The 112,945-nt window shown below is 71.5% G+C and carries 107 protein-coding genes and 7 tRNA genes (2 of these 114 running past the window's edge); 82 read left to right on the top strand and 32 right to left on the bottom strand.

Annotation, left to right across the window (positions count from 1 at the left end):
* From QBL25_RS09720 to QBL25_RS09690, 7 genes are all read right to left on the bottom strand, one after another.
* Positions 1 to 629 carry the 5' portion of a PfkB family carbohydrate kinase gene (locus tag QBL25_RS09720; protein WP_409056611.1) on the bottom strand. Its footprint begins 343 nt before the window's first position, so 629 of the gene's 972 nt are visible here — the first part of the coding sequence; its start codon is at positions 627 to 629; the stop codon falls past the left edge of the window.
* Positions 626 to 2,092: a purine-cytosine permease family protein gene (locus tag QBL25_RS09715; RefSeq protein WP_409056610.1), complete on the bottom strand. Its 1,467-nt coding sequence runs from the start codon at positions 2,090 to 2,092 to the stop codon at positions 626 to 628. Before QBL25_RS09715 ends, QBL25_RS09720 begins: the two co-directional genes overlap by 4 nt.
* A 96-nt stretch (positions 2,093 to 2,188) precedes the next feature.
* The gene (locus QBL25_RS09710; RefSeq protein ID WP_409056609.1) at positions 2,189 to 3,193 is read right to left on the bottom strand and encodes an ADP-ribosylglycohydrolase family protein; all 1,005 of its coding nucleotides are present in this window, start codon (positions 3,191 to 3,193) and stop codon (positions 2,189 to 2,191) included.
* Positions 3,190 to 3,909, bottom strand: coding sequence for a GntR family transcriptional regulator (locus tag QBL25_RS09705; RefSeq protein WP_409056608.1), 720 nt, complete (start codon positions 3,907 to 3,909; stop codon positions 3,190 to 3,192). Before QBL25_RS09705 ends, QBL25_RS09710 begins: the two co-directional genes overlap by 4 nt.
* 103 nt (positions 3,910 to 4,012) lie before the next feature.
* Positions 4,013 to 4,999 (bottom strand): bile acid:sodium symporter family protein, encoded by a 987-nt coding sequence (locus QBL25_RS09700; protein WP_409056607.1) that lies wholly within the window; start codon positions 4,997 to 4,999, stop codon positions 4,013 to 4,015.
* A 92-nt stretch (positions 5,000 to 5,091) separates the two neighbouring features.
* Positions 5,092 to 5,805: a L,D-transpeptidase gene (locus QBL25_RS09695; protein ID WP_409056606.1), complete on the bottom strand. Its 714-nt coding sequence runs from the start codon at positions 5,803 to 5,805 to the stop codon at positions 5,092 to 5,094.
* Positions 5,806 to 5,808: 3 nt separating this feature from the next.
* A complete protein-coding gene (locus tag QBL25_RS09690) occupies positions 5,809 to 6,396 on the bottom strand; it encodes a pyridoxamine 5'-phosphate oxidase family protein (protein ID WP_409056605.1) in 588 nt (195 codons plus the stop codon).
* A 166-nt stretch (positions 6,397 to 6,562) separates the two neighbouring features.
* Here QBL25_RS09690 and argH point away from each other — a divergent pair, with 166 nt between their 5' ends.
* From argH to QBL25_RS09670, 4 genes are all read left to right on the top strand, one after another.
* Positions 6,563 to 7,993, top strand: a complete 1,431-nt coding sequence (gene argH, locus QBL25_RS09685) for an argininosuccinate lyase (protein WP_409056604.1) — start codon at positions 6,563 to 6,565, stop codon at positions 7,991 to 7,993.
* Positions 7,994 to 8,080: 87 nt separating this feature from the next.
* Entirely contained in the window at positions 8,081 to 9,055 is a 975-nt protein-coding gene (locus QBL25_RS09680; protein ID WP_409056603.1) for an aldo/keto reductase, read from the top strand.
* 86 nt (positions 9,056 to 9,141) lie between these two features.
* Complete coding sequence (locus QBL25_RS09675; protein ID WP_409056602.1) at positions 9,142 to 9,693, top strand: TetR/AcrR family transcriptional regulator; 552 nt, start codon at positions 9,142 to 9,144, stop codon at positions 9,691 to 9,693.
* Positions 9,690 to 11,228, top strand: a complete 1,539-nt coding sequence (locus QBL25_RS09670) for an MFS transporter (RefSeq protein WP_409056601.1) — start codon at positions 9,690 to 9,692, stop codon at positions 11,226 to 11,228. The genes QBL25_RS09675 and QBL25_RS09670 overlap by 4 nt, the downstream gene beginning before the upstream one ends.
* Positions 11,229 to 11,394: 166 nt before the next feature.
* Here QBL25_RS09670 and QBL25_RS09665 read toward each other — a convergent pair whose 3' ends face one another.
* Entirely contained in the window at positions 11,395 to 12,147 is a 753-nt protein-coding gene (locus QBL25_RS09665; protein ID WP_409062596.1) for a lysophospholipid acyltransferase family protein, read from the bottom strand.
* Positions 12,148 to 12,472: 325 nt separating this feature from the next.
* Here QBL25_RS09665 and QBL25_RS09660 point away from each other — a divergent pair, with 325 nt between their 5' ends.
* The 3 genes from QBL25_RS09660 to QBL25_RS09650 all read left to right on the top strand — a co-directional run bounded on the left by QBL25_RS09660 (position 12,473) and on the right by QBL25_RS09650 (position 14,773).
* Positions 12,473 to 13,642: a glycerophosphodiester phosphodiesterase gene (locus QBL25_RS09660; RefSeq protein WP_409056600.1), complete on the top strand. Its 1,170-nt coding sequence runs from the start codon at positions 12,473 to 12,475 to the stop codon at positions 13,640 to 13,642.
* Positions 13,643 to 13,716: 74 nt separating this feature from the next.
* Positions 13,717 to 14,232 (top strand): sigma-70 family RNA polymerase sigma factor, encoded by a 516-nt coding sequence (locus tag QBL25_RS09655; protein WP_409056599.1) that lies wholly within the window; start codon positions 13,717 to 13,719, stop codon positions 14,230 to 14,232.
* Between the two features lie 37 nt (positions 14,233 to 14,269).
* Positions 14,270 to 14,773 (top strand): GNAT family N-acetyltransferase, encoded by a 504-nt coding sequence (locus QBL25_RS09650; protein WP_409056598.1) that lies wholly within the window; start codon positions 14,270 to 14,272, stop codon positions 14,771 to 14,773.
* 16 nt (positions 14,774 to 14,789) lie between these two features.
* Here QBL25_RS09650 and QBL25_RS09645 read toward each other — a convergent pair whose 3' ends face one another.
* Together QBL25_RS09645 and QBL25_RS09640 are read right to left on the bottom strand one after the other, a co-directional pair.
* Positions 14,790 to 15,221, bottom strand: a complete 432-nt coding sequence (locus QBL25_RS09645) for a hypothetical protein (protein ID WP_409056597.1) — start codon at positions 15,219 to 15,221, stop codon at positions 14,790 to 14,792.
* Between the two features lies 1 nt (position 15,222).
* Positions 15,223 to 15,582: a hypothetical protein gene (locus QBL25_RS09640; protein ID WP_409056596.1), complete on the bottom strand. Its 360-nt coding sequence runs from the start codon at positions 15,580 to 15,582 to the stop codon at positions 15,223 to 15,225.
* Between the two features lie 70 nt (positions 15,583 to 15,652).
* Here QBL25_RS09640 and QBL25_RS09635 point away from each other — a divergent pair, with 70 nt between their 5' ends.
* From QBL25_RS09635 to QBL25_RS09590, 10 genes are all read left to right on the top strand, one after another.
* Positions 15,653 to 16,300, top strand: coding sequence for an HAD family hydrolase (locus tag QBL25_RS09635; RefSeq protein WP_409056595.1), 648 nt, complete (start codon positions 15,653 to 15,655; stop codon positions 16,298 to 16,300).
* A gap of 402 nt (positions 16,301 to 16,702) precedes the next feature.
* Positions 16,703 to 17,761: a methionine ABC transporter ATP-binding protein gene (locus QBL25_RS09630; protein ID WP_409056594.1), complete on the top strand. Its 1,059-nt coding sequence runs from the start codon at positions 16,703 to 16,705 to the stop codon at positions 17,759 to 17,761.
* Entirely contained in the window at positions 17,758 to 18,495 is a 738-nt protein-coding gene (locus tag QBL25_RS09625; protein WP_409056593.1) for a methionine ABC transporter permease, read from the top strand. Before QBL25_RS09630 ends, QBL25_RS09625 begins: the two co-directional genes overlap by 4 nt.
* 56 nt (positions 18,496 to 18,551) lie before the next feature.
* The gene (locus QBL25_RS09620; RefSeq protein ID WP_409056592.1) at positions 18,552 to 19,385 is read left to right on the top strand and encodes a MetQ/NlpA family ABC transporter substrate-binding protein; all 834 of its coding nucleotides are present in this window, start codon (positions 18,552 to 18,554) and stop codon (positions 19,383 to 19,385) included.
* Positions 19,386 to 19,387: 2 nt separating this feature from the next.
* Positions 19,388 to 20,215 (top strand): MetQ/NlpA family ABC transporter substrate-binding protein, encoded by an 828-nt coding sequence (locus QBL25_RS09615; protein WP_409056591.1) that lies wholly within the window; start codon positions 19,388 to 19,390, stop codon positions 20,213 to 20,215.
* A 135-nt stretch (positions 20,216 to 20,350) separates the two neighbouring features.
* Positions 20,351 to 20,995, top strand: coding sequence for a GNAT family N-acetyltransferase (locus tag QBL25_RS09610; RefSeq protein WP_409056590.1), 645 nt, complete (start codon positions 20,351 to 20,353; stop codon positions 20,993 to 20,995).
* A 121-nt stretch (positions 20,996 to 21,116) separates the two neighbouring features.
* Positions 21,117 to 22,328 (top strand): precorrin-6y C5,15-methyltransferase (decarboxylating) subunit CbiE, encoded by a 1,212-nt coding sequence (gene cbiE, locus QBL25_RS09605; protein WP_409056589.1) that lies wholly within the window; start codon positions 21,117 to 21,119, stop codon positions 22,326 to 22,328.
* Positions 22,329 to 22,682: 354 nt separating this feature from the next.
* A complete protein-coding gene (cobT, locus tag QBL25_RS09600; protein WP_409056588.1) occupies positions 22,683 to 26,543 on the top strand; it encodes a nicotinate-nucleotide--dimethylbenzimidazole phosphoribosyltransferase in 3,861 nt (1,286 codons plus the stop codon).
* A gap of 173 nt (positions 26,544 to 26,716) precedes the next feature.
* Entirely contained in the window at positions 26,717 to 27,955 is a 1,239-nt protein-coding gene (gene cobA / locus QBL25_RS09595) for a uroporphyrinogen-III C-methyltransferase (protein ID WP_409056587.1), read from the top strand.
* Between the two features lie 85 nt (positions 27,956 to 28,040).
* Positions 28,041 to 28,859, top strand: a complete 819-nt coding sequence (locus QBL25_RS09590) for a TrmH family RNA methyltransferase (protein ID WP_393397740.1) — start codon at positions 28,041 to 28,043, stop codon at positions 28,857 to 28,859.
* On the opposite strand, the gene QBL25_RS09585 is transcribed toward QBL25_RS09590, so the two are convergent.
* The gene (locus tag QBL25_RS09585; protein ID WP_409056586.1) at positions 28,850 to 30,196 is read right to left on the bottom strand and encodes a serine/threonine-protein kinase; all 1,347 of its coding nucleotides are present in this window, start codon (positions 30,194 to 30,196) and stop codon (positions 28,850 to 28,852) included. The two genes, QBL25_RS09590 and QBL25_RS09585, sit on opposite strands and share 10 nt — an antisense overlap.
* Positions 30,197 to 30,391: 195 nt before the next feature.
* On the opposite strand from QBL25_RS09585, the gene QBL25_RS09580 reads away from it, so the two are divergent.
* The 4 genes from QBL25_RS09580 to QBL25_RS09565 all read left to right on the top strand — a co-directional run bounded on the left by QBL25_RS09580 (position 30,392) and on the right by QBL25_RS09565 (position 32,673).
* Entirely contained in the window at positions 30,392 to 30,658 is a 267-nt protein-coding gene (locus QBL25_RS09580) for a hypothetical protein (protein ID WP_409056585.1), read from the top strand.
* A 197-nt stretch (positions 30,659 to 30,855) separates the two neighbouring features.
* A complete protein-coding gene (locus tag QBL25_RS09575; protein ID WP_371530244.1) occupies positions 30,856 to 31,062 on the top strand; it encodes a hypothetical protein in 207 nt (68 codons plus the stop codon).
* Positions 31,063 to 31,368: 306 nt separating this feature from the next.
* Positions 31,369 to 32,307: an aminoglycoside phosphotransferase family protein gene (locus QBL25_RS09570; RefSeq protein WP_409056584.1), complete on the top strand. Its 939-nt coding sequence runs from the start codon at positions 31,369 to 31,371 to the stop codon at positions 32,305 to 32,307.
* Positions 32,308 to 32,376: 69 nt separating this feature from the next.
* On the top strand, positions 32,377 to 32,673 hold the full coding sequence (locus tag QBL25_RS09565) for a zf-TFIIB domain-containing protein (RefSeq protein WP_409056583.1): 297 nt from the start codon (positions 32,377 to 32,379) through the stop codon (positions 32,671 to 32,673).
* Positions 32,674 to 32,727: 54 nt separating this feature from the next.
* Here QBL25_RS09565 and QBL25_RS09560 read toward each other — a convergent pair.
* The 5 genes from QBL25_RS09560 to QBL25_RS09540 all read right to left on the bottom strand — a co-directional run bounded on the left by QBL25_RS09560 (position 32,728) and on the right by QBL25_RS09540 (position 33,207).
* Positions 32,728 to 32,802: transfer RNA gene (locus tag QBL25_RS09560), tRNA-Val, on the bottom strand.
* Between the two features lie 37 nt (positions 32,803 to 32,839).
* Positions 32,840 to 32,911, bottom strand: a tRNA-Val gene (locus tag QBL25_RS09555).
* A 37-nt stretch (positions 32,912 to 32,948) separates the two neighbouring features.
* Positions 32,949 to 33,020 (bottom strand) — tRNA-Val (locus QBL25_RS09550).
* A 1-nt stretch (position 33,021) separates the two neighbouring features.
* Positions 33,022 to 33,095 (bottom strand) — tRNA-Cys (locus QBL25_RS09545).
* Between the two features lie 39 nt (positions 33,096 to 33,134).
* A tRNA-Gly gene (locus QBL25_RS09540) sits at positions 33,135 to 33,207 on the bottom strand.
* Between the two features lie 163 nt (positions 33,208 to 33,370).
* Between QBL25_RS09540 and QBL25_RS09535 the strand changes: the two genes are divergently transcribed.
* The 3 genes from QBL25_RS09535 (at position 33,371) to QBL25_RS09525 (ending at position 36,170) form a co-directional block, all read left to right on the top strand.
* Positions 33,371 to 34,453: a chorismate-binding protein gene (locus QBL25_RS09535; protein ID WP_409062595.1), complete on the top strand. Its 1,083-nt coding sequence runs from the start codon at positions 33,371 to 33,373 to the stop codon at positions 34,451 to 34,453.
* Positions 34,450 to 35,271 (top strand): aminotransferase class IV, encoded by an 822-nt coding sequence (locus QBL25_RS09530; protein WP_409062594.1) that lies wholly within the window; start codon positions 34,450 to 34,452, stop codon positions 35,269 to 35,271. The genes QBL25_RS09535 and QBL25_RS09530 overlap by 4 nt, the downstream gene beginning before the upstream one ends.
* A 74-nt stretch (positions 35,272 to 35,345) precedes the next feature.
* The gene (locus QBL25_RS09525; protein WP_409056582.1) at positions 35,346 to 36,170 is read left to right on the top strand and encodes a GNAT family N-acetyltransferase; all 825 of its coding nucleotides are present in this window, start codon (positions 35,346 to 35,348) and stop codon (positions 36,168 to 36,170) included.
* Positions 36,171 to 36,241: 71 nt separating this feature from the next.
* Here QBL25_RS09525 and QBL25_RS09520 read toward each other — a convergent pair whose 3' ends face one another.
* On the bottom strand, positions 36,242 to 36,775 hold the full coding sequence (locus tag QBL25_RS09520) for a DsbA family protein (protein ID WP_409056581.1): 534 nt from the start codon (positions 36,773 to 36,775) through the stop codon (positions 36,242 to 36,244).
* Between the two features lie 181 nt (positions 36,776 to 36,956).
* On the opposite strand from QBL25_RS09520, the gene QBL25_RS09515 reads away from it, so the two are divergent.
* Together QBL25_RS09515 and QBL25_RS09510 are read left to right on the top strand one after the other, a co-directional pair.
* A complete protein-coding gene (locus QBL25_RS09515) occupies positions 36,957 to 37,400 on the top strand; it encodes a hypothetical protein (RefSeq protein ID WP_409056580.1) in 444 nt (147 codons plus the stop codon).
* Positions 37,401 to 37,660: 260 nt separating this feature from the next.
* Positions 37,661 to 37,831 (top strand): hypothetical protein, encoded by a 171-nt coding sequence (locus tag QBL25_RS09510; RefSeq protein ID WP_409056579.1) that lies wholly within the window; start codon positions 37,661 to 37,663, stop codon positions 37,829 to 37,831.
* A 53-nt stretch (positions 37,832 to 37,884) separates the two neighbouring features.
* Here QBL25_RS09510 and QBL25_RS09505 read toward each other — a convergent pair whose 3' ends face one another.
* On the bottom strand, positions 37,885 to 38,457 hold the full coding sequence (locus QBL25_RS09505) for a CGNR zinc finger domain-containing protein (RefSeq protein WP_409056578.1): 573 nt from the start codon (positions 38,455 to 38,457) through the stop codon (positions 37,885 to 37,887).
* A gap of 227 nt (positions 38,458 to 38,684) precedes the next feature.
* Positions 38,685 to 39,098, bottom strand: a complete 414-nt coding sequence (locus tag QBL25_RS09500; protein ID WP_003959770.1) for an SsgA family sporulation/cell division regulator — start codon at positions 39,096 to 39,098, stop codon at positions 38,685 to 38,687.
* Between the two features lie 191 nt (positions 39,099 to 39,289).
* Here QBL25_RS09500 and QBL25_RS09495 point away from each other — a divergent pair, with 191 nt between their 5' ends.
* Together QBL25_RS09495 and QBL25_RS09490 are read left to right on the top strand one after the other, a co-directional pair.
* Entirely contained in the window at positions 39,290 to 39,721 is a 432-nt protein-coding gene (locus QBL25_RS09495) for a TIGR02611 family protein (RefSeq protein WP_409062593.1), read from the top strand.
* Between the two features lie 76 nt (positions 39,722 to 39,797).
* Positions 39,798 to 39,869 (top strand) — tRNA-Val (locus QBL25_RS09490).
* A gap of 116 nt (positions 39,870 to 39,985) precedes the next feature.
* Here QBL25_RS09490 and QBL25_RS09485 read toward each other — a convergent pair.
* Complete coding sequence (locus QBL25_RS09485; protein ID WP_409056577.1) at positions 39,986 to 42,502, bottom strand: SCO7613 C-terminal domain-containing membrane protein; 2,517 nt, start codon at positions 42,500 to 42,502, stop codon at positions 39,986 to 39,988.
* Between the two features lie 92 nt (positions 42,503 to 42,594).
* On the opposite strand from QBL25_RS09485, the gene QBL25_RS09480 reads away from it, so the two are divergent.
* Both QBL25_RS09480 and QBL25_RS09475 read left to right on the top strand, forming a co-directional pair.
* Positions 42,595 to 43,041, top strand: coding sequence for an SRPBCC family protein (locus QBL25_RS09480; protein WP_409056576.1), 447 nt, complete (start codon positions 42,595 to 42,597; stop codon positions 43,039 to 43,041).
* Positions 43,042 to 43,103: 62 nt separating this feature from the next.
* Positions 43,104 to 43,175 (top strand) — tRNA-Val (locus QBL25_RS09475).
* A gap of 62 nt (positions 43,176 to 43,237) precedes the next feature.
* On the opposite strand, the gene QBL25_RS09470 is transcribed toward QBL25_RS09475, so the two are convergent.
* Positions 43,238 to 43,963 carry a 3'-5' exonuclease gene (locus QBL25_RS09470; protein ID WP_409056575.1) on the bottom strand — a complete coding sequence of 242 codons (726 nt, stop codon included), beginning with the start codon at positions 43,961 to 43,963 and terminating at the stop codon, positions 43,238 to 43,240.
* Positions 43,964 to 44,132: 169 nt separating this feature from the next.
* Here QBL25_RS09470 and QBL25_RS09465 point away from each other — a divergent pair, with 169 nt between their 5' ends.
* The 3 genes from QBL25_RS09465 to thrS all read left to right on the top strand — a co-directional run bounded on the left by QBL25_RS09465 (position 44,133) and on the right by thrS (position 48,034).
* Positions 44,133 to 44,699, top strand: a complete 567-nt coding sequence (locus QBL25_RS09465; RefSeq protein ID WP_409056574.1) for a DUF4365 domain-containing protein — start codon at positions 44,133 to 44,135, stop codon at positions 44,697 to 44,699.
* A complete protein-coding gene (locus tag QBL25_RS09460; protein WP_409056573.1) occupies positions 44,699 to 45,937 on the top strand; it encodes a hypothetical protein in 1,239 nt (412 codons plus the stop codon). The genes QBL25_RS09465 and QBL25_RS09460 overlap by 1 nt, the downstream gene beginning before the upstream one ends.
* Before the next feature lie 120 nt (positions 45,938 to 46,057).
* Entirely contained in the window at positions 46,058 to 48,034 is a 1,977-nt protein-coding gene (gene thrS, locus QBL25_RS09455; protein ID WP_409056572.1) for a threonine--tRNA ligase, read from the top strand.
* Between the two features lie 48 nt (positions 48,035 to 48,082).
* Here thrS and QBL25_RS09450 read toward each other — a convergent pair whose 3' ends face one another.
* Positions 48,083 to 48,739 (bottom strand): potassium channel family protein, encoded by a 657-nt coding sequence (locus tag QBL25_RS09450; protein WP_409056571.1) that lies wholly within the window; start codon positions 48,737 to 48,739, stop codon positions 48,083 to 48,085.
* A gap of 67 nt (positions 48,740 to 48,806) precedes the next feature.
* Here QBL25_RS09450 and QBL25_RS09445 point away from each other — a divergent pair, with 67 nt between their 5' ends.
* Positions 48,807 to 49,370, top strand: coding sequence for an HIT family protein (locus QBL25_RS09445; RefSeq protein ID WP_409056570.1), 564 nt, complete (start codon positions 48,807 to 48,809; stop codon positions 49,368 to 49,370).
* Positions 49,371 to 49,376: 6 nt separating this feature from the next.
* Here the strand turns inward: QBL25_RS09445 and QBL25_RS09440 are convergent, their stop codons facing one another.
* Positions 49,377 to 51,044 (bottom strand): hypothetical protein, encoded by a 1,668-nt coding sequence (locus tag QBL25_RS09440; protein ID WP_409062592.1) that lies wholly within the window; start codon positions 51,042 to 51,044, stop codon positions 49,377 to 49,379.
* Positions 51,045 to 51,177: 133 nt separating this feature from the next.
* The gene (locus QBL25_RS09435) at positions 51,178 to 53,385 is read right to left on the bottom strand and encodes an elongation factor G-like protein EF-G2 (RefSeq protein ID WP_409056569.1); all 2,208 of its coding nucleotides are present in this window, start codon (positions 53,383 to 53,385) and stop codon (positions 51,178 to 51,180) included.
* Between the two features lie 260 nt (positions 53,386 to 53,645).
* On the opposite strand from QBL25_RS09435, the gene pgsA reads away from it, so the two are divergent.
* The 15 genes from pgsA (at position 53,646) to QBL25_RS09360 (ending at position 69,157) form a co-directional block, all read left to right on the top strand.
* Positions 53,646 to 54,311: a phosphatidylinositol phosphate synthase gene (gene pgsA, locus QBL25_RS09430; RefSeq protein WP_409056568.1), complete on the top strand. Its 666-nt coding sequence runs from the start codon at positions 53,646 to 53,648 to the stop codon at positions 54,309 to 54,311.
* Complete coding sequence (locus QBL25_RS09425) at positions 54,308 to 55,246, top strand: phosphatidylinositol mannoside acyltransferase (RefSeq protein WP_409056567.1); 939 nt, start codon at positions 54,308 to 54,310, stop codon at positions 55,244 to 55,246. The genes pgsA and QBL25_RS09425 overlap by 4 nt, the downstream gene beginning before the upstream one ends.
* Positions 55,243 to 56,403 (top strand): glycosyltransferase family 4 protein, encoded by a 1,161-nt coding sequence (locus QBL25_RS09420; RefSeq protein WP_409056566.1) that lies wholly within the window; start codon positions 55,243 to 55,245, stop codon positions 56,401 to 56,403. The genes QBL25_RS09425 and QBL25_RS09420 overlap by 4 nt, the downstream gene beginning before the upstream one ends.
* A gap of 78 nt (positions 56,404 to 56,481) precedes the next feature.
* On the top strand, positions 56,482 to 57,027 hold the full coding sequence (locus QBL25_RS09415; RefSeq protein ID WP_409056565.1) for a hypothetical protein: 546 nt from the start codon (positions 56,482 to 56,484) through the stop codon (positions 57,025 to 57,027).
* Between the two features lie 136 nt (positions 57,028 to 57,163).
* Positions 57,164 to 58,078, top strand: coding sequence for a pyridoxal 5'-phosphate synthase lyase subunit PdxS (pdxS, locus tag QBL25_RS09410; protein ID WP_351164842.1), 915 nt, complete (start codon positions 57,164 to 57,166; stop codon positions 58,076 to 58,078).
* Between the two features lie 12 nt (positions 58,079 to 58,090).
* A complete protein-coding gene (gene pdxT / locus QBL25_RS09405) occupies positions 58,091 to 58,699 on the top strand; it encodes a pyridoxal 5'-phosphate synthase glutaminase subunit PdxT (protein ID WP_409056564.1) in 609 nt (202 codons plus the stop codon).
* Positions 58,700 to 58,774: 75 nt separating this feature from the next.
* Positions 58,775 to 59,527 carry a YebC/PmpR family DNA-binding transcriptional regulator gene (locus tag QBL25_RS09400; RefSeq protein ID WP_363210989.1) on the top strand — a complete coding sequence of 251 codons (753 nt, stop codon included), beginning with the start codon at positions 58,775 to 58,777 and terminating at the stop codon, positions 59,525 to 59,527.
* Positions 59,528 to 59,640: 113 nt separating this feature from the next.
* Positions 59,641 to 60,306, top strand: a complete 666-nt coding sequence (gene ruvC, locus QBL25_RS09395) for a crossover junction endodeoxyribonuclease RuvC (protein WP_409056563.1) — start codon at positions 59,641 to 59,643, stop codon at positions 60,304 to 60,306.
* Positions 60,303 to 60,911, top strand: coding sequence for a Holliday junction branch migration protein RuvA (ruvA, locus tag QBL25_RS09390; protein ID WP_409056562.1), 609 nt, complete (start codon positions 60,303 to 60,305; stop codon positions 60,909 to 60,911). Before ruvC ends, ruvA begins: the two co-directional genes overlap by 4 nt.
* Positions 60,912 to 60,997: 86 nt before the next feature.
* Positions 60,998 to 62,080 carry a Holliday junction branch migration DNA helicase RuvB gene (gene ruvB, locus QBL25_RS09385; RefSeq protein ID WP_409056561.1) on the top strand — a complete coding sequence of 361 codons (1,083 nt, stop codon included), beginning with the start codon at positions 60,998 to 61,000 and terminating at the stop codon, positions 62,078 to 62,080.
* Between the two features lie 164 nt (positions 62,081 to 62,244).
* Positions 62,245 to 62,715, top strand: coding sequence for a preprotein translocase subunit YajC (yajC, locus tag QBL25_RS09380; RefSeq protein ID WP_409056560.1), 471 nt, complete (start codon positions 62,245 to 62,247; stop codon positions 62,713 to 62,715).
* Positions 62,716 to 62,884: 169 nt separating this feature from the next.
* Positions 62,885 to 64,669, top strand: a complete 1,785-nt coding sequence (gene secD / locus QBL25_RS09375) for a protein translocase subunit SecD (RefSeq protein WP_409056559.1) — start codon at positions 62,885 to 62,887, stop codon at positions 64,667 to 64,669.
* Position 64,670: 1 nt separating this feature from the next.
* The gene (secF, locus tag QBL25_RS09370; RefSeq protein ID WP_409056558.1) at positions 64,671 to 65,804 is read left to right on the top strand and encodes a protein translocase subunit SecF; all 1,134 of its coding nucleotides are present in this window, start codon (positions 64,671 to 64,673) and stop codon (positions 65,802 to 65,804) included.
* Positions 65,801 to 66,349, top strand: a complete 549-nt coding sequence (locus tag QBL25_RS09365) for an adenine phosphoribosyltransferase (RefSeq protein ID WP_409056557.1) — start codon at positions 65,801 to 65,803, stop codon at positions 66,347 to 66,349. The genes secF and QBL25_RS09365 overlap by 4 nt, the downstream gene beginning before the upstream one ends.
* A 219-nt stretch (positions 66,350 to 66,568) precedes the next feature.
* Complete coding sequence (locus QBL25_RS09360; protein WP_409056556.1) at positions 66,569 to 69,157, top strand: RelA/SpoT family protein; 2,589 nt, start codon at positions 66,569 to 66,571, stop codon at positions 69,155 to 69,157.
* Between the two features lie 98 nt (positions 69,158 to 69,255).
* On the opposite strand, the gene QBL25_RS09355 is transcribed toward QBL25_RS09360, so the two are convergent.
* Together QBL25_RS09355 and QBL25_RS09350 are read right to left on the bottom strand one after the other, a co-directional pair.
* Complete coding sequence (locus QBL25_RS09355; protein ID WP_409056555.1) at positions 69,256 to 70,488, bottom strand: DUF349 domain-containing protein; 1,233 nt, start codon at positions 70,486 to 70,488, stop codon at positions 69,256 to 69,258.
* Positions 70,489 to 70,622: 134 nt separating this feature from the next.
* Positions 70,623 to 71,444: a peptidylprolyl isomerase gene (locus tag QBL25_RS09350; RefSeq protein WP_409056554.1), complete on the bottom strand. Its 822-nt coding sequence runs from the start codon at positions 71,442 to 71,444 to the stop codon at positions 70,623 to 70,625.
* A gap of 143 nt (positions 71,445 to 71,587) precedes the next feature.
* Between QBL25_RS09350 and QBL25_RS09345 the strand changes: the two genes are divergently transcribed.
* Together QBL25_RS09345 and hisS are read left to right on the top strand one after the other, a co-directional pair.
* Positions 71,588 to 72,292, top strand: a complete 705-nt coding sequence (locus QBL25_RS09345; RefSeq protein WP_409056553.1) for an MBL fold metallo-hydrolase — start codon at positions 71,588 to 71,590, stop codon at positions 72,290 to 72,292.
* Between the two features lie 13 nt (positions 72,293 to 72,305).
* Positions 72,306 to 73,577 carry a histidine--tRNA ligase gene (hisS, locus tag QBL25_RS09340; protein WP_409056552.1) on the top strand — a complete coding sequence of 424 codons (1,272 nt, stop codon included), beginning with the start codon at positions 72,306 to 72,308 and terminating at the stop codon, positions 73,575 to 73,577.
* A 68-nt stretch (positions 73,578 to 73,645) separates the two neighbouring features.
* Here the strand turns inward: hisS and QBL25_RS09335 are convergent, their stop codons facing one another.
* Genes QBL25_RS09335 through QBL25_RS09320 form a run of 4 tightly spaced genes read right to left on the bottom strand, consistent with a single transcriptional unit; the run spans position 73,646 to position 77,203 of the window.
* A complete protein-coding gene (locus tag QBL25_RS09335; RefSeq protein WP_409056551.1) occupies positions 73,646 to 74,269 on the bottom strand; it encodes a response regulator in 624 nt (207 codons plus the stop codon).
* The gene (locus QBL25_RS09330) at positions 74,266 to 75,468 is read right to left on the bottom strand and encodes a sensor histidine kinase (protein WP_409056550.1); all 1,203 of its coding nucleotides are present in this window, start codon (positions 75,466 to 75,468) and stop codon (positions 74,266 to 74,268) included. Before QBL25_RS09330 ends, QBL25_RS09335 begins: the two co-directional genes overlap by 4 nt.
* A complete protein-coding gene (locus QBL25_RS09325; RefSeq protein ID WP_409056549.1) occupies positions 75,465 to 76,319 on the bottom strand; it encodes an ABC transporter permease in 855 nt (284 codons plus the stop codon). The genes QBL25_RS09330 and QBL25_RS09325 overlap by 4 nt, the downstream gene beginning before the upstream one ends.
* The gene (locus tag QBL25_RS09320) at positions 76,316 to 77,203 is read right to left on the bottom strand and encodes an ABC transporter ATP-binding protein (protein ID WP_409056548.1); all 888 of its coding nucleotides are present in this window, start codon (positions 77,201 to 77,203) and stop codon (positions 76,316 to 76,318) included. Before QBL25_RS09320 ends, QBL25_RS09325 begins: the two co-directional genes overlap by 4 nt.
* Positions 77,204 to 77,341: 138 nt before the next feature.
* On the opposite strand from QBL25_RS09320, the gene QBL25_RS09315 reads away from it, so the two are divergent.
* The 4 genes from QBL25_RS09315 (at position 77,342) to rpsD (ending at position 81,147) form a co-directional block, all read left to right on the top strand.
* On the top strand, positions 77,342 to 77,992 hold the full coding sequence (locus QBL25_RS09315; RefSeq protein WP_409056547.1) for a vitamin K epoxide reductase family protein: 651 nt from the start codon (positions 77,342 to 77,344) through the stop codon (positions 77,990 to 77,992).
* Between the two features lie 47 nt (positions 77,993 to 78,039).
* On the top strand, positions 78,040 to 79,389 hold the full coding sequence (locus tag QBL25_RS09310; RefSeq protein WP_361834509.1) for a replication-associated recombination protein A: 1,350 nt from the start codon (positions 78,040 to 78,042) through the stop codon (positions 79,387 to 79,389).
* Positions 79,390 to 79,439: 50 nt separating this feature from the next.
* Positions 79,440 to 80,186 (top strand): HNH endonuclease family protein, encoded by a 747-nt coding sequence (locus tag QBL25_RS09305; RefSeq protein ID WP_409056546.1) that lies wholly within the window; start codon positions 79,440 to 79,442, stop codon positions 80,184 to 80,186.
* 346 nt (positions 80,187 to 80,532) lie between these two features.
* Positions 80,533 to 81,147: a 30S ribosomal protein S4 gene (gene rpsD, locus QBL25_RS09300; RefSeq protein ID WP_160503779.1), complete on the top strand. Its 615-nt coding sequence runs from the start codon at positions 80,533 to 80,535 to the stop codon at positions 81,145 to 81,147.
* On the opposite strand, the gene QBL25_RS09295 is transcribed toward rpsD, so the two are convergent.
* Positions 81,135 to 83,315: an ATP-binding protein gene (locus QBL25_RS09295; RefSeq protein WP_409056545.1), complete on the bottom strand. Its 2,181-nt coding sequence runs from the start codon at positions 83,313 to 83,315 to the stop codon at positions 81,135 to 81,137. The genes rpsD and QBL25_RS09295 overlap by 13 nt on opposite strands.
* A 160-nt stretch (positions 83,316 to 83,475) precedes the next feature.
* Between QBL25_RS09295 and QBL25_RS09290 the strand changes: the two genes are divergently transcribed.
* The 13 genes from QBL25_RS09290 (at position 83,476) to nusB (ending at position 96,469) form a co-directional block, all read left to right on the top strand.
* On the top strand, positions 83,476 to 83,925 hold the full coding sequence (locus QBL25_RS09290; protein WP_409056544.1) for a DUF948 domain-containing protein: 450 nt from the start codon (positions 83,476 to 83,478) through the stop codon (positions 83,923 to 83,925).
* A gap of 7 nt (positions 83,926 to 83,932) precedes the next feature.
* Entirely contained in the window at positions 83,933 to 84,298 is a 366-nt protein-coding gene (locus tag QBL25_RS09285; RefSeq protein WP_409056543.1) for a DUF6167 family protein, read from the top strand.
* A complete protein-coding gene (gene alaS, locus QBL25_RS09280; RefSeq protein ID WP_409056542.1) occupies positions 84,298 to 86,967 on the top strand; it encodes an alanine--tRNA ligase in 2,670 nt (889 codons plus the stop codon). Before QBL25_RS09285 ends, alaS begins: the two co-directional genes overlap by 1 nt.
* A gap of 20 nt (positions 86,968 to 86,987) precedes the next feature.
* Positions 86,988 to 87,452: a Holliday junction resolvase RuvX gene (gene ruvX / locus QBL25_RS09275; RefSeq protein ID WP_409062591.1), complete on the top strand. Its 465-nt coding sequence runs from the start codon at positions 86,988 to 86,990 to the stop codon at positions 87,450 to 87,452.
* Between the two features lie 124 nt (positions 87,453 to 87,576).
* Entirely contained in the window at positions 87,577 to 89,274 is a 1,698-nt protein-coding gene (gene mltG / locus QBL25_RS09270) for an endolytic transglycosylase MltG (RefSeq protein ID WP_409056541.1), read from the top strand.
* Entirely contained in the window at positions 89,274 to 90,101 is an 828-nt protein-coding gene (locus QBL25_RS09265) for a shikimate dehydrogenase (RefSeq protein ID WP_409056540.1), read from the top strand. The genes mltG and QBL25_RS09265 overlap by 1 nt, the downstream gene beginning before the upstream one ends.
* Before the next feature lie 125 nt (positions 90,102 to 90,226).
* Positions 90,227 to 91,411, top strand: coding sequence for a chorismate synthase (gene aroC / locus QBL25_RS09260; RefSeq protein WP_409056539.1), 1,185 nt, complete (start codon positions 90,227 to 90,229; stop codon positions 91,409 to 91,411).
* Positions 91,408 to 91,923 carry a shikimate kinase gene (locus QBL25_RS09255; RefSeq protein ID WP_409056538.1) on the top strand — a complete coding sequence of 172 codons (516 nt, stop codon included), beginning with the start codon at positions 91,408 to 91,410 and terminating at the stop codon, positions 91,921 to 91,923. The genes aroC and QBL25_RS09255 overlap by 4 nt, the downstream gene beginning before the upstream one ends.
* Positions 91,924 to 91,928: 5 nt before the next feature.
* Positions 91,929 to 93,032, top strand: coding sequence for a 3-dehydroquinate synthase (aroB, locus tag QBL25_RS09250; protein WP_409062590.1), 1,104 nt, complete (start codon positions 91,929 to 91,931; stop codon positions 93,030 to 93,032).
* 161 nt (positions 93,033 to 93,193) lie between these two features.
* Complete coding sequence (locus QBL25_RS09245; RefSeq protein ID WP_409056537.1) at positions 93,194 to 94,195, top strand: Pro-rich N-terminal domain-containing protein; 1,002 nt, start codon at positions 93,194 to 93,196, stop codon at positions 94,193 to 94,195.
* Between the two features lie 105 nt (positions 94,196 to 94,300).
* Complete coding sequence (locus QBL25_RS09240; protein ID WP_409056536.1) at positions 94,301 to 95,407, top strand: M24 family metallopeptidase; 1,107 nt, start codon at positions 94,301 to 94,303, stop codon at positions 95,405 to 95,407.
* 58 nt (positions 95,408 to 95,465) lie between these two features.
* A complete protein-coding gene (gene efp, locus QBL25_RS09235) occupies positions 95,466 to 96,032 on the top strand; it encodes an elongation factor P (RefSeq protein ID WP_409056535.1) in 567 nt (188 codons plus the stop codon).
* Between the two features lie 2 nt (positions 96,033 to 96,034).
* Positions 96,035 to 96,469, top strand: coding sequence for a transcription antitermination factor NusB (gene nusB / locus QBL25_RS09230; RefSeq protein WP_409056534.1), 435 nt, complete (start codon positions 96,035 to 96,037; stop codon positions 96,467 to 96,469).
* A 248-nt stretch (positions 96,470 to 96,717) separates the two neighbouring features.
* Here nusB and bldD read toward each other — a convergent pair whose 3' ends face one another.
* Positions 96,718 to 97,218 carry a transcriptional regulator BldD gene (gene bldD, locus QBL25_RS09225; RefSeq protein ID WP_135330908.1) on the bottom strand — a complete coding sequence of 167 codons (501 nt, stop codon included), beginning with the start codon at positions 97,216 to 97,218 and terminating at the stop codon, positions 96,718 to 96,720.
* A gap of 198 nt (positions 97,219 to 97,416) precedes the next feature.
* Here bldD and pyrR point away from each other — a divergent pair, with 198 nt between their 5' ends.
* The 14 genes from pyrR to QBL25_RS09155 all read left to right on the top strand — a co-directional run.
* Entirely contained in the window at positions 97,417 to 97,989 is a 573-nt protein-coding gene (pyrR, locus tag QBL25_RS09220) for a bifunctional pyr operon transcriptional regulator/uracil phosphoribosyltransferase PyrR (RefSeq protein WP_409056533.1), read from the top strand.
* Between the two features lie 81 nt (positions 97,990 to 98,070).
* A complete protein-coding gene (locus QBL25_RS09215) occupies positions 98,071 to 99,057 on the top strand; it encodes an aspartate carbamoyltransferase catalytic subunit (protein ID WP_409056532.1) in 987 nt (328 codons plus the stop codon).
* Between the two features lie 3 nt (positions 99,058 to 99,060).
* Positions 99,061 to 100,347: a dihydroorotase gene (locus QBL25_RS09210; protein WP_409056531.1), complete on the top strand. Its 1,287-nt coding sequence runs from the start codon at positions 99,061 to 99,063 to the stop codon at positions 100,345 to 100,347.
* Entirely contained in the window at positions 100,344 to 100,916 is a 573-nt protein-coding gene (locus QBL25_RS09205; protein WP_409056530.1) for a hypothetical protein, read from the top strand. The genes QBL25_RS09210 and QBL25_RS09205 overlap by 4 nt, the downstream gene beginning before the upstream one ends.
* Positions 100,913 to 102,073 (top strand): glutamine-hydrolyzing carbamoyl-phosphate synthase small subunit, encoded by a 1,161-nt coding sequence (gene carA, locus QBL25_RS09200; protein WP_409056529.1) that lies wholly within the window; start codon positions 100,913 to 100,915, stop codon positions 102,071 to 102,073. Before QBL25_RS09205 ends, carA begins: the two co-directional genes overlap by 4 nt.
* Positions 102,066 to 105,374 (top strand): carbamoyl-phosphate synthase large subunit, encoded by a 3,309-nt coding sequence (gene carB / locus QBL25_RS09195; RefSeq protein WP_409056528.1) that lies wholly within the window; start codon positions 102,066 to 102,068, stop codon positions 105,372 to 105,374. Before carA ends, carB begins: the two co-directional genes overlap by 8 nt.
* 63 nt (positions 105,375 to 105,437) lie before the next feature.
* On the top strand, positions 105,438 to 106,544 hold the full coding sequence (locus QBL25_RS09190) for a quinone-dependent dihydroorotate dehydrogenase (protein ID WP_409056527.1): 1,107 nt from the start codon (positions 105,438 to 105,440) through the stop codon (positions 106,542 to 106,544).
* Positions 106,541 to 107,386, top strand: a complete 846-nt coding sequence (gene pyrF, locus QBL25_RS09185) for an orotidine-5'-phosphate decarboxylase (protein ID WP_409056526.1) — start codon at positions 106,541 to 106,543, stop codon at positions 107,384 to 107,386. Before QBL25_RS09190 ends, pyrF begins: the two co-directional genes overlap by 4 nt.
* A 276-nt stretch (positions 107,387 to 107,662) precedes the next feature.
* The gene (locus QBL25_RS09180; protein ID WP_005319887.1) at positions 107,663 to 107,986 is read left to right on the top strand and encodes an integration host factor; all 324 of its coding nucleotides are present in this window, start codon (positions 107,663 to 107,665) and stop codon (positions 107,984 to 107,986) included.
* 38 nt (positions 107,987 to 108,024) lie between these two features.
* Positions 108,025 to 108,618 (top strand): guanylate kinase, encoded by a 594-nt coding sequence (gene gmk, locus QBL25_RS09175; protein WP_409056525.1) that lies wholly within the window; start codon positions 108,025 to 108,027, stop codon positions 108,616 to 108,618.
* Positions 108,619 to 108,689: 71 nt separating this feature from the next.
* Positions 108,690 to 108,962, top strand: coding sequence for a DNA-directed RNA polymerase subunit omega (gene rpoZ, locus QBL25_RS09170; protein WP_005319902.1), 273 nt, complete (start codon positions 108,690 to 108,692; stop codon positions 108,960 to 108,962).
* Between the two features lie 129 nt (positions 108,963 to 109,091).
* Positions 109,092 to 110,300 carry a bifunctional phosphopantothenoylcysteine decarboxylase/phosphopantothenate--cysteine ligase CoaBC gene (gene coaBC / locus QBL25_RS09165; RefSeq protein ID WP_409056524.1) on the top strand — a complete coding sequence of 403 codons (1,209 nt, stop codon included), beginning with the start codon at positions 109,092 to 109,094 and terminating at the stop codon, positions 110,298 to 110,300.
* A gap of 368 nt (positions 110,301 to 110,668) precedes the next feature.
* Complete coding sequence (gene metK / locus QBL25_RS09160; RefSeq protein ID WP_409056523.1) at positions 110,669 to 111,877, top strand: methionine adenosyltransferase; 1,209 nt, start codon at positions 110,669 to 110,671, stop codon at positions 111,875 to 111,877.
* Positions 111,878 to 112,000: 123 nt separating this feature from the next.
* Positions 112,001 to 112,945, top strand: the 5' portion of a protein-coding gene (locus tag QBL25_RS09155) for a primosomal protein N' (protein ID WP_409056522.1). 1,203 nt of this gene lie beyond the right edge of the window; the window shows 945 of its 2,148 coding nt (coding positions 1-945); the start codon lies at positions 112,001 to 112,003; its stop codon lies beyond the right edge, outside the window.

The raw sequence follows: 112,945 nt of genomic DNA, 5'->3' as shown, positions 1-112,945 counted from the left end.
GGGTCGTGGTGACCGCTCATCAGACGGGCCTCGCGGGCGTTGCAGCTCAGCCAGTCGGTCCGGGCGAGGACGGGTTCCAGCACGGCAGGGGGGATGTCGGCGACCAGTGGCGCCGGATCGAAGCAGACCCGGACGTCGGCCGGCAGCCCCGCCGCGAACGCGGAGAGCAGCGGGCCGTTGACCTCCATCACGAGGCCGTACCCGGAGAGCTGGACCGTGTCGCCCGGCCGCAGCGCGTCCGCGACCGCGGCCGTCTCCGCCGCCGTCATCCGCGCGTCCACGCCGAAGCTGGTCACGAACGTCCGCTCGCCCCCGGCGTCGACCAGCGCCACGCAGAACCCCGTGTCCCCGTCCGTACGCGCCGGATGCAAGGTGGCGACGTCCTCGTCGGCGAGGGCGCGGCGCACGAGATCCCCGTACGGGCCCGTCCCGTGGAGCCCCGCGTACACCGCGTCGGCTCCGAGCCGCCGGGCCGCCGTCAGGGCGTTGAAGCCGCCGCCCGCGTACAGCTGTGTACGGGAGCCGATCACGTCGCCGCCCCGTTCGGGCAGCGCGGGGACCTCGATCACGAGGTCGGCGATGACGTTCCCGGCCAGGACCAGGCGGGGAGCAGGTGCGGTGGTGCTCATCGGGCGGTCTCCTCAAGTGCCGGGGCGGGTGCGGAAGGCGACGTGACGTCACGTGAGCCGAAGGCGGCGTACGCCACCGCGCCCACTGCCATCGAGACCGCCCAGCCCAGGCCGTTGGCGCCCGGCCAGGTGTCGGCGAGCGGCCCGGAGAACCACACGTCGTCCGCGCCCGTGCCGGCGGTGGTGAACAGGAGCCCCGACACGATCGCCGCCACCCAGGCGAGCACCGCGGAGAGCCGGAAGCCGCCGGTGTACCAGTAGCGACTGGCCCGCGAGGTGTCCATCAGGCCCTGCGGGTCGTAGTCGCGGCCGCGCAGCATGTCGACCGCGATGACCCCGATCCAGGCGGAGATCGGCACGGCGAGCAGGGTCAGGAACGTGGAGAACGGGCCGTAGAAGTCGTCGGCGATCAGCATGAAGTAGATGCCGCCGAGGAACATCAGCACGATGTCGATGACCACGGCCCAGGCCCGCGGCACCCGCAGACCCAGGGTGATCATGGTGAGGCCCGCGGAGTACGTCGACAGGTGGTTCGACATCAGCAGGCCGCCGAAGGCCGCGATCAGATAGGGGATCGCCATCCAGGACGGCAGCATCGCGTTGATCGCCGAGACCGGGTCGGCGGACGTGGCGAGCGACGGGTCGCCCGCGGTGAGCAGCGAGCCCAGCGAGATGAGCAGCACGAGCGGGATGCCCGCGCCGAACGCGGAGGCGGTGACCAGGCGGCGGCCCGGGATCGTGCGGGGGAGGTAACGGGCGTAGTCCGCACCGGCATTGGCCCAGCCGATGCCGGTGCCCGCGGCGATGAAGCCGATGCCCGCGATGACGCCGCTGCTCGGTCCCGCGGGGGCTTCGAGCACCTTGGACCAGTCGACGGTGGCGACCAGGAAGCCCATCACGATCAGGTTCAGGACGCCGAAGAGGACCGTCGCCCATTTGTTGATCCACATGATGGTGGCGTGGCCGAGGCCGCTGATCAGCAGGGTGCAGGCGATGAAGACCAGCAGGCAGAGCACGGTCAGGAAGGAGTTCTTTTCGACGCCGAAGGCCACCCCGAGCAGGGCGAGCAGCGCGTACGCCGCCGTGGTCGTCGTGATCGTCTCCCAGCCGACCCGGCTCAGCCAGGAGACCAGGGTCGGACCCGCGTTGCCGCGCTGCCCGAACACCGCGCGGGTGAGCGTCAGGGCGGGCGCCCCGCCCTTCTTGCCCGCCAGGCTCAACGCCCCCACCAGCGCGAACGATCCGAACGAACCGACGATCGCGACCAGCGCGGCCTGCCAGATGTTCAGTCCCCGGAAGGCGACGAGCGTCGCGCCGAGCGGCAGCCCGAGGATCGAGATGTTGGCGGCGAACCAGGTCCAGAACATCTGGCCCGCGTGGCCATGACGCTCGCTGTCGGGGACCGGCTCGATCCCTCGGGTCTCTACGGTGCCGACCGACACGTTCTTCGTCGAAGCGGTCATGACGGAACCTCCTTGCGCGGTACGTGGGGCGGGGACGGGGGGCTGTCGTACGGGGTTGCGGGCCTGCGGCCGTATTACCGGGGGGAAGCGGCGGGCTCAGCGGTGGGTGAGCAACTGGGTCGTCAGCGGCTCCAGTTCGAGGCCGTTGACCGAGCGCAGGGTGCGCACGGCGTCGGCGGGCAGCCCCGAGAGGCCGCGCACCGATCCGGCGACCGCGCCCGCGATCGCGCCGATGGTGTCGCTGTCGCCGCCGAGGTTCGCGGCCAGGAGCGTGCTGCGCCAGGGGTCGCCGCCGGTCAGGGCGAGCACCGCGAAGGCGGCGGGGACCGACTCCTGGCTGGCGACGCTGGTGCCGATGAGGGCGACGATGCGGTCCAGGGCTGCGGCCTCGTCCAGGCCGGCCACCAGCTCGCGGGCCCAGGCGATACGGGCGGAGATGTCGGCGCCGGCGATCCAGTGTCCGCGCCGGGCGCCGGCCTCGGCGGCGCTGATCGCGGCCCGGAAGGCCTCGTCGAGGGTGCCGCCCGCGACGCCGGTGCTCACCGCGGCGGCGACGGCCGCCGCGCCCGCGATGCCGACGTTCGTGTCGTGGGTGACCTGGCAGGACTCCACGACCCGGTCCAGGAAGTCCGGCAGCGGATCGGCGGCGAAGGCGATCCCGACCGGGGTCACGCGCATCGCGGCGCCGTTCGTGGTGCCGTACCTGCCCGCCTCCTTGGGGTCGGCGCCGCCCGCGACGGCGTCCAGGGCGGCCTTGGTGGACGGCCCGAGCAGGTCGAAGGAGCCCTTGGCCTTCATCTCCCGCTCCCAGGACAGGAGCGCGTCGGCGAACCGCGTCGGGTCGACGTGCCCGCCGCCCTCGACGAGCAGCCGGGCCACGATGACCGCCTGATCGGTGTCGTCGGTGACGGCACCGGCGGGCATGCCCGCGCTCACGGGGTTGTCGGACCGGGAGGCCTCGAAGCCGGTGACGGTGCCGTAGACGCGTACGACGTCGTCGCGGGACATGATCTGGGTCGGCATGCCCAGGGCGTCGCCGAGCGCGAGTCCGTAGAAGGCGCCGAGTCCGCGGTCGAGAAGGTCGGGCGGTGCGGTGGTCATGCGTGGCCTCCTCGGCCGGTGCGTACGTGCAGTTGGAACCGGGACGGGTCGAGCAGGCTCGTGACCTGCTCCACGACCTGTCCTTCGGCGTCACGGAAGACCTGGGCCAGCCGGATGAACGGTTCACCGGGGGAGCGGTGCAGGACGGCCGCGTCCCGGTCGTCGAGTCCAAGGACCGCGATGTGGGCGTCGCTGGACGCGGCGACGCGGCCCGCGGCCAGCAGGGTCCGGTTGAGCGAGCCGCCTTCGAGGCCGCGCTCGGGCAGGTCGGCGAGGGCGGGCACGGCGGGGACGCGGCTGCGCTCCAGGGAGACGCCGGCCCCGTCGGGCAGCCGCCGGACGCGGTCGAGGGCGATGAAGTGCGGCTCCGCCAGGCCGAGTTCGGCGGCGAGCTCCGGGTCGGTGGTCCGCTCGAACCGCAGGGTGTCCGTGGAGAGCTCGGTGCCCTGGTCGGCGAGCGCCCGGGTCCAGCCGAGCTGCTGGTCGAGCGGGGTCCCGTCGAACGTGACGATCGAACCGATCCCGGCGTGCGTCTCGATGAGCCCCTGCTCGCCGAGCGCGCTCAGCGCCTGCCGCACGGTGGTGCGGCTGACGCCGAAGCGCTCCCGCAGGGCGTGCTCGCCGGGGAGGCGGCTGCCGTCGGCGTGGACCCCGGCGCGGATCTCGTCGGCGAGCACGTGCGCGACACGATGATGCTTATGAACCTGTCCAGGCATGTCTAGAAGGTAAGCGGAGCAGATCCGTCCCGTCTACGGTTTCCGGCGGATTATTTGCTGGGGGAACGTTTGCGGGGCGCTCGTGGGCCTGTGCGGGCCCCGTTCAGGCCTGTTGCCCGGCCCGTGCCTCCGCGCGCCGCGCCCGGTGGGACATCCAGGCGGCGACCAGGGCCCCGGAGACGTTGTGCCACACGGAGAACACGGCGGCGGGCAGTGCGGCCAGCGGGCTGAAGTGCGCGGTGGCGAGCGAGGCGGCGAGCCCCGAGTTCTGCATGCCCACCTCGAAGGCCATGGCACGCGAGGCCGGCGGGCCGAGACGGGCCAGCTTGCCCGCGCCGTAGCCGAGCGCGAGGCCGAGGCCGTTGTGCAGGACGACGGCGAGGAACACCAGCAGGGCGGCCGACTTGATGGCGGCGGCGCTGCCCGCGACCACGACGGCCACGATGACGGCGATGGTCAGCGCGGACAGCCACGGCAGGGCGCTGAGCACCCGCCCGATGTGGCGGCCGAAGAGCAGCCGTACGACCAGACCGGCGAGGACGGGAAGAAGCACGGTCTTGAGGATGTCCGTGACCATCGACCCCGCGTCCACCGGCAGGTACTCGCCCGCGAGGAGCAGCGTCAGCGGGGGCGTGACGAGCGGTGCGAGCACGGTCGAGACGGTGGCGACGGACACGGAGAGCGCCACGTCGCCGCGCGCCAGATAGGTCACGACGTTCGACGCGGTCCCGCTGGGCGCGCAGCCGACGAGGATCACGCCGGCCGCCAGCTGCGGCGAGAGCCCGAGCGCGTGGGCGATGAGCCAGCCGAGCCCCGGCATGATCACGTAGTGCGCGACCAGGCCCAGCGCGACGGCCCAGGGCCGCTTGACGACCCCCTGGAAGTCGAGCGGGGTCATGGTGAGCCCCATGCAGAACATCACGAGCCCCAGGAGGTACGGGACGTTCGTGCCCCAGCCCTTGAAGGCGTCCGGCGCCAGCAGGCCGAGCGCGCCGGCGGCGAGCACGAGGACGGGGAAGACCGTGACGGCGCGGCGGGCCGCCTTGTCGCCGCTCTCCGTGGAATGGGGGATCGTCTGTTCGGTTTGCACCCGGCGATGCAACGCCGCCGGGGAGATCCGACGCAACCGCGTCTCGATATGTGGTCGCTACACGGAGCTGGCGGGGGCGCGCGGGGCTCCGTTCAGTAGCGCGTGAGGGCGGTGGCCCCCGACTCCGTCCCGATCGCCAGGTGCGGCCTGCGGTCCGGGTCGGCCCAGCGCAGGATCCGGCGCATGGCCCCGGCCGGGACGGAGACGCAACCCGCCGTCGCGCCCCGGCCGTTCACGTGCAGGAAGATCCCGGCGCCGCGCCCCCGCACCGGGTGGTCGTAGTTGAAGCCGATCACCAGGGCGTGCGCGTACTGGGGGTCGTACGTGATGAGGTGCTCGGACTCGGTGGCGCGGCAGTCCGCGGGGCGGGGCCGGGTCCAGCGGTTGTAGGAGCGCGAGTCGTTGTCCTGGCACCACCAGGAGTCCTCCGTGACCCGGCGGTAGGGATACTCCGTGCCCGGCGGCGCGGCCTCGATGCCGAAGGCGTACGGCAGGCGGAAGAGCCCGGTGGGGGTCGTGTTCGTGCCCTGCTTGCGGGAGCCGCCCTCCGTCAGGCCTTTCGCGCCGAACCGTGCCGCCGCGGACCCGGACTCCACCCATCGCCCGCCGCGCCGGTCCCACCAGGTGAGCGTGCCGGTGGTGGAGCCGGTGCGCGCGGCCCGCGCGGTGATGAGCTGGGTGCCGCCGCCCGTGTCGGCCATGCGGTCCGGCAGCGGCGGCCTCGCGCCGGGTGCGGCGGCGAGGGTTCCGGTGGCGGCGAGCAGCAGGGCGGCTGCGGACGCGAGGACGGCGGCACGGGGGTGCATGGCTCAGACCGTAGTGGGGGGCAAGGGTAGCGGCAGCCCGGGCAGGCCGTCGATGCTCTGTGCGATGTACTCCTTCTTGGTGAAGTACTCGCTCAGCGAGGCGTCGTCCTCGCGGGCGAAGCGCTTGGCGTGCAGGTCGCGGTCCTCGTCGTACGACATGAAGGGAACCGCGTATCCGCAGGTGTCGCGGACGAGTTCGGCCGTCACGACGATGATCGCGCGCAGGCCGTGCGGGGTCGGGTCGACGGCGGGGAAGTGGCCGAGCAGTTCCGCCCAGCGCGGGTCGTCGCGGAAGACGGGTTCCCCGCGCCCGTGCACCCGGACGATGTTCGGCGGGCCCTGGAAGGCGGTCCACATCAGGGTGATGCGGCCGTTCTCGCGCAGGTGCGCGACCGTCTCGGCGTTGCTCCCCGCGAAGTCGAGATAGGCGACGGTGTGTTCGTCGATGACGGCGAAGGAACCCGAGATGCCCTTGGGGGAGAGATTGATCGTGCCGTCACCGGCGAGCGGCGCGGTGGCGGTGAAGAAGAGAGGCTGAGCCTCTATGAACGTGCGGAGTCTGCCGTCGATGCGTTCGTAGGTCTTTCCCATGCCGATGGATTATTCGTCAGACGTCCTTCGCCTGTCCCACGACTTCATGGGCGTCACGCGCCTTCACGTGCCGTCCCGCGCCAGGACTGGATTGACGAAACATACGGAACACTGCATACTCATGCATGACGGCGAATGCACGGTGCAGGGTTAAGGAGCACGTGAAGTGAGCAGCAACAACGGTGGTGACGTCCGGCTCTGGGGCGGCCGGTTCGCGGACGGCCCGGCGGAGGCCCTCGCCAAGCTGTCGGCATCGGTCCACTTCGACTGGCGCCTCGCGCCGTACGACATCGCCGGTTCGCGCGCCCACGCCCGTGTGCTCCACAAGGCCGGACTGCTCACCGAGGACGAGCTGACCCGCATGCTGGCCGGGCTGGATCAGCTGGAGGCCGACGTCGCCGACGGCTCGTTCGTGGGCACCATCGCCGACGAGGACGTCCACACCGCCCTGGAGCGGGGCCTGCTGGAGCGCCTCGGCCCGGACCTCGGCGGCAAGCTCCGCGCCGGCCGGTCGCGCAACGACCAGGTGGCCACGCTCTTCCGGATGTACCTGCGGGACCACGCCCGCGTCATCGGCGGCCTGATCGCCGACCTCCAGGGCGCACTCGTCGGCCTCGCCGAGGCGCACCCGGACGTCGCCATGCCGGGCCGCACCCACCTCCAGCACGCCCAGCCGGTGCTCTTCGCGCACCACGTCCTCGCGCACGTCCAGTCCCTCTCCCGGGACGCGGAGCGCCTGCGGCAGTGGGACGCGCGGACGGCCGTCTCGCCGTACGGCTCCGGGGCCCTGGCCGGCAGCAGCCTGGGGCTTGACCCCGAGGCCGTCGCCGCCGACCTCGGCTTCGAGCACGGCTCCGCGGGCAACTCCATCGACGGCACGGCGTCACGGGACTTCGCGGCGGAGTTCGCCTTCATCACCGCGATGATCGGCGTGAACCTCTCCCGGATCGCCGAGGAGATCATCCTGTGGAACACGAAGGAGTTCTCCTTCGTCACGCTCCACGACGCCTTCTCGACCGGCTCGTCGATCATGCCGCAGAAGAAGAACCCGGACATCGCCGAGCTGGCGCGCGGCAAGTCCGGTCGGCTCATCGGCAATCTCACGGGCCTGCTGGCGACGCTCAAGGCGCTCCCGCTCGCGTACAACCGCGACCTCCAGGAGGACAAGGAGCCGGTCTTCGACTCCTGCGACCAGCTGGAGGTCCTGCTCCCCGCCTTCACCGGCATGATGGCGACGCTCACCGTGCACCGCGAGCGGATGGAGGAGCTGGCCCCGGCCGGCTTCTCGCTCGCCACGGACATCGCCGAGTGGCTGGTCAGGCAGGGCGTGCCGTTCCGCGTGGCGCATGAGGTCGCGGGTGAGTGCGTCAAGGAGTGCGAGGCGCAGGGCATCGAGCTCGACCAGCTCACGGACGAGCAGTTCGCCAAGATCTCCGAGCACCTCACCCCCGAGGTCCGGACCGTCCTGAACGTCCCCGGCGCCCTCGCGTCCCGCAACGGCCGCGGCGGCACCGCCCCCTCGGCCGTCGCCGTCCAGCTCGCCGAGGTCAAGGCCGACCTGACGGTCCAGCAGGAGTGGGCCGCGGCGCGTAAGTGACGCCGGGACCGCGCGTGTCGCGTTGACGTGGGCATCGCGGGTTACGTTGGTCGCCTTCCGCAAGGAGCCGACCGGACGGAGCCCGCGATGCCCTTTTCTCGCCTGGCCGCAGCGACCACCCCCACCGCCCACATCGGCTTCGGCCTGGCCGCCGTCGGCAGGCCCGGCTACATCACGCTCGGCCGCGCCACCGACCTGCCGCCTTCCCGCAGCGTCGAGGCCCTGCGCGAGCGCACCTTCGAACTCCTCGACGCGGCCTACGCGCTGGGCGTGCGGTACATCGACGCGGCGCGTTCGTACGGCCGCTCCGAGGAGTTCCTCGCCGACTGGCTGCACGCCAGGCCCGACGTCCGGGACGTCGTGATCGGCAGCAAGTGGGGCTACACGTACACCGCCGCCTGGCAGGCCGACGCCGCGCCCCCGCACGAGGTCAAGGACCACAGCCTCGCCGCGTACGTCCGGCAGCGCGAGGAGAGTGCCCGACTGCTCGGCGAGCGGCTCGACCTCTACCAGATCCACTCCGTGACGCCCGAGAGCCCCGCCCTGCACGACAAGGAACTGCACGCGCGGCTGGCCGAGCTCGCGGCGTCGGGCGTGACGGTCGGGCTGTCCGTCAGCGGCCCCGCGCAGGCCGCCGCGATCCGGGCCGCGCTCGACGTGACCGTGGACGGCGCACCCCTCTTCCGTACGGTCCAGGCGACGTACAACGCCCTGGAGACCTCGGCGGGCCCCGCGCTCGCCGAGGCGCACGACGCGGGCCTGACCGTGCTGGTCAAGGAGGCCATGGCCAACGGCCGCCTCGCCGGCCCGCAGGCCCCCGAGGCCCTGCGCGAGATCGCCGGGGCGACCGGAGCGGCCGCTGACGCGGTGGCCCTCGCCCTGGTCCTGCGGCAGCCGTGGGCGGGCGTGGTGCTCTCCGGCGCGGCCACCTCGGTCCAGCTCGTCTCGAACCTGCACGCGGCGGCCGTCGATCTGGACGGGGAGCAGCTGGAGCGGCTCGCGGGCCTGGCGGAGGAGCCCGCCGCCTACTGGGAGCGGCGCGGACAGCTGCCCTGGCACTGAGCCGAGCGACCCCCTTGAGTGACCGTCGGTGAGAGGCGCACGTATCTCGTGAGACAAATATGTCTCGCATGGATTATGGTTGTCTCATGTCAGTCGATCGCGATCAGGTGCTGCGCAGCGCCGCGGCGCTCCTCACCCGCAAAGGCTCGGCCACGATGGACGAGGTGGCGCGTGCCGCGGGGATCAGCCGGGCCACCCTGCACCGCCACTTCGCCGGCCGCGACGCCCTCGTGCGCGCCCTGGAGGAGCTCGGCATACAGGAGTGCGAGGCCGCCCTGGAGGCGGCCGGGCTCGGCGAGGGCAGCGCCGAGGAGGCGCTGCGCCGCCTGGTGAAGGAGATCCAGCCGGCCGCGGGCCTGCTCGCGTTCCTCGTCACCGAGAACCAGCTCTTCGAGGACGACGCACAGCACGAGGGCTGGTCCCGCCTCGACGACAACATCGGCGCGCTCTTCCGGCGCGGCCAGGAGAGCGGCGAGTTCCGCATCGACCTGAGCCCCGCCTGGCTGACGGAGGCGCTGTACGGACTCATCGGCGCCGGCGCCTGGGCCGTACTGGACGGCCGCGTGGCCGCCAAGGACTTCACACACATGATCGCCGAGCTGCTGATCGGCGGCGCACGACGGAGAGTGGAACCATGACCAGCATCGAACAGCGGACCGCGTCGGCGGAGGTCGAGCGCAGCCCCGGCCGCTGGCTCGCGCTCGCCGTGCTGGTCCTCGCCGTGCTGCTCGTCGCCGTGGACGCGACGGTGCTCGGCCTCGCGACCCCGTACATCAGCGAGGACCTCGAACCGACCGGCACCCAGCTGCTGTGGATCGGCGACGTGTACTCGTTCGTCATCGCCGGTCTGCTCGTCTCCATGGGCAGCCTCGGCGACCGCATCGGCCGCAAGAAGCTCCTGCTGATAGGTGCGGTGGCCTTCGGCGCCGTCTCGGTGCTCAACGCCTACGCGACCACGCCCGAACTCCTCGTGCTGGCCCGGGCGCTGCTCGGTGTCGCCGGTGCGACGCTGATGCCGTCCACGCTCGCCCTGATCCGGAACATCTTCCACGACCCGCGCGAGCGCAGCCTCGCGGTCGGCATCTGGGGCGCCATGGCGTCGGCCGGTGCCGCCGTGGGGCCGGTCGTGGGCGGCTTCCTGCTCGAACACTTCTGGTGGGGCTCGGTCTTCCTGATCAACCTGCCGGTGATGGCCGTCCTGGTCCTGGTCGGGATCAAGCTCCTGCCCGAGTCGAAGAACCCGGCGCCGGGCCCGTGGGACCTGATCAGCGTCGTCCTCTCGCTCATCGGCATGATCGCCATCGTGTACGCCATCAAGGAGGCGGCGGCGCACGGCATCCGCTGGGACATCGCGGTGGCGGCCGTGCTCGGCGTGGCGGCCCTCACCTGGTTCGTCCGCCGCCAGCTCACCCTGACGGCGCCGCTCCTGGACATGCGCCTGTTCCGCAACCGGGGCTTCTCCGGGGCGGTCCTCGCCGACCTCCTCACGGTGCTCGGTCTCTCGGGTCTGGTCTTCTTCCTCTCCCAGTTCCTGCAACTGGTCCAGGGCAGGAGGCCGTTCGAGGCGGGCCTCGCCGAGCTGCCGGCCGCGGTGGGCGCGGTCGCGGCGGGTCTGATCGCGGGCATGGTCGCGCGGCGGTTCTCCGTGCGCGCGGTGGTCGCCGGTGGTCTCGCGGCGGTGGGCCTGGCCCTCGCGGCGCTGACCACGCTCAGCCAGAGCACGGGCTATCCGCTGCTCGGGGCCTCGCTCCTGGTCGTCGGCATCGGCGCGGGCTTCTCGTTCACGGTGACGGCCGACGTCATCCTCTCCAGCGTGCCCAAGGAGCAGGCGGGCGCGGCGTCCGCGGTCTCCGAGACGGCGTACGAACTGGGCGCGGCCCTGGGCATCGCCCTGCTCGGCTCCATCGTGACCGGCGTCTACCGCGGCTTCACCGCCCCGGCGGGCACCCCGCCCGAGGTGGCGTCGGCCGCGCACGAATCGCTGGGCGGCGCGGTGGAGTCCACGGCCGGCCTCCCGGCCCACCAGTCGGCGGAGCTGCTGGCCTCGGCCCAGGACGCCTTCGTGGACGGCCTGCGGCTGGCCTCCGGGGTGGGCGCGGCGGTCCTGATCGCCACGGCGGTGGCGGCGTGGTTCCTCCTGAAGGGCTCGAAGCTGGAGGACGGCGCCCCGTAGGGGCGCGGGGAACTGCGCGACCGGCCACAGGCGGCCCGCAGCCGACGACGCACGGCCTGTCAGGAAAACCAGTCAGGAAAGCCTGTCAGGAAAAGCGAAACGCCCGCCCGGCGCAGGGGGAGACCCCGGCGCCGGGCGGGCGCACTGCCGAAGACCGGGCCCCGGGCTACGCGGCCTTCGCCTTGGTCGCGTACATGTCCACGTACTCCTGACCGGAGAGCTGCATGACCTCCGTCATCACGGAGTCCGTCACCGCCCGCAGCACATAGCGGTCGCGGTCCATGCCCTCGTAGCGCGAGAACTCCATCGGCTCGCCGAAGCGCACCGTCACGCGGCCCGGGCGCGGAAGACCCTTGCCGCCCGGCTGGAGCTTGTCCGTGCCGATCATCGCGAAGGGGACGACGGGCGCGCCGGTCATGAGGGTCAGCCGGGCGATGCCCGTACGGCCGCGGTACAGCCGGCCGTCGGGGGAGCGGGTGCCCTCGGGGTAGATCCCGAAGAGCTTGCCCTCCTCCAGGACGCGCCGCCCGGTCATCAGGGCGGCCACACCGCCGTGGCCGCCGTCGCGGTCCACGGGGATCATGCCGGAGCCGGTGAAGAACCAGGCCATCAGGCGGCCCTTGAGTCCCTTGCCCGTGACGTACTCGTCCTTGCCGATGAAGTACACGGGGCGCGGGCAGACCAAGGGCATGATCATCGAGTCGATGAACGTGAGGTGGTTTCCGGCCATGATGACCGGACCGGTGCCCGGAATGTTCTCGGCGCCTTCCACCCGAGGGCGGAACATCAGACGCAAGATCGGTCCGAGCACAGCCTTGATGAGCGCGAGACGGGACAACGGGCCCTCCGGTGTCAAACGGGTCGACGACGAGTATGTGCAGGTGAGGACGATACTCGCGGGCCCACGCTCACCGCACATCGGGTTCACGCACTCGATACGCAGAGTTGACATGCGGATGCGTGGTGTTGCCCTCGGACCGCCCTCCCTGAGATGACGTTATCTCCGTGTGCCCCATGTGGCGCGTCCTAGTGGTCCTTGTCACGCACCGCGGTCACGCGCTGCCACGGAGTTCCGGGCCGTTCCCGGCCGTACGGAGACCCACCGAACGGACCCCGTCCCGCACACCAGTCGCCATCCGGCGTCACCCTTCCGTTCGGTCCAGGGTCTCCCGTCCGTCACGTGCGGCCACCTACGATCGTCCCGCTTTGTCAGGTGCAAGGCAGTACATCGGGAGGAGCGCTCAATGGCTACGCAGAAGTCGGGTCGGCCGGAGTCCGGGGAGCAGCGGCCGGGACGGCGCGCGGTACTGGGAGCGGCGGTCCTCGGGGCCGGCACAGCCGTCGTAGGACTGCCCGGTGTGGCGAGAGCCGACGGGAAGCACGGGCACGGCGGGTACAAGGACCTGCCGGTGCCCACGGTCGTCGCGCACCGCGGGACCAGCGGCTACCGGCCCGAGCACACGCTCGGTTCGTACCAGCTCGCCCTCGACATGGGCGCGCACGTCATCGAGCAGGACGTCGTGCCCACCAAGGACGGCCATCTCGTATGCCGTCACGAGAACGACATCACCGCGACCACGGACGTCTCGGCGCACCCCGAGTTCGCGTCCCGCAGGACCACCAAGTCCGTGGACGGCACCTCGCTCACCGGCTGGTTCACCGAGGACTTCACGCTCGCCGAGCTGAAGACCCTGCGCGCCAAGGAGCGCATCCCCGGCACCCGCCAGCGCAACACCCTCTACGACGGCCGCTGGGACGTGCCCACCCTGGAAGAGGTCTTCCGGTGGGCGGAGAAGCAGGGCCGCGCGCGCGGCGAGCGGATCTGGCTGCACATCGAGACCAAGCACCCCACCTACTTCCGCAAGCTGGGCCTCGGCCTGGAGGAGCCGCTGGCCAAGCTGCTGCGCAAGTACGGCCGCCACAAGAAGAACTCGCCGAACTTCCTCCAGTCCTTCGAGCCCAGCAGCATCCAGCGCCTGAACAAGCTCGTCGACGCGCCGCTCGTGGTCCTCCTGTCCGGCGCGAGCTCCCGCCCCTGGGACTTCGTCGAGGCGGGCGACCCGCGCACGGTCGCCGACCTCATCAAGCCCGAGGGCCTGGAGTGGATGGCGTCGTTCGCGCAGGGCATCGGCCCCACGCTCGACCTGATCATCCCGAGGAAGGCGGACGGCAGCCTCGGCACCCCGACCACCCTCGTGAAGGACGCGCACGCGGCGGGCCTGATCCTGCACCCGTACACGATGCGCAACGAGAACACCTTCCTGCCCGCGAACTTCCGCAAGGGCACCGACCCGAACGCCTACGGCGACGCCTTCGGGGCCTTCAAGGCGTACTTCGAGACGGGCATCGACGGGATCTTCTCCGACAACTGCGACACCGCGCTCCTGGCCCGCGAGGACTTCGTCAACAGCTGATCGTCCGGCCCCGGTTGGGGTGACAGACGGCCGCCCCGGCAACCCGCCGCCGGGGCGGCCGCGTCCCGCCCTGCATGACGACCGAGCTCATCCCCACGCTGCGTCCCCTCCTCGCCGCCGAGGCCGTCGCCGCGGCGCACGGCTCCGGCGCCGACCCCGGCGACCTCGAACAGGCCGTCTGGCTCCGCCTGCTCGAACGCATGGAAGCCGCCGACCCACCCGCCGACCCGGCCACCTGGCTGCGCGCGGCCGTCGCCTCCGAGGCGCGCCGCACCCGGCGTACGGCGGAGCGCGAAGTGGCCTACGCGACCGAACCCGCCGACGACGCCGAGCGCGGCCCCGAGCAGCGCGCCCTGCGGGCCGACCGCGACCGCACCCTGCACGCCGCGGTGCGCAGACTGCCCGGCCGCTGCCCCAACCTCATGGCGGCGCTGCTGTCCCCCAAGGACCTCACCTACCGGGAGATCGCAGGTGAGTTGGGAATGTCACAGGGCAGTCTGGGGCCCGAACGTTCCCGTTGCCTGGGATGCCTGCGCAGAATGCTCGCGGCGGAGGTTGCAGCTCCTGAACCGTGGGGAAGGGAGCGATAGACAACCGGCGGAGCAGGTGAGCGGGAGGCATGCACACATGGGCATGAGCGTGACCATCTCGGAGGCGGGCGGACAGGACGCCGAGAAGATCCTCAAACTGCAGTACCTGTGCTACCAGAGCGAGGCCGAGCTGTACGGCGACTACTCCATCGAGCCGCTCACGCAGTCCCTCGCCTCACTCCAGGCCGAACTGGACGCCGGCGGCGTCCTGGTGGCCCGCCTCGGGGACGAGGTGGTCGCCTCGGTGCGCGGCACGGTCGGACCCGACGGCACCGCGCGGATCGACAAGCTCGTCGTCCACCCCAGGATGCAGCGCCACGGCCTGGGCGGCCGGCTCCTGGACGCGATAGAGCGGCACCTCGGGGCGGGCGGCACCGCCAAGTGCTTCCAGCTCTTCAGCGGCCACCGCAGCGAGCAGAGCCTCCAGCTCTACCGCAAGCACGGGTACGCGCCCGTGAACACCGAGCGCGTGAACGAACGGCTCACGCGGATCACCCTGGCCAAGGACGTGGACGCGCGCGCGTTCGTGCCCAGCGCCTAGGCCGGGACCGCGCCCCTCACGGGGTCGCGCGGGCCTTGTTCAGCCAGAAGATCCCGGTGATCGGCAGGATCACCGGGATGAACAGATAGCCCATCCCGAAGTCCGACCACACCGTCGCGTCGGGGAAGGCGGACGGCTCGACGAGCGTCCAGGTCCCCACCGCGAGGACGCCCACCAGCTCGGCGGCGCAGCACACCAGCGCCGCCCTGCGGGCCTTCTCGCCGCCGCGCACGAGCGAGTACGTGATGAAGCCGTAGACGAGGCCCGCGAGCGCGGACAGCGTGTACGCGAGCGGCGCCTTGTGGAAGTCCGTCGAGATCTGCACGGCGGAGCGCGACACGGCGCCGACCACCATCACCCCGTACAGCCACACCAGGAGGATGCCCGGCCCGGTGATGAGCCGCTGCCTCTGCCTGCGTTCCTGCTTGCCGGGCCCGGTCACCGTCACCTCAGCCTCCCCAGATGTCGTAGAGCCGCACCTGGAGCACGGCCAGGACCACGCCTCCCGCGGCGACCGTGACGGAGCCCCAACGGGTGCGCTCCGCGAGGGACATGAAGCCCGCCGCCGGAACGCAGGCGAAGGAGCCGATCAGATACGCCACGAAGATCGTCGTGCCCTGCTCCGGCTGCTGTCCCCGCGCCAGCTGGACGATGCCGACGATCAGCTGGACGGTGGCGAGGAAGGTCACCACGGCCATGCCGATGAAGTGCCAGTCCTTGGTCGGCTGGTCCCGGTAGGCGGCGAAACCGCACCACGCGGCGAGTACGAGCGCGGCCACGGCGGTCGCGATCGTCAGGGCAACAAGCATGCGGTGACTTTATTACGGGCCCTATGACCCGATGCGCGCACCCCAGGGGTGCCCCGTACGCTCGGACACCATGAAGATCCACGCTGAAGCCCTCCTGTTCGACAACGACGGCACCCTCATCTCCTCCATGGAGTCGGTGTACCGCTGCTGGAGGCGCTTGGCGCAGGAGTACGGCATCACCGCCGAGGCGTTCGAGCGGGTCGAGCTGCACGGCCGCCCCGCCGCCGAGATCATCGCCGACATGCTGCCCGCCGAGCGGGTGCCCGAGGCCGTCGCCCGCATCGAGGAGCTCGAGGTCTCCGACGTGGCGGGCGGCGTCGTGCTGCTGCCCGGCACCCTGGAGCTGCTCTCGGCCCTGCCGCCCGAGCGCTGGGCCGTGGTCACCTCCGCCGGGCGCCGCCTGGCCGAGGCCCGGCTCGCGGAGGTCGGCATCGCCCCCGGGATGCTGATCGCCGCCGACGACATCACGCGCGGGAAGCCCGACCCCGAGCCGTTCCTCCTCGCGGCCGCGAAGCTGGGCGTCGACCCGGCGCGCTGCGTGGTCTTCGAGGACGCCCCCGCGGGTCTCACGGCGGGCCGCGCGGCCGGCATGACCACCGTGGCGTTGGCCACAACGCACACCGCGGACGAGCTCGTCGCCGACGTGGTCGTGAAGGACCTCTCGGCCGTGTCCGCACTGGCCACCGAGGGTGGCGTGGAGATCACCGCGGGGGCCTGAGCACCCGCCCGGCCCCGTCCGCACCTGTCCACCGGCCGTCCGTATACCGGACAACGGTGGCGGGCCGCGGACGCACGCGTGTTTTACTGGTCCACATGACCACGACGAGCAGCCGCACCCCTGCGACCGAGGCGATCACGACGCCCGGTGCTCGTTGTATGTGTCGAATGTGCGCCTTCTGAGGGCCCCCGCACCACCCCTGAGCATCGCGCCCCGAAGCGAAGCCGCTGTGCCGCGCCCCTGTGCGACGTACGCCCGACGTACCTGACGCAGGAAGCGAGCCTGCCCCGCGCACACGTCCTCCGGTTCTTTTCGCCACCGCGAGAAACCGTGCCGCGTTCCCCACGAATGCCCCGTGCCGGCGAGAACCGCGCCGCGCACTCGACAGTGACGGAAACCCCTGTGATCACCACTTCCGGCCTGACCAAGGTCTACCGCTCACGCGGTCGTGAAGTAACTGCCCTCGACGGCGTCGATCTGCATGTCCGCGAAGGCGAGGTGTACGGCGTCATCGGCCAGTCCGGCGCCGGCAAGTCCTCGCTGATCCGCTGCGTGAACCTCCTGGAGCGCCCCACCGCCGGCACCGTGTCCGTCGCCGGCCAGGACCTCACCGCCCTCGCCGGCCGCGGCAGCCGCGCGAGCAAGGACCTGCGCCGGGCGCGCAGCCGCATCGGCATGGTCTTCCAGCACTTCAACCTGCTGTCCTCGCGCACCGTCAAGGACAACGTCGAGCTGCCCCTGGAGATCCTCGGACTCAGCGGCGCCGAGCGCTCCCGCAAGGCCCTCGAACTCCTCGACCTGGTCGGCCTCGCCGACAAGGCCAAGTCCTACCCGGCGCAGCTCTCCGGCGGCCAGAAGCAGCGCGTCGGCATCGCCCGCGCCCTGGCCGGCGACCCGAAGGTGCTGCTCTCGGACGAGGCCACCAGCGCCCTTGACCCGGAGACCACCCGCTCCATTCTCAAGCTCCTGCGCGACCTCAACCGGCAGCTCGGCCTGACCGTCCTGCTGATCACGCACGAGATGGACGTCGTCAAGAGCGTCTGCGACTCCGCCGCCCTCATGGAGAACGGGCGGATCGTCGAGTCCGGCACCGTCACCGAGCTGCTCGCGACGCCCGGCTCCGAGCTGGCCGCCGCGCTCTTCCCGGTCAGCGGCGTCGCCACGGGCGCCGACCGCACCGTCGTCGACGTGACCTTCCACGGCGAAGCCGCGACCCAGCCGGTCATCTCCCAGCTGTCGCGCACGTACAACATCGACATCTCGATCCTCGGCGCCGCGATGGACACCGTCGCGGGCAAGCAGGTCGGCCGCATGCGCATCGAGCTGCCGGGCCGCTTCGAGGAGAACGTCGTCCCGATCGGCTTCCTGCGCGAGCAGGGGCTCCAGGTCGACATCGCGGGCGAAGACCCCGCCGCCCCGCCGCAGGACGCCACGCTGCTGGTCAAGGAAGGTGCCAAGTGACCTGGTCGGAGATGCAGCCCCTGCTGGAGCAGGCCTGTTGGGACACCCTCTACATGGTCGGCTGGTCGACGCTGATAGCCGTCGTGGCCGGACTGCCGCTCGGCATCCTGCTGGTCCTGACCGACCGCGGCGGCCTGTTGCAGAACACGGTCCTGAACAAGCTCATCGGGCAGATCGTGAACATCGCGCGCTCGATGCCCTTCATCATCCTCATGGTCGCCCTGATGGGCTTCACGCGCTGGCTCACCGGCACGACCATCGGCCGCGAGGCCGCCATCGTGCCGCTCGCGATCGGCGCCACGCCGTTCTTCGCGCGGCTCGTGGAGACCGCGGTGCGCGAGGTCGACGGCGGCCTCGTCGAGGCCGTGCAGTCGATGGGCGGCAACACCTGGACCATCGTGCGCAAGGTCCTCGTGCCGGAGTCGCTGCCCTCGCTGATCTCCAGCACCACCACGACGATCGTCACGATCATCGGCTACTCGGCCATCACCGGCGCCGTCGGCGCGGGCGGCCTCGGCGACATCGCCATCCGCTACGGCTACCAGCGCTTCGAGACCGAACTGATGTGGATCACCGTCGGCGTCCTCGCCGTGGTCATCTCGGTCATCCAGTTCGCCGGCGACTACGCGGCCCGCAGGCTGCACCGGCGCGGCGGCCACTCGGGCGCCGCCCCCAAGCTGCGCCTGCTCAAGCTCAAGGCGTCGACCCCGCCGCCCCCGACCCCCTCGATCTGACCCACCCCCGCACACCCCATCGCGGGGCGTACCACCCATGGAGAAAGGCACTTTTCGTGCGTAACACCGCCAAGATCACCACCGCTGTCCTCGCCACCGGCGCCCTCACCCTCGGGCTCTCCGCCTGCGGCTCCGACAAGGACTCCGCCGCGGACAAGGACGGCAAGCTCGTCGTCGCCGCGACCCCCACCCCGCAGGGCGAGATCCTCGACTACGTCAAGGCGAAGCTCGCCAAGAAGGCCGGCCTCGACCTCGAGGTCAAGGAGTTCACCGACTACGTCACGCCGAACACCGCCGTCCAGCAGGGCGAGGTCTTCGCGAACTACTTCCAGCACAAGCCGTACCTCGACGACTTCAACAAGAAGAACGGGACGGACATCGTGCCCGTCCCGGACGCGACGGTGCACCTGGAGCCGCTCGGCGTCTACTCCAAGAGCGTCAAGAAGCTCGACGGCCTGAAGAACGGCGCCACGATCGCGCTCCCGAACGACACCACCAACGAGGCGCGCGCCCTTAAGCTCCTGGCCGACAACGGCCTGATCGAGCTCAAGAAGGGCGTCGGCTACGAGGCCACCCCCAAGGACGTCGCGAAGAACCCGAAGAACCTCAAGTTCAAGGAGCTGGAGGCGGCCCAGGTGCCCCGCTCCCTCGGTGACGTCGACGCCGCGGTGATCAACGGCAACTACGCCCTCGAAGCCAAGCTCAGCCCGGCCAAGGACGCCCTCGTCGCCGAGCCCGCCAAGGGCAACCCCTACGGCAACTTCCTCGCCGTGAAGAAGGGCGACGAGAACGACCCGCGCGTGAAGAAGCTCGCCAAGCTCCTCACCTCGCCCGAGGTCAAGAAGTTCATCGCCGACAAGTACGACGGTGCCGTCGTCGCGGCGTTCTGATCATGCGCGGGCACGTCACGGCCGCCGTCACCGGTGCGCTCACCCTGGCGCTCGGCCTGACCGCGTGCGGCTCCGGATCCGGTGCGGGGGACGGCGGGGATGACACGCTCACCGTCGGCGCCACCCCGACCCCGGCCGGTGAAGTCCTCACGTACATCAAGGAGAACCTCGCGAAGAAGAAGGGACTCGACCTGCGGATCACGGAGTTCACCGACTACGTCACCCCGAACACCGCGCTCCAGGAAGGCTCCCTCGACGCCAACCTCTACCAGCACGCCCCGTACCTGGAGGACTTCAACAAGTCCAAGAAGACGGAGCTCACGCCGGTGACCGAGGTCTATCTGCCGCCGATGGGGGTGTACGCGAAGAAGGCGAAGGACGTCACCGAGCTGTCCGCCGGCGCGACCGTCGCCCTTCCGAACGACACCACCAACGAGGGCAGGGCGCTGCAACTCCTCGCGTCCAAGGGCGTCATCGGGCTCAAGAAGGGGGCCGGTTCGACCGCCACCCCCGAGGACGTCACGTCCAACCCGAAGAAGCTCGTCCTCAAGCCGCTGGAACCCGCCCAGCTGCCCCGCTCCCTGGAAGACGTCGAAGCCGCGGTCATCAACAACAACTACGCGCTCGACGCCGGACTCAGCCCCAAGAAGGACGCCTTCCTTCTGGAGTCACCCAAGGACAATCCGTACAACAACGTGCTCGCCGTCAAGAAGGGCGACGAGGACGATCCGCGGATCGAGAAGCTGGCCGCGCTGCTCACTTCACCCGAGGTGAAGCGGTTCATCGAGGACACGTACAAGGGCTCCGTCCTGCCCGTCTCGACGAGCTGACACACAGTCCGATTCCGTCCCCGCCACGGGGTCCGCTCCTGACACGGGAGCGGACCCCGTGGTGCGTTTGCGCGCCGACATGCTGCATGCTGGGCACTTCAGCAGGTCCGAGGGTTCCAGGTTACGGAGCAGCGCATGACTACCACCTTCCCCGACGTCTCCATCAGCACGGAGCGGTTGGTGCTGCGCCCGTTCGAGGAAGCCGACGTCTCCGCGTACACGGAGATGATGAACGACGAGATGGTCACTGCCTGGACTTCCGTGCCCCAGCCCTACACCGAGGACGACGCCCGCGACTGGATCAACCGCCTCGCGCCCGCCGAGCGCACCGAGGGCCACGGCATCGCCCTCGCCGTCACGGAGTTCCTCACCCAGCGCCTGGTCGGCGTCGTCCAACTGCGCGACACCGACTGGCGCGTACGCTCCTGCGAACTCAAGTACGTCGTCGCCCCCTGGGCCCGCGGCGAGGGGTACGCCTCGGAGGCGGCGCTCGCCACCGCCCAGTGGCTCTTCAACGACCAGCGCTTCGAGCGCATCGAGCTGCGCACCGCCGCCGACAACACCGCCGCCCAGCAGGTCGCGCAGAAGATCGGCTGCATCAGCGAGGGAGTCCTGCGGGGCGCCTGGATAGCGCGTACGCGCAACGGCGGGGACCCCTTCGGCGGGTGGCTCGAGGTGCGGACCGACCTCATCGTGTGGAGCCTGCTCCCCGAGGATCTGGAAGGCGTCGGCGAGCAGCTCGCCGACAGCGGCTTCACGGCGTTCTCCGACTGGAACTGACCGCCGGAGCACCACAGAGGTCCACCAGGTACGCTCGCCCTGGCCGCACGCGGTTGTCCCCTACACGCGAAGCCCGGCCCCCCGCTCAGACGACCCGCGAGAACCCAGGAGACAGACGACGATGGCCGACCGCGTCACGGTGATCGGCTGGGACGGCTCACCGCTGACCGCCGCCGCGCGCTCGGCGCTCGGCGCCGCCACCCTCGTCGCGGGCGCCGCCCACCACCTCGAACTCGACACGGTGCCGCCCACCGCGGAACGCATCCGCCTCGGCAGCGTCAGCCTGGCCGCCCGCCGCATCGCCGCCCACCGCGGCACCGCCGTGGTCCTCGCCGACGGCGACCCCGGGTTCTTCGGCGTCGTCCGCACGCTGCGCGCCCCCGAGTACGGCCTGGAGGTCGAGGTGGTCCCCGCGGTCTCCTCCGTCGCCCAGGCCTTCGCCCGCGCCGGGATGCCGTGGGACGACGCCCAGGTCGTGGTCGCCCACCCCCGCACCCTGCGCCGCGCCGTGAACGTCTGCCGCGCGCACGCCAAGGTCGCCGTCCTCACCTCGCCCGGCGCGGGCCCGGCGGAACTGGGCCTGCTGCTCCAGGACGTCCACCGCACCTTCGTGATCTGCGAGGAGCTCGGCACCGAGCGCGAACAGGTCTCCGTCCTCACCTCGGACAAGGCCGCCGACCACACCTGGCGCGACCCGAACGTCGTCATCGTCATCGGCGGCCCGGTCACCGCCGCCGACACCGGCTGGATCGCGGGACGCGACCCGGGCACCGCGCGCGGCTGGGCCCTGCCCGCCCCCGCCTACGGCGACGACGCCCAGCTCGGCGAGGGCGAGAGCGACCGCCTGCGGGCCGCCCAACTCGCCCGCACCGGCCCGCGCGTGGGCGACCTGGTCTGGGACATCGGCTGCGGCAGCGGCGCCTTCGCCGTGGAGGCGGCACGTTTCGGCGCCGCCGTCATCGCCGTCGACGCCGACCCCGAGGCCTGCGCCCGCACCACGGCCGTCGCCCGCCACTTCGGCGTCCAGCCGCAGATCGTGCACGGCACGGCGCCGCACGTCCTCGAAGACCTGCCCGAGCCCGACGTCGTCCGGATCGGGGGCGGGGGAGCCGAGGTGGTCTCCGCCGTCGCCGACCGCCGCCCGGCCCGCATCGTGACGCACGCCTCGACCCGGGACGCGGCCGAACTCATCGGCAGGGGCCTGACGGAGCACGGGTACGCGGTCGAATGCGCGCTGCTCCAGTCCGTCGAACTCGACACGCGCGCGTGGACGGAGCGGGAGCGGACCGTGGTCTTCCTGCTCTCCGGACAGTTGCCCGATCGCGCCCCGTGACCCTCCCGCCGCACGGTGCGGGGTAGGCTGGCGGACCGTTGTACCGCATCCGAGTGTCCGGCAAATAGTTGGTCAATGTCCGGAAAGCTCGCCCGTTTTGGGGGGTGTGTGGTACGGCAGGACCGGAGGGCGCGCAACGTGGCGCAGCCCACAGCGGGCCGTTGCGGATCAAGCCGCCGCGGTGGCAGGCCACCCGGGACAATGCCTGTTGTCCGTACGCGGTTCGTGCCGCGTGGCGCGCACGCTCGTTGAGATTGACGGGCGGTTGGTGCGCCGCTCCGGGCGATGGGGCTTCCCCGGCCGAAGGCTGAGGGGCGGTCGAAGAAGCACTAACCGATGGGCGAGGGGTTACGCATGACCGACACCGGCCAGGTCCCGGGCGAGGGACTGCCGGAGAACGCAGGCATGGTGGAGCAGCCGGGCGTCCCCGCCCCGGGCGCGTACACCTACCTCGACCCCTCCGAGAATCCCGCCGAGAGCGTCGCCCCCGCAGACGATGACGACCTGCTCCTGATGCCGGGCGCCCAGGGCGCCTGGAGCGAGGCGCAGGCGGCCATGCCGCAGCAGGGGGCGCCGGGTCAGCCGGTGGCCGCTCAGCACGGCGTGGCGCAGCAGCAGGCAGCCCCGCAGCAGGTGGCCGTCGCGGATCCGTACGCCGCCGGGCAGCCGGTGGCCGACCCGTCCCGGCCGGAGCAGCTCCTGGTCGAGCAGTACGCCGCCGCCCAGCACGCGGCCGCTCCGGCGCCGGGCGACCCGTCGACGGGTGGTCAGCCGGTGAACGGTCAGCCGGTGGGCGACCGGTCCTTCGCCGGTCAGCACGCGGCGGCCCCGCAGGCGTTCGCCCAGCAGCAGGCCGGACAGCCGCAGGCCGTGCACCAGCCGGGTCCGCACGAGACGGCCGGGCGTGACAGCGGCTCGGTCGACCTGAACGGCGTCCAGCTGCCCGGCGCGCCCAGCCCCGCGCCCGCCTCGCACCCCGGTCCCTCCCGCCGCCCGCTCCACCGGGGACCCTCGGGCCCCGTCGTGCCCGACGGCTCGGGAAGTCCCGTACGGTCCCTCGCCGACCGGGGTCCGGCCGGTGCGCCGCAGCACGCCGCGCCCGTGCGGCACGCGGGGCCGCCCACGGTGGGCCCCGAGTACCTCGACATCCCGCGCGACGAGGACGGCGTGCCGACGCCGCAGCTCGGCGAGAACGCGCCGCAGGGCGCGTCGCCGTGGACGCAGCAGCAGCCGCAGCACTCCCAGCCGTCGCCGGCCGCGGAGCAGCAGGCGCAGGCCGTCCAGCACGCCGAGCAGGCCCAGGCCGCCGAGCAGGCGCAGGCCGGGCAGGACGCGCAGGCCCCGCAGCTCTCCGCACCAGCAGAAACGGTCGTCCCGGAGGGCGCTTCCGACGCTCCCGCCGCTGCTGACGCTTCCGCAACTCCCGTCACAGAGGTCCCGCAGGACGCACCGGACGCCCCGGGCGCGCAGGAGGCAGCCGCCCCCGAGGCCCAGGAGCCGGCGGTGGCCGACCCCGCCGCCTTCCCGCAGGCCGCGGGTGCCGTCGACCCCGCACCGGCGCAGGGCGCCGAGACCGGGGACCAGTTCGCGTACGCCGGGGACCCGGCCATGACCGCGCCGGAAGCGGGCCAGGAGCCCGTGCACGCGCAGAGCCCGGGCCAGCCGCAGTTCGCCATGGCCGGTGCGCAGCCCTGGTCGGACGCGCCGCTCGCGGGCGCGGGCCACGCGGCTCAGGGGCCGCACATCCCGCAGGTCCACCAGGTCCAGCAGTTCATCGACGTCCCCGTGGCGCAGACGCCCCAGGACGCGGGGTTCCAGGGCGAGTCGAACCAGTATGCCGCCGCGCCCCAGGCGCCCGCGCCCCTCGGCCAGTTCGTGCCGGTGGAGGGTTCGGTGCCGACCACGCCCCACCTGGCACCGACGCCCCCGCACGCCCTGTCCGTGCCCCCGGAGCACTTCGAGGCCCCGCGGCCCGAGGCCCCCGAGGCGCAGCCGGAGCCCGCCCAGGCGGCTGCCGACGTCCCGGAGACACCGGTCGCCCCGCAGCCCCCCGAGGCCGCGCTTCCCGAAGCCGAAGCCGAAGCCGCCGAGACCGCTGAGGCTGCCGAGACGGTCGAGGCGACAGAGACCGCCGAAGCCGCCGCGGCACTGCCGACCGAGGCCGCAGACGCCCCCGAAGCTCCCCAGGCCCCTGAGGCCCCCGAGGCTCCTGAGGCTCCCGAGGCCGAAGTCCCTCAGCCCGCGGCCACCGTGCCCGCGCCGCGTGACGGAGGAGAGCCCGCCGCGGCGACTCCCGCCCCGGAGGCGGCGGAGGCAGCCGACGTGAGACCCCTCGAAGTGATCGACGCCCCGGCCGACGCGGCGGAAGAGGCCCCCGAGCCCCTCCTCGTCGTCGCGGCCGCGCCCGAAGCCGTCGACCCGACGGCGGCCGAGGAAGAGACCGCCGAAGCCGGCCCGCAGCCCGAGCCGGTCCCGCAGCAGGCGCCCGCCGCGCCCGCCTACGACGACGCCGAGCGCGAGGCCGTCCTGCGCGTCATGCGCGAGCGCCGCGACATCCGCAACGGCTTCCGCAGCGACGCCATCCCGCACGAGGTGCTGCTCCGCGTCCTGGAGGCGGCCCACACGGCGCCCTCCGTGGGCCACTCCCAGCCCTGGGACTTCGTCGTCATCCGCTCGGCGGAGACCCGCCGCACGATGCACGAGCTGGCCATGCGCCAGAAGGACGCGTACGCCAAGTCGCTCCCCAAGGGCCGCGCCAAGCAGTTCAAGGAACTGAAGATCGAGGCGATCCTCGACACCCCGGTGAACATCGTCGTCACCGCCGACCCGACCCGCGGCGGCCGCCACACCCTCGGCCGGCACACGCAGCCGCAGATGGCCCCGTACTCCTCGGCCCTCGCCGTCGAGAACCTCTGGCTCGCGGCGCGCGCCGAGGGCCTGGGCGTCGGCTGGGTCAGCTTCTTCGACGAGCGAGAGATGGTCAGGACCCTCGGCCTGCCCGAGCACCTCGAAGTGGTGGCCTACCTCTGCGTCGGATACGTCGACGAGTTCCCCGAGGAGCCCGAGCTGATGCAGGCGGGCTGGTCCAAGCGCCGCCCCCTGTCCTGGGTGGTCCACGAGGAGACGTACGGCCGCCGCGCCCTGCCCGGCGAGGACCCGCACGACCTGCTCGCCGAGACCGTCTCCAACATCCGCCCGCTGGACGCGAAGGCGCTCGGCGAGGCGTGGGAGCGGCAGAAGCGGATGACGAAGCCGCCGGGCGCGCTCGGCATGCTGGAGATCATCTCCGCGCAGCTCTCGGGCCTGTCCCGGCAGTGCCCGCCGCCGATCCCGGAGCCCGCGGCCGTCGCGATCTTCGCGGGCGACCACGGCGTGCACGCCCAGGGCGTCACCGCCTGGCCCCAGGAGGTGACCGCGCAGATGGTCGCCAACTTCCTCGGCGGCGGCGCGGTCTGCAACGCCTTCGCCAACCAGGTCGGCGCCGAGGTCTGCGTCATCGACGTGGGCGTGGCGAGCGAGCTGCCGGCCACCCCCGGTCTGCTGCCCCGCAAGATCCGCGCGGGCACGGCCGACATGACCACCGGCCCGGCCCTGAGCCGCGAGGAGGTCAAGGCGGCCGTCGAGGTGGGCATCGAGACCGCCCGCGACCTGGTGGCCGCGGGCAACAAGGCCCTGCTCACCGGTGAGATGGGCATCGCGAACACCACGGCGTCCGCGGCCCTCATCTCCGTCTACACCGACACCGACCCCGGTGAGGTGACCGGACGCGGCACCGGCATCAACGACGAGATGCACAGCCGCAAGGTCGACGTCGTGCGCCGCGCCCTCGAACTGCACCAGCCCGACCCGGCCGACCCGATCGGCGTCCTCGCCGCGATCGGCGGCCTGGAGCACGCGGCGATGGTGGGCCTGCTCCTCGGCGGCGCCTCCCTGCGCACGCCCGTGATCCTGGACGGCGTGAGCGCCGGCGCGGCGGCCCTGGTCGCCCGCGCCATCGCCCCCGAGGTCCTCGCGGCCTGCATCGCGGGTCACCGCAGCGCCGAGCCGGGTCACGTGGCGGCCCTCAACAAGCTGGGCCTGCGCCCCCTGGTCGACCTCGACCTCCGTCTGGGCGAGGGCACCGGCGCCCTGCTCGCCCTGCCGGTGGTGCAGAGCGCGGCCCGCGCGATGCACGAGGTCGCCACGTTCGACTCGGCGGGCGTCACGGAGAAGTAGCCGCAGGCCGGCTGAGGGGGCGAAGCGCGCTTTTCGGGAAGGGGCGGGGCTGGGGCAGAGTCCCCGCCCCGCCCCAGCCATACTGAACCTGCACGTCAAAGCATCAACGCAGCCGCCTCACCGTCGCAGCGGCACCCGCAAAGCCCCGCGCCCCGCACGAGGAGCCACCCGCCATGGCAGAAAGTCCCGCCTACCCCGTAGGCCTCCGCCTCACCGACCGCCGCACGGTCGTGCTCGGCGGCGGCCAGGTGGCCCAGCGCCGCCTCCCCGCCCTGATCGCGGCGGGCGCCGACATCCTCCTCGTGTCGCCGACGGCGACCCCTTCCGTGGAGGCGATGGCGGACGCGGGCGAGATCACCTGGGAGCGCCGCAGCTATGAGGCCGGCGACCTCAAGGACGCCTGGTACGCCCTCATCGCCACCAGCGACGGCGAGGCCAACCGGGCCGCGTCCGCGGAGGCGGAAGCCCACCGCGTGTGGTGCGTCCGCTCGGACGACGCCGACGCGGCCACCGCCCTGACCCCGGCGACCGGCCACTCCGAAGGCGTCACCGTCGCCGTCCTGACCACCGACATCCACGGCCGCGACCCCCGCCGCACCGCGGCCATCCGCGACGCGGTCGTCGAGGGCCTGCGCGACGGCACCCTCGTGGCGCCCCACTACCGCACCCGCACCCCCGGCGTCGCCCTCGTCGGCGGCGGACCGGGCGACCCGGACCTCATCACGGTCCGCGGCCGGCGTCTCCTCGCCGAGGCCGACGTGGTCATCGCCGACCGGCTCGGCCCCCGTGACCTGCTCGCCGAACTTCCCCCGCACGTCGAGGTGATCGACGCCGCCAAGATCCCGTACGGGCGCTTCATGGCCCAGGAGGCCATCAACAACGCCCTCATCGAGCACGCGAAGCAGGGCAAGTCGGTCGTCCGGCTCAAGGGCGGCGACCCCTTCGTCTTCGGGCGCGGCATGGAAGAGGCCCAGGCGCTGGCCGACGAGGGCATCGCCTGCACCGTGGTCCCCGGCATCTCCAGCTCGATCTCCGTGCCCGGCGCGGCGGGCATCCCCGTGACGCACCGCGGGGTCGCCCATGAGTTCACCGTGGTCAGCGGCCACGTGGCCCCGGACGACGAGCGCTCCCTGGTCGACTGGGCGGCCCTGGCCAAGCTGCGCGGCACCCTCGTGGTCCTGATGGGCGTGGACAAGATCGGCAAGATCGCGGAGACGCTCACGGCGCACGGCCGGTCGCCGCAGACCCCCGTCGCGCTGATCCAGGAGGGCACCACCGCGGCCCAGCGCCGCGTGGACGCCACGCTGGAGACCGTCGCCGCCGAGGTCGTCGCCCACGAGGTGAAGCCCCCGGCCGTCATCGTCATCGGCGAGGTCGTGACCGTGGGCCCCGAGGGTTCCGGTCCCGCGTAGTCACCCCCACCCCCCGAGTAACCATCGGTAACCCAACCCGCTCCCAGGCGTTGGCACCACACCCAGGACAAGGCAGTATCACCCTGTGGCTGATCTCATCACCGTCGACGACCCCACCGACCCGCGCCTGCGCGACTACACGGGCCTGACCGACGTCGAACTGCGCCGCAAGCGCGAGCCCGCCGAGGGCCTCTTCATCGCCGAGGGCGAGAAGGTGATCAGACGCGCCAAGCAGGCGGGCTACGAGATGCGCTCGATGCTGCTCTCGGCCAAGTGGGTCGACGTCATGCGGGACGTCATCGACGAGGTCCCCGCCCCGGTGTACGCGGTCAACCCCGACCTGGCCGAACAGGTCACCGGCTACCACGTGCACCGCGGCGCCCTCGCCTCGATGCAGCGCAAGCCCCTGCCGACGTCGGACGAGCTCCTGACCACCGCGCGCCGCGTCGTCGTCATGGAGTCGGTCAACGACCACACCAACATCGGCGCGATCTTCCGCAGCGCCGCCGCCCTCGGCATGGACGCGGTCCTGCTCTCGCCCGACTGCGCGGACCCGCTCTACCGCCGCTCGGTGAAGGTCTCCATGGGCGCGGTCTTCTCCGTCCCCTACGCCCGCCTCGAATCCTGGCCCAAGGGCCTGGAGGGCGTACGGGAAGCGGGCTTCAACCTCCTCGCGCTCACCCCGGACGAGAAGGCGAAGACCCTGGACGAGGCGGCGCCCCACCGCATGGACCGGGTCGCACTGATGCTCGGAGCGGAGGGCGACGGCCTGTCCACGCAGGCGCTGGTCGCCGCGGACGAGTGGGTGCGCATCCCGATGGCCCACGGCGTCGACTCGCTGAACGTGGGAGCCGCGGCCGCGGTCGCGTTCTACGCGGTGGCGACGGGCCGCCCTCAGCTCTGAGAGCCTGGCCCCACATCCGGCCGCTGACTCTGCGGGCTCAGCTGGCTCTGCTGCACGTCACGCACGTCGTGCACACCGCTGCCGCCGAGCCCGCGCGCGGGGCCCTGGCACCCCTGGGCCGCCGCGATCCCCAGGGCCACGAGCAGCGTGACGACCACGAAGACGAAGAGGCGCTGGCGCAGCAGCCGCGGGTTGGCGGGCCGCCGCGCACCGCCGGAGCGTGTCGTGTTCCGGGGCTGCCCGGGGCGTGAACCGGACCGCGAGGAGCTGTTGCCGGCCCGCGAGGAATTGGGCCGGGACGAAGCCGGGCGCGAGGAACCCGTGCGCGAGCCGCCGGTCCGTGAGCCGCCGGTCCGCGAGGAACTCGGCCGTGACCCACTGGGCCGCGGCGGGGGAGTGCCCTGCGGATGACGCCGCTGGGTGCGCTGGTCCGCGTACTCCTCGGCCATCCGTCCCGTGGGCCGGTCCTGGTCCTGCCGGGGCGCGGGCGGCCTGGGCTCCGTCAGGCCCTGGGCCTCGCGGGCCGCGATCTCCTTGAGCCTGAGCGACAGTTGGAGCGTGCTGGGCCGCTCCTCCGGATCCTTGGCCAGGCAGGCCCTGATCAGCGGGGCGAGCGCGTCCGGGACCCCGCCGAGCTGCGCCTCCTCGTGGACCACGCGGTAGAGCATGACCTCGGAACTGCCGTGCCCGAAGGGTGAGTCCGCCATCCCCGCGTACGCCAGCGTGGCGCCGAGCGCGAACACGTCCGTGGCGGGCGTGACGGCCGCGCCCCGCACCTGCTCGGGCGCCAGGAATCCGGGGGACCCGACGGCGGTGCCCACGTGGGTCAGCGTCGAGGCGCCGGTGGCCCAGGCGATGCCGAAGTCGATGATCCGGGGTCCCTTCGGGGACAGCAGGATGTTCGACGGCTTCAGGTCGCGGTGCACGACTCCGGCTTCGTGGACGGCGACGAGGCCCTCGGCGAGCGCCGAACCGACCACCGCCACGTCGGCCGCGGAGAGCGGCCCCTCGGCGGCGACCTTGTCGTGCAGGGAGGGCCCGGGGACGTACTGCGTGGCGAACCACGGACGGTCGGCGTCCAGGTCGGCGGCGACGAGCCGCGCGGTGCAGCCGCCGCGGATGCGCCGGGCCGCGGAGACCTCGCGCGCGAAACGCGAACGGAACTCCTCGTCCTCCGCCAGATCGGGCCGGATCACCTTCAGGGCGACGCGCTGCCCCCGCCGGTCCGACCCCAGGTAGACGACACCCATGCCGCCGGCGCCCAGCCGCCTGTGCAGTCTGAACGAGCCGACGACACGCGGGTCCTCGCGCCGGAGCCGCATCATCGCCATGTCCATCCCCGCTGCCCGGTCCGTTGTCGTGCCACAGCTTACGTTTCCGTGGCCGGGCAGGTGCAGAGGCCGCGCCCTCGCGGCCCGACCGATTGTCAGTGCCGGGTGGGAAACTTGAAGAGTGGTCAGGGCGCCGGGGGAGAGCGGCCGTTGTGCGGGGTGTCCTCCCCAACCATCCATCGCTGAAGGGGGATTGATCCCGTGAAGGGTGATCGCGTGGAGATAGTCGTGGACGCCGGGGACACGACACGGACGTACGAGGTGGTGGCGAGCCGGGCGGGCCGCCGGGTGGAGACCGCGGTCCGCAGAGGGGTGGTCGAAGTGAGCGAAGTCACCCGCAGCGGGTCCGTGGTGCGGACGGCACGCTTCATGGCGACCCGGGTCCTGGCCCTGGTCGAACAGCCCGTTCCGCGGGAGGACACGTCGGAGCGGACGGCCCGCCCCCTCCGGGAAGACCCTGAGACCTAGGACCCCGTCTCCACCCACGGGAGTACGTGAGCGACGATCGCTCATCCTCCGGGAGGCCCGCCAATCGGTACGAGGGCATGACGACCCAGGGGTGCGCCGCACCTAGATTTGAGGTCAAGCGGCGGGTGTAGCACTCGTCCCCCGAGGTCAACACCCGCCGCTGCCAGATACAGACAGACTCGGTCAGGAGAGGAACCATGGCGGACACGGCACCGCGGGCAATGGTCCGCACGCAAGGACGTAAGGCTTTCGCCACGTTCGGCGTCCGCCCGTCCGGCACGCGCCACCCCTTGGTGGCGACGGCCATGGTCCTTCCCCTGGCGGCCCTGCTGGTGGTCGTCTTCGGCGGCTGGGACGCAGTGGTCACACAGGCGTCGTCCGTGGGCGTGATGCTGGGGCGCTGAGCGGCGCCCCAGGCCCGGATGAGCGGTCCGGGCGGGGACATCCGGCCAGGAAACCCCGTGGGGACGGGGGTGCGGCGGACGGCACGAGAAATGCCCGCGCAGCTGGGGAGCTGCGCGGGCACTTCTTTGTGTGCGTGTTCGCCGGGCTCCGCCCGGGGGTGTGTCCTCAGCCATGAGGCCCGTGGTTCCGGAGGGGCGGGGGAGGGCAGCCGTCGAGGGGAACCGTCGTACGGAACCGTCCTCCGAGCCCCGTCACCCCCTGCGTAGGCTCTCGGGAGCACCGATCGACGCACTCCCGGGGGACCCGTGACCGCCCTGCTGCCCGCGCTGACCGCCACGGTCCGCCGTACGGCCCACCGCGTCCCGCGCGGCACCTGCGACTGCGGCCCCGACGCCGTCCTCGCGGACCGGGACGACGCCACCGTCGTCCGGCACGGCGCCACCGTCGCCAAGGCGCACGCCCCCGGCACGGACCCCGCCGGCCTCGCGGTCCGCCTGAAGGTCGCCGCCGCCCTGCACGACACGCTCCTGCCCCCGCTCGGCGAGACGGCGGTCCCGCTCCACGGCCGCCTCGTCACCTTCTGGGAGGCCGGCACCCCGGTGGACCGCGACGACCCCGACGCCGCTCCCTGGGAAGCCGCCGCCACCCTCCTCGCCCGGCTGCACACCACCCCCGCGGCCGGGCTTCCGCAGCCCCTGCCGGACATGCGCGGCCCCGCCAAGGCCGCCCGCGCGATCACCCGGATGCGGGCCGCGGGACCGCATCCCGCGGCCGCCCCCGTCGAGCGCGCCTGGGCCACGCTCCCCGCCTGGGCCAGGGCCGAGGCCCCCGCACCGCTGCCGGGGCTCCTGTGCCACGGGGACCTGCACCTGGGCCAGCTGGTCCGCACCCCCGCGGGGCGCTGGCTGCTGATCGACGTCGACGACCTGGGCCTGGGCGACCCGGCCTGGGACCTGGCCCGCCCCGCCGCCTGGTACGCCTGCGGCCTCCTCTCGCCCGAGGAGTGGACCCGTTTCCTGACCGCCTACCGCGCGGCGGGCGGCCCCGCGGTCCCGGCGGACGGCGACCCCTGGCCCGCGCTCGACGTGGCGGCCCGCGCCCTCACCGCGCAGACCGCCGCCCTGGCCGTCGCCAAGTCCGCCGGGCAGAACCGGCCCCTGGACGAGATCGAGCAGGCGGTGGTGGACGCCTGTGATCGAATGGCCGCCCTCCCGCCGGAGTTGGCTCCCACCTCCACGAAGTAGGGTGCGACGCACCGAAGCCGGGCAGAGATCCGGCGAAGCAGTCACGACCGGCGAGGAGTTGAGCCGACCATGCAGTGTCCGAAGTGCCACGCACCGATGCACACGTACAACCGCAATGGCGTCCAGATCGAGCAGTGCAGCGGTTGCCGCGGGATATTCCTCGACTACGGCGAGCTGGAGGCCCTGAGCCGCGTCGAGGCCCAGTGGGGCGGCCCGCAGGCCCCGCCACCGCCACCTGCCCCGCAGGGTTACCCCGCCGCGCCCGCCCCGGCGTGGGGCGCTCCCCAGCACGGCGGCCACCACGGCGGTCACTACGGCCACAACAAGCGGCACAAGAGCTTCGGCCACATGCTCTTCTCCTCCTGACCGGAGGAACGACGAAGCCCCCGGCCGTGGGAACGGCCGGGGGCTTCGTGCGGATGGTGCGCGATACTGGGATTGAACCAGTGACCTCTTCCGTGTCAGGGAAGCGCTCTCCCGCTGAGCTAATCGCGCGGGGATCCTTGCGGACCAGATTTTCGGTTGTGCTACGTGCGCGATACTGGGATTGAACCAGTGACCTCTTCCGTGTCAGGGAAGCGCTCTCCCGCTGAGCTAATCGCGCGGGGATCCTTGCGGACCGGATCTTCGGTTGTGCTACGTGCGCGATACTGGGATTGAACCAGTGACCTCTTCCGTGTCAGGGAAGCGCTCTCCCGCTGAGCTAATCGCGCTTGGAGGTGGAGACGGGATTTGAACCCGTGTAGACGGCTTTGCAGGCCGTTGCCTCGCCTCTCGGCCACTCCACCAGGAGTGCGGGGGGTCGGGAAGATCCCCCACTTCCTGCGAGCGGACGACCAGGTTCGAACTGGCGACCTCAACCTTGGCAAGGTTGCGCTCTACCAACTGAGCTACGTCCGCTTGTCTTTCCCGGCCCGCTTGCGCGTCCCGGCGACGTGTTGAACTCTAGCGGATTCCTGGGCCAGTACAAAAACGCGTTTGCGCAGCGTGCTGCGCTGTCACCGGCCCGGGGCACGACCAGGACGCCGGTCATAGACTCGCAGACGTGCACAGCCCCCCTCAGATGTCCTGCCTGCCGCCCTCCGGGGCGGCCCCGCCCATGGCGCGCTTCGGCGGCCTGCTCGCGACCGGCCTCAGGGACGTGACCAGCGATCCCTCGGCGCTGGACTCCCGCGGCTTCTGGGCGGTGTCCGCGAACTTCGAGGGCGAACTGGTCTGTGCCCGCTTCGACGACGTCCGCGAGGAGCCGGTGCCCGCGCCGGTCCCCGGCGCCTGGCAGGGGCCCGCCGTCACCGACTGGACGTCCTCGCTCGATCACGCCGCGTATGTGGACGGCGTACGACGTGTGAGGGAACACATCGCGGCCGGAGACGTCTATCAGGCGAACCTCTGCCGCGTCCTGTCCGCGCCGCTTCCGGGCGGCTCCTCGGACGGCGTGGGGGCCGCCGATGTCGACGCGCTGACCGCGCTCCTCGCGCGCGGGAACCCCGCTCCGTACGCAGGAACGATCCGGCTGCCCGGCCACGGCGTGGAGATAGCGACGGCCTCGCCCGAGCTGTTCCTTCGCCGCGAGGGGCGCGTCGTGGAGTCCGGGCCGATCAAGGGCACGGGCCGGACCGAGGCCGATCTCCTCGACAAGGACTACGCCGAGAACGTCATGATCGTGGACCTGGTCCGCAACGACCTCGGGCGGATCTGCCGGACCGGCTCGGTGACCGTCCCCGACCTGTGCGCGGTCGAGAAGCACCCGGGCCTGGTCCATCTCGTCTCGACCGTGCGCGGCGAGCTCCGCCCCGACGCCGGCTGGCCCGAGCTCCTCGCCGCCGCGTTCCCGCCCGGCTCCGTCACCGGCGCCCCCAAGTCCAGCGCCCTGCGCATCATCGACGCCCTGGAGACCGCGCCCCGCGGCCCGTACTGCGGCGGCATCGGCTGGGTGGACGCCGACCGGGGCACCGGCGAACTGGCCGTCGGCATCCGCACCTTCTGGATCGACCGGGCGCAGGGCGTGCTGCGGTTCGGCACCGGCGCCGGGATCACCTGGGGCTCGGACCCCGAGGGGGAGTGGCGGGAGACCGAGCTGAAGGCGGAACGGCTGCTGGCGGTAGCGTCGGGAGCGTACGAAGCGAGTGGAGGGACCCCTTGGTGAAGATCTGGCTCAACGGCGGCCTGCAGGACCTGGAGACCGCGCGCGTCTCCGTGCTCGACCACGGGATGACCGTCGGCGACGGAATCTTCGAGACGGTGAAGTCGGTCGACGGCCGGCCCTTCGCGCTGACCCGGCACCTGGACCGGCTCGCCCGTTCGGCGCGCGGCCTCGGCCTGCCCGAGCCGGACCGCGACGAGGTGCGCGCGGCCTGCGCCGCCGTGCTCGACGCCAACCCGATGCCCCTGGGGCGCCTGCGCATCACGTACACCGGAGGCGTCTCGCCGCTCGGTTCGGACCGCGGTGACGAGGGCCAGACGCTGATCGTCGCCCTCGGCGAGGTCGCGCGCCGCCCCGACACGACCGCCGTGATCACGGTGCCCTGGACCCGCAACGAACGCGGCGCCCTGACCGGCCTGAAGACCACGTCGTACGCGGAGAACGTCGTCGCCCTCGCGCGCGCCCACGAACAGGGCGCTTCGGAGGCGCTGTTCGCCAACACCGTCGGGCAGCTGTGCGAGGGCACCGGCTCGAACGTCTTCGTCGTGCTCGACGGCGAGATCCACACGCCGCCGGTCGCCTCCGGGTGCCTGGCGGGCATCACGCGCGCGTTGGCCGTCGACTGGACCGGCGCCCGCGAGAGCGACCTGCCGTTCGACGTCCTGGACCGCGCCGACGAGGTCTTTCTGACCTCGACCCTCCGCGACGTCCAGGCCGTGCACCAGATCGACGGGCGCGACCTGCCGGATGCGCCCGGCCCGGTGACCGCCAAGGCGATGCGGGTCTTCGCCGAGCGTGCGGCGGACGACCTCGACCCGTGACCGGCCGGTACATCGGCGGCAACTGCTCGCCGCCGATATGACGCACGGGCCGCAGGGCGGGTAGAACTCCACTGATGACCACGACCCTGCGGCCGACCGGGCCGCTTCAGCAGAGCGCTGACGGCGCCAAGTCACGCACGTTCGAAGTCCGCGTGAACAGCCGTCCCGTGGGCGGGATAGAACTCGCCACGCATCCCGTGTTCGGTCCCGGTGTCGCCGAGATGCGGGACCTGAGCATCGAGGAGCCGGACCGCAGGCGCGGCCGTGCCACCGTCGCCGTGCTCGCCGCCGAGGAGGTGGCGCGCGGCTGGGGCTGCGAGCGGATCGAGGTGGCCGTGCCCGCGGAGGCCGCGGCGGCCCACCGCCTCGCCGTGTCCCTGGGGTACGTGGAGCGCAACCGCCAGATGACCAAGCCGCTTGCCGCCGGGCCGCCCGCGCTGCCCGACGGCGTCACGGGACGGCCGATGACCGAGGACGAGTACGAGGTCTGGCTGGCCCGCGAGAAGGAGGACTACGCGCAGACCTGGATCGAGCGCGGTGTCCCCGAGGCGGAGGCGCGCGCCAAGTCCGACGCCGACCACGCGGACCACCTGCCGCAGGGCACCGCGACCCCGGGCACCCGCCTCAGCGTGCTCGTCCACGAGGACACGGCGGTCGGCACCCTGTGGCTGGCCCGGCGCGGCACGGACGCGTTCGTCTTCGACGTCGCGGTCGACGAGGAGTACCGCGGACGCGGCCACGGCCGGTCCCTGATGCTGCTCGCCGAGGCCCAGGCCCACGAGGCGGGCCTCGGGCGCCTGGGCCTGAACGTCTTCGCGGGCAACACCCCGGCCCTGCGCCTGTACGAGTCGCTGGGCTACGAACCGGTCATGTACTACGTCTACAAGCAGCTGGTCTAGCGCTCCGGCGGCCGTCGGGGTGCTCTGACGCCTCTGGCCGCTCCGGATGCTCCGGGCGGTCTCCCGGGGGTCTAGGCGCCCTGTCCGGAGGCCGCGAGCAGGCGGTCCGCGATCTCCTCGACGCGCTCGCGCAGGCCCTCCTGGCTCTTGCCGCCGTCCAGACGCTCGTCCCCGACGACGTACGTCGGAGTCCCGGTGACGCCGATCGCCTTGCCCTCGGCCTGGTCGGCGTCGACGATCAGGATGTGCCGGCCGTCGACGAGCGCGGTGTCGAACTCCTCGGCGTCCAGGCCCAGTTCGCGCGCGGTCTCGACCAGGAAGGGCTCACCCGCGCGGTCGAGATCCTCGACCTTGCCGAGCACGGCCTCCACGTACGGCCAGCCCTGCCCCTGCTCGAAGGCCTCCTCGGCGGCCTGGGCGGCGGCGAAGGCGTGCCGGTGCTTTTCGAGGGGGAAGTGCCGCAGCCGCAGGTCGACGCGGTCGCCGTAGCGGGCGCGCAGGGCGCGGACGTCGTCGAGTGCGGTCCGGCAGTCGGGGCACTGGAGCTCGCACCAGACGTCGATGACGAGGGGACCGGCGGGGGCCGCGGGGGCAGAGTCGCTCATGGGACACAGTCTTCCAGCCCCGCGTCCGCCTCCCCACCGGGGCCGGGCGCCGACCGGAACCTGGGGAGGAGACATGACCCTGATCTGACCCTGAAGTCCGCTCGGGACGTGGCTCGAGAGGGCCCACCCGGTGCAGGATGGAAGGACGACAGCGCCACCGCCCGCACGCCTGGAGGACCGGATGATTGCCGAGACCGTCTGTTCCGCCGTATCCGCGGCCGGCCTCGGCATTGCCGCGATCACGGCCTATCGCAAGCGTTTCCTCGCCGCGACGCGCCTTGCCGCCTACTCGCTGGTGCCCGTCGGCCTGGTGATGACCGGAGTCGTCGGCTGGCTCGCGGACACCGCCTTCAGCATGAAGGCGTGGGTCGGCTTCGGGGTGCTCGGCGCCGCCTGGCTGCTCTTCATGATCACTCGGGCCGTGGAGCGCCGTTCCGGCGGCACCCGCAAGGAGCGCAAGGCCGCGAAGGCGGCCCAGCGCGAGGCGGTGGCTCCCGCGGCGTCCGCGCCTTCCCTGGGGCAGGGGGCCCGCCCGGCCGCCCAGTCGGCGGCTCAGCCGAAGGCGGCCGCGCCCAAGGAGGACTTCAGCGACATCGAGGCCATCCTGAAGAAGCACGGCATCTGACGGCTGCGCGCCGTCTGACAGAAGCGCGCCATCTGACAAAAGCGTCGGCGTCAACATCCGTCCGCTTCCGAGGCCCCTGAGGGTCCCTCGTTCGTGTGGACGGAGGTGGTGCGGGGCCCGACGGGACGCGCCGCTGGTCGGCCACGGGCCGAACGCGCGCGACGCAGGACTTTCGCAGGTCACGGGATGCGGCGAACTCCCGCGCTTTCCGGGCGTGTTGGTCATCGGGACCCCCGGGACTGCGTCATCATCGCGACGAGATGCTGGACACCGCACAGGGCGATGCCGCCCCGCCGACCGATGAGCGAGCCGCGACGGAAGAGCCCAAGGGCTGTCTGTACGCGCTCTCCCAGCCACCCCTGATGATCTTCCTGGCGGTGATCGGCGTCCTGATCCTGCTGGGTTCGCTGCACGATCTGCTGCGGCTCTAGGGAGCCGGGGAGCCGGGGAGCCGGGGCTTCGGGGCTCCGGAGCTCCGGAGGGCTCAGCCCGCGGCTTCCTTGCGCCGGGCCCGGTAGGCGGCGACGTGCAGCCGGTTGCCGCAGGTGCGGCTGTCGCAGTAGCGGCGCGAGCGGTTGCGGGAGAGGTCGACGAAGGCGTGCCGGCAGTCCGGGGCCTCGCAGCGCCGCAGCCGCTCCTGCTCGCCGGCGACCACGAAGAAGGCCAGCGCCATCCCGCAGTCCGCCGCGAGGTGGTCGGCGATGGAGGCGCCGGGCGCGAAGTAGTGCACGTGCCAGTCGTAGCCGTCGTGGTCGGTGAGCCGGGGCGTGGTGCCCGCCGCCGCGATCAGTTCGTTGATCACCGCCGCCGCGGCCCGCGGCTCGGGCGCCGCGAAGACTTCCTGGAAGCGGCTCCGGATGTGCCGGACGCCGGCGAGGTCACGCTCGGTGAGCACGCCGACGTCACTTATGTCGTGGCTTCGTACGAACTCGCCCAGGGCCGCCAGGTCCGCGAGCCCCTCCGTCTCGGCGCTCGCCGCACTCTCGGTGTCCGGTGCGGTGTTCACCAGATCGACCACGGCGTCGAGTGCGCACCGGGTGTCGTGGGTGATCAGCACGATTTGCTCCCTGGCCTTGCGGTAGTGGGGCCTCCCCGCTCATGGAGAGCCGGTGAAGGGTGCCCGCCGATGCTGGCCGATGCTAGCGGCTTCACGACACGACACACCGGCGCCGTCCCCGCGGGTGTCCGCGGCGACGGCGCCGGTGTGTCTGCTTCTGTGCGGTTGTCATGCCCGAGCCGTCGCCCCGAGTCGGACGGCGCCGGGCGCTCTCGCGCGGCCTGGAGCTAACTTTCGGCCAGGATGTGCGAGAGCTCCGTATCCAGATCGAAGTGGCGGTGTTCCGTGCCGGGAGGCACGGCCGCGTCGGTTCGCTTCAGGAACGATTCGAGGGCCCGCGCCGGGGCCTCGAGCAGAGCCTCACCCTCGGGGGAGCTCAGGGCGATGCAGACGACGCCCTGACCGTGGCTCCGGGACGGCCAGACTCGGACGTCGCCGGTACCGGTGGGCCGGTGCAGGCCCTCGGCGAGGAGGTCGCGGGCGAACACCCACTCGACGGTTTCCTCGGCTCCGGTGTGGAAGGTGGCGTGCACGGCATAGGGATCGGCCGTGTCATACCGCAGTCCTGCGGGTACAGGCAGTGAGGACTCGCTCGACACAACGAGGCGCAGGTGCAGCTCGCAGCTGACCGTGGTGTTCATAAGCGCCAGGGCCTTTCGCTCAGTGTGCGCTCGGGGATTCGCACGTCGGCGAAATCGACATGCCACCTACGGTGCCGTTGTAAACCCCTCTGAGGGTTTTGGGTGTCTTTAGGTAGCTCGTACGGCGGGTTGTTCGTTCGGTTGGTACAGCCATTCCAGTGACCGGTTTCCGTCCGGTAGGGTTTGGCCGTATGAATACGGGGAGTAACGAGCCGGGGGTTGCGGAAACAATCACCGGCACGAAGGACGAGCAGCCGCTCGGATCGCGCGCGCCGGAGTTCATCCAGGCCCGCAAGGCACTGCACCTCAGCTGGCAGGTCGGCGTCTTCATCGTCGGTCTCGCGGTGGTTGCCGCGGGCATCGTCATGTTGCCGCTGCCCGGCCCGGGCTGGCTGGTGATCTTCGGCGGAATGGCGATCTGGGCGACCGAGTTCGTCTGGGCCCAGCTGGTCCTTCGCTGGACGAAGCGGAAGGTCACCGAGGCGGCGCAGCGTGCGCTCGACCCCAAGGTGCGCCGCCGGAACATCATCCTGACGACCGTCGGCCTGGTGATCATCGCCGTGCTGGTCGGCATCTATGTCTGGAAGTTCGGCCTCGAGATGCCGTGGAAGATCAAGGAGTGACCCGAGGGTTGCTCCGGGACCGTGAGAGGCGGTCGGAGGCACCCGCTGACATGCGGTAATGTTCTCCGTGCGCCCGGGGCGATTAGCTCAGTGGGAGAGCGCTTCGTTCACACCGAAGAGGTCACTGGTTCGAACCCAGTATCGCCCACCCCGGAACTGCGGCCCGGAGGCTTTTAGCCTCCGGGCCGCAGTCGTGTCCATTCGATTTCCCGTGCGCCCGAAGGAAATTGATACTCCGTCGGCCGCCGCACGGAAAAAGCGGAGTCAGTGCATTCTGCCGAGTACGTCGCGGACCCGGCGTGCGTCGCGCAGCCGGTGTTCGTACGTCGCGCCGATCGCGAGGAGCAGAAGTCCGGCGAGGGCCATCGGCAGCCAGCGCGGCAGGGAGTCCACCACCTGGACGATGTAGGGCGCCAGTTCGTGCAGGGCGTCCAGGGCGAGGACCGTGCCGCCGAGCACCAGGGGCGCCTGGAGCCGCTGCCGGGCACCCACCAGCGTGATCAGCAGGGCCGCGCCGCCGAGGAGCAGAGGGCGCTGCCAGTGCGCGTCGCTCCAGGCGGCGACGAGGCTCGGCAGGAGCGTCGCCGCCAGGCCGGGACCGTAAGCCGCCCAGGAGGACGTCTCGGGGGCGCGGCGGCGGCGCAGGACGCCGATCACGAGGGCCGGGACGGTGACCGGCACGGTGTAGGCCTCCGGGGTCACGACGTCCCAGGCGGCCAGCCGTACCCAGGTCGCCAGGAGGAAAAGCGCCCCGGCCGCGTACCCGACCCGGCGGCGGTCCGCGCGCAGCGCCGTGCCCGCGGCGATGACACCGCCCAGCCCGAGGGCCAGGGCGAGCGTCGCCGCGTGCCCCGCGGTGAGCACGAGCGCGAGACCGCCCGCGACCGCAGCGCCGATCTCGACCCGGAGCGTCAGCGGATGCCGCCCGAGCCGGGCCGCCACGAGGGTGCCGAGCGCCGGCACGGCGAGCACGAGCAGCCCGATGTGTTCCAGGGGCAGATCCTGGGCGGCGCCCGCGGCGTACAGGAGCGCGGTGGCGTACGCGACGCCGGCGCAGACGGCGGTGTCCGCCACGCCCGCGGCGGAGCCCTCGCGGCGGGCGGCCAGGACCGCCGCCCCCAGGAACAGCGCCGTCAGGGCGCCGAGCGTGCCGAGCGTCGCGCCCGTGGTGGCCAGGGCGAGGAGCGCCACGCTCACCGATGAGGCGACCGCCAGGCCCAGCGACGTGCGGGCCACCGCGGTCGAGGCGGCGCGCGATGCGACGGCGAGCAGGGCCGCGGTCAGCACGACGTACGCCGAGATCCCCGTCGCGTAGGGGAGGGCGAGGGCGGACGGGAGGACGAGGAGGGCGGCCCAGGCGACGGCGAGGGCTCCGGCGCGCGTGGCGGTGACCGGCGGGCGGACGGACCGCCCGCCGGGGGCCGCGCCCGTGCCGTCCCCGGGAGGTGCGGCGGGCGGGGCGGGCCGGGCGGCGGGATCGGCCGTGGCCTGGCCCGGCGACATGTCTCCGGGCCGCGCGATCGCCGGGAACAGCAGCCGGTCCGCGGGGAACAGGACCCCGGCGACGACGGCCAGCACGAGCGCGGCCATCACCGGCTGGGAGACCGGCAGCCCGGACACGGCGACCGCGGCCCCCGTGTCCGCGGGCGTACCCGACCACGCCCGCCCGGCCCGGCTCACGGGACCGAGGAGAGCGGTGACCACCGCGGGCAGTGTCCACAGCACCGCGAGCGCCTGCACCACGAGCGCCGCCCCCACTGCACCGCGCAGCACCGGGCGCGGCAGAGCGACACGTACGACCGCCAACAGCGCGACCGCGCACGCCAGATGGGCAGGGACCGCCCAGTCGGCGGGCAGCGCCTCGCGCAGCACCCCGCCGGCCGCGGCGACCACGAGCAGGAAGCCCGCGAACGCGGCGCCCGCGGCCGTCGACGGCTCCGGCAGCAGCCAGGCCACGACCAGCGCGACCGACGCCGCCAGGAGCAGGAGCGCGCTCGCCCGGGCCGCGTCCGGCAGATCCGTCGCCGACCAGGACAGATGGCCCGCGCCCAGCGTGCCCCACAGCCCCGCGGCGCAGCCGCCGACCGTCGCGGCGGCCCGGACGCCCGGCTCGCTCACCCGCAGCGCCACGGCGGCATCGAGCGCCGCCGTCACCAGCAGCGCCGCCGCCGTCGCGTGGTCACCCGCGTCCGCGGCACGCGCCCACAGGAACAGCGGGAACTGCGCGGTCACCACGGCCAGCGGCAACGGCAGCCGCAGCGCCCGGAAGGAGAGTCCGTACGCGGTCCACAGCACGGCGAGCACGGCGCTCGCCGCCGCCGTGTAGCCCAGGGCGTCGGCCCGCGGCAGGGCGACGGCATGCAGGGCGTACGCGTCCAGGACGGTCAAGGCGAGGCCGAGCGCGGCCACCGTCTCCGCCGTGGCCCGCAGCGTGCGGCGCAGCAGCAGCACGGGCACGCCGAGCGCCGTCAGCGTCACGGCCGCGAGGACCGCGCCGCGTCCGCCGATGCCCAGGTGCCCCCAGCTCACCAGCGTGAAGGCGACCGCGGCGACCGTCAGCAGGATGCCGCCCAGCGTGAGCAGCGCGTTCTGCACGTTCGGCGGGGTGGTCTCGGGGGCGCGGACCGGCCGCGCCGGCGGGGGCGCGGGGGCGGCCGCCGCCTGAAGGGCGCCGATCAGCCAGGCCCGGCGCCGCAGCAACTGATGCCTGCGCGCGTCGAGTCCGCGCAGCTCCAAATCGAGGATGCGGAGCTCCTCGGCCGGGGACGGAATGTTCGTCATGCCCGTGGAGTGTGGTCCAGGACACGGCGGCGGACATCGGCGCTGATACTCAGTACGTACTCAGATCGGCCGCCTACCGGCAGACTCGGTCCATGGACTGGAGCCACTACCGCTTCCGCAGCGTCTGGACCGTGCCCGCGCCGCCCGCGGCCGTGTACGCCGTCCTCGAACGCGCCGAGGATTACCCGGCATGGTGGCCGCAGGTGCGCGAGGTGACGCCCGTCGACGAACGCACCGGCACCGCCCGCTTCCGCTCCCTGCTGCCGTACGACTTGTTCGTCACCGCCGAGGAACGGCGCCGCGACCCGGCGGCCGGGATCCTGGAGGTCGCGATGACCGGGGATCTGGACGGCTGGGCACGCTGGACCGTCACGGCGGTGCCCGGCGGCACGCGGGCCGTCTACGACCAGGAAGTGGTGGTGCGCAAACCGCTGATGCGGCGCCTGGCCGTGCCCGGGAGACCCGTCTTCCTCGTCAACCACGCGCTGATGATGCGCGGGGGCGAGCGAGGCCTGAGGGCGCACCTCGCGGCGGAGTGAGGGCTCCCGGAGAAGCGGTTTGAAGGAAACCCGCGAAGACCTGTATTGTTCAGTCCGTTCCCGGGCGATTAGCTCAGTGGGAGAGCGCTTCGTTCACACCGAAGAGGTCACTGGTTCGAACCCAGTATCGCCCACCCGGAGAATGCCGGTCCGTCACCGACGGACCGGTTTTTTCATGCCCGCGCGGCGCCGACGCTCAGGCGGCCGCGGGCAGTTCGGGCCGCAGCGGCCACGCGGGGTCCACCGCCTCCGGCGTACCGCTGCGGGCGAACCACGCCTGGAGACCGCGCGCCTGCGCCGCGTGCCACACCGCCTGCAACGCGTGCAGCTCGGCCGGCGAGAGGCGTTCGAGCCGGGAGGCGAAACGCTGCCCCACGGCACGCACGACGTCCAGCGCGGCCTGCGCGTCGGCCGCCGCGTCGTGCGCCTCGTCCAGCTCCACCGCGTAGTGCGCGCACAGATCCGTCAGCGTGCGGCGGCCCTTGCGGTACCGGTCGAGCTGCTTGTCCAGGACCCGCGGATCCAGGACGCACAGCGGCGATCCCGCCATGTAGTGGCCGAGCGACGACGCGCGGTGCCTGCGCAACTCCCGGTCCAGGATCGTCAGATCGAACGGCGCGTTCATGACGACGATGGGGCGGCCCGCCGCGCCCTGCTCCGCCAGTTCCCTCGCTATCTCCTCCATCACCGGCGCGGGCCACCGGCCGTTGTGCTGCAGATGTTCCTCCGTCAGTCCGTGCACGGCCGTGGCGCTCTCGGGCACCGGAACGCCCGGGTTCACCAGCCAGCGCGTGATCCGCGGGCGGGTGCCCGCGCCTTGCTGGACGACGACGGCGGCCGACACAATGCGGTCGGTCTCGACGTCGACGCCCGTGGTCTCCGTGTCGAATGCGGCCAAGGGTCCCTCGTACCAGCACGTCATAGTGACGCAACTCCTCGATCATGTCCGGCAGATGGCTTTCCTCCCCCTGCCCACACCGGTGATACCCGGGCCGTTTGCGCTGTACGCGGCCCGGAGACAACAGAGGTACGGGGCCCGGCAGTTCACCGGCCCGGTACGGGGATTCACCGGTTCGGAAGGCTCGTTGGACATGGCGCTCGCGCAGCCCGAACAGGGTGGGCTGCTGCCCGAGCGGATCGCACCGCCGCGCGGCACACTCGCCACCACCGCCTGCATGGAGACCCTTCAGGTGGGCTACCTCCACGCCGTCGCCGCCGCGGCGGGGTGCTCCCTCTCCCAGCCCTTTCCCGACAACGGCATCGACTGGCACGTCAGCCACAGCGCCCCCGGGCACACGGTCGACGACGAAGTCACCATCAAGGTGCAGCTCAAATGCACCTACCAGATAGCGCCGAACCCGCCGGGCGCCGCCTTCTCCTTCACGCTCGACAACCCCCATCTGGAGAAGCTCGCCCGCACCCCGGTCTCGGTGCACAAGATCCTGGTCGTGATGCTCGTGCCCCGGTCGCAGGACGACTGGCTGCGCGCGGGTCACGACCGGCTCGACCTGCGGCACTGCTGCTACTGGACCAACCTCGCCGGACACCAGGTGACCGGCCGGCGCAGGACGACCGTGCGCGTCCCGACCTCGCGGATCTTCGACGACAGGGCCCTCTGCGAGATCATGACGCGGGTCGGGACGGGAGGGAGACCCTGATGCACCGCCCGATGGAAGAGCCGCTACGCCCCGTCCGCCCGCACCCCGTCGACCCCACGGGCGGCTGGACCGATCCGCAGGCGCCGCCCGGTGCCCCCGAGCCCTCGCAGGTCGACCCGGCGGTGCTCGGCGCGCTGCTCGCCCGGCACGGCTGGCACCGGCGCGGGGGAGCGGCGGGGCGCTACCACCGCTGGACCCCGCCGGGCCCCGGCGCGGGCGGCACGAGTCTGCTCGTACCGGAGAACAGGTCCTTCCCCGACTGCGAGGACCTGCTCGGCGAGGCGCTCACCGCCCTGACGCGCAGCGCGGCGCCCTCCGCGCGCGACGTGCTGGTCGGGCTCACCGTGCCCAGCGACGAGATCCGGTGGTGGCGGGACGTCCCGGCAGGTCCCGCGGGCGCCGCGACCTGGGGCGCGGAGGAACAACTGCGCTCAGCGGCACGGCAGATGCTGCTCGCCGGAGCCCTCGCGGCCCGCGGTCGCGCCGGGTACTACGGAGCACGGCACCGCGGGCCCGCCGCCGCGTCCCTGGAGAGCGTCCTGGTCGGGCCCGCACCGGGCGGGCGCCGGCTCACCGCGTTCGTGCCCGTCCTGACCGGCCGCCTCCTGGCGGTACGGCTGCACCAGGCGCTGTACGCGGTCCGCGAGGCCGTGGACTACCAGCGCGCCACGGGCGGCATGGACGCCTTCGACGGCGCCGTCGAGGCCGGTGCGAGCCATGAGCTGACCGAGGCCGTCGTGGCCCTGGTGCGCGGCACGGAAGGGGCCCGCGTCGCCGTGGAGTGGGCGCCCGCCGCCGGAGTGCCCGAGGGGTGCGCCGCCGACGCCGGGCCCGTCGAGTTCTCGCCCGGTGACCTGACGGTGCTGCGGGAGGCGAGCTCCCGCTATCTGCGGGACGAGCCGGCGATGGCGGTGCGGATCACGGGGGCCGTGGTGCGGATGCGGCGCTCGTCGCCCCGGGGCGAGGGCACGGTGCGGGTCCGGGTGCTCGCGGGGGCCGACGTCCCCCACGTACGCATGACGCTGGACGAGGAGTCCTATCGCATCGCGGGCCACGCCCACCTGGTCGGGCTGCCGATCCGGGTGCACGGGCGGCTGGAGAGCCGGGGCGGGTTCCGGCGGCTCACCGGGGCGTCCGGAGTCGCGCCCGTGCAGGTGGACGAGGGGGAGAAGGACCGCCTGATGAAGGCGCTCCAGGAGAATCTCGACTTCTTCGAGGAGGCGTGCGGCGGGGACTGAGAGGGGGGCGCGGCAGGGGCCGGGGATAACCGTTTCGCGATGGGCGCCCCCGGCTCGGTACGATTCGTGTCGCGCGCAGGAGCAGATCTGCCGCGACCCCCTTCAGGTAGGAGAAGACCGGTGTCAGACGTCCGTGTGATCATCCAACGCGATTCCGAGCGGGAAGAGCGCGTGGTGACGACGGGCACTACGGCCGCCGAACTCTTCGCCGGTGAGCGCACCGTCGTCGCCGCCCGCGTGGCCGGCGAGCTGAAGGACCTGGCCTACGCGGTGCAGGACGGCGAGGAGGTCGAGCCGGTCGAGATCTCCTCCGAGGACGGCCTGAACATCCTGCGCCACTCCACCGCGCACGTGATGGCCCAGGCCGTGCAGGAGCTCTTCCCCGAGGCCAAGCTGGGCATCGGCCCGCCGGTCAAGGACGGCTTCTACTACGACTTCGACGTCGAGAAGCCGTTCACCCCCGAGGACCTCAAGGCCGTCGAGAAGAAGATGCAGGAGATCCAGAAGCGCGGCCAGCGCTTCTCGCGCCGCGTCGTCACCGACGAGGCCGCCCGCGAGGAGCTCGCCGACGAGCCGTACAAGCTGGAGCTCATCGGCATCAAGGGCTCCGCCTCCAGCGACGACGGCGCGGACGTCGAGGTGGGCGGCGGCGAGCTGACCATCTACGACAACCTCGACCCGAAGACCGGCGACCTGTGCTGGAAGGACCTCTGCCGCGGTCCCCACCTGCCCACCACCCGCAACATCCCGGCGTTCAAGCTGATGCGCAACGCCGCCGCGTACTGGCGCGGCAGCGAGAAGAACCCGATGCTCCAGCGCATCTACGGCACCGCCTGGCCCACCAAGGACGAGCTCAAGGCGCACCTGGAGTTCCTCGCCGAGGCCGAGAAGCGCGACCACCGCAAGCTCGGCAACGAGCTGGACCTGTTCTCCGTCCCCGAGCAGATCGGCTCGGGCCTCGCGGTCTTCCACCCCAAGGGCGGCATCATCCGCCGGGTCATGGAGGACTACTCGCGCAAGCGCCACGAGGAGGAGGGGTACGAGTTCGTCTACACCCCCCACGCCACGAAGGGGAAGCTCTTCGAGACCTCGGGCCACCTGGACTGGTACGCCGACGGCATGTACCCGCCCATGCAGCTCGACGAGGGCGTGGACTACTACCTCAAGCCCATGAACTGCCCGATGCACAACCTGATCTTCGACGCGCGCGGCCGCTCCTACCGCGAACTGCCGCTGCGCCTCTTCGAGTTCGGGACCGTGTACCGGTACGAGAAGTCGGGCGTCGTGCACGGTCTGACCCGTGCCCGCGGCTTCACCCAGGACGACGCGCACATCTACTGCACCAAGGAGCAGATGGCGGACGAGCTCGACTCGACGCTGACCTTCGTCCTGAACCTCCTGCGCGACTACGGCCTGACCGACTTCTATCTGGAGCTGTCCACCAAGGACCCGGAGAAGTTCGTCGGCTCGGACGAGGTCTGGGAAGAGGCCACCGAGACGCTGCGCAAGGTCGCCGAGAAGCAGGGCCTCCCGCTGGTCCCGGACCCGGGCGGCGCCGCGTTCTACGGCCCGAAGATCTCCGTGCAGTGCAAGGACGCCATCGGCCGCACCTGGCAGATGTCGACCGTGCAGCTGGACTTCAACCTGCCGGAGCGCTTCAACCTGGAGTACACCTCGCCGGACGGCTCCAAGCAGCGTCCCGTGATGATCCACCGTGCGCTCTTCGGGTCGATCGAGCGGTTCTTCGCGGTGCTCCTCGAGCACTACGCGGGTGCGATGCCGCCGTGGCTCGCCCCCGTGCAGGCGGTCGGCATCCCCGTGGGGGACGCGCACGTCCCGTACCTCCAGGAGTTCGCGGCCGACGCCAAGAAGAAGGGCCTGCGGATCGAGGTGGACGCCTCCTCGGACCGCATGCAGAAGAAGATCAGGACGCAGCAGAAGCTGAAGGTCCCGTTCATGATCATCGTCGGTGACGACGACATGAACGCGGGCACGATCTCCTTCCGCTACCGCGACGGCTCGCAGGAGAACGGCATCCCGCGTGACGAGGCGCTGGCCAAGCTCCTGGACGTGGTGGAGCGCCGCGTACAGGTGTGATCTGCCCCGCGCGGGCGGGAAAGCACGAGACACGGGCCCCCGGGACGCTCAGCGTTCCGGGGGCCTCTCGTCGTCCTCCCGCGCGAACACCTGGAGCAGCCACGACGAGAACGACCCCGTCACGGCCCCGAGCAGCGCCAGGCCGCACATCATCATGCCGACCGCGATCAGCCGCCCCAGCGGTGTCACGGGCGTCTCGTCGCCGTACCCCACGGTCGCGAGGGTGGCCGACGCCCACCACACGGCGTCGCCGAAGCTGCGGATCGAGGCGCCCCGCGCCGCGTGCTCGTGCTGGTAGACGGCGAGCGCCCCGGTGAAGCCGAGGAGCAGCGCCGCGAGGCCCGCGTAGGTGATCACGCGCGCGTGCAGCGCGAGCCGGGGCTTTCCGTGCCGGCGCTGGACGGTCTCGTAGACGCGCACCACCCGCAGCGGCCGCAGCAGCGGCAGGAGCAGGACCAGGGTGTCCAGCCAGTGGGTGCGCACGAAGCGCGCGCCCTGCCCGCTCAGCCGCCACCGCACCGCGTAGTCGACGAGGAACGCGGCCCAGGCGGCGAGGAGCACCACCAGGCAGACGGCGCGCCATGCCCCGGACATCCCGGAGGCCAGGACCCATACCGCGTACGCGGTCAGGTAGAGCAGTGAGGCCACGGCGAGCGGTGCCTCCGTGCGGTTCTCCCAGCGTGCCTGACGGCTGTCGTCGCTCATCGGTCCAGCTTGGCCGTGCCGGGCCCCGCGGGCGCCCCGCCGACACGCTCCGATCGGAGCAAGTCATATGCTGCACTGCATGACGAGTGAGCCGGAGCAGCAGATCGGAGTGGGGACGCAGGACGCGTTCCAGCGCCTGTGGACGCCCCACCGGATGGCGTACATCCAGGGCGAGAACAAGCCGAGCGGTCCGGGCGCCGACGACGGCTGTCCCTTCTGCTCCATCCCGGCCAAATCCGACGAGGACGGTCTGGTCGTCGCGCGCGGCGAGCAGGTGTACGCGGTGCTCAACCTCTACCCGTACAACGGCGGCCATCTGATGGTCGTGCCCTACCGCCACGTCGCCGACTACACGGAGCTGACCGCCCCGGAGACGGCCGAGCTCGCCGAGCTCACCAAGCAGGCCATGACGGCGCTGCGGGCCGCGTCCGGCGCGCACGGCTTCAACATCGGGATGAACCAGGGCACGGTCGCGGGCGCCGGCATCGCCGCGCATCTGCACCAGCACATCGTGCCGCGCTGGGGCGGGGACACGAACTTCATGCCGGTCGTCGGCCACACGAAGATCCTGCCGCAGCTGCTCGCGGACACCCGCAAGATGCTGGCCGACGCCTGGCCCGCCGCCCTCTGACGCGCCTCACGCGTCGTACACGTCCGCCTTCCTCGGCATCGGGTCCTGGACCGCGCCGCTGAGGAAGCCGGAGCGTGCGCCGAACTTCGTGGTGTCGACGCCGTTCTCCTCCAGGACCTTGATGGCCGCCGAGTGCACCACGCGGAGCACCGGGGTGGCCGCGCGCAGCGCGTCGTCGGCCATGAAGCGGTGCCGCCACGGCTTGTCCGCCCAGGCGTGCCGCAGGCCGAAGGGCTCGGGCAGCACCAGCTTGCCGCCGAGGTGGTCCAGGACCGGGGGGTACCAGGTGAAGGGGGCCCGGACCGCGAGGCGTACGACCTCGTCGGCGTCGATCAGCGGGAGCTTGCGCTCCGTGGTCTCCCAGAACTTGATGGGCTTGGCGACCTTCTTGACCTTGGGGTCGGGCTTGCTGGTGAACAGCGAGTGGACCGGGCCGAGGGCGTGGCCGGTGACCTCGATGCGCAGGGTCTCGTGCAGGACGGTCACCGTGATCAGCATCGTGATGACCAGCTGGCCGTCCCAGAGGGTGAACTGGCAGCCCAGATAGTGCCGGTCGCCGCCGCCGAACTGCTGTTCGTTGCAGATCCGCTGTATCTCGTGGCCGCGGACCTGGAAGGCCTCGACCTCCGTGCCGCTGGGACGCGAGACCGCCGAGGCGTTCTCCCCGATGGGCGAGACGATCCAGTGCTTTATCGACGGGGTCGGGAAGCCGCCGGTGTGCAGCGGGCCACGCTCCAGGAGGCGCAGCTGGTCGTGCACGGCCCGTATGACGTCCCAGCTGCGGAAGGGGTGGATCTCCGTGCCTTCCTTGCCGGCGACCAGCTCCTCGGCGAGCTGCCAGCTGCCCCAGCGGGTGCCCATGCCCAGTATTCCCTTGGGCCCGGCGTAGAAGACCGAGTTGCTCTGCTGCTCGGCCGAGAGGCGCGCCAGGCCCTGGCGGAGCTGCTCGGCGGTGGTCTCGCCGGGGCTGCCCGGCACCGCCTCGGGGATCTTGGCGCCGATGCCGCCTCCGGCGAGCAGGCTCGACCATCGGTCGCGCAGGTCCCGCGCGGTGCGCTCGGCGATCAGCTTGGCCCAGAACCAGCCCGCCACGGGGGCGACGATCGCCGCGCGGATGTACCACCCGAGGAGGCCGTCGATCGGCAGCTTGATGAGAAAGATCACGGCGAGGACGCCCACGGCGACCATGACGGCCGTCGCGATCGCGCTCGCCCGCTTGTTGTCGCGCTTGACGACCGCCTGCTTGATCGAGAACAGCAGCAGCCAGACCAGCAGTCCGGGCAGGAACAGCAGCCCGCACAGCACCATCACGATGGTGAGCCAGCGGTCGCGCTCCTTGCGGATGTTGTTCGCCGCGAGGCAGTGCTCGACGATCGACTGCGGCTCCATGCCGAAGGACTGGATGAGCGGCTTGCGCGCGCCGCCGAGCATCCGCACCTGCACGGCCCGGGCGAACGCCTCGCCGAGGTTCGGGGCGAAGAGCGACCAGAGGCCCACCTTGACCTCGGACTTGTGCCAGTCGTTGTTGGCGTCGAGGATCTTCGACACCTTGTCGTCGCGGTACGCCGCCGAGGCGAGGGCGTTGGTCGCCGCCGTCTGGCCCGCGGTCCCGGACAGCGGGACCTGGGCCCCGGGCCTGAAGTCGAATACGTCGTCCGCCACTGCCGCCCCCATCGCCGCCATGTCCCGCTGCTGCGGCTCTTCCCGACTTCCTTGCCCGGCACACCTGTTGATCAGGTCATCAGCGTATCGGTGCGCACCGACATCCGGCAGGGCGCATCCGGTGCACCCTGCCGGAGGCCCTCAACTAGGAGACGTCCTGGGCCTGTTCACGGATCTTCTCGGAGAGCTGCGAGGGCATGGGCTCGTGCCGCGCGTAGGAGCGGCTGAAGCGTGCGGTGCCCTGCGACAGCGCCCGCAGGTCGATGGCGTAGCGCCCGATCTCGATCTCGGGGACCTCGGCCCGGACGAGCGTGCGCCCGCCGGACGCCTGCTCGGTCCCGACGACCCGGCCGCGGCGTCCGGAGAAGTCGCTCATCACCGCGCCCACGTGGTCGTCGCCCACCAGCACCCGCACCTCGGCGACCGGTTCGAGCAGGTGGATCTTCGCGTCGGCCGCGGCCTCGCGCAGGGCGAGCGCGCCCGCCGTCTGGAACGCGGCGTCCGAGGAGTCCACCGAGTGCGCCTTGCCGTCGAGCAGCGTGACGCGGACGTCGATGAGGGGATAGCCGGCGGCCACGCCCTTGGCGGCCTGCGCGCGCACGCCCTTCTCGACGGACGGGATGAACTGCCGGGGGACCGCGCCGCCCACGACCTTGTCGACGAACTCGACGCCGCTGCCGCCCGGCAGGGGCTCGACCTCGATCTCGCAGATCGCGTACTGGCCGTGGCCGCCGGACTGCTTCACGTGCCGGCCGCGCCCCGCGGACCTGCCCGCGAACGTCTCCCGCAGGGAGACCTTGTGGGGCACCACGTCGACCTGGACGCCGTACCGGTTGCGCAGCCGTTCGAGGGCGACGTCGGCATGGGCCTCGCCCAGGCACCACAGCACCACCTGGTGGGTGTCCTGGTTCTGCTCCAGGCGCATCGTCGGGTCCTCGGCGACCAGCCGCGAGAGCCCCTGCGAGAGCTTGTCCTCGTCCGCCTTGCTGTGCGCCTGGATGGCGAGCGGCAGCAGCGGGTCGGGCATGTCCCAGGGCTCCATCAGGAGCGGGTTGTCCTTGGCCGAGAGGGTGTCGCCCGTCTCGGCGCGGTTCAGCTTGGCCACGCAGGCCAGATCGCCCGCGATGCAGCGGGCGAGCGTGCGCTGCTGCTTGCCGAAGGGCGAGGAGAGCGCGCCGACGCGCTCGTCGACGTCGTGGTCCTCGTGGCCGCGGTCGGCCAGGCCGTGCCCGGAGACGTGCACGGTCTCGTCGGGGCGCAGGGTGCCGGAGAAGACGCGGACGAGCGACACACGGCCCACGTACGGGTCGGACGCGGTCTTCACCACCTCGGCGACGAGGGGGCCCGCGGGGTCGCAGGTGAGCGCGGGGCGCGCCGTGCCGTCGGGAGTGGTCACGGCGGGCGCCGGGTGCTCCAGGGGGGTGGGGAAGCCGCCGGTGATCAGCTCCAGGAGCTCGACCGTGCCGATGCCCTGCCGGGCGCCCTCGGCCGCGGGGGCCGCCGCGAGGACGGGGTGGAAGATGCCGCGCGCCACGGCCCGCTCCAGGTCGTCCACGAGGGTCTTGAAGTCGAGGTCCTCGCCGCCGAGGTAGCGGTCCATGAGGGACTCGTCCTCGCTCTCGGCGATGATTCCCTCGATCAGCTTGTTGCGGGCGTCCTCGATGAGCGGAAGCTGGTCCTCGCCGGGTTCGGACTCCTTCCGCTCGCCGGACGCGTAGTCGAAGATCCGCTGCGAGAGCAGTCCGACCAGGCCGGTCACCGGGGCGTGCCCGTCCGGGCCCTCGGCGCCGTGCAGCGGCAGGTACAGCGGGAGCACCGCGTCGGGGTCGTCGGCCCCGAAGGCCTCGGCGCAGGACCGCGTCATGCCCAGGAAGTCGGCGCGGGCCGCCTCCAGGTGGGTCACCACGATGGCCCGGGGCATGCCGACCGCCGCGCACTCCTCCCACACCATGCGGGTCGCGCCGGTGATGCCCTCGATGCCCTCGGCCGCCGAAACGACGAAAAGGGCCGCGTCCGCCGCGCGCAGACCGGCCCGTAACTCGCCGACGAAATCGGCGTACCCGGGGGTGTCCAACAGATTGATCTTGAAGCCGCCCCATTCCACGGGAACCAGGGACAGCTGGACCGAGCGCTGCTGGCGGTGCTCGATCTCGTCGTAGTCGGAGACGGCCGTGCCGTCCTCCACACGGCCCGCCCTGTTCACCGCCCCCGCGGTCAGCGCGAGGGCCTCCACCAGAGTCGTCTTGCCCGATCCGCTGTGGCCGACCAGCACCACATTCCGTACGGACGCGGGGTGGTCGGCCGCTGTCGCCCTGCCGGCGGCTCCGGGGTGTGCGTTCGCCTTGTCGCCCATGCCTTGGCCTCCCGGTCACGTGCACACGGTGAGGAGGCACAGCCCCCTCGGGGATGCTGGCTGCTCGCGGACACGCGGGGCCGCGTGCGGGTCGGCTCCGGCGACGCCCGCGGTGCTTTCGAGCTTTCCACTCGGGTCACTGTGCGTCCATACGTCGTACGCGATCGTGAGGGGGCGAGCCGGTCCGTCAACGTCGTGACTACGATGGGCCAGCCGGTGGCCAACAGGGCCGCGCGGCTCACCGACCCCTCGGGAAGGCCATGCTGAACAAGTACGCGCGTGCATTCTTCACGCGTGTTCTCACACCGTTCGCCGCGTTTCTCATCCGTCGCGGCGTGAGCCCCGACGCGGTCACGTTCATCGGCACGGCCGGTGTGGTGGCGGGCGCGCTGGTCTTCTTCCCCCGCGGCGAGTTCTTCTGGGGCACGATCGTCATCACGCTCTTCGTGTTCTCCGACCTCGTGGACGGGAACATGGCGCGGCAGCTGGGGCGCTCGAGCCGCTGGGGAGCCTTCCTCGACTCGACGCTGGACCGTGTCGCCGACAGCGCGATCTTCGGCGGTCTCGCGCTCTGGTACGCGGGCTCGGGCGACAACGACATCCTGTGCGCCGTCTCCATCTTCTGCCTGGCCAGCGGCCAGGTCGTGTCGTACACGAAGGCGCGCGGCGAGGCGATCGGCCTGCCCGTCGCGGTCAACGGCCTGGTGGAGCGCGCCGAGCGCCTGGTGATCTCGCTGGTCGCCGCGGGCCTGGCGGGACTGCACAAGTTCGGGGTCCCCGGCATCGACGTGCTGCTGCCCGTCGCCCTGTGGATCGTCGCCGTCGGCAGCCTGGTCACGCTCGTCCAGCGCGTGGTGACCGTGCGCAGGGAGTCCGCGGAGGCGGACGCGGCCACGCCCGCCCAGGGCAGTGAGGCCACGTCGTGAAGGACCGACTGACCGACGCGCTCTACGGAGCCGCCTGGAGCTCGGTCAAGAAGCTTCCGGAGCCGGTGGCGGTGCGCCTGGGCCGGACCATCGCCGACGCGGTGTGGAAGCGCCGCGGCAAGGGCGTCCTGCGTCTCGAGGCGAACTACGCGCGCGTGGTGCCCGACGCGAGCCCGGCGCGCCTCGCTGAACTGTCCCGGGCGGGCATGCGCTCGTACCTGCGCTACTGGATGGAGTCGTTCCGGCTGCCGTCGTGGAGCAGGGAGCGCATCAAGAACGGCTTCGACGGCCAGGACCTGCACCACCTGACCGACGGCCTGGCCTCCGGCAAGGGCGTCATTCTGGCCCTTCCGCACCTGGGCAACTGGGACCTGGCGGGCGCCTGGGTCACCACGAAGCTGGAGACGCCGTTCACGACGGTCGCCGAGCGGCTCAAGCCCGAAACCCTGTACGACCGCTTCGTCGCCTACCGCGAGGGCTTGGGCATGGAGGTCCTGCCCCACGAGGGCGGCTCCGCCTTCGGCACCCTGGCGCGGCGGCTGCGCGCGGGCGGCCTGGTCTGCCTGGTCGCGGACCGCGACCTCTCGGCGTCCGGCGTCGAGGTCAAGTTCTTCGGGGACACCGCGCGGATGCCCGCGGGGCCCGCGATCCTCGCGCAGCAGACGGGGGCGCTGTTGCTCCCGGTCACCCTCTGGTATGACGAGACGCCCGTCATGAAGGGGCGGGTTCACGCCCCCATCGATGTCCCCGAGACAGGTACCCGCACGGAAAAGACGTCTGTCATGACGCAGGCGCTGGCAGACGCCTTCGCCACGGGTATCGCCGACCATCCGGAGGACTGGCACATGCTGCAGCGTTTGTGGCTCGCTGATCTCGACCCCGCGAAGGGGCCCTCCGAAGGCCTCGGACGCCCTGCCGAGGGGACCGCGCCGTGAGGATCGGCATCGTCTGCCCCTACTCGTGGGACGTGCCGGGCGGCGTCCAGTTCCACATCCGCGACCTCGCGGAGCATCTGATCCGCCTCGGACACGAGGTGTCCGTCCTGGCCCCGGCCGACGACGAGACCCCCCTCCCGCCGTACGTGGTCTCGGCGGGCCGCGCCGTTCCCGTGCCGTACAACGGCTCGGTGGCCCGGCTCAACTTCGGGTTCCTTTCGGCCGCGCGGGTGCGCCGCTGGCTGCACGAGGGCACGTTCGACGTCATCCACATCCACGAGCCGACCTCGCCCTCCCTGGGGCTGCTCACCTGCTGGGCGGCGCAGGGCCCGATCGTCGCGACGTTCCACACGTCCAACCCGCGCTCCCGGGCGATGATCGCGGCGTACCCGATCCTCCAGCCCGCCCTGGAGAAGATCAGCGCGCGCATCGCCGTGAGCGAGTACGCGCGCCGCACGCTCGTCGAGCACCTGGGCGGCGACGCGGTCGTCATCCCGAACGGCGTCGACGTCGACTTCTTCACCAAGGTCGAGCCCAAGGTGGAGTGGCAGGGGGGCACGATCGGCTTCATCGGCCGCATCGACGAGCCGCGCAAGGGCCTTCCGGTGCTGATGAAGGCGCTGCCGAAGATCCTCGCCGAGCGCCCCGGCACCCGGCTGCTCGTGGCGGGCCGCGGCGACGAGCACGAGGCCGTGTCCTCGCTGCCCGTCGAGATGCGCGAGCGCGTGGAGTTCCTCGGCATGGTCAGCGACGAGGACAAGGCGCGGCTGCTGCGCAGCGTCGACGTGTACGTCGCCCCCAACACCGGCGGCGAGAGCTTCGGGATCATCCTCGTCGAGGCGCTCTCGGCGGGCGCGCCCGTGCTCGCCAGCGATCTGGACGCCTTCGCGCAGGTCCTCGACCAGGGCGCCGCGGGCGATTTGTTCACCAACGAGGACGCCGACTCGCTGGCCGCGGGGGCGCTGCGGCTCCTCGGGGACCCCGAGCGCCGCGAGGAGCTGCGCGAGCGGGGCAGCAAGCACGTGCGCCGCTTCGACTGGTCGACGGTGGGCGCCGACATCCTCTCGGTGTACGAGACGGTGGCCGACGGCGCCGCCGCGGTGGCCACCGACGAACGCTCCAGCTTCCGGTCGCGGTTCGGGCTCGCGCGGGACTGAGTGCCCCCAGGGCTCCCCGGCGCGGGGCGGGGAGCCCGGCGGTGAACCGCGGCCGCCGTTGCGACTAGCCTTCCCCCGGTGACCTCGACACTGATCTGGATCGCGGCAGCCCTCTTCGCGATCGGCCTCTACCTGAGCTGGACCGCGGGCCGCCTGGACCGGCTGCACTCGCGCATCGACGCGGCCCGCGCCGCCCTCGACGCCCAGCTGCTGCGCCGCGCCTCCGTCGCCCAGGAGCTGGCCACCTCGGGGGTCCTCGACCCGGCGGCGTCCATCGTGCTCTACGAGGCGGCGCACGCGGCCCGGCAGGCCGAGGAGGAGCACCGCGAGGTCGCCGAGAGCGAGCTCAGCCAGGCGCTGCGCGCGATCTTCGGGGAGGCGCAGCAGGTCGAGGCGGTGCGCGAGGCTCCCGGCGGCGACGAGGCGGCGACGGAGCTGGCGGCGGCCGTGCGCCGGGTGCCGATGGCCCGGCGGTTCCACAACGACGCCGTGCGCGCGGCCCGCGCCCTGCGCAGGCACCGCAAGGTCCGCTGGTTCCGCCTCGCGGGGCACGCGCCGTTCCCGATGGCCTTCGAGATGGACGACGAGCCGCCGGTCGCGCTGGCCGACCGCGCGACCGCCTAGGCCGCCGATACCGCGCTGACCAGGGGTGTCCGGGAAAAATGAGCCACCGGTCACCCATTGGCCCTTGCTGTGGACTGGTGGTCGGGAGTTTCCTCGTAGACGCAGGAACCCGTCTTCAGCGAGCGAGGTCTACTCCGTGTCCAGCACCCTCTCCAGCAGCAACCAGTCGCCCGAGACCGGCACCGCGCGCGTCAAGCGCGGCATGGCCGAGCAGCTCAAGGGCGGCGTCATCATGGACGTCGTCAACGCCGAGCAGGCGAAGATAGCCGAGGACGCGGGCGCGGTCGCCGTCATGGCGCTGGAGCGGGTCCCCGCCGACATCCGCAAGGACGGCGGCGTCGCCCGGATGTCCGACCCGAACATGATCGAAGAGATCATCGAGGCCGTCTCCATCCCGGTCATGGCCAAGTCCCGCATCGGCCACTTCGTCGAGGCCCAGGTCCTCCAGTCCCTCGGCGTCGACTACATCGACGAGTCCGAGGTCCTCACCCCGGCCGACGAGGTCAACCACAGCGACAAGTTCGCCTTCACGACCCCGTTCGTGTGCGGCGCCACCAACCTGGGCGAGGCCCTGCGCCGTATCGCCGAGGGCGCGGCCATGATCCGCTCCAAGGGCGAGGCCGGCACCGGCAACGTCGTCGAGGCCGTGCGCCACTTGCGCCAGATCAAGAACGAGATCGCCAAGCTGCGCGGCTTCGACAACAACGAGCTGTACGCCGCCGCCAAGGACCTGCGCGCCCCGTACGAGCTGGTCAAGGAGGTCTCCGAGCTGGGCAAGCTGCCGGTGGTCCTCTTCTCGGCCGGTGGCGTCGCCACCCCCGCCGACGCCGCCCTGATGCGTCAGCTCGGTGCCGAGGGCGTCTTCGTCGGCTCCGGCATCTTCAAGTCGGGCGACCCGGCCGCGCGCGCCGCCGCCATCGTGAAGGCCACCACCTTCTACGACGACCCCAAGATCATCGCGGACGCGTCCCGCAACCTCGGCGAGGCCATGGTCGGCATCAACTGCGACACCCTCCCCGAGGCCGAGCGCTACGCGAACCGCGGCTGGTAGGGCACCCCGCAGATGACTGACACCCCTGTGGTCGGCGTCCTGGCACTCCAGGGCGACGTCCGGGAGCACTTGATCGCCCTGGCCTCGGCGGACGCCGTGGCCAGGCCGGTCAGGCGCCCCGAAGAGCTGGCGGAGGTGGACGGCCTGGTCATCCCCGGCGGTGAGTCCACCACCATCTCCAAGCTGTCGGCCCTGTTCGGCCTCCTCGACCCGCTCCGCGCGCGCGTGCGCGCCGGGATGCCGGTCTACGGCACCTGCGCGGGCATGATCATGCTCGCCGACAAGATCCTCGATCCGCGGTCGGAGCAGGAGACCTTCGGCGGCATCGACATGATCGTGCGCCGCAACGCCTTCGGGCGGCAGAACGAGTCCTTCGAGGCGGCCGTCGACCTCGCCGGCATCGACGGCGACCCGGTGGAGGGCGTCTTCATCCGCGCCCCCTGGGTCGAGTCGGTCGGCGCGAGCGTCGAGGTGCTCGCGGAGCACGGGGGACACATCGTGGCCGTGCGCCAGGGCAACGCTCTCGCCACGTCGTTCCACCCCGAGCTGACGGGCGACCATCGCGTGCACGAGCTGTTCGTCGGGATGGTGCGGGGGAACGCGACGGCGGGATCCTTGTAGGATCTCGGGTACCTCCCGGGCCCCTGAGACCTGGGGGCGTTCGTACAGGTTGGGTTACGCGAAGGAGACAGGCAGATGTCCGGCCACTCTAAATGGGCTACGACGAAGCACAAGAAGGCCGTGATTGACGCCAAGCGCGGCAAGCTCTTCGCGAAGATGATCAAGAACATCGAGGTCGCGGCCCGCACGGGCGGCGCCGATGTGTCCGGTAACCCGACCCTCTTCGACGCCATCCAGAAGGCCAAGAAGAGCTCGGTCCCGAACAAGAACATCGACTCCGCGGTCAAGCGCGGCGCCGGCCTCGAAGCCGGTGGCGCCGACTACGAGACGATCATGTACGAGGGCTACGGCCCGAACGGCGTCGCGGTGCTCATCGAGTGCCTCACGGACAACCGCAACCGCGCGGCCTCGGACGTACGCGTCGCGATGACCCGCAACGGCGGCTCCATGGCCGACCCGGGCTCCGTCTCGTACCTCTTCAACCGCAAGGGCGTCGTGATCGTCCCCAAGGGCGAGCTGTCCGAGGACGACGTCCTGGGCGCGGTCCTCGACGCGGGCGCCGAAGAGGTCAACGACCTCGGCGAGTCCTTCGAGGTCCTCTCCGAGGCCACCGACATGGTCGCGGTCCGCACCGCGCTCCAGGAGGCCGGCATCGAGTACGACTCGGCCGACGCCAACTTCGTCCCGACCATGCAGGTCGAGCTGGACGAGGACGGCGCGCGGAAGATCTTCAAGCTCATCGACGCGCTCGAGGACAGCGACGACGTCCAGAACGTCTTCGCCAACTTCGACGTGAGCGACGAGGTCATGGAGAAGGTCGACGCGTAGTCGCTCCACCGGGTTTGCGTGCGCCGACGGGCCGACGGGACACACCCCCGTCGGCCCGTCGCGTTGTCAGAGGGACCCGATAACCTGCACGGACAGGCAACGGGAGGGGATGCATGCGCGTGTTGGGGGTCGACCCGGGTCTGACCCGGTGCGGGGTGGGGGTCGTCGACGGAGTCGCCGGACGCCCGCTGGCCATGCGCGGGGTCGGCGTCGTGCGCACGCCCGCCGACGCTGAGCTCGGCCACCGCCTGGTCGCGATCGAGCAGGGCATCGAGCACTGGCTCGACGAGTACGACCCCGAAGTCCTCGCCGTGGAGCGGGTCTTCAGCCAGCACAACGTCCGCACGGTCATGGGCACCGCCCAGGCGAGCGCCGTCGCCATGCTCTGCGCCTCCCGGCGCGGCATCCCGGTCGCCCTGCACACTCCCAGCGAGGTCAAGGCAGCCGTCACCGGCAGCGGCCGCGCGGACAAGGCGCAGGTCGGCGCGATGGTCACCCGCCTCCTGCGGCTCGACGCACCGCCCAAGCCCGCCGACGCCGCGGACGCCCTGGCCCTCGCCATCTGCCACATCTGGCGGGCCCCCGCCCAGAACCGCCTCCAGCAGGCCGTGGCCCAGAACCGCTTCCAGCAGGCGGCGGCCCTGCACGCGGCGAAGACCCGGCCCGCGCAGCAAGCCCCGTCAGCCCCGACGCCCCCGTCAGCCCCGACCGCCCCGTCAGCCCCGACCGCCCCGACGACGCGGGCAGCCCGGGCAGCACAGAAAGGCCGTACCGCATGATCGCCTTCGTCAGCGGCCCCGTCGCCGCCCTCGCGCCCGATTCCGCGGTGGTCGAGGTCGGTGGGATCGGCATGGCCGTCCAGTGCGCGCCGAACACCCTCTCCACCCTGCGGATCGGCCAGCAGGCCAAGCTCGCCACGTCCCTGGTCGTCCGCGAGGACTCCCTCACGCTGTACGGCTTCGCGGACGACGACGAGCGCCAGACCTTCGAGCTCCTCCAGACCGCGAGCGGCGTCGGACCGCGCCTGGCGCAGGCCATGCTCGCCGTGCACAGCCCCGACGCCCTGCGCCGCGCGGTCGCCACCGGCGACGAGAAGGCGCTCACCGCGGTCCCGGGCATCGGCAAGAAGGGCGCCCAGAAGCTCCTCCTGGAGTACAAGGACCGCCTCGGCGAGCCCCTCGGCACCGGCGGCCCCGCCATCGGCACCCCGGTCACCTCCGGCTGGAGCGACCAGCTGCACGCGGCGCTCATCGGCCTCGGGTACGCCACCCGGGAGGCCGACGAGGCCGTCGCCGCCGTCACCCCGCAGGCCGAGGCGTCCGAGAAGCCGCAGGTGGGCCAGCTCCTCAAGGCCGCGCTCCAGACGCTGAACCGCACCCGCTAGCACCCGCAAGCACCTATCGGCACCCACCGGCACCCGCCGGTGCGCGCGGGCCCCCGACCACCAGAACCACATCGCGAGGCGAGCTCATGAACTGGGACGAGACGACCGACGACACGACCGCCCCGGCGGGCGCGGCCGAGCGGCTCGTCGGTGCGTCCGCCGACGGCGAGGACCAAGCGGTCGAGGCCGCCCTGCGCCCCAAGGACCTGGGCGAGTTCATCGGCCAGGAGAAGGTCCGCGAGCAGCTCGATCTCGTCCTGCGGGCGGCCCGCGCGCGGGGCGCCACCGCCGACCACGTGCTGCTCTCCGGCGCCCCCGGCCTCGGCAAGACCACCCTCTCGATGATCATCGCGGCCGAGATGGGCGCCCCGATCCGCATCACCAGCGGTCCCGCCATCCAGCACGCGGGCGACCTCGCCGCGATCCTCTCCTCCCTCCAGGAGGGCGAGGTCCTCTTCCTCGACGAGATCCACCGGATGTCGCGGCCCGCCGAGGAGATGCTCTACATGGCGATGGAGGACTTCCGCGTCGACGTGATCGTCGGCAAGGGCCCCGGCGCCACGGCCATCCCCCTGGAGCTGCCGCCCTTCACCCTGGTCGGCGCCACCACCCGGGCCGGTCTGCTGCCGCCGCCGCTGCGCGACCGCTTCGGCTTCACCGCGCACATGGAGTTCTACGAACCCGCCGAGCTGGAGCGCGTGATCCACCGCTCCGCACACCTGCTCGACGTGGCGATCGACCCGGCCGGCGCCGCCGAGATCGCCGGGCGCTCGCGCGGCACGCCCCGTATCGCCAACCGCCTGCTGCGCCGCGTCCGGGACTACGCGCAGGTCAAGGCCGACGGAGCGATCAACAAGGACATCGCGGGCGCCGCCCTCAAGGTCTACGAGGTGGACGACCGCGGGCTCGACCGCCTGGACCGCGCCGTCCTGGAGGCCCTGCTCAAGCTCTTCGGCGGCGGCCCGGTCGGCCTGTCGACCCTCGCGGTGGCCGTGGGGGAGGAGCGCGAGACGGTCGAGGAGGTCGCCGAGCCGTTCCTGGTGCGGGAGGGACTGCTCGCGCGCACGCCCCGCGGCCGGGTCGGGACCCCCGCCGCATGGGCGCATCTCGGCCTTGTTCCGCCACGGCAGGCGGGCGGAATCGGACAAGGGGACCTGTTCGGGGCGTGACGGCGCGCGTACTGGCCCGGTCAGGAACTGCGGTGCCATGCTGAGCGTTGTTCGTTAGGTGCGGACTCGCTTAGACTCCGCCGATGCCGCCCTTGTGGGCGGCGCGCCCACCCCCGTCCATCAGGCCGCTTACCTGCGCGGTCATGCGAAGGAAACTCCGTCCCGTGAATATCGTGACCCTCCTCCCCTTCATCGTGCTCATCGGGGCCATGTTCCTGATGACGCGCTCCGCCAAGAAGAAGCAGCAGGCGGCCGCGCAGATGCGCAACGAGATGCAGCCCGGCACCGGCATCCGCACGATCGGGGGCATGTACGCCACCGTCAAGGAGGTTCACGACGACGCCGTCCTCCTTGAGGTGGCTCCTGGTGTGCACGCGTTCTACGCGAAGAACTCCGTGGGCGCCGTCCTCGAGGACGAGGAGTACAACCGCATCGTCCACGGCACGAGCACCGACCTGAAGTCGGACAGCCCCGTCGTCCCGGACGACGCCTCCTCCCTGACCGGGACCGACGAGCCCGCCGCCGGCGCTTCCGACGACTCGCGCATCGACCTCGGCAAGAAGGACGCGGACACCGCCCCCGAGGCCGACGACGCCGAGCCGAAGAAGACCGACGGCGAGTCCGACACGAAGTAACCACCACCGGGGTCCGTGGGGCGCGCCGCTCGTGCCGCCACGGCCCCCGCAGTGCGTGGGTTCGTGACGGGGCTCGACACCATTTCATGGCCGCCCGACCTGGGGGCTGACCGCTCTGTGCGGATCAGCGCACCGGACGCCGGGGCGGTTGGACAGGGAGAACGAGAAGGTGGCAGCACCCAAGAAGGGCCGAAGGCAGAGCGCTCCGGGCAAGCCGGGACGCTCTTTGGCCTTCATCCTGATCGCCCTCGTGGCGCTCACCGGGGGGATGTTCCTTTCCGGGAACACCACGCCTCGCCTCGGCATCGACCTCGCCGGCGGCACGAGCATCACGCTCCAGGCGAAGAACGAGCCGGGCCAGAAGAACGCGATCAACCCGACCAACATGAACACCGCGGTCAGCATCATCAACAACCGCGTCAACGGTCTGGGTGTGTCCGAGGCCGAGGTGCAGACCCAGGGCGAAGACAACATCATCGTCAACATCCCCAAGGGCACCAACGAGAAGCAGGCGCGCGAGCAGGTCGGCACGACCGCTCAGCTCTACTTCCGTCCCGTCCTGACGGTGGCCAGCGGTGAGCCCACTCCGGATCCCTCCGCCAGCTCGTCCGGCAAGGAGAAGGACAAGGGCGACAAGAGCACGGACACGCCCAAGGCGACGGACAAGGGTGACGACAAGGCGTCCTCGACGCCGTCCGCCACCAACTCGCCCAGCCCGCAGGGCCGCGCCGTCACGGACGGCCTGAAGGCCGACGCGACCCCGACGCCGAAGGCCTCGGACAAGGACGGCGACAAGGGCGCGGCCAAGCCGACGCCCACCCCGTCCGCGGACCCGGCCACGGCCGCCCTGCAGAAGAAGTTCACGGCGCTCGACTGCACCGACAAGGCCCAGCGCGGCAAGGTCGGCGACGGCATCAAGCCGTCCGAGCAGACCGTCGCCTGCGGCAAGAACAACGCCGGCCAGTGGGAGAAGTACGTCCTCGGCCCCGCCGAGCTCAACGGCAAGGACGTCGACGACGCCAAGGCCACGATCAACCAGCAGAGCGGCGCCTGGGTCGTCAACATGGAGTTCACGGGCGGCGGCTCGAAGAAGTTCTCCAAGACCACCAGCAAGCTCTCGCAGCAGCAGCCCCCGATGAACCAGTTCGCCATCGTCCTGGACGGTGAGGTGGCCTCGGCCCCCAGCGTCAACACGACGCTGAGCGCGAACGCGGAGATCTCCGGCAGCTTCACCCAGGAGTCGGCCCAGGACCTCGCCAACATCCTGTCGTACGGCGCGCTGCCCCTGACCTTCCACGAGCAGAGCGTCACCACCGTCAGCCCGGCGCTCGGCGGCGAGCAGCTGCACGCCGGCCTGATCGCCGGCGCCATCGGCCTCGCGCTGGTCATCATCTACCTCGTGGTCTACTACCGCGGCCTCTCGCTCATCGCGATCGCGAGCCTCCTGGTCTCGGCGGCCCTGACGTACACCCTGATGACGCTGCTCGGCCCGGCCATCTCCTTCACCCTGAACCTCCCCGCGGTGTGTGGTGCGATCGTCGCGATCGGCATCACCGCGGACTCGTTCATCGTGTTCTTCGAACGCGTCAGGGACGAGGTCAGGGAGGGGCGCACGCTGCGGCCCGCCGTGGAGCGTGCCTGGCCGCGTGCCCGGCGCACCATCCTGGTCTCCGACTTCGTGTCGTTCCTCGCGGCCGCGGTGCTGTTCATCGTGACGGTCGGCAAGGTCCAGGGCTTCGCGTTCACGCTCGGTCTGACCACCCTGCTCGACGTCGTCGTGGTGTTCTTCTTCACCAAGCCGCTGATGACCCTGATGGCGCGCAAGAAGTTCTTCGCCGACGGCCACAAGTGGTCCGGCCTCGACCCGAAGCGCCTCGGCGCCAAGCCGCCGCTGCGCCGCACCCGCCGCGCCACCGCTCCGTCCGCTGGCCCTGTCGACCCGAAGGAGGCGTGAGATGTCGAAGCTCGGCAATCTCGGCGCCAGGCTCTACCGCGGTGAGGTCGGCTACGACTTCGTCGGCAAGCGCAAGATCTGGTACGGCATCTCGATCCTGATCACCATCACGGCCATCGTCGGCCTTGCGGTGCGCGGCCTGAACATGGGCATCGAGTTCGAGGGCGGCGCCGTCTTCACCACCCCGAAGACCAGCGTCTCCGTCGCCCAGGCGGAGAAGTACGCGGAAGATGCCTCGGGCCACGACGCGGTCGTCCAGGAGCTCGGCTCGGGCGGTCTGCGCATCCAGGTCGCCGGTGTGGACACCGCCAAGTCCGACCAGATCAAGGCGGACCTGGCCCAGGAGATGGACCTCAAGGCCGACTCCATCAACGCCGACCTCGTGGGCCCCAGCTGGGGTGAGCAGATCAGCAAGAAGGCCTGGACGGGCCTGATCATCTTCATGATCCTCGTGGTGATCTATCTGGCGATCGCCTTCGAGTGGCGCATGGCCCTGGCCGCGCTGATCGCCCTGATCCACGACATCACGATCACCGTCGGTGTCTATGCCCTGGTGGGCTTCGAGGTCACCCAGGGCACGATCATCGGTCTCCTGACGATCCTCGGTTACTCGCTCTACGACACGGTGGTGGTCTTCGACAGCTTGAAGGAGCAGTCGAAGGACCTCACCAAGCAGACGCGGTGGACCTACAGCGAGGTCGCCAACCGCAGCATCAACAGCACCCTGGTGCGCTCGATCAACACCACGGTCGTCGCGCTCCTGCCGGTCGCCGGCCTGCTCTTCATCGGCGGCGGCTTCCTCGGCGCGGGCATGCTGAACGACATCTCGCTGTCGCTGTTCGTCGGCCTCGCGGCCGGTGCGTACTCCTCGATCTTCATCGCCACGCCGCTCGTCGCCGACCTCAAGGAGACCGAGCCGCAGATGAAGGCGCTCAAGAAGCGCGTCCTCGCCAAGCGTGCCGCCGCGGCGGCCAAGGGCGAGTCCGCGGAGAGCGCCGCCGTCGTCCGGGACGAGGACGACGAGCCGGACGACGACCTGCCGCAGGACGCCGCTCCCGCGGGCGTCGTCGGACCGCGCACGCAGCCGGCCTCGCGGGGCCGCGGCCGTGGCCGTCCTTCGGGGAAGCGCCGATGACCGAGCTCACCGGGACGACGCGGCTGCTGCTCAGCCGCATCCGCGACGTCCCCGATTACCCCGAGCCCGGGGTGATGTTCAAGGACATCACCCCGCTGCTCGCGGACCCCGAGGCCTTCGCCGCCCTGACCGAGGCCCTCGCGGACCTCGCCGTGCGGCACGGCGCCACGAAGATCGTCGGCCTGGAGGCCCGCGGCTTCATCCTGGGCGCCCCGGTCGCGCTGCGCGCCGGGCTCGGCTTCATCCCCGTACGGAAGGCGGGCAAGCTCCCCGGAGCGACGCTCAGCCAGGCGTACGACCTGGAGTACGGCAGCGCCGAGATCGAGGTGCACGCCGAGGACCTCTCCGCCGACGACCGCGTCCTGGTCGTCGACGACGTTCTGGCCACCGGCGGCACCGCCGAGGCGTCCCTGCGGCTCATCCGCCGTGCGGGCGCTCGGGTCGCCGGTGTGGCGGTCCTGATGGAGCTCGGCTTCCTCGGGGGCCGCGCCAAGCTGGAGACGGCCCTGGAGGGCGCCCCGCTGGAGGCCCTCCTCACCGTCTGAGCAGCCACCACGCACACCCCGAGGCGGGCCCGGAGGAATCCGGCGCCCGCCTCGGGTGTTCCTTCTGTAGAGACCTCGGGTCCGTCCCGTGGAGACCTCAGGCGTTTCTCCCGTAGTGAGCCGTCTCACGGGCTGAAGGCGAGCCGAAGGTCCAGGATCGATACCATGGGCTCTTCGGGGCCTGACCGGGGGACCCGGATCGCGCACAGGGAGCGCCTCTTGCCAGACGAGTCCAAGGCACTCACCGCCGCCAAGGCCGCAGAGCAGGCCCAGCGCGCGGCGGCCACCGCTGCCGCGCCCGCGAAGAGCACGCCGCCCGCCAAGGGCGCGACGCCGGCGAAGCGGGAGAGCACGCCTCCCAGCACCACGTCCGCACCGGCCACGTCCGGCGACGCCGCCAAGGGCGGCAGGCCGGCCCCTGACCCGTCGCGGCCCAAGCCCCCCACCGAGGCCCGCGCGGGCAGCACGACGCCCACGCCCCGCCCCACGGCGTCCAAGAACGAGCGCTCCGGCTCCTCCAACCGCGTCCGGGCCCGCCTCGCCCGCCTCGGGGTCCAGCGCTCCAATCCGTACAACCCGGTCCTGGAGCCCCTGCTGCGGATAGTGCGCAGCAACGACCCCAAGATCGAGACGGCGACACTGCGCCAGATCGAGAAGGCCTACCAGGTCGCCGAGCGCTGGCACCGCGGCCAGAAGCGCAAGAGCGGCGATCCGTACATCACGCACCCCCTCGCCGTGACGACGATCCTCGCCGAGCTCGGCATGGACCCGGCCACGCTGATGGCGGGACTGCTCCACGACACCGTCGAGGACACCGAGTATGGCCTGGACACCCTCAAGCGCGACTTCGGCGACCAGGTCGCCCTGCTCGTCGACGGCGTCACCAAGCTGGACAAGGTCAAGTTCGGCGAGGCCGCGCAGGCCGAGACCGTGCGCAAGATGGTCGTCGCCATGGCCAAGGACCCCCGCGTCCTGGTCATCAAGCTCGCCGACCGCCTGCACAACATGCGCACGATGCGCTACCTCAAGCGCGAGAAGCAGGAGAAGAAGGCCCGCGAGACCCTGGAGATCTACGCTCCACTGGCGCACCGCCTGGGCATGAACACCATCAAGTGGGAGCTGGAGGACCTCGCCTTCGCGATCCTCTACCCCAAGATGTACGACGAGATCGTGCGTCTGGTGGCCGAGCGCGCCCCCAAGCGCGACGAGTACCTCGCCATAGTGACCGACGAGGTCCAGGCCGACCTGCGCGCCGCCCGCATCAAGGCCACCGTCACCGGCCGCCCGAAGCACTACTACAGCGTCTACCAGAAGATGATCGTCCGCGGCCGTGACTTCGCGGAGATCTACGACCTGGTGGGCATCCGCGTCCTCGTCGACACGGTCCGCGACTGCTATGCCGCCCTCGGCACCGTCCACGCGCGATGGAACCCGGTCCCCGGCCGGTTCAAGGACTACATCGCGATGCCGAAGTTCAACATGTACCAGTCGCTGCACACCACGGTGATCGGCCCCAGCGGCAAGCCCGTCGAGCTCCAGATCCGCACGTTCGACATGCACCGCCGCGCGGAGTACGGCATCGCCGCGCACTGGAAGTACAAGCAGGAGCCGTCCGCGGGCGCCGCCTCCAAGGTGCGCACCGACGTGCCGCGCAAGGCCGGCGCCAAGGACGACCACCTGAACGACATGGCGTGGCTGCGCCAGCTCCTGGACTGGCAGAAGGAGACCGAGGACCCCAGCGAGTTCCTCGAATCGCTGCGCTTCGACCTGTCGCGCAACGAAGTCTTCGTCTTCACGCCGAAGGGCGACGTGATAGCGCTCCCGGCGGGCGCCACCCCGGTCGACTTCTCGTACGCGGTGCACACCGAGGTCGGGCACCGGACGATAGGGGCCCGGGTCAACGGACGGCTCGTGCCGCTCGAATCGACCCTGGACAACGGCGACCTGGTGGAGGTCTTCACCTCCAAGGCGGCCGGCGCGGGCCCGTCCCGCGACTGGCTCGGCTTCGTCAAGTCACCGCGGGCGCGCAACAAGATCCGTGCGTGGTTCTCCAAGGAGCGCCGCGACGAGGCCATCGAGCAGGGCAAGGACGCCATCGCGCGGGCCATGCGCAAGCAGAACCTGCCGATCCAGCGGATCCTCACGGGCGACTCCCTGGTCACCCTCGCGCACGAGATGCGCTACCCCGACATCTCGTCCCTGTACGCGGCGATCGGCGAAGGCCACGTCACCGCGCAGAGCGTCGTGCAGAAGCTCGTCCAGGCGCTCGGCGGCGAGGAGGCCGCCAACGAGGACATCGCCGAGAGCACGCCGCCCTCGCGCAGCCGCAGCAAGCGCCGGGCCAACGCCGACCCCGGTGTCGTCGTCAAGGGCGTCGACGACGTGTGGGTCAAGCTGGCCCGCTGCTGTACGCCGGTGCCGGGAGACCCGATCATCGGCTTCGTCACGCGCGGCAGCGGGGTGTCGGTCCACCGCAGCGACTGCGTGAACGTCGACTCGCTCTCCCGCGAGCCCGAGCGCATCCTGGAGGTCGAGTGGGCACCCACCCAGTCCTCGGTCTTCCTGGTCGCCATCCAGGTCGAGGCCCTGGACCGCTCGCGGCTGCTCTCGGACGTCACGCGCATCCTGTCCGACCAGCACGTGAACATCCTGTCCGCGGCCGTGCAGACCTCCCGCGACCGGGTGGCCACCTCGCGCTTCACCTTCGAGATGGGCGACCCCAAGCACCTGGGCCACGTCCTCAAGGCGGTCAGGGGCGTCGAGGGCGTCTACGACGTCTACCGCGTGACGTCCGCGCGCAGGCCGTAGACCGGACCAGCACGTAGAGGGGCTCCCCGTACGCGATGTACGGGGAGCCCCTCTACGTGATGCGTGCCGGTGAGCCGCGGCGCGTGAGCGGTGGAAGCTCAGCCGCCGAACTCGTGCAGGCCCTTCAGCGCCTGGTCCAGAAGCGCCTGGCGGCCGTCCAGCTCCTTCTGGAGCTTGTCGGCCTTGGCGTTGTTGCCCGCCGCGCGCGCCTTCTCGATCTGGTCGACCAGCTTGTCGACGGCGGCCTGGAGCTGACCGGTCAGGCCCTCGGCACGCGCGCGTGCCTCGGGGTTCGTCCGGCGCCACTCGGCTTCCTCGGTCTCCTGGAGGGCACGCTCCACCGCGTGCATCCGGCCCTCGACCTTCGGCCGTGCGTCACGCGGGACGTGGCCGATGGCCTCCCAGCGCTCGTTGAGGGTGCGGAAGGCCGCGCGCGCCGACTTGAGGTCCTTCACCGGGACGAGCTTCTCGGCCTCCTCGGCCAGCTCCTCCTTCAGCTTCAGGTTCTCCGTCTGCTCGGCGTCCCGCTCCGCGAAGACCGCGCTGCGCGCCGCGAAGAACACGTCCTGGGCGCCGCGGAAGCGGTTCCACAGGTCGTCCTCGTGCTCGCGCTGGGCGCGGCCCGCGGCCTTCCACTCGGTCATCAGGTCGCGGTACCGCGCGGCCGTGGGGCCCCAGTCGGTCGAGTTCGACAGGGCCTCGGCCTCGCCGACCAGCTTCTCCTTGGTCTTGCGGGCCTCTTCGCGCTGGGCGTCGAGCGACGCGAAGTGGGCCTTGCGCCGCTTGGAGAACGCCGAGCGGGCATGCGAGAAGCGGTGCCACAGCTCGTCGTCCGACTTGCGGTCCAGGCGCGGCAGACCCTTCCAGGTGTCCACCAGGGCGCGCAGCCGCTCGCCGGCCGACCGCCACTGCTCGCTCTGGGCGAGCTCCTCGGCCTCGACGACCAGCGCCTCCTTGGCGTGCCTCGCCTCGTCCGACTGCTTGGCCTTTTGGACCTTGCGCTCTTCACGGCGCGCGTCGACCGTCTCGACGAGCTTGTCCAAGCGCGTGCTCAGGGCGTCCAGATCGCCGACCGCGTGTGCCTCGTCCACCTGCTGGCGCAGATGGTCGATGGCGGTCATGGCGTCCTTGGCCGACAGGTCCGTCGTCTTCACCCGGCGCTCGAGAAGTCCGATCTCGACGACCAGACCGTCGTACTTGCGCTCGAAGTAGGCGAGGGCCTCGTCAGGTGACCCCGCTTTCCACGAACCGACTTCGCGCTCGCTGCCGTCGGCCTTGCGCACGTACACGGTCCCCGTCTCGTCGACGCGGCCCCACGGGTCGCTGCTCACAGCGCCTCCTCCACATGATGCCTGCGCAGGGCCTCGGGGCCCCCGGCATCGTCCACAGTTTCGTCACCGCCAACATAGGCGACCGGCGGGGCGGCTGTCCGCATCCCGCACGTCCGAAGTTTGCCCGCGGGCGGTCAGGATTTCGACACGGTGGCCTTGTCGATGACGACCGTCGCGTTCGGGGCGCCGTCGCCCTGCCCGGTGCTCTCCCCGGCGGCGGCGATCTTCTTGAGCACCTTCATGCCGGAATCGGAAATGGTCCCGAACGGTGTGTAGTCGGGCGGGAGCTGACTGTCCTGGTAGACCAGGAAGAACTGGCTGCCGCCGGTGTCCCGGCCGGTCTTCTTCTGGGCGTTGTACTGGTTGGCCATCGCGACCGTGCCCGCCGGATACACGTTCCCCTTCAGGCTCTTGTCCTTCAGGTTCTCGTCCGGGATCGAGTAGCCGGGGCCGCCCTCGCCGGTGCCCTTCGGGTCGCCGCACTGGAGCACGAAGATGCCGCCCGCGGTGAGCCGGTGGCACTTGGTGTGGTCGAGGTAGCCCTTGTTCACCAGGAAGTCGAAGGAGTTGACCGTGCGCGGGGCCTTGGCCGCCGACAGGTTCAGGTCGATGTCGCCGCAGGTCGTGCCGAGCTTCATCGTGTAGTTCGCCGACTTGTCGATCGTCAGCTTCGGTTCCTTCTTGAAGCTGAGCGGCTTCACCTTGCCGCCCGCGGGCTTCTCGCAGGGGTCCGCCTTGGTGGTGGGGTCCGGGCTCGCCGCGTCCGCGGGCTTTCCGTCGTCGTCGAAGGCTCCCGCCGCGTACGACACCGCGCCACCGGCCACGACCACCGCGAGGGCCGAGGCGATCACCGCGTTGCGCATCCGCGCCCTGCGTCGCGCGGCCTCCCGGCGCTGCTGCTGCCGCAAGAACTTCTCCCGGGCGAGCTGACGCCGCCGCTGATCGTTGCTGACCACCGGGTTCTCTCTCCTCTGCGTGGATGACCGCTTCTGTGTGCCCCGTACCGTATATGGGTTAGCTGTGGAATCGGGAGCGCCGGTAGGCTCTGATCTGCCGCGACCTGCGGTCACCTCCGCCGGACGACGAACGAAGGACGATCGTGCTCATTGCCGGGTTTCCCGCCGGGGCCTGGGGCACCAACTGCTACCTGGTCGCCCCCGCCGCAGGCGAGGAGTGCGTGATCATCGACCCGGGCCACCAGGCCGCCGAGGGAGTCGAGGACGCGCTCAAGAAGCATCGGCTCAAGCCCGTCGCGGTGATCCTCACCCATGGCCACATCGACCACGTCGCCTCGGTCGTGCCGGTCTGCGGGGCGCACGACGTGCCCGCGTGGATCCACCCCGACGACCGGTACATGATGAGCGACCCGGAGAAGGCCATAGGCCGCTCCTTCGGCGCGCAGCTGCTCGGCGAACTGACCGTGGGGGAGCCCTCCGACGTCAAGGAGCTGGCCGACGGCGCGCGGCTGGAGCTTGCCGGTCTGGACTTCTCCGTCGCGCACGCGCCGGGGCATACGAAGGGGTCGGTGACGTTTCAGTTGCCCGAGTCCGCCGAGGTCCCCTCGGTGTTCTTCTCGGGCGACCTGCTCTTCGCCGGCTCCATCGGCCGAACCGACCTGCCCGGCGGATCGCACGACGAGATGCTGGCGTCGCTGGCGCGCGTGTGCCTGCCGCTCGACGACTCGACCGTGGTCCTGCCCGGTCACAACGAGCACACGACCATCGGCCGTGAGCGCGCCACCAACCCGTATCTGCGCCAGGTGGCCGCCGGCCTGGGAGCCGACGCTCCCCGACGAGGAATGTGACGAGAGAAAACCCGTGAGCACCTTCAAGGCCCCCAAGGGCACCTACGACCTGCTGCCCCCGGACTCGGCGACGTACCTGGCGGTGCGCGAGGCCATCGCCGCACCGCTGCGCAACTCCGGCTACGGCTACGTCGAGACGCCCGGCTTCGAGAACGTCGAGCTGTTCTCGCGCGGCGTCGGCGAGTCCACCGACATCGTCTCCAAGGAGATGTACGCCTTCGAGACCAAGGGCGGCGACCAGCTCGCCCTGCGCCCCGAAGGCACCGCGTCCGTGCTGCGCGCGGCCCTGGAGGCCAACCTGCACAAGGCGGGCAACCTCCCGGTCAAGCTCTGGTACTCCGGCTCGTACTACCGCTACGAGCGCCCGCAGAAGGGCCGCTACCGCCACTTCTCGCAGGTCGGCGCGGAGGCGATCGGTGCCGAGGACCCGGCGCTCGACGCCGAGCTGATCATCCTCGCGGACCAGGCGTACCGCGCCCTGGGCCTGACGCAGTTCCGCATCCTGCTGAACTCGCTCGGCGACAAGGAGTGCCGCCCCGTCTACCGCGCCGCGCTCCAGGACTTCCTGCGCGGGCTCGACCTGGACGAGGAGACACGTCGACGTATCGACATCAACCCGCTGCGGGTCCTGGACGACAAGCGCGACGACGTCCAGAAGCAGCTGGTCGGCGCCCCGATGCTGCGCGACTACCTGTGCGACGCGTGCCGGGCGTACCACGAGCAGGTGCGTGAGCTCCTCAAGGCGGAGGGCGTCGCGTACGAGGACGACCCGAAGCTGGTGCGCGGCCTGGACTACTACACCCGCACGACCTTCGAGTTCGTCCACGACGGCCTGGGCTCGCAGTCCGCGGTGGGCGGCGGCGGCCGCTACGACGGCCTGTCCGAGATGATCGGCGGCCCCTCGCTGCCGTCGGTCGGCTGGGCGCTCGGCGTCGACCGCACGGTCCTCGCCCTGGAGGCGGAGGGCGTGCAGCTCGCACTGCCCTCGGCGACCAGCGTGTTCGCGGTGCCGCTCGGCGAGGAGGCCAGGCGGGTCCTGTTCTCCAAGGTGACGGAGCTGCGCAGGGCCGGGGTCGCGGCGGACTTCTCGTACGGCGGGAAGGGTCTGAAGGGCGCGATGAAGAACGCCAACCGCTCGGGCGCCCGGTACACGGTCGTCGCCGGCGAGCGCGACCTGGCCGAGGGCGTCGTCCAGCTCAAGGACATGGAGTCCGGCGAGCAGACCGCGGTCGCGGTGGACGAGCTGGTGGGCGAACTGAAGACCCGGCTGGGTCAGCAGCAGTAGGCGACCGGGGGTGGAGGGGCGGATCTCCCGCCCCTCCACCCCTGCCCCCGACCGCCGGGCGGGCCGCGTCAGTCCAGCAAGCCGAACCGCATCGCGCTGGTGACCGCCGCCGTGCGGTCGTCCACCCCCAGCTTCGCGAAGACCCGCAGCAGATGCGTCTTCACGGTCGACTCCGCGACGTGCAGACGGCGGCCGATCTCCGCGTTCGTGCAGCCCTCCGCGACCAGCCGGAGCACCGCGGTCTCGCGCTCGGCCAGCCGCGGCCTCTCCGGCCGCAGCCGCAGCTGGTCGACGAGGCGGGCCGCCACCGAGGGAGCGAGCACCGTCTCCCCGCGGGCGGCGGCCCGCACCGCCTCGGCCAGTTCGCCCCGCGCCAGGTCCTTGAGCAGATAGCCCGCCGCGCCCGCCTCCACGGCCCGCAGGATGTCGCGGTCGCTCTCGTACGTGGTCAGCACGATGACCCGGCAGGGCAGCCCCGCCGCCGCCATCCGCTCGATCGAGTCGGCCCCGCCACCGCCCGGCATCCGCAGATCCATCAGGACGATGTCGGGCCGCAGTGCGGCGGCGAGCGCCTCGGCCCGAGGCCCGCTGGACGCCTCCCCGACGACGTCCAGGTCCGGTTCGGCGCTCAGCATGGCGCGCAGCCCTTCGCGTACGACGGGGTGGTCGTCCGCCAGCACGATGCGGATCACGGGGGAGTCCTCTCGGGGGTCGGGACCGGGAGCAGGACGGTCACGGTCGTGCCGGCGCCGGGTCCGCTCGCCACCTCGGCGGTGCCCCTGACCTCGGCGGCCCGTGCCCGCAACCCGCGCAGCCCGTACCCCTGGCGCGGAACACCGGGGTCGAAGCCGCACCCCGTGTCCCGGACCGCGAGGCTGAGCGAGCCCGGCGCGTAGGCCAGGGCGACGGTGGCGCACGCGCCGGGCCCCGCGTGCCTGCGTACGTTGGACAGGGCCTCCTGGCAGGAGCGCAGGGCCACCACCTCCAGGCCCGGCGGCAGCGGCCGCACGTCTCCCGTCACACAGACCTCGGCCTCGTGCCGGGCGGCCAGGCGCCGCAGGGCGTCCGGCAGCGAACCGCCGTCCAGATCGGCGGGCGCGCGCCCCGTGACCAGGGCCCGCGCCTCCGCGAGGTTCTGCCGCGCGGCCGCCTCCATCAGGCCCAGGTGCCGGCGGGCGGCGGGTACGTCCCGTTCCAGTTCCGCGTCGACGGCCTGGACGAGCATGAGGACGCTGGTGAAGCCCTGGGCGAGGGTGTCGTGGATCTCGCGCGACATGCGCTCGCGCTCCGTGAGGGCGCCGCGCTCGGCGGAGAGCCGGGCGACCTCCTCGCGGCTCGCCTCCAGTTCGGCGATGAGGTCGGCCCGACCGATGCTCTGCTCGATGATGCGGACGGTCCAGCTGCCCATCGCCACCGAGAAGACCAGGGTCACCACGGCGAAGACCGCGTGGTGGAACACGACCTGTGGCGGGGGCCGCCACAGCAGCGCCCAGCCGGTCACGGGCGCGATGTTGATGACCGTGACCGCCACGAGCGCCCGGCGCATCCGCAGGCAGATGAAGCACTGCGGAACGAGCGCGAAGGTCATCAGACGGGTCTGGCCGACCAGCACGGCCGGCGCGAGGAACAGCACGATCGCGCCCGCCATGTAGATCAGCGTCCGCCGTTCGTCGGCGCCCTCCCGGGTCAGGACACAGCGCCCCACGCCCACGTACCAGGGCACCAGGAGCAGCAGGAGTCCCGCGCCGGTGACCCGCAGCGGCCACCCCGGATCCGCCGTGCCCAGCACGCAGACCAGGGTGGCCAGCCACACCACGGCGAAATACGCGTCCCAGAGCCGGAAGGTGCGCTGCCAGATGTTCGACTCGCGCGGTCCGGCCGGCTCGCTCATCCGTCGCGCCGGTTCTTCCAGCGGAAGGTCAGCAGACACAGCACCAATCCTCCGACGCACCAGGCGCCGAGCACCAGAGCGATGCGTCCGTACTCCCAACTCCCGGTCTGCTCGAGGACCTTCGCCGATTCGGGCAGGAACACCCCGCGGAACCCCTGGCACATCCACTTCAGCGGGAAGAGCGCGCTGACGTTCAGCATCCAGTCCGGGATCGTGTCGACGGCGATGTAGACGCCGGAGGTGAACTGAAGCACCAGGAAGGGCAGCACGACCACGGAGGTCGCGCTGCGGCCCGACTTGGGGACGCTGCTGATCGCGATGCCGAGCAGCGCGCAGCCGGTGAGGCCGAGCACGAAGATCCAGCCGAAGGTGAGCCACGCGCCCGCGCTCGACGGCAGATCGACGTCGAAGAGCGTCACGCCGACCACCAGCAGGGTCGCGGTCTCCAGGAGGCCGGTGACCAGGACGAGCCAGATCTTGCCGAGGAAGTAGGCGGCGGGCGGCATCGGGGTCCCGCGCAGGCGCCGCAGCACCTTCTCGTCGCGCTCGATCGCGATGGAGATGCCGAGCGACTGGAAGCTGATGGACATGATGCCCGCGGCGATCATCGCGGCCACGTAGAGCTGCGACGCCGTGATGCCGGCGCCCTCCACGTCGTCCCGGAAGATCGACGCGAAGAGGAAGAGGAAGACGACGGGGAAGGCGAAGGTGAAGACCACCTGCTCGCGCAGCCGGAAGAACTGCCGCAGCTCCATCGCGCCGTGGTGGAGGCCGAGCGTCCAGGCGGAGGGCAGCCGCCGCGCGGCGGGTTCGGACGTCCGTGCGCCGGTGCTGGTCGCCGTCGATGTCATGGTGCGCCGCCTTCCGTGCCGGTGAGGCGCAGGTACACGTCTTCGAGGGAGGGGCGTTTCACGCGCAGCCCCGGGATCTCGCCGTCGAACCGGGCCGTCAGCTCGGCCACGGTCCGGGTCGGGGTGGCGGTGCGCTCGCCGCGCGGGGTGCCGTCCGGGTCGGTCCACTCCACGGTGGCCTCGGTCCCGTGGCGGCGGCGCAGGGCGGCGGGCTCGCCCTCGGCCACCACCCGGCCCCCGGCGATCACCGCGAGGCGGTGGGCCAGGGCCTCGGCCTCCTCCAGGTAGTGCGTCGTGAGCACGATGGTCGTGCCCTCGTCGGCGAGCCTGCGGATCAGGCCCCAGAACTGGCGTCGCGCGTCCGGGTCGAAGCCCGTCGTCGGCTCGTCCAGGAGCAGGAGTTCGGGGTCTCCGATGACGCCGAGCGCCACGTCGAGCCGGCGGCGCTGACCGCCCGAGAGGCTCTTGACGCGGCTCGCCGCCTTCTCCTGGAGGCCGACGAGCGCGATGACGTCCTGGGGGTCGCGCGGCCTCGGGTAGTAGCGGGCGAACTGACGTACTGTCTCGCGCACCGTCAGCTCGACGGGCGCCGACTCGTCCTGCCACACGTTCCCCACGCGGGAGCGCCACGCGCGCCCTGCGGTCGCGGGGTCGGACCCGAGCACGCGGACCTCACCTCCGTCCCGCGCCCGGTTGCCCTGAAGGATCTCCACCGTGGTGCTCTTGCCCGCGCCGTTGGGGCCGAGGATGCCGAAGACCTCCCCGTGCCGTACGGCCAGGTCGATGCCGTCCACGGCCGTCACCTCGCCGTAGCGCTTGCGCAGGCCCCGCACGTCCACCGCGAGGCGGTGCGTGCCCGTGGTCGTGCCGTCTTGTGTCGTCATGCCGTCGAGCGTCCCGGGGAAGCGAACGCTCCGGGGCCCTCGTGCGTACCTCCTTATGTCCATCGAACGGTGGACACCCGCGTACGTGCGGCACAATGTCCGTGCCCGCAGGCCCTCACTCAGCGACGGAACGGCGTGATGAGCAAGACGACCCCGGCAAGCGACAGCCTCCCCGAGCACGACCGCGGGGCAACGGACGCGCACGCGCCACGCAACGTCGGCGGGAGCCGGGCGTTCGCGCTGCTTCTGGTGATCACGGGTGCGGCCGGTCTGCTGGCCGCCTGGGTGATCACGCTGGACAAGTTCAAGCTGCTCGAGGACCCGGACTTCACCCCGGGGTGCAGCCTCAATCCGGTGGTCTCCTGCGGCAACATCATGAAGAGCGAGCAGGCCTCGGCCTTCGGGTTCCCGAACCCGATGCTGGGCATCGCCGCGTACGCCGTCGTGATCTGCGTCGGCATGAGCCTGCTGGGCCGGGCGCGCTTCCCGCGCTGGTACTACCTCACGCTGAACGCGGGCATGCTCTTCGGCGTCGCCTTCTGCACCTGGCTCCAGTACCAGTCGCTCTACGAGATCAACTCGCTGTGCCTGTGGTGCTGCCTGGCCTGGGTCGCCACGATCGTCATGTTCTGGTACGTGACCTCGTTCAACGTCCGCAACGGCTTCCTGCCCGCGCCCTCCTGGCTGCGCACGTTCTTCTCCGAGTTCACCTGGGTGCTCCCGGTCCTGCACGTCGGCATCATCGGGATGCTGATCCTCACGCGCTGGTGGGAGTTCTGGACCAGCTGACAACGCCGCCGAGGGCGATGTCAGTGGGCTGACGTAGGGTTCGAATCGTGGAGCCCGACCTGTTCACCGCAGCCGCCGAGGACCGCCAGGAGAAGGACCCTTCGACGAGTCCCCTGGCCGTCCGGATGCGCCCGCGCACCCTTGAGGAAGTCGTCGGCCAGCAGCATCTGCTGAAGCAGGGCTCACCCCTGCGCAGGCTGGTCGGCGAGGGCGGCGGAGGACCCGCGGGCCCCTCGTCGGTGTTCCTGTGGGGACCGCCCGGCATCGGCAAGACGACTCTGGCGTACGTGGTCTCGAAGGCCACGAACAAGCGCTTCGTGGAGCTCTCCGCGATCACCGCGGGAGTGAAAGAGGTCCGCGCGGTCATCGAGGGCGCCCGCCGGGCCATGGGCGGCCACGGCAAGGAGACCGTCCTCTTCCTGGACGAGATCCACCGCTTCAGCAAGGCCCAGCAGGACTCCCTGCTGCCCGCCGTCGAGAACCGCTGGGTGACGCTGATCGCGGCGACGACCGAGAACCCGTACTTCTCGATCATCTCCCCGCTCCTGTCCCGCTCCCTCCTCCTCACGCTCGAACCCCTCACGGACGACGACCTGCGCGGCCTGCTGCGCCGGGCGCTCACCGAGGAGCGGGGCCTGGGCGGCGCGGTCGAGCTGCCCGAGGACACCGAGGAGCACCTCCTGCGGATCTCCGGCGGCGACGCCCGGCGCGCGCTCACCGCCCTGGAGGCCGGCGCGGGCTCGGCCCTCGCCAAGGGGGAGAAGGAGATCACCCTCCAGAGCCTGGAGGAGTCGGTCGACCGCGCGGCCGTGAAGTACGACCGCGACGGCGACCAGCACTACGACGTCGCGAGCGCCCTGATCAAGTCCATCCGCGGCTCGGACGTGGACGCGGCCCTGCACTACCTCGCCCGGATGATCGAGGCGGGCGAGGACCCCCGCTTCATCGCCCGGCGCCTGATGATCTCCGCGAGCGAGGACATCGGCCTCGCCGATCCCACGGCGCTGCCCACCGCGGTCGCCGCCGCCCAGGCCGTGGCGATGATCGGCTTCCCGGAGGCCGCCCTCACCCTCAGCCACGCCACGATCGCCCTCGCCCTGGCCCCGAAGTCGAACGCCGCGACGATCGCCATCCAGTCCGCCCAGGCCGACGTCCGCGCGGGCCTCGCCGGCCCCGTCCCGCCCCACCTGCGCGACGGGCACTACAAGGGAGCGGCCAAGCTCGGCCACGCCCAGGGCTATGTGTATCCGCACGACGTCCCGGGAGCCATCGCCGCCCAGCAGTACGCCCCGGACGCGGTCGCCGCCAAGCGCTACTACCAACCCACGAGGTACGGCGCCGAGGCGAGGTACGCCGACGTGGTCGAGCGCGTGCGCGAGCGCCTCAAGGGCGAGTAGCCGCACCGCCCGACGGGCGGGCCCCGGCGCTCCCGCCTAGGCTCGGCGCCATGGGCACAGCAGCCGGAGCGGGCGCGGGAGCCACCGTGCTCGTCCTCGCCGCCCTGGCCACGGCCTGCACCCCGCCCCAGCTGGAGCGCGCCGCCCACCGCCACACGACCGGCGCCCCGTCACCGGCCACCGCCGAGCCCTCTCCCGCGGTGCCCCTCGCGAGCCCCGGCTTCCCGCCCACCGCCGCCCGGGCCCGCGACCAGCTCACCGGCCTCACCGTCGCCTGGGGCAAGAACTGGCAGACGTACCGGCGAGCGGAGTTCGGCGCCGGCTGGTCCGACGACACCGACGCCCCCGGCGGCCGCAACGGCTGCGACACCCGCGACGACGTCCTGCGGCGCGACCTGAAGGACCTGCGCGAGGGCGACCGCAACCCCTGCGTCGTGCTCTCCGGCGTCCTGCACGACCCGTACACCGGCAAAGAGCTGCCCTACTCCTACCGCCGGGCCTCCCAGATCCAGACCGACCACGTCGTCGCGCTCGGCGCCGCCTGGCGGGCCGGAGCCTGGGCCTGGACGGCGCAGCGGCGGCTGACGTACGCCAACGACCTGGACGTCCTGCTGGCCGCCGACAAAGAGACGAACCACACGAAGAGCAGCAAGACCCCCGACAAGTGGAAGCCCCCGCGCAAGGAATACTGGTGCGAGTACGGGCGGCGCTGGACCGGGATCAAGGCCAAGTACCGCCTCACGGTCACGGCCCCCGAGAAGCTGGCCCTCCAGGACCTCCTCGCCACCTGCGGCTGAGGCACCCCCCATCACCCGGTACACTTGCGCGGAGTGCTGCGTCCCGTGTCCGGTCTCGTACCGGCACCACCAGAACGGGACATCCAGCCGGAGCCCCGGACCTCACCGTCCAGGGATCTCCAGGAGCGTCGCGCACCGTCGAAGGTGTCGCGGGCAGCCCACCACCATCCCGTACTCCGGGAAGCGGTCGGTGGGCCACTCGCGTGCTGCACGTATGTGCCCAGACCAGGGAGCGGCTGCCCGCCGGATCGAGCACCACCGGATCCGATGGGTTTCCCAGGCTGCGGATTGCGACCTCCCCTAACCCTGGTGAAGCCGATTTCACATTGAACAGAGAGGTTGGTTCATGCCGAACCAGTCCCGCCCCAAGGTCAAGAAGTCGCGTGCCCTCGGCATCGCGCTGACCCCGAAGGCCGTCAAGTACTTCGAGGCCCGCCCCTACCCGCCGGGCGAGCACGGCCGTGGGCGCAAGCAGAACTCGGACTACAAGGTCCGTCTGCTCGAGAAGCAGCGTCTGCGCGCGCAGTACGACATCAGCGAGAAGCAGATGGCCCGTGCCTACGACCGCGCCAAGAAGGCCGAAGGCAAGACCGGCGAGGCCCTGGTCATCGAGCTCGAGCGCCGTCTCGACGCCCTGATCCTGCGTTCGGGCATCGCCCGCACGATCTACCAGGCCCGTCAGATGGTCAGCCACGGCCACATCGAGGTCAACGGCGGCAAGGTCGACAAGCCGTCGTTCCGCGTCCGTCCCGACGACGTCGTGATGGTCCGCGAGCGCAGCCGCGAGAAGCCGCTGTTCCAGGTCTCCCGTGAGGGCGGCTTCGCCCCCGACGGCGAGATCCCGCGTTACCTCCAGGTCAACCTGAAGGCCCTGGCCTTCCGTCTGGACCGTGACCCGAACCGCAAGGAGATCCCCGTGATCTGCGACGAGCAGCTCGTCGTCGAGTACTACGCCCGCTGACCCGGACGTAGCTCTCCCTGCTTCAGCCCGTCGCCCGCCCTGCCTTCGTGGTGGGGCAGGCGGCGGGTTTTTGCGTGGTCCTTCGCCCCCGCGCCCAGCGCCCGGGTCACCGCCGCGTCCGGGGCGAGCCGCGACCCGGCGGCCACGCACTCCTCGTACCGCGCGTCGCCCAGCTGCTCGCGGGCCTGCGTCTCGCACAGCGCGTGCGGCCCGCCGAAGTTCCCCGAGCCGAACAGGGGCAGGCCCACCGACGGCCAGATCCGCGAGGCGGCCCCCTGGAGGACCGCCGCCTCGGCCGGATCGCCCTCCACCAGCGTGAACAGCGCGAGCAGCTCGATCGCGAGGACCGTGCCGAGCAAATCGTGGAAGGTGTGGTCGAGGGCCAGGCACCGCATGATCAGGTCCCGCGCGGTCGCGGCCTCACCCCGCGTCCAGGCCGCGAAGCCGAGGACGTAGAGGGCGTACGCGAGCGTCCAGCGCTCGCCGTGGTCCTCGCAGACCTGGCGTACGTCCTCGCACAGCTCCACCGCGTCGGCGAGCCGCCCCCGGAAGGCCAGGGCCATCGCCAGTTCGACCTGGCCCATCAGGACGTTGCTGTTGAGCTCGCCGATCGCGCGGTACTGCTCAAGGGCCGAGCGCAGCAAGGTTTCGGCACGCTCCATGTCGTCGGCGAGGAGCGCGAGACAGCCGATGCGGTGCACCGCGTACGCGGCCGCGACGGCGCTGCCGGTGCGCTCCGCCTCGTCCTTGCACTCCTGGAGCGCCGCGAGCGCGGCGACGGTGTCGCCCTGGAGGACCGCGACATAGCCGAGCACCCACAGCGCCTTGAGCCGGGAGTCGTCGTGGCCGCCGTCCAGCTCCAGGGCGCGGTCCAGCCAGTGCCTGCCCTCGGCGAGCCGTCCGCAGCCCACCCAGTAGAACCACAGGCTGCCCGCCAGATACTGGCCCAGATGTGTCTCGTCCGGCTCGGTCAGGCAGTACTCCAGGGCGCCGCGCAGATTGGGCAGTTCGCAGTCGACGAGCTCGGCGACCCGCTCCTGGCGCGGCGAGAACCAGTCCAGCTCGCACCAGGTGGCGAGCCCCATGTACCAGTCGCGGTGGCGGCGGCGCATGCGCGCGCAGTCGCCCGCCGCCTCCAGCCAGTCGGCGCCGTACGCCCGGACCGTGTCGAGCATGCGGTAGCGGACGCCGGCCGGCCCCTCCTCGCGCGTCACCACGGACTGCGCGAGCAGTTCGCTCAGGACGTCGAGCACGTCGTCGGCGTGCAGTCCGTCGCCGCTGCAGATGTACTCGGCCGCCTCCAGGTCGAAAGGACCGCAGAACACGGAGAGCCGCGCCCACAGCAGCCGCTCGCCCGCCGTGCACAGCTCATGGCTCCAGCCGATGGCCGTACGCAGCGTCTGGTGGCGCGGCGGCACGTCGCGCCGGGTGCCGGTCAGGAGGGCGAAGCGGTCGTCGAGCCGGGAGAGCAGCTGCGCGGGCGAGAGCGCCCGCAGCCGGCCCGCCGCCAGCTCGACGGCCAGCGGGATCCCGTCCAGGCGGCGGCAGAGCTCCGCCACGTCGGCTTCGTTCTCCTCGTCCAGGGCGAACCCGGGCAGCCCGGCCGCCGCACGGTCGGCGAACAGCGCGGACGCGTCCTCGACGGGCAGCGGCGCGAGGGAGAAGATCCGCTCGCCGCCGGTGTCGAGCGGCCGGCGCCCCACCGCGAGCACCCGCAGCCCGGGGGAGTGCTGAAGCAGTTCGCCCACCAGCGAGGCACACGGCTCCACCAGATGCTCGAACCCGTCGACGACGAGGAGGACTTCCCGCTCCGCGAGATGGTCGAGCAGCGTCGCGCGCGGCGTGCGGCGGGTGTGATCCGTCAGACGCAGCGCGTCGGCGACCGCGTGTTCCACCAGATCCGGGTCCCGGACCCCGGCGAGCTCCACCAGCCAGGCGCCGTCCCGCGGCTCGGCGCCCGCGGCGGCCCGCACGGCCAGGCGCGTCTTCCCGACACCGCCCACACCGGTCACCGTGACCAGGCGCGCGGCCTTCGACACGGCGGCGAGAGCGGCGAGTTCGGCGGACCGTCCGATGAAGGCGTTGAGCTCCAGGGGAAGGTTGCCGGGACTCGGCGGCGGGGCGGGGGAGTCGTGCCGGTGGTCGCCCGGGCGCTGATCGCGTCGCATGAGATACGGAGCGTACTCATCCGTAAGCAGTCCGTACAATCACTTCAGACAACTCCCTTGCGCTGACACGGTAATGCGGTGCGGAGCCGCGGCCCCGGCGCGATAGGGTCGGGGGACGACTTTTCGATGTTCGGGACCGATGTTCAGGGAGCGGTGCGCAGTGTCGGGTGGAGAGGTGGCCGGGATCCTGGTGGCCGTCTTCTGGGCGATCCTGGTCTCCTTCCTGGCCGTGGTGCTCGTGAGGCTGGCCCAGACGCTCAGGGCGACGACCAAGCTCGTCGCGGAAGTGACCGAGCAGGCCGTCCCGCTCCTGGCGGACGCCTCCACCGCGGTGCGCTCGGCGCAGACCCAGATCGAGCGGGTCGACGCGATCGCCTCGGACGTCCAGGAAGTCACGTCGAACGCGTCGGCGCTCTCCACGACGGTGGCCTCCACCTTCGGCGGGCCCCTCGTCAAGGTCGCGGCGTTCGGTTACGGGGTGCGCAGGGCCCTGGGCCGCAAGCCAGGACCCGAACCAACCAATGTGCCCCCGGCGCCCGCCCGACGTACCGTGATCGTGGGGCGCACCGTCCCCTCCGCGCGGCGGCGGGGCAAGCGGAAGAAGGACTGACGCAGCGATGTTCCGCCGTACGTTCTGGTTCACCGCGGGCGCCGCTGCCGGTGTGTGGGCCACCACCAAGGTCAACCGCAAGATCAAGCAACTGACCCCCGAAAGCCTCGCGGCGCAGGCCGCGAACAAGGCGGTCGAGGCGGGTCACCGGATCAAGGACTTCGCTCTCGACGTCCGCGACGGCATGGCCCAGCGCGAGGCCGAACTGGGAGAGGCCCTGGGCCTTGAGGCCCCGGTCGACCCCGAACTGCCCGGGCAGCGCCATGTGGTCGTGGCCATCGAGAACGCCAGGGCCGGCAAGACAGACAAGAACACGCAGGGCAAGTACCTCTCGAAGTCGAAGTACTCGTACAACCGGAATGAGGACCACTGATGGAGTCGGCCGAGATTCGCCGCCGCTGGCTGAGCTTCTTCGAGGAGCGCGGGCACACCGTCGTCCCTTCGGCGTCGCTCATCGCGGACGACCCGACTCTGCTCCTCGTCCCCGCGGGCATGGTGCCCTTCAAGCCCTACTTCCTGGGTGAGGTCAAGCCGCCCTTCTCGCGCGCGACGAGCGTGCAGAAGTGCGTGCGTACGCCCGACATCGAAGAGGTCGGCAAGACCACGCGGCACGGCACGTTCTTCCAGATGTGCGGCAACTTCTCCTTCGGCGACTACTTCAAGGAAGGCGCCATCACCTACGCCTGGGAGCTGCTCACCAGCTCCGTGGCGGACGGCGGCTACGGCCTCGACCCCGAGCGCCTGTGGGTGACGGTCTACCTCGACGACGACGAGGCCGAGACCATCTGGCGCGAGAAGGTGGGCGTCCCCGCCGAGCGCATCCAGCGCCTGGGCAAGAAGGACAACTACTGGTCCATGGGCGTCCCCGGACCCTGTGGCCCCTGTTCCGAGATCAACTACGACCGCGGCCCCGAGTTCGGCGTCGAGGGCGGCCCCGCCGTCAACGACGAGCGGTACGTGGAGATCTGGAACCTGGTCTTCATGCAGTACGAGCGCGGCGAGGGCACCTCCAAGGAGGACTTCGAGATCCTCGGCGAGCTGCCCAGCAAGAACATCGACACCGGCCTCGGTCTCGAGCGCCTCGCCATGATCCTCCAGGGCGTACAGAACATGTACGAGACCGACACCCTGCGCGTCATCATGGACAAGGCCACCGAGCTGACCGGCGTGCGGTACGGCGCCGAGCAGGGCTCGGACGTCTCCCTGCGCGTGGTCGCCGACCACATGCGCACGTCCGTCATGCTCATCGGCGACGGCGTCACCCCCGGCAACGAAGGCCGCGGCTACGTCCTGCGCCGCATCATGCGCCGCGCCATCCGCAACATGCGTCTGATGGGCGCCACCGGCCCGGTCGTCCACGAGCTCGTCGACACGGTCATCAAGTCGATGGGCGAGCAGTACCCCGAGCTCCAGACCGACCGCAAGCGCATCGAGACCGTCGCGCTCGCCGAAGAGGCCGCCTTCCTCAAGGCCCTCAAGGGCGGCACGAACATCCTCGACACCGCCGTCACCGAGACCAAGGCCGCCGGCGGCAAGGTCCTCTCCGGCGACAAGGCGTTCCTGCTGCACGACACGTGGGGCTTCCCGATCGACCTCACCCTGGAGATGGCCGCCGAACAGGGCCTCTCCGTGGACGAGGACGGCTTCCGGCGCCTGATGAAGGAGCAGCGGGAGCGCGCCAAGGCCGACGCCCAGGCCAAGAAGACCGGCCACGCCGATCTGCACGCCTACCGCGAGATCGCCGACGCCTCCGGCGCCACGGACTTCACCGGCTACACCCTGACCGAGAACGAGGCCGTCATCGTGGGCCTCCTGGTCAACGGCGTCTCGTCCCCGGCCGCCCGTGAGGGCGACGAGGTCGAGGTCGTCCTCGACCGCACCCCCTTCTACGCCGAGGGCGGCGGCCAGATCGCCGACTCCGGCCGGATCCGCCTGGACAACGGCGCCGTCGTCGACATCCGTGACGTGCAGAAGCCGGTCCCCGGCGTGCACGTCCACAAGGGCGTCGTCCAGGTCGGCGAGATCACCGTCGGCGACCAGGTCTGGGCCTCGATCGACGTGCACCGCCGCCGTGCCATCGCCCGCGCCCACTCCGCCACGCACCTCACGCACCAGGCGCTGCGCGACGCGCTCGGCCCGACGGCCGCCCAGGCCGGTTCCGAGAACCAGCCGGGCCGCTTCCGCTTCGACTTCGGCTCGCCGTCGGCCGTGCCCACGGCCGTCATGACGGACGTCGAGCAGAAGATCAACGAAGTCCTCGCCCACGAACTCGACGTGCAGGCCGAGGTCATGTCGATCGACGAGGCCAAGAAGCAGGGCGCCATCGCCGAGTTCGGCGAGAAGTACGGCGAGCGGGTCCGCGTCGTCACCATCGGCGACTTCTCCAAGGAGCTGTGCGGCGGCACGCACGTGCACAACACCGCCCAGCTGGGTCTGGTGAAGCTGCTCGGCGAGTCGTCCATCGGCTCCGGCGTGCGCCGCATCGAGGCCCTCGTCGGCGTCGACGCCTACAACTTCCTCGCCAAGGAGCACACGGTCGTCGCCCAGCTCCAGGAGCTGGTCAAGGGCCGCCCCGAGGAGCTGCCCGAGAAGGTCTCCGCCATGCTCGGCAAGCTGAAGGACGCCGAGAAGGAGATCGAGAAGTTCCGCGCGGAGAAGGTCCTCCAGGCCGCCGCGGGCCTCGTCGACCAGGCCAAGGACGTACGGGGCGTCGCTCTCGTCACCGGCCAGGTGCCGGACGGCACGGGCGCCGACGACCTGCGCAAGCTGGTCCTCGACGTACGCCACCGCATCCCGGGCGACCGCCCGGCCGTCGTCGCGCTCTTCACCACGGCCAACGGCCGCCCGCTGACGGTCATCGCCACGAACGAGGCGGCGCGCGAGCGCGGCCTCAAGGCCGGCGACCTCGTCCGTACGGCCGCCAAGACCCTCGGCGGCGGTGGCGGCGGCAAGCCGGACGTCGCCCAGGGCGGCGGCCAGAACGCCGCGGCCATCGGTGACGCCATGGCCGCCGTCGAGCGCCTCGTCGCCGAGACGGCCTGATGGCCGAGGCCGCTCAGGGCATGCGCCGGGGCCGGCGTCTGGCGATCGACGTCGGGGACGCCCGGATCGGGGTCGCCTCGTGCGACCCCGACGGGATCCTGGCCACGCCCGTGGAGACGGTGCCGGGCCGGGACGTCCCGGCCGCCCAGCGCCGGTTGCAGCAGCTGGTCGAGGAGTACGAACCGATCGAGATCGTCGTCGGTCTCCCTCGCTCCCTCAACGGGGGCGAGGGCCCGGCGGCCGTCAAGATCCGTGCGTTCACCCAGGACCTCGCCCGCATGGTGGCCCCCATTTCGGTGAGGCTCGTGGACGAGAGGATGACCACAGTGACGGCCAGTCAGGGGCTGCGCGCCTCGGGCGTGAAGTCCAAAAAGGGCAGGTCTGTCATCGATCAGGCGGCCGCCGTCATCATCCTTCAGCAGGCACTGGAGTCCGAACGGGCGTCAGGTAAAGCTCCGGGCGAGGGCGTCGAAGTGGTCATCTGATCGCGATACGGTAACGTTCCGCGCGATGCGGCGGTGTTCGAACAGCTGCCGCACAGCATCAAGAGGCGGAACGGTTGCCCTCCCACTCAGACGGCGGCCCCGCCTCGCGGCATGTAGGGGATCGATGACTGAGTATGGCCGGGGCCCAGGCTCCGAACCGTGGCATCCCGAGGACCCGTTGTACGGGGACGGCGGATGGGGAGGACAGCAGGCCGCGAGCGGCCCGTCCCCCTACGGCGGCCAGGGGCAGTACCACCCTCAGCAGCCGCAGCACCCCCAGCAGGCGCAGTACGACGACTGGAACACGGGCCAGCAGCAGGCCTACGGCCAGCAGCAGTACGGCGGCCCCGCCGGCCAGCAGCAGTACGACGCCGGACCCGAACAGCAGTACAACGGCGGCGCCCCTGAGCAGCACTACCAAGGCGGCTGGGACACCGGCCAGCAGGGTCATGCCGCGTACGGCGTCGATCCGTCGGACCCCTACGCCAATCAGCCGGGCGGCTATGGCGCGGAGAGCCCGGACTACTACGGCACTCCCGACGCGTACCCCCCGCCGGAGCCGCCGTCGCGCCGCCGTCCGGAACCCGAACCGGAGAAGGACTGGGACCCGGGCCCGGACCAGGGCGAGCACGCCTTCTTCTCGGGCGCCGACGACGAGGACGACTACGACGACGAGCCGGGCCGCCGCGGTGGCCGCGGGGACCGTCGGGGCGGCCGGGGCGGCAAGAAGCCGAAGAAGCGCAGGAGCGGCTGCGCCTGCCTGGTCGTGACGCTGGTCTTCGCCGGCGGTCTCGGCGGGGTCGGCTATTTCGGCTACCAGTTCTACCAGGACCGATTCGGTACGTCGCCGGACTACGCGGGCGAGGGGACCGGCATCGCCACCGTCGACATCCCGAAGGGGGCCGGCGGCTATGTGATCGGCCAGAAGCTGAAAGAGGCCGGGGTCGTCAAGAGCGTGGACGCCTTTGTCTCCGCGCAGGCGCAGAATCCCGACGGCAACACCATTCAGGAAGGCGTTTATGTCCTGAAGAAGGAAATGTCGGCCAGAAGTGCCGTCGAACTGATGCTCAGCCCGAAGAGCCGCAATAACCTCATCATTCCCGAGGGCAAGCGGAACTCGTGGGTCTACAAGCAGATCGACAGCCGCCTCAAGGTGAAAAATGGCACCACCGAGAGCGTCGCGAAGAAGGAATTCAAGAGTCTCGGGCTGCCCGACTGGGCGAACACCAACAAGGACATCAAGGACCCGCTGGAAGGATTCCTGTACCCCTCCAGCTATCCGGTCGCCGAGGGGCAGAAGCCGGCGGACGTCCTCAAGAAGATGGTGGCTCAATCCAGCGAGAAGTACGACGAGTTGGGCCTCAAGGCCAAGGCCGCGCAGCTGAACCTGAAGGACCCGCTCCAGGTGCTCACCGTGGCGAGCCTCGTCCAGGCCGAAGGCAAGTACAAGCACGACTTCGACAAGGTCGCGACGGTCGTCTACAACCGCCTGAAGCCGAACAACACCGAGACCTACGGACTTCTCGACTTCGACTCGACGGTGAACTACGCCAAGGCCGAAAGCACCCTGGAGACCGGCACGGTCGACGATCTGCGCAAGTTCGACGATCCGTACAACACGTACAAGATCAAGGGCCTGCCTCCCGGGCCGATCGGCAACCCCGGGGACGAGGCGCTCAAATCCGCGCTCAATCCCGCCAAGGGGAACTGGTACTACTTCGTCTCCATCAATGCGGACCAAACGCTGTTCGCCGAGACGAACAAGGAACACGAGCGCAACCGTCAGAAGTACCTCGAGGAACAGAAGAAGAATTCCGGCTGATGAGCACCCAGCGCCGAGCCGCAGTCCTCGGCTCCCCCATCGCCCACTCCCTCTCCCCGGTGCTGCACCGCGCCGCGTACGGGGAGCTCGGCCTCGTGGACTGGACGTACGACCTGTTCGAGGTCGACGAGGCCGCGCTGCCCGGCTTCGTCGGCGGCCTCGGCCCCGAGTGGGCCGGCCTCTCGCTGACGATGCCGCTCAAGCGCGCGGTCATCCCGCTGCTCGACGAGATCAGCGAGACCGCCGCCTCGGTCGAGGCGGTCAACACCGTCGTCCTCACCGAGGACGGCCGTTGCGTCGGCGACAACACCGACATCCCCGGCATCGTCGCCGCCCTGCGTGAACGCGGCATCGAGCAGGTGGAGTCGGCCGCGATCCTCGGCGCGGGCGCCACCGCGTCGTCCGCCCTCGCCGCGCTCGCGCGGATCTGCACGGGCGAGGTCGTCGCGTACGTACGCAGCCAGGAGCGTGCCGCCGAGATGCGGCAGTGGGGCGAGCGTCTCGAGGTGGAGGTGCGCACGGAGGACTGGGCGGACGCCGAGCGGGCGCTGAGCGCGCCGCTGGTGATCGCCACGACCCCGGCCGGTGCCACCGACGCGCTGTCCGCGGCCGTGCCCGAGCGGCCCACCACCCTGTTCGACGTCCTGTACGACCCGTGGCCCACCGCGCTCGCGGCGCGCTGGTCGATGTACGGCGGGGCCGTCGTCAGCGGCCTTGACCTGCTGGTTCACCAGGCGGTGCTCCAGGTCGAGCAGATGACGGGACGCTCGCCCGCGCCGCTGGCGGCGATGCGCAAGGCCGGGGAACACGCGCTGGCCGCCCGCTGAAGCGTCCGCTGTGTGGACCGGAGGCCAGGACCCGCCCCCCGACGTGGGAGGATCGGAGACGGCGGGCCAGGGCCGCGCACCCGGTCGCGCCGTCGCAGTTCCAGGCGCGAGCATGAGGAGCACCGTTGAGCAGGTTGCGTTGGCTGACCGCGGGAGAGTCCCACGGACCCGCACTTGTCGCGACGCTGGAGGGTCTTCCCGCCGGCGTGCCGATCACCACCGAGATGGTGGCGGACCACCTGGCCCGGCGGCGCCTCGGCTATGGGCGCGGTGCGCGCATGAAGTTCGAGCGCGACGAGGTCACCTTCCTGGGCGGCGTCCGGCACGGCCTGACCATGGGCTCGCCGGTGGCGATCATGGTGGGCAACACCGAGTGGCCCAAGTGGGAACAGGTCATGGCGGCCGATCCGGTCGACCCGGAGATCCTCGCCGACCTGGCCCGCAACGCCCCGCTGACCCGCCCCAGGCCCGGCCACGCCGACCTCGCGGGCATGCAGAAGTACGGCTTCGACGAGGCCCGGCCGATCCTGGAGCGCGCCTCCGCCCGTGAGACCGCGGCCCGCGTCGCGCTCGGCGCGGTCGCCCGCTCCTACCTCAAGGAGACGGCCGGCATCGAGATCGTCAGCCACGTCACCGAGCTGGCCGCGGCCAAGGCGCCCTACGGCGTCTACCCGACCCCCGCCGACGTCGAGAAGCTGGACGCCGACCCGGTGCGCTGCCTCGACGCGGACGCGAGCAAGGCGATGGTCGCGGAGATCGACCAGGCCCACAAGGACGGCGACACCCTCGGCGGCGTCGTCGAGGTCCTCGCGTACGGCGTGCCCGTCGGGCTCGGCTCGCACGTGCACTGGGACCGGCGCCTCGACGCGCGGCTCGCCGCCGCGCTCATGGGCATCCAGGCCATCAAGGGCGTCGAGGTCGGCGACGGTTTCGACCTCGCGCGGGTGCCGGGTTCCAAGGCGCACGACGAGATCGTCTCCACCGACGACGGCATCCGGCGCACCTCTGGCCGCTCCGGCGGCACCGAGGGCGGCCTGACCACCGGTGAGCTGCTGCGCGTACGGGCCGCGATGAAGCCCATCGCGACCGTGCCGCGCGCGCTCGCCACCGTCGACGTCGCCACCGGTGAGGCCACCAAGGCCCACCACCAGCGCTCCGACGTGTGCGCGGTCCCGGCCGCCGGCATCGTCGCCGAGGCGATGGTCGCGCTGACCCTGGCCGACGCCGTCGCCGAGAAGTTCGGCGGCGACAGCGTGCCCGAGACCCGGCGCAACGTGCGCTCGTACCTCGACAACCTCCAGATCCGGTGACCGGCCCGCAGATCGTTCTGGTCGGGCCGATGGGCGTGGGCAAGTCGACGGTGGGCGCGCTGCTCGCCGAGCGCCTGGGCACCGCCTACCGGGACACCGACGCCGACATCGTGGCCGCTCAGGGCCGGGAGATCGCGGACATCTTCGTGGACGAGGGTGAGCCGCACTTCCGCGACCTGGAGCGGGAGGCCGTACGGACGGCGCTGGCCGAGCACGCGGGCATCCTCGCGCTCGGCGGCGGCGCGATCCTCAACGCGTCCACCCGCGCGCTCCTCGCGCCGCACCCCGTCGTCTATCTCTCGATGGACGTCGAGGAGGCGGTCAAGCGCACGGGCCTGAACGTCGCGCGCCCGCTGCTCGCGGTCAATCCGCGCAAGCAGTGGCGCGAACTGATGGACGCCCGCCGCCACTTGTACGCCGAAGTCGCCCGTGCCGTCGTCGCCACCGACGACCGCACCCCCGAAGAGGTCGCCCAAGCGGTCCTCGACGCACTGGAGTTGAAGGAAGCATGACGGAGATGGCTGAGACGGCGGGGCCGACGCCCACCCGGATCCAGGTCGGCGGCACCGCGGGCACCGAGCCGTACGAGGTGCTCGTCGGGCGGCAGCTCCTGGGCGAGCTGCCCGGCCTGATCGGCGAGCGGACCAAGCGCGTCGCGATCATCCACCCCGAGGCGCTCGCCGAGACGGGTGACGCGCTGCGCCAGGACCTGGCCGACCAGGGCTTCGAGGCCGTCGCCGTCCAGGTGCCGAACGCCGAGGAGGCCAAGACCGCCGAGGTCGCCGCCTACTGCTGGAAGGCGCTCGGCCAGTCCGGTTTCACCCGCAGCGACGTCATCGTCGGTGTCGGCGGCGGGGCCACCACGGACCTCGCCGGGTTCGTGGCCGCGACCTGGCTGCGCGGGGTGCGCTGGATCGCCGTGCCGACCACCGTGCTGGGCATGGTGGACGCGGCGGTCGGCGGCAAGACCGGCATCAACACCGCCGAGGGCAAGAACCTGGTGGGCTCCTTCCACCCGCCCGCGGGCGTCCTGTGCGACCTGGCCGCGCTCGACTCGCTGCCGGTCAACGACTTCGTGTCGGGCCTCGCGGAGATCATCAAGGCCGGCTTCATCGCCGACCCGGTGATCCTCGAACTGATCGAGGAGGACCCCGAGGCGGCGCGCAGCCCCCAGGGGCGGCACACCGCCGAACTCATCGAGCGCTCCATCAAGGTCAAGGCCGAGGTCGTCTCCGGGGACCTCAAGGAGTCGGGCCTGCGCGAGATCCTCAACTACGGCCACACGCTGGCGCACGCCATCGAGAAGAACGAGCGCTACAAGTGGCGCCACGGCGCCGCGGTCTCCGTGGGCATGGCCTTCGCGGCCGAACTCGGCCGCCTCGCCGGACGCCTGGACGACGCGACCGCCGACCGGCACCGCGCCGTCCTCGAGTCGGTCGGGCTGCCCCTGAGCTACCGCTACGACCAGTGGCCCAAGCTCCTGGAGACCATGAAGGTCGACAAGAAGTCCCGCGGTGACCTGCTGCGGTTCATCGTCCTCGACGGCCTCGGCAAGCCCGCCGTCCTGGAGGGACCCGACCCCGCGGTGCTCCTCGCCGCGTACGGCGAAGTGGCGAACTAGCGCTTCGACAGCACGAAATCGGCCCGCCAGAACAAGCCACGGGCACCCTGCGGCCTCCCCGGCCGTTCACACAACGTCGGCCGGGGACGGTACCGTTCGGTAACGGGTGGCCCCGGCCGCCGCCCGACCAGCGTCAGTCGCACGAGACGGAGTGGCACCGGATGCAGCACGCAGTGGGGTCTCCGCTGCCGCCGCCCCATCAGCCGGGGCACGGACCGGCCACCGGCTGGTCCCCGGCCGCACATCACCCGAGCGGTCCGCCGCCGGGTGCCGCGCCGGGCGGCCCACCGCCTCCCGCGCCGGGTTTCGCCGGCGCACCGCACCCTCCGGGCACGGCCCCGCACCCTCCGGGCACGGCCCCGCACCCTCCGGGCACGGCCCCGCACCCTCCGGGCACGGCCCCGCACCCTCCGGGACCGGCCCCGCACCCGCACGCCCCGGCCCCGCAGCACGGAGCGCCGGGTGCCCCGCCGCACGGCCACGTCCCGGCGGGCGGCGCCCCCGTGCCGCCGACCCCGGACACGACGGGCCACATCCAGCTCCCGCCGGGTGCCCCCGTCGCCATGCCGAGCCCGCCGCCCGGCACGGCCCAGGCGGACACCGGCGCCACCACGCTGGCCGTCCTCCTGATCGGTCCCGCGGGCGCGGGCAAGACGAGCGTCGCCAAGTACTGGGCGGAGCACCGCAGGGTGCCGACCGCCCACATCAGCCTCGACGACGTCCGCGAATGGGTGCGCTCGGGCTTCGCGGACCCCCAGTCCGGCTGGAACGACCACTCCGAGGCGCAGTACCGCCTGGCCCGCCGCACCTGCGGCTTCGCCGCAAGGAACTTCCTGGCCAACGGCATCTCGTGCATCCTCGACGACGCGGTCTTCCCCGACCGCCCCGTCGTCGGCCTCGGCGGCTGGAAGCGCCACGTGGGCCCCGGCCTGCTGCCGGTGGTCCTGCTGCCCGGCCTGGAGATCGTCCTGGAGCGCAACGCCGAACGCAGCGGAAACCGCCGCCTCACGGACGAGGAAGTGGCCCGCATCCACGGCCGTATGGCCGGGTGGTACGGCTCGGGGCTGCCCATCATCGACAACTCCCAGCTGGACGTGCCCGCCACGGCCCGGGTCCTTGACGACGTCCTTGCCCGTTCCATCGCGAGCCCGCCGCAGTGGTAGCCGGCCGCGCCGCCTGAGGTTTCCCGACGGCCCCGGTGAGCCCCCGGCCGCTCGGTCGGACGCGCTCGACCGGCCGTTCCGCGCACCCGCTCATAGGCTCGTGTCATGTCTGAGGTGTACGCGGCCCGCCGTGAGCGGTTGAGGGAGCGTTGTGCCGCGGGCGGCAGCGCGTCGGCGCTGGTGTCCCGCCCCGCCAACGTGCGGTATCTCGCGGGAGCGGCGCCCCAGGGTGCCGTGCTCCTGCTGGGCAGCAGCGAGGATCTGCTGCTGTGTGCCGGGCCGCCCGGCGACGAACAGGGAGAAGGGCGGCCCGACGAGGGGCTGCGGGTGCAGCTGCTCGACGCGTCCGGCGGGGATCCCGCCGTCGCGGGGGCCGATCTCGCCGCCGCCCAGGGCGCCGACTCGCTCGCCGTAGAGGAGCACGACCTCACCGTCGCCCGGCACCGGGCCCTCGGTTCCGTCGCGCCGCGGCTGCGGCTGACGGATCTCGGGGGAGCGGTGGAGCAGCTGCGGCTCGTCAAGGACGAGGAGGAGATCTCCTGTCTGCGGATCGGCTCCGAGATCGCCGACCAGGCGCTCGGCGAGCTGCTCGAATCCATTCTCGTGGGGCGCACGGAACGCCATCTCGCCCTGGAGCTGGAGCGCCGGCTCGTCGACCACGGCGCGGACGGGCCCGCCTTCCCGACCTCGGTCGCCACGGGACCGAACTCCGGCCGGGGCTCTCACCGGCCATCGGACCGGCGGGTGGAGGAGGGGGATTTCCTCTCCGTGTGCCTGGGGGCCAGTTACCGCGGCTATCGTTGTGAGATCGGACGTACGTTCGTCATCGGCACGTCTCCCGCGGACTGGCAGATCGAGTTGTACGACCTCGTCTTCGCCGCTCAGCGAGCGGGCAGGGAGGCTCTGGCACCCGGCGCCGCCTACCGCGACATCGACCACGCGGCCCGGCACGTACTGGACTCCGCGGGGTATGCGGACGGCCTTGCTCCGCTGATGGGACATGGCCTGGGGCTCGAAATCGACGAGGACCCGCAGTTGGCGCCCGCGGCCATGGGTAAACTGGACGCCTGCGTGCCGGTCACCGTCGAACCGGGGGTTCACATCCCGGGACGGGGTGGTGTCCGGATCGATGACACGCTCGTCGTGCGCCCCGAGGCGGACGGCGGACCCGAGCTACTCACCATCACGACCAAGGAGCTGCTCGCGCTCTAGCTTTCGGCTATGCGCGTGCGCCGGGGTCGTCCACGTCAGTCCAGGAGATTCCGCAACCGTGGCTTCCACGAACGACCTCAAGAACGGCCTGGTGCTCAAGCTCGACGGGGGCCAGCTCTGGTCCGTCGTCGAGTTCCAGCACGTCAAGCCCGGCAAGGGCCCCGCCTTTGTGCGCACCAAGCTCAAGAACGTGATGTCCGGCAAGGTCGTCGACAAGACGTTCAACGCCGGCGTCAAGGTCGACACGGCGACGATCGACAAGCGCGACATGCAGTTCTCCTACATGGACGGCGACTACTTCGTCTTCATGGACATGGAGACGTACGACCAGCTGCACGTCGACAAGAAGTCGGTCGGTGACGCCGCCAACTTCCTGATCGAGGGCTTCACGGCCTCCGTCGCGCAGCACGAGGGCGAAGTCCTCTTCGTCGAGCTGCCGGCCGCCGTCGAGCTGACCATCCAGGAGACCGAGCCCGGCGTCCAGGGCGACCGCTCCACCGGCGGCACCAAGCCCGCCACGCTGGAGACCGGCCACCAGATCCAGGTGCCGCTCTTCATCACCACCGGCGAGAAGATCAAGGTCGACACCCGTGACAGCGGCTACCTCGGCCGGGTGAACAGCTAACCGTGGCTGCTCGTAATACGGCCCGCAAGCGCGCCTTCCAGATTCTCTTCGAGGCCGACCAGCGAGGCGCGGACGTAGTGACGGTCCTCGCGGACTGGGTGCGCCACTCGCGGGCCGATACCCGGCAGCCGCCGGTGAGCGAGTACACGATGGAGCTGGTCGAGGGGTACGCGCAGCACGCGCGCCACATCGACGAGCTGATCTCCCAGTACGCCGTCGGGTGGACCCTGGACAGGATGCCGGTCGTGGACCGCAACATCCTGCGCCTGGGTGCCTACGAGCTGATCTGGGTCGACGAGACCCCGGACGCCGTGGTGCTCGACGAGTCCGTGCAGCTCGCCAAGGAGTTCTCGACGGACGATTCGCCGTCCTTCGTGAACGGCCTGCTCGGCCGCTTCAAGGATCTGAAGCCGGGCCTGCGCCGCGACGAGGCCTAGCCGCCGCACCGCGACACAGCCAGGCGTACGTCAGTTCCCACGCCGCTCAGAGGGCCCGCAGCACTCCGCTGCGGGCCCTCTGGCGTGTCCTGGGGCTCTCCTGAGGGGCGGCGGGGGCTGCGGGGGCGGTATGGGCCGTCGAGGCCCGCTGAGGGCCCAGAGGCGCACGTACAACGCCGCAGTGGCCGGAACCCGATGGGTTCCGGCCACTGCGGCGGTACGTTTCTGCTCAAGTGCCCCTTGAGGGATCAGACGTCGTCGTGGGCGACGGCGCGGCGCGCGTCCGCGTCCAGGACGCCCCAGCTGATCAGCTGCTCGGTGAGAACCGAGGGCGACTGGTCATAGATCACGGCGAGGGTGCGCAGGTCGTCCTGGCGGATCGAGAGCACCTTGCCGTTGTAGTCACCGCGCTGCGACTGGATCGTGGCGGCGTACCGCTGGAGCGGGCCGGCCTTTTCGGCCGGGACGTGCGCCAGGCGCTCAAGGTCGAGCACGAGCTTCGGCGGCGGCTCGGCCGCGCCGCCGGGAGCGGTACCAGGCAGCAGTTCCTGGACCGGGACGCCGTAGAAGTCCGCCAGCTCGGCAAGGCGCTGTACGGTCACGGCGCGGTCGCCGCGTTCGTACGAACCGACCACGACCGCCTTCCAGCGTCCCTGGGACTTCTCCTCGACACCGTGGAGGGAAAGGCCCTGCTGGGTACGGATGGCGCGGAGCTTGGCCCCGAGCTGTTTGGCGTATTCGCTGGACATATAGCTCCCCGGACGAAGAACGGTAACTCACTGTGAGGTTACGCAGCGTTACTTGGCTGCGTCAAGCCGAATGGTCCGTACCGGCACCCCCGAGGGGGGCCGTGACCGGCGGTGTTGCCGCCCCTGGTAGTGTGGATGGCGCAATTTCGACGTCCTTTAAGGTCCGTCCCGTGAGGCGGAGAAGGAGGTCCGTTTCATATGGACTCGAACGACAAGAACGACCCCGATGTCGCGCGGCCCGTGCTCGAAGGCCCGGACATCGCACGGGTGTTGACCCGTATCGCCCACGAGATCGTCGAGCGCGCCAAAGGCGCCGAAGACGTGGTGCTGCTCGGCATTCCCACCCGTGGCGTGTTCCTCGCCCGGCGCCTCGCCGAGAAGCTCGAAGAAATCACCGGACGCTCGATCCCGGTCGGCTCACTCGACATCACGATGTACCGCGACGATCTGCGCATGCATCCGCCGCGCGCCCTGGCCCGCACCGAGATCCCCGGTGACGGCATCGACGGCCGCCTCGTCGTCCTCGTCGACGACGTGCTCTTCTCCGGCCGCACCATCCGCGCCGCCCTCGACGGCCTGAACGACATCGGGCGCCCGCGCGCGGTGCAGCTCGCCGTGCTCGTCGACCGCGGCCACCGCGAACTGCCGATCCGTGCCGACTACGTCGGCAAGAACCTCCCCACGTCGCTGCGGGAGACGGTCAAGGTCCAGCTCGCCGAGGAGGACGGCCGCGACGCCGTGCTGCTCGGTGCCAAGCCCGCTTCCGCCTAGGACCGGTCCTCCCTGCGGACCCTGGGCACAGCCCTGCGCGCCCGCATGCCCGCAAACCTCCCCATGACGGAGTAAACCCAGATGATGCGACACCTCATCTCGGCCGCCGACCTCACCCGCGACGACGCCGTTCTCATCCTCGACACCGCCGAGGAGATGGCCCGGGTCGCCGACCGGCCGATCAAGAAGCTTCCCGCCCTGCGCGGCCGCACGATCTGCAACCTGTTCTTCGAGGACTCCACGCGGACCCGGATCTCCTTCGAGGCCGCCGAGAAGCGCCTCTCCGCCGACGTCATCAACTTCGCCGCCAAGGGCTCCAGCGTCTCCAAGGGCGAGTCGCTCAAGGACACCGCCCAGACCCTGGAGGCGATGGGCGTCGACGCCGTCGTCATCCGGCACGGCGCGTCCGGCGCGCCCTACCGCCTCGCCACCTCCGGCTGGATCGACGCCCCGGTGATCAACGCGGGCGACGGCACCCACCAGCACCCCACGCAGGCCCTGCTCGACGCCTTCACCATGCGGCGCCGCCTGGTCGGCCGTGACGCGGGCCTGGGCAAGGACCTCGGCGGCAAGCGCATCACGCTCGTCGGCGACGTCCTGCACAGCCGGGTCGCGCGCTCGAACGTCGACCTGCTGCACACCCTGGGCGCCCAGGTCACCCTGGTCGCCCCGCCCACGCTCGTACCGGTCGGCGTCGACAGCTGGCCCTGCGACGTGTCCTACGACCTGGACCGGGTGCTCCCGAAGTCGGACGCCGTGATGATGCTGCGCGTGCAGCGTGAGCGCATGAACGCCGCGTTCTTCCCGACCGAGCGCGAGTACTCCCGGCGCTACGGCCTGGACGGCCAGCGCATGGCGAAGATGCCCGAGCACGCCATCGTGATGCACCCCGGGCCGATGGTCCGCGGCATGGAGATCACCGCCGAGGTCGCCGACTCCGACCGCTGCACGGTCATCGAGCAGGTCGCCAACGGCGTCCACACCCGCATGGCCGTCCTCTACCTGCTCCTGGGCGGCAACGAACCCGCCGTCACGCACACCCGCCCCACCGCCTCAGAGGAGAAGTAAGACATGAGCAAGACCCTGATCCGTGGTGCGAAGGTCCTCGGCGGCGAGCCCCAGGACGTCCTGATCGACGGCGAGACGATCGTCGAGGTCGGCACCGGCCTGAGCGCCGAGGGCGCCGAGGTCGTCGAGGCCGACGGCAAGATCCTGCTGCCCGGCCTCGTCGACCTGCACACCCACCTGCGCGAGCCCGGCCGCGAGGACTCCGAGACCGTCCTGACCGGTACGCAGGCCGCCGCGTCCGGCGGCTACACCGCCGTGTTCGCCATGGCCAACACCTTCCCCGTCGCCGACACCGCCGGCGTCGTCGAGCAGGTCTACCGCCTCGGCCAGGAAGGCGGATACGCCGACGTGCAGCCGATCGGCGCCGTCACCGTCGGCCTGGAGGGCAAGAAGCTCGCCGAGCTCGGCGCCATGCACGAGTCCGCGGCCGGCGTCACCGTCTTCTCCGACGACGGCAAGTGCGTCGACGACGCGGTGATCATGCGCCGCGCCCTGGAGTACGTGAAGGCCTTCGGCGGCGTCGTCGCCCAGCACGCGCAGGAGCCCCGCCTCACCGAGGGCGCCCAGATGAACGAGGGCGTCGTCTCCGCCGAGCTGGGCCTGGGCGGCTGGCCGGCCGTCGCCGAGGAGTCGATCATCGCGCGGGACGTGCTGCTCGCCGAGCACGTGGGCTCGCGGGTGCACATCTGCCACCTCTCGACCGCAGGATCGGTGGAGATCGTGCGCTGGGCGAAGTCGCGCGGCATCGACGTGACCGCCGAGGTCACCCCGCACCACCTCCTCCTGACCGACGAGATGGTCCGGACGTACAACCCGGTCTACAAGGTCAACCCGCCGCTGCGCACCGAGCGCGACGTCATGGCGCTGCGCGAGGCCCTGGCCGACGGCACGATCGACATCGTCGCCACCGACCACGCCCCGCACCCGCACGAGGACAAGGACTGCGAGTGGGCCGCGGCCGCCATGGGCATGGTGGGCCTGGAGACCGCGCTCTCCGTCGTCCAGCGGACGATGGTCGAGACGGGCCTGCTGACCTGGGCCGCCGTCGCGGACCGGATGTCCGTCAAGCCCGCGGAGATCGGGCGGGCCACCGGCCACGGCCGCCCCGTCTCGGCAGGTGAGCCCGCGAACCTCACGCTCGTCGATCCCGATTACCGTGGTGTCGTGGACCCCGCGGGCTTCGCCTCGCGCAGCGGCAACACCCCCTACGAGGGCCGTGAGCTGCCCGGCCGCGTGACGCACACGTGGCTGCGGGGCCGCGCCACGCTCGTCGACGGGAAGCTCGCGTGACATCTCTTCTGGAACTGGCCGCCGAGAAGGAATCGGCGGAGGTGACCGACTGGGCCGCCCGCGCGGGCTGGGTCGTCGGACTGCTGCTCTTCATCGCGCTCGTCTACTGGCTGATGCGCGAGGGCTGGAAGTGGCGCGGCACGCTCCAGGGCGACCTGCCCGAGCTGCCCGCCGCGCCGAGCGAGCCGGGCCCGGCCAGACTTGAGCTGAGCGGTCGCTACCACGGCTCGACCACGGCAGGGCAGTGGCTCGACCGCATCGTGGCGCACGGCCTCGGTACCCGCAGCCGCGTCGAGCTGACGCTCACCGACGCGGGTCTGGACGTCGTACGCCCCGGATCTGCCGACTTCTTCATCCCGGCCGCACAGCTGCGCGAGGCCCGGCTCGACAAGGGCATCGCCGGAAAGGTCCTCGCGGAGGGCGGTCTGCTGATCGTCACCTGGGAGCACGGCGAGAAGCTGCTCGACTCGGGCTTCCGCTCGGACCACGCGGCCGAGCAGGCGGACTGGGTCGAGGCCATCAACAACATGATCAACAAGACCAGCACGACGGAAGGCACCGCACGATGACAACCTCCAAGCAGGGGACTGCCTCGCAGAGGAAGGGGGCGTCTCCCGCCGTACTCGTCCTGGAGGACGGCCGCATCTTCCGCGGCCGCGCCTACGGGGCCGTGGGGGAGACCTTCGGCGAAGCGGTGTTCTCCACCGGCATGACCGGCTACCAGGAGACCCTCACCGACCCCTCGTACCACCGGCAGGTCGTCGTCATGACGGCCCCGCACGTCGGCAACACGGGCGTGAACGACGAGGACCCCGAGTCGAAGAAGATCTGGGTCTCCGGTTACGTCGTGCGCGACCCCGCGCGCGTGCCCTCCAACTGGCGCTCCCAGCGCACGCTCGACGAGGAACTGGTCGATCAGGGCGTCGTCGGCATCAGCGGCATCGACACGCGCGCCCTCACCCGCCACCTGCGCGAGAGCGGCGCGATGCGCGTCGGGATCTTCTCCGGGGACGCCGTCGCGGACGACGCGGCGCTGCTCGCTCGCGTCAAGGAGGCCCCGCAGATGGTGGGCGCGAGCCTGTCCACCGAGGTCGCCACCACCGAGTCGTACGTCGTCCCGGCCATCGGCGAGAAGAAGTTCACCGTGGCCGCGCTCGACCTCGGCATCAAGGGCATGACCCCGCAGCGCATGGCCGAGCGCGGCATCGAGGTGCACGTGCTGCCCGCCACGGCGACGCTGGAGGACGTGTACGCGGTCAACCCCGACGGCTTCTTCCTGTCGAACGGCCCCGGCGACCCCTCGACCGTGGACCTGACCGTGGTCAAGGGCGTCCTGGAGCGCAAGACCCCGCTCTTCGGCATCTGCTTCGGCAACCAGATCCTCGGCCGGGCGCTCGGCTTCGGCACGTACAAGCTGAAGTACGGCCACCGCGGCATCAACCAGCCCGTGCAGGACCGCACTACCGGCAAGGTCGAGGTCACCGCGCACAACCACGGCTTCGCCGTCGACGCGCCCCTCGACCAGGTCTCCGACACCCCCTACGGCCGCGCCGAGGTCTCCCACGTGTGCCTCAACGACCAGGTGGTGGAGGGGCTCCAGCTCCTCGACCAGCCCGCGTTCAGCGTCCAGTACCACCCCGAGGCGGCCGCCGGCCCGCACGACGCCGCGTACCTCTTCGACCGCTTCGTATCCCTGATGACCGCAGAAGGAGCCCAGCGTGCCTAAGCGCACCGATATCCAGTCCGTCCTGGTCATCGGCTCCGGCCCGATCGTCATCGGCCAGGCAGCGGAGTTCGACTACTCCGGCACCCAGGCCTGCCGCGTGCTCAAGGCCGAGGGCCTGCGCGTCATCCTGGTGAACTCGAACCCGGCGACGATCATGACCGACCCGGAGATCGCCGACGCGACCTACGTCGAGCCGATCACCCCCGAGTTCGTCGAGAAGATCATCGCCAAGGAGCGCCCCGACGCGCTCCTGCCCACCCTCGGCGGCCAGACCGCGCTCAACACCGCGATCTCCATGCACGAGCAGGGCGTCCTGGAGAAGTACGGCGTCGAGCTCATCGGCGCCAACGTCGAGGCGATCAACAAGGGCGAGGACCGCGACCTCTTCAAGGGCGTCGTCGAAGAGGTCAAGAAGAAGATCGGGCACGGCGAGTCCGCCCGCTCGTACATCTGCCACTCCATGGACGACGTCCTCAAGGGCGTCGAGGAGCTCGGCGGCTACCCCGTCGTCGTGCGCCCCTCCTTCACCATGGGCGGCGCCGGTTCCGGCTTCGCGCACGACGAGGAGGAGTTGCGCCGCATCGCCGGACAGGGCCTCACGCTCTCGCCGACCACCGAGGTGCTCCTGGAGGAGTCCATCCTCGGCTGGAAGGAGTACGAGCTGGAGCTGATGCGCGACAAGAACGACAACGTCGTGGTCGTCTGCTCCATCGAGAACTTCGACCCGATGGGCGTCCACACCGGCGACTCGATCACCGTCGCGCCCGCGATGACGCTGACCGACCGCGAGTACCAGACCCTGCGGGACATCGGCATCGCGATCATCCGCGAGGTCGGCGTCGACACCGGCGGCTGCAACATCCAGTTCGCCATCGACCCGACGGACGGCCGGGTCATCGTCATCGAGATGAACCCGCGCGTCTCGCGGTCCTCCGCGCTCGCGTCGAAGGCCACCGGATTCCCGATCGCGAAGATCGCCGCGAAGCTGGCCGTCGGCTACACGCTGGACGAGATCCCGAACGACATCACCGAGAAGACCCCGGCCTCCTTCGAGCCGACCCTCGACTACGTGGTGGTCAAGGCCCCGCGGTTCGCCTTCGAGAAGTTCCCCTCGGCGGACTCGACCCTGACGACCACCATGAAGTCGGTCGGCGAGGCCATGGCCATCGGCCGCAACTTCACCGAGGCGCTCCAGAAGGCGCTGCGCTCCCTGGAGAAGAAGGGCTCGCAGTTCACCTTCGTGGGCGAGCCCGGCGACAAGGCCGAGCTCCTCGCGCAGGCCGTCCGGCCGACCGACGGCCGCATCAACTCCGTCATGCAGGCCATCCGCGCCGGCGCGACGCCCGAGGAGGTCTTCGAGTACACGAAGATCGACCCGTGGTTCGTCGACCAGCTCTTCCTGATCAAGGAGATCGCGGACGAGCTGACCGCCGCCGAGCGCCTGGACGCCGACCTGCTCGCCGAGGCCAAGCGGCACGGCTTCTCCGACCACCAGATCGCCGAGATCCGCGGCCTGCGCGAGGACGTCGTGCGCGAGGTGCGCCACGCGCTCGGCGTGCGCCCGGTCTACAAGACGGTCGACACCTGCGCCGCCGAGTTCGCCGCGAAGACGCCGTACTTCTACTCCTCGTACGACGAGGAGAACGAGGTCGCCGAGCGCGAGAAGCCCGCGGTCATCATCCTGGGCTCGGGCCCCAACCGCATCGGCCAGGGCATCGAGTTCGACTACTCCTGCGTCCACGCCTCCTTCGCGCTCAGCGACGCGGGCTACGAGACCGTGATGGTCAACTGCAACCCCGAGACCGTCTCCACGGACTACGACACCTCCGACCGCCTGTACTTCGAGCCGCTGACGCTCGAGGACGTCCTGGAGATCGTCAACGTCGAGGCGCAGGCCGGACCGATCGCGGGCGTCATCGTCCAGCTCGGCGGCCAGACCCCGCTCGGCCTCGCGCAGGCGCTGAAGGACAACGGCGTGCCGGTCGTGGGCACCTCGCCCGAGGCCATCCACGCCGCCGAGGACCGCGGCGCCTTCGGCCGCGTGCTCGCCGAGGCCGGTCTGCCCGCGCCCAAGCACGGCACCGCGACCACCTTCGCCGAGGCCAAGGCCATCGCCGACGAGATCGGCTACCCCGTCCTCGTGCGCCCGTCGTACGTGCTCGGCGGCCGCGGCATGGAGATCGTGTACGACGAGACGCGCCTGTCCGCGTACATCGAGGAGTCGACCGAGATCAGCCCCTCGCGGCCGGTGCTCGTCGACCGCTTCCTCGACGACGCGATCGAGATCGACGTCGACGCGCTCTACGACGGCGAGGAGCTCTACCTCGGCGGCGTCATGGAGCACATCGAGGAAGCCGGCATCCACTCCGGCGACTCGGCGTGCGCCCTGCCCCCGATCACCCTCGGCGGCCACGACATCAAGCGCCTGCGCGCCTCCACGGAGGGCATCGCCAAGGGCGTCGGCGTGCGCGGGCTCATCAACATCCAGTTCGCGATGGCCGGGGACATCCTCTACGTCCTGGAGGCCAACCCGCGCGCCTCGCGCACCGTCCCCTTCACCTCGAAGGCGACCGCGGTGCCGCTGGCCAAGGCCGCCGCGCGCATCTCGCTCGGCGCGACCGTCGCCGAGCTGCGCGCCGAGGGCATGCTCCCGGCCACCGGCGACGGCGGCACGCTGCCGATGGACGCGCCGATCTCGGTCAAGGAAGCCGTCATGCCGTGGTCGCGCTTCCGCGACATCCACGGGCGCGGCGTCGACACCGTCCTCGGCCCGGAGATGCGCTCCACGGGCGAGGTCATGGGCATCGACTCGGTGTTCGGCACGGCCTACGCCAAGTCGCAGGCCGGCGCTTATGGCCCGCTGCCGACCAAGGGCCGCGCCTTCATCTCGGTGGCCAACCGCGACAAGCGCTCGATGATCTTCCCGGCGCGCGAACTGGTCGCGCACGGCTTCGAGCTGCTCGCCACGTCCGGCACGGCCGAGGTGCTCAAGCGCAACGGCATCAACGCCACGATCGTGCGCAAGCAGAGCGAGGGCGAGGGCCCGAACGGCGAGAAGACGATCGTCCAGCTGATCCACGACGGCGCGGTCGACCTCATCGTCAACACCCCGTACGGCACCGGTGGCCGCCTCGACGGCTACGACATCCGTACGGCGGCCGTGTCCCGCTCCGTGCCGTGCCTGACGACGGTCCAGGCGCTCGCCGCCGCCGTCCAGGGCATCGACGCGCTCAACGGCGGGGACGTGGGCGTGCGCTCGCTCCAGGAACACGCCGAGCATCTGACCGCGGCCCGCGACTAGCAGCCCACAAGGGGGACACCGATCCGGTGTCCCCCTTCTGGTGAGAACACCGAGGACTCGACCATGTACAAGTTCTTCTTCAACCTCGTCTTCAAGCGCATGGACCCGGAGCAGGCCCACTACACGGCCTTCCGCTGGATCCGGCTCGCGGCCCGCGTGCCGGTGCTGCGCACCTTCGTCGCCGCCGTCCTCGCGCCGCGCCACAAGGAGCTGCGCACCGAGGCCCTGGGCCTGCGGATGCACGGGCCCTTCGGACTCGCCGCGGGCTTCGACAAGAACGCCGTGGCGATCGACGGCATGTCGATGCTGGGCTTCGACCACATCGAGATCGGCACCGTCACGGGGGAGCCGCAGCCCGGCAACCCCAAGAAGCGCCTCTTCCGCCTCGTGCAGGACCGCGCGCTGATCAACCGCATGGGATTCAACAACGAGGGCTCGGCGGCCGTGGCCGAGCGCCTGGGCGCCCGCAGGGCCGTCTTCAAGACGGTCGTGGGCGTGAACATCGGCAAGACCAAGGTCGTCCCCGAGGAGGAGGCCGCCGCCGACTACGTGAAGTCGACCGAGCGGCTCGCCGCCCACGCCGACTACCTCGTGGTGAACGTGTCGTCCCCGAACACCCCCGGCCTGCGCAACCTCCAGGCCACCGAGTCGCTGCGGCCGCTGCTGACCGCCGTGCGCGAGGCGGCCGACCGCAGCGTCTCCGGGCGGCGCGTGCCGCTCCTGGTGAAGATCGCCCCCGACCTGGCGGACGAGGACGTCGACGCGGTCGCCGACCTGGCCGTCGAGCTCGGCCTGGACGGCATCATCGCCACGAACACGACCATCGCGCGCGAAGGCCTCGGTCTGCGCTCCGACCCCGCGCTGTACGGAGAGACCGGCGGTTTGTCCGGGGCGCCCCTCAAGGAGCGCTCCCTGGAGGTCCTGCGCCGCCTCTACGCGCGCGTGGGCGACCGCATCACGCTCGTGGGCGTCGGCGGCATCGAGACCGCCGAGGACGCCTGGCAGCGCATCCTCGCCGGCGCCACGCTGGTCCAGGGCTACAGCGCCTTCATCTACGAGGGACCCTTCTGGGCCCGCGCGATCCACAAGGGGCTCGCCGCCCGCCTCAACTCCTCCCCGTACGCCACGCTCGCCGAGGCCGTCGGCGCCGACACAAGGACTTCCGCATGAGTGCACTCGAACCCTTCGGTACGCGCCTGCGCCGCGCCATGGATGAGCGCGGCCCCCTCTGCGTCGGCATCGACCCGCACGCCTCCCTGCTGTCCGCCTGGGGTTTGAACGACGACGTCGCGGGCCTGGAGAAGTTCACCGGGACCGTGGTGGAGGCCCTGGCCGGCACGGTGGCGGTCTTCAAGCCGCAGAGCGCGTTCTTCGAGCGCTTCGGCTCGCGCGGCACCGCCGTCCTGGAGAAGGCCGTCCAGGAGCTGCGCGCGGCCGGGGCCCTGGTGGTCATGGACGCCAAGCGCGGCGACATCGGCTCGACGATGGCCGCGTACGCCGAGACCTTCCTGCACAAGGACTCGCCGCTGTTCTCCGACGCCCTCACGGTCTCGCCCTACCTCGGCTACGGCTCGCTGAAGCCGGCCGTCGACCTCGCGCGCGAGAACGGCACCGGACTCTTCGTGCTCGCCCTCACCTCCAACCCCGAGGGCGCCGAGGTGCAGCACGCGACGCGCGAGGACGGCCGCACGGTCGGCGCGACGATGCTCGGGCACCTGGCGGCGGAGAACGCCGGCGCGGAGCCCCTGGGGTCCTTCGGCGCCGTCGTGGGGGCCACCCTGGGCGACCTCTCCTCGTACGACCTGGCGATCAACGGTCCGCTGCTCGCTCCCGGCATCGGGGCGCAGGGGGCCACGCCGGCCGATCTGCCGGGGGTCTTCGGCGCCGCGGTGCGCGACGTCGTGCCGAGCGTCAGCCGGGGTGTCCTGCGTCACGGTCCCGACATCGCGGGTCTGCGGGCCGCCGCGAGCCGCTTCGCGGACGAGATCCGCGGGGCCGTCGCCGCCTCCTGAGGGTGTTTTTCCGCCGCCGGAGGACACGTCCGGCCACGTCCCCGGGTTTCGCCGACGGCTCGCCGGGCCAAATCCGGGGTGAAATGCCCGAAATGCACACCTCGACAGAGGCTGACCAGGACTTTTCGTCTGTTCTCGCTGACTCTGGCGGCCATGCCCGCTAGTCTCCGACGAGAGCGAACGGGCAAGCGCGTTGCACGTTGCTCACCAGGTGTGGGGCGACTAGGTTCCTCACCGGTCCGTATCCGACAGTTCGACATCCGAGGTGACGTAGGCGTGGCTCTTCCGCCCCTTACCCCTGAACAGCGCGCAGCCGCGCTCGAAAAGGCCGCCGCGGCTCGCCGGGAGCGGGCCGAGGTCAAAAATCGACTCAAGCACTCCGGCGCCTCGCTCCATGAGGTCATCAAGCAGGGACAGGAGAACGATGTCATCGGCAAGATGAAGGTCTCCGCTCTCCTGGAGTCCCTGCCGGGCGTGGGCAAGGTCCGCGCCAAGCAGATCATGGAGCGTCTCGGCATCTCCGAAAGCCGCCGTGTGCGCGGTCTCGGCTCCAACCAGATCGCCTCCTTGGAGCGTGAGTTCGGCGGTGGCGCTGCCTGACGTTCTCAGGCACTCCTGAGAACCTGGATAATCGCTGCATGGCTGCAACATCCCGGGGGACGACCCCCGTGCCCCCGGACGTACGTCCGCGGCTGACCGTGCTCTCCGGCCCCTCAGGGGTCGGCAAGAGCACGGTCGTCGCTCATATGCGCAAAGAACACCCCGAGGTCTGGCTCTCGGTCTCGGCCACCACCCGGAAGCCGCGCCCCGGCGAGAAGGACGGCGTCCACTACTTCTTCGTCTCCGACGACGAGATGGACAAGCTGATCGCCAACGGCGAGCTTCTGGAGTGGGCCGAGTTCGCGGGCAACCGCTACGGCACCCCGCGCGGTGCCGTCCTGCGCCGCCTCGAGGCGGGCGAGCCCGTCCTCCTGGAGATCGATCTCCAGGGCGCGCGCCTGGTCCGCGAGTCGATGTCCGAGGCCCAGCTGGTCTTCCTCGCCCCGCCGAGCTGGGAAGAGCTGGTCCGCCGGCTCACCGGCCGCGGGACCGAGGCGCCCGAGGTGATCGAGCGCAGGCTCGGCGCGGCAAAGATCGAACTGGCCGCCGAGGCCGAGTTCGATACGACCCTGGTCAATACCTCCGTCGAGGATGTGGCGCGTGAGCTGCTAGCCTTGATGAAAGTTGTTTGATCTTCATCCTCAGTAACCCGGATTGACCTTCAATTTCCATTCGAGGGCCGATCCCCTTCGGAAGGCAGAGAGTGTCCTCTTCCATCACCGCGCCCGAGGGCATCATCAACCCGCCGATTGATGAGCTCCTCGAAGCGACCGACTCGAAGTACAGCCTCGTGATCTACGCCGCCAAGCGCGCGCGCCAGATCAACGCGTACTACTCGCAGCTCGGTGAGGGCCTGCTGGAGTACGTCGGCCCGCTGGTCGACACCCACGTCCACGAGAAGCCGCTCTCGATCGCGCTCCGCGAGATCAACGCGGGTCTGCTGACGTCCGAGGCCATCGAGGGCCCGGCCCAGTAGTTCTTCCCGCGCAGTTCCTTTTCCTGCGCGGTTCTTCACCACAGGCCCGGCAGCGCGACTGCCGGGCCTGTGGTGTGTCATGGAGTCGTACGTCCCCGACCGCGGGGATCAGGAGTGCGGGGAGGCACGGTGGGCAAGCCCAAGGTCGTTCTGGGGGTCAGCGGCGGAATCGCCGCGTACAAGGCCTGTGAGCTGCTGCGGCGGCTGACCGAGTCGGGCCATGACGTACGCGTCGTGCCGACCGCGTCGTCCCTGCACTTCGTGGGCGCGGCCACCTGGTCGGCGCTGTCCGGCAACCCGGTCTCGACCGAGGTGTGGGACTCCGTGCACGAGGTGCCGCACGTCCGCATCGGCCAGGCCGCCGACGTCGTGATCGTCGCGCCGGCGACCGCCGACATGATGGCGAAGGCCGCTCACGGCCTCGCCGACGACCTCCTGACGAACACGCTCCTCACCGCCCGCTGTCCGGTGATCTTCGCACCCGCGATGCACACGGAGATGTGGGAGCACCCGGCCACCCAGGAGAACGTCGCCACGCTGCGCCACCGCGGCGCCCTGGTCGTCGAGCCCGCCGTGGGCCGCCTCACCGGCGTGGACACCGGCAAGGGCCGCTTCCCCGACCCGGTCGAGCTCTTCGAGGTCGTCCGCCGCGTCCTGGCCCGCGGCGACCTGGGCCAAGACCTCGCCGGGCGGCACGTCGTCGTCAGCGCGGGCGGCACGCGCGAGCCGCTCGACCCCGTCCGCTTCCTGGGCAACCGCTCCTCCGGCAAGCAGGGGTACGCCCTCGCCCGCAGCGCGGCGGCCCGGGGCGCCCGCGTCACGCTCGTGTCGGCGAACGCGGCGCTGCCCGACCCCGCGGGCGTCGACGTCCTGCCCGTCGGCACCGCCGTCCAGCTCCGCGAGGCGGTCCTGAAGGCGGCGGCGGACGCGGACGCGGTGGTCATGGCCGCGGCGGTGGCCGACTTCCGTCCGGAGACCTACGCGGCCGGGAAGATCAAGAAGAGGGACGGCCACGAGCAGCCCCCGATCGCCCTGGTCCGCAACCCCGACATCCTCGCCGAGCTCTCCGGAGAGCGGCCCCGCCCCGGCCAGATCGTCGTCGGCTTCGCCGCGGAGACGGACGACGTGCTCGCCAACGGCCGCGCCAAGCTGGAGCGCAAGGGCTGCGACCTGCTCGTGGTGAACGAGGTGGGCGAGCGCAAGACGTTCGGCTCCGAGGAGAACGAGGCGGTCGTGCTCGGCGCGGACGGCAGCGAGACCCCCGTGCCGTACGGACCCAAGGAAGCCCTCGCGGACACGGTCTGGGATCTCGTGGCCGAACGCCTGCCGCAGCGGTGACCGCCCGCGCGGGGGTTCCCGCCGAGGCGACGGCGCCCGCCGCGGCGACAACTGACAAAGTCCGGAAAGATCTCCGGGGAAATCCCGCCGCCGAAACCCCAGCGGAATCGTGGGAAATCCAGCCCTCGAATGTCACAATCGCCGCATGGGGCTCCTCAAACCCGCGAAATTCGGGCGCGAGGCCCTCTGGTGGAGACCGATCGTCGTACCGCACAATGCAGTGCCGCAGGTCACAGCACTCCCAAGTGGCGAGACACGTGGTCCGGCGGCCGAGTGCGACCGATAAACTGGTCTCGGACGACGCCGGGCGCAGCTCCCGGCCGTCCACCAATGATCAGCCAGCAGCCGCTGCAACCACAGGGAGCGATGTGTCCCGCCGTCTCTTCACCTCGGAGTCTGTGACCGAGGGTCACCCCGACAAGATCGCTGACCAGATCAGCGACACCATTCTCGACGCACTCCTGCGGGAGGACCCGAAATCCCGGGTCGCCGTGGAGACGTTGATCACCACCGGCCTGGTGCACGTGGCCGGCGAGGTGACGACCAAGGCGTACGCGCCGATCGCGCAGCTGGTGCGCGACAAGATCCTCGAGATCGGTTACGACTCCTCGAAGAAGGGCTTCGACGGCGCCTCCTGTGGCGTCTCGGTGTCCATCGGCTCGCAGTCCCCCGACATCGCGCAGGGCGTCGACACGGCGTACGAGCAGCGCGTCGAGGGCGATGAGGACGAGCTCGACAAGCAGGGCGCGGGCGACCAGGGCCTGATGTTCGGCTACGCCTGCGACGAGACGCCGGAGCTGATGCCGCTCCCGATCCACCTCGCGCACCGTCTCTCGCGCCGCCTGTCCGAGGTCCGCAAGAATGGGACCATCCCGTACCTGCGCCCCGACGGCAAGACCCAGGTCACCATCGAGTATGACGGCGACAAGGCCGTCCGCCTCGACACCGTCGTGGTCTCCTCGCAGCACGCGTCGGACATCGACCTGGACTCGCTCCTGGCCCCCGACATCCGCGAGTTCGTCGTCGAGCCCGAGCTGAAGGCCCTCCTCGAGGACGGCATCAAGCTGGAGACCGACGGCTACCGCCTCCTGGTCAACCCGACCGGACGCTTCGAGATCGGCGGCCCGATGGGCGACGCCGGCCTCACCGGCCGCAAGATCATCATCGACACGTACGGCGGCATGGCCCGCCACGGCGGCGGTGCCTTCTCCGGCAAGGACCCGTCCAAGGTCGACCGCTCGGCCGCCTACGCGATGCGCTGGGTCGCCAAGAACGTCGTCGCCGCCGGCCTCGCGGCCCGCTGCGAGGTCCAGGTCGCGTACGCGATCGGCAAGGCCGAGCCGGTGGGCCTGTTCGTCGAGACGTTCGGCACGGCCACGGTCGACACCGACAAGATCGAGGCGGCCATCGCCGAGGTCTTCGACCTTCGCCCGGCCGCGATCATCCGCGACCTCGACCTGCTCCGCCCGATCTACGCCCAGACCGCGGCGTACGGCCACTTCGGCCGCGCGATCCCCGACTTCACGTGGGAGCGCACGGACCGCGTGGACGCGCTGCGGAAGGCCGCGGGGCTGTAAGTCCGCCCCGCCCGGCGAGTTCTGACCAGGCCCGGTGCCCCCCAGTGGGGGCGCCGGGCTTCGTCGTGCGGCGGGGGCGTCGGGCTCGCGGCCGTGTCAGTGGGGTCTGGTAGGAATGCTGCTGTGAGCAGCGAGAATCAGAAATCCGAGGGGGGCGGCGGGGGCGAGCCGCCGGAGCAGCTTGCGTTCATTCGGGAAGCGGTGCGCAAGGCCGAGGTGCCGCGGGCCAAGCCGCGGACGTGGCGGGGAGCCGCGCTGGCGAAGAGCCTGCCCGTGGCCCGGGTGCTGGTCGACAAGGGCGTGCTGCACCTCGACCGGTACTTCGACTACGCCGTGCCCGAGGAGCTGGACGAGCAGGCCCAGCCCGGGGTGCGGGTGCGGGTGCGGTTCGGTGCGGGCACGCGGAACGTGCGCAGCGGGCGGCGTGAGGGCGGGGGGCTGATCGACGGGTTCCTCGTGGAGCGGGTCGCCGAGTCCGACTACTCCGGGCCTCTGGCCGCCCTGGCGCAGGTCGTCTCGCCCGAGCCGGTGCTCGGCGAGGAGCTGCTGGGCCTTGCCCGGGCCGTGGCCGATCGGTACGCGGGCAGCCTCGCCGACGTGTTGCAGCTGGCCGTTCCGCCCCGCCACGCGCGGGCCGAGGCGCGTGCCGCGGGGGAGACCCCGCCGCCGCCGGCCGCGCCCGACGCCGGGTCCTGGCGGCGGTACGGACACGGTACGGAGTTTCTGGGCGCGCTCGCCTCGGGGGGTGCTCCCCGGGCCGTGTGGACCGCCCTTCCCGGGCCCGAGTGGGCCGAGGAGATCGCCAGGGCCGTGCAGGCGACGCTCGCCTCCGGGCGGGGGGCCCTGGTGGTCGTGCCCGCCGGGCGGCCCGCCGCGCGGGTCGACGCCGCGCTGACCCAGCTGATGGGAGCGGGGCAGCATGCGCTGCTGACCGCCGACGTGGGGCAGGAGCGGCGGTATCGCGAGTGGCTGTCCGTGCGGCGCGGGGCCGTGCGGGCCGTCGTGGGGACGCGGGCCGCGATGTTCGCTCCCGTACGGAATCTCGGGCTCGTCGTGATCTGGGACGAC

The organism is Streptomyces sp. SYP-A7185 (assembly GCF_046103685.1).
Taxonomy (GTDB): Bacteria; Actinomycetota; Actinomycetes; order Streptomycetales; family Streptomycetaceae; genus Streptomyces.
This window is presented reverse-complemented; position numbering and strand designations above follow the sequence as displayed.

Excerpts from the sequence above, each read along its gene's own strand:
- QBL25_RS09265 (WP_409056540.1), top strand. The coding sequence starts at position 89,274 with ATGAGCACCCAGCGCCGAGCCGCAGTCCTCGGCTCCCCCATCGCCCAC.
- QBL25_RS09565 (WP_409056583.1), top strand. The coding sequence starts at position 32,377 with ATGCAGTGTCCGAAGTGCCACGCACCGATGCACACGTACAACCGCAAT.
- QBL25_RS09330 (WP_409056550.1), bottom strand. The coding sequence starts at position 75,468 with ATGAGCGAGCCGGCCGGACCGCGCGAGTCGAACATCTGGCAGCGCACC.
- QBL25_RS09435 (WP_409056569.1), bottom strand. The coding sequence starts at position 53,385 with ATGGGCGACAAGGCGAACGCACACCCCGGAGCCGCCGGCAGGGCGACA.
- QBL25_RS09610 (WP_409056590.1), top strand. The coding sequence starts at position 20,351 with ATGACTACCACCTTCCCCGACGTCTCCATCAGCACGGAGCGGTTGGTG.
- QBL25_RS09575 (WP_371530244.1), top strand. The coding sequence starts at position 30,856 with ATGGCGGACACGGCACCGCGGGCAATGGTCCGCACGCAAGGACGTAAG.
- QBL25_RS09655 (WP_409056599.1), top strand. The coding sequence starts at position 13,717 with ATGACGACCGAGCTCATCCCCACGCTGCGTCCCCTCCTCGCCGCCGAG.
- QBL25_RS09525 (WP_409056582.1), top strand. The coding sequence starts at position 35,346 with ATGACCACGACCCTGCGGCCGACCGGGCCGCTTCAGCAGAGCGCTGAC.
- cbiE (WP_409056589.1), top strand. The coding sequence starts at position 21,117 with ATGGCCGACCGCGTCACGGTGATCGGCTGGGACGGCTCACCGCTGACC.
- QBL25_RS09650 (WP_409056598.1), top strand. The coding sequence starts at position 14,270 with ATGGGCATGAGCGTGACCATCTCGGAGGCGGGCGGACAGGACGCCGAG.
- carA (WP_409056529.1), top strand. The coding sequence starts at position 100,913 with ATGACAACCTCCAAGCAGGGGACTGCCTCGCAGAGGAAGGGGGCGTCT.
- QBL25_RS09640 (WP_409056596.1), bottom strand. The coding sequence starts at position 15,582 with ATGCTTGTTGCCCTGACGATCGCGACCGCCGTGGCCGCGCTCGTACTC.
- QBL25_RS09665 (WP_409062596.1), bottom strand. The coding sequence starts at position 12,147 with ATGTGCGGTGAGCGTGGGCCCGCGAGTATCGTCCTCACCTGCACATAC.
- QBL25_RS09245 (WP_409056537.1), top strand. The coding sequence starts at position 93,194 with ATGCAGCACGCAGTGGGGTCTCCGCTGCCGCCGCCCCATCAGCCGGGG.
- QBL25_RS09480 (WP_409056576.1), top strand. The coding sequence starts at position 42,595 with ATGGACTGGAGCCACTACCGCTTCCGCAGCGTCTGGACCGTGCCCGCG.
- QBL25_RS09515 (WP_409056580.1), top strand. The coding sequence starts at position 36,957 with ATGATTGCCGAGACCGTCTGTTCCGCCGTATCCGCGGCCGGCCTCGGC.
- QBL25_RS09635 (WP_409056595.1), top strand. The coding sequence starts at position 15,653 with ATGAAGATCCACGCTGAAGCCCTCCTGTTCGACAACGACGGCACCCTC.
- QBL25_RS09615 (WP_409056591.1), top strand. The coding sequence starts at position 19,388 with ATGCGCGGGCACGTCACGGCCGCCGTCACCGGTGCGCTCACCCTGGCG.
- QBL25_RS09510 (WP_409056579.1), top strand. The coding sequence starts at position 37,661 with ATGCTGGACACCGCACAGGGCGATGCCGCCCCGCCGACCGATGAGCGA.
- QBL25_RS09210 (WP_409056531.1), top strand. The coding sequence starts at position 99,061 with ATGAGCAAGACCCTGATCCGTGGTGCGAAGGTCCTCGGCGGCGAGCCC.
- QBL25_RS09190 (WP_409056527.1), top strand. The coding sequence starts at position 105,438 with ATGTACAAGTTCTTCTTCAACCTCGTCTTCAAGCGCATGGACCCGGAG.
- QBL25_RS09495 (WP_409062593.1), top strand. The coding sequence starts at position 39,290 with ATGAATACGGGGAGTAACGAGCCGGGGGTTGCGGAAACAATCACCGGC.
- QBL25_RS09705 (WP_409056608.1), bottom strand. The coding sequence starts at position 3,909 with ATGCCTGGACAGGTTCATAAGCATCATCGTGTCGCGCACGTGCTCGCC.
- QBL25_RS09295 (WP_409056545.1), bottom strand. The coding sequence starts at position 83,315 with ATGCGACGCGATCAGCGCCCGGGCGACCACCGGCACGACTCCCCCGCC.
- ruvA (WP_409056562.1), top strand. The coding sequence starts at position 60,303 with ATGATCGCCTTCGTCAGCGGCCCCGTCGCCGCCCTCGCGCCCGATTCC.
- QBL25_RS09285 (WP_409056543.1), top strand. The coding sequence starts at position 83,933 with ATGTTCCGCCGTACGTTCTGGTTCACCGCGGGCGCCGCTGCCGGTGTG.
- QBL25_RS09680 (WP_409056603.1), top strand. The coding sequence starts at position 8,081 with ATGCCCTTTTCTCGCCTGGCCGCAGCGACCACCCCCACCGCCCACATC.
- QBL25_RS09450 (WP_409056571.1), bottom strand. The coding sequence starts at position 48,739 with ATGAGCGACGACAGCCGTCAGGCACGCTGGGAGAACCGCACGGAGGCA.
- QBL25_RS09715 (WP_409056610.1), bottom strand. The coding sequence starts at position 2,092 with ATGACCGCTTCGACGAAGAACGTGTCGGTCGGCACCGTAGAGACCCGA.
- QBL25_RS09535 (WP_409062595.1), top strand. The coding sequence starts at position 33,371 with ATGTCCTGCCTGCCGCCCTCCGGGGCGGCCCCGCCCATGGCGCGCTTC.
- QBL25_RS09365 (WP_409056557.1), top strand. The coding sequence starts at position 65,801 with ATGACCGAGCTCACCGGGACGACGCGGCTGCTGCTCAGCCGCATCCGC.
- aroB (WP_409062590.1), top strand. The coding sequence starts at position 91,929 with ATGGCTGAGACGGCGGGGCCGACGCCCACCCGGATCCAGGTCGGCGGC.
- rpsD (WP_160503779.1), top strand. The coding sequence starts at position 80,533 with ATGCCGAACCAGTCCCGCCCCAAGGTCAAGAAGTCGCGTGCCCTCGGC.
- QBL25_RS09470 (WP_409056575.1), bottom strand. The coding sequence starts at position 43,963 with ATGACGTGCTGGTACGAGGGACCCTTGGCCGCATTCGACACGGAGACC.
- QBL25_RS09675 (WP_409056602.1), top strand. The coding sequence starts at position 9,142 with ATGTCAGTCGATCGCGATCAGGTGCTGCGCAGCGCCGCGGCGCTCCTC.
- QBL25_RS09520 (WP_409056581.1), bottom strand. The coding sequence starts at position 36,775 with ATGAGCGACTCTGCCCCCGCGGCCCCCGCCGGTCCCCTCGTCATCGAC.
- QBL25_RS09695 (WP_409056606.1), bottom strand. The coding sequence starts at position 5,805 with ATGCACCCCCGTGCCGCCGTCCTCGCGTCCGCAGCCGCCCTGCTGCTC.
- QBL25_RS09500 (WP_003959770.1), bottom strand. The coding sequence starts at position 39,098 with ATGAACACCACGGTCAGCTGCGAGCTGCACCTGCGCCTCGTTGTGTCG.
- QBL25_RS09240 (WP_409056536.1), top strand. The coding sequence starts at position 94,301 with ATGTCTGAGGTGTACGCGGCCCGCCGTGAGCGGTTGAGGGAGCGTTGT.
- QBL25_RS09485 (WP_409056577.1), bottom strand. The coding sequence starts at position 42,502 with ATGACGAACATTCCGTCCCCGGCCGAGGAGCTCCGCATCCTCGATTTG.
- cobA (WP_409056587.1), top strand. The coding sequence starts at position 26,717 with ATGGCAGAAAGTCCCGCCTACCCCGTAGGCCTCCGCCTCACCGACCGC.
- ruvX (WP_409062591.1), top strand. The coding sequence starts at position 86,988 with ATGCGCCGGGGCCGGCGTCTGGCGATCGACGTCGGGGACGCCCGGATC.
- QBL25_RS09690 (WP_409056605.1), bottom strand. The coding sequence starts at position 6,396 with ATGGGAAAGACCTACGAACGCATCGACGGCAGACTCCGCACGTTCATA.
- pgsA (WP_409056568.1), top strand. The coding sequence starts at position 53,646 with ATGCTGAACAAGTACGCGCGTGCATTCTTCACGCGTGTTCTCACACCG.
- QBL25_RS09445 (WP_409056570.1), top strand. The coding sequence starts at position 48,807 with ATGCTGCACTGCATGACGAGTGAGCCGGAGCAGCAGATCGGAGTGGGG.
- pyrF (WP_409056526.1), top strand. The coding sequence starts at position 106,541 with ATGAGTGCACTCGAACCCTTCGGTACGCGCCTGCGCCGCGCCATGGAT.
- mltG (WP_409056541.1), top strand. The coding sequence starts at position 87,577 with ATGACTGAGTATGGCCGGGGCCCAGGCTCCGAACCGTGGCATCCCGAG.
- QBL25_RS09465 (WP_409056574.1), top strand. The coding sequence starts at position 44,133 with ATGGCGCTCGCGCAGCCCGAACAGGGTGGGCTGCTGCCCGAGCGGATC.
- QBL25_RS09315 (WP_409056547.1), top strand. The coding sequence starts at position 77,342 with ATGAGCAAGACGACCCCGGCAAGCGACAGCCTCCCCGAGCACGACCGC.
- ruvC (WP_409056563.1), top strand. The coding sequence starts at position 59,641 with ATGCGCGTGTTGGGGGTCGACCCGGGTCTGACCCGGTGCGGGGTGGGG.
- pyrR (WP_409056533.1), top strand. The coding sequence starts at position 97,417 with ATGGACTCGAACGACAAGAACGACCCCGATGTCGCGCGGCCCGTGCTC.
- QBL25_RS09440 (WP_409062592.1), bottom strand. The coding sequence starts at position 51,044 with ATGGGGGCGGCAGTGGCGGACGACGTATTCGACTTCAGGCCCGGGGCC.
- QBL25_RS09660 (WP_409056600.1), top strand. The coding sequence starts at position 12,473 with ATGGCTACGCAGAAGTCGGGTCGGCCGGAGTCCGGGGAGCAGCGGCCG.
- pdxT (WP_409056564.1), top strand. The coding sequence starts at position 58,091 with ATGACTGACACCCCTGTGGTCGGCGTCCTGGCACTCCAGGGCGACGTC.
- QBL25_RS09320 (WP_409056548.1), bottom strand. The coding sequence starts at position 77,203 with ATGACGACACAAGACGGCACGACCACGGGCACGCACCGCCTCGCGGTG.
- alaS (WP_409056542.1), top strand. The coding sequence starts at position 84,298 with ATGGAGTCGGCCGAGATTCGCCGCCGCTGGCTGAGCTTCTTCGAGGAG.
- QBL25_RS09670 (WP_409056601.1), top strand. The coding sequence starts at position 9,690 with ATGACCAGCATCGAACAGCGGACCGCGTCGGCGGAGGTCGAGCGCAGC.
- QBL25_RS09215 (WP_409056532.1), top strand. The coding sequence starts at position 98,071 with ATGATGCGACACCTCATCTCGGCCGCCGACCTCACCCGCGACGACGCC.
- cobT (WP_409056588.1), top strand. The coding sequence starts at position 22,683 with ATGACCGACACCGGCCAGGTCCCGGGCGAGGGACTGCCGGAGAACGCA.
- QBL25_RS09710 (WP_409056609.1), bottom strand. The coding sequence starts at position 3,193 with ATGACCACCGCACCGCCCGACCTTCTCGACCGCGGACTCGGCGCCTTC.
- bldD (WP_135330908.1), bottom strand. The coding sequence starts at position 97,218 with ATGTCCAGCGAATACGCCAAACAGCTCGGGGCCAAGCTCCGCGCCATC.
- QBL25_RS09585 (WP_409056586.1), bottom strand. The coding sequence starts at position 30,196 with ATGGACATGGCGATGATGCGGCTCCGGCGCGAGGACCCGCGTGTCGTC.
- QBL25_RS09460 (WP_409056573.1), top strand. The coding sequence starts at position 44,699 with ATGCACCGCCCGATGGAAGAGCCGCTACGCCCCGTCCGCCCGCACCCC.
- QBL25_RS09305 (WP_409056546.1), top strand. The coding sequence starts at position 79,440 with ATGGGCACAGCAGCCGGAGCGGGCGCGGGAGCCACCGTGCTCGTCCTC.
- QBL25_RS09325 (WP_409056549.1), bottom strand. The coding sequence starts at position 76,319 with ATGACATCGACGGCGACCAGCACCGGCGCACGGACGTCCGAACCCGCC.
- QBL25_RS09400 (WP_363210989.1), top strand. The coding sequence starts at position 58,775 with ATGTCCGGCCACTCTAAATGGGCTACGACGAAGCACAAGAAGGCCGTG.
- gmk (WP_409056525.1), top strand. The coding sequence starts at position 108,025 with ATGGCTGCAACATCCCGGGGGACGACCCCCGTGCCCCCGGACGTACGT.
- ruvB (WP_409056561.1), top strand. The coding sequence starts at position 60,998 with ATGAACTGGGACGAGACGACCGACGACACGACCGCCCCGGCGGGCGCG.
- secF (WP_409056558.1), top strand. The coding sequence starts at position 64,671 with ATGTCGAAGCTCGGCAATCTCGGCGCCAGGCTCTACCGCGGTGAGGTC.